Raw genomic sequence first — 115,343 nt, 5'->3', positions numbered from 1 at the left:
GGCAAGGAGCGCGATCCTCAATACTGCCTGTGCCGGAAAATTCAGCTCAGACAGGACAATTCAGGAATACGTGGATGACATCTGGAAGCTCGAAAGAATAACTGTAAAATAAACCTCCGCCTCCCGCCGTTTTTTGTCCGGGTATCCACACACCCCGCCAGCCGGAATCTTTTGGATTTAATTTGGAAATAATAATTTTTGACATTGACTTTCCGGTGTGATACACTAAAACCATCTATAGCTAAATAGTCATTAGAGGTGAATACGTTGGATAAAACAGAATACCATTTAAAGCTGGACGAGCTTACGCGGTGTGTGCAGGAACAGGACTTTAATAATGCGCTGCAGATCGCGGAAAGCATCGACTGGAGGCGGGTAAAAAGCATTCGCACACTGAACATGGTGGCGGATATTTATGAGGTTAATAAAGATTATCGCAATTGCAAGGACATTTTATTGCTGGCTTATGACAGGGCATCTATTGGCAAGAGCATTCTGTACCGCCTGGTGGAGATCAGTCTGAAGCTGGGAGAAGTGGATGAGGCTGTAGATTTTTATACAGAGTATACAGAGGTTGCTCCGAATGATAACTCACGGTATATTTTGAAATATAAGATCTATAAAGCCAGACGTTCTCCGCTGGCAGACCAGATCTCGATTCTGGAAGAGTATAAGGATAAGGAATATACTGAGCGCTGGGCTTATGAGCTGGCGACTCTCTACAGCAAGGCGGGCGACAACCAGAGATGTGTGGATGCCTGTGATGACCTGATTTTGTGGTTTAGTGAAGGTAAGTATGTGGTGAAGGCCATGGAGCTGAAGATGAAGTACCAGCCTCTTGCGCCATCCCAGCAGGATTTATATGAAAAAGAGAAATACCGTTATCTGAAAGCAGAACGTCCGAAGGTCGTACCTCCTGCCCGTCCGAGGGTGGAGAAGAGTCCGGCACGGGCGTCCAGTGCCGACAGCACGGGGTCCCAGGACGTATTAAAACGCATGGATCAGGCAGGGGCAGCTATCACCAGGAATGTGAACATGAACGATGCTATGGACGAGGCAGCGGCTACTGATGACTCTGTGGACGATTATTCCATCACTTCCCGGGAATTTATTGGGAAGACAGCAAACCTGAGAGAGCAGCTGGCAAAGAGCATCCATGAAGTGTTTTCCGGCGTGAAAAAAGAGGCACCCCAGGTGAAGGATCTGGGAGTGTCCAGAGAGCTGGAGATGCCTGAGCCGGAAGAGGTTCCTGAGAATTTACTGGTTCAGGATCTGGAGCCGGAGAAGGTTGAAGCAGAAGTGAGGCCAAGGCCTGAAGCAGCCAGAACCATCTTATCCAGGCCGGAACCTAAGGCAGAGACGGAAGAAGAGCAGATAGAGGGGCAGATGTCCTTTGCAGACTTTGATCTGGATGCGCTGCTGAAAGAAACGGCGGATAGTCTATCTGAAGAGATAGCATCCGGAGATTTCGATAAAAATAGGCAGTTGACGCAGGCGCCCGCACAACCGGGATCAGCGGAAACTGAAGAATATGAGGCGGGGCGTTCGGCAACAGGTATTGAGGGGTATGAGCCAGAGCCTGCAGCTGAAGTGATGATGGATGTGCCAAAGGAGCATACGGCAGAGGCAGCTGCGGAGGCGATGGAACAGGAGGCAGCCGGAGAAGAAGACATTCCCGACCTGTCAGACGCATTGGAAGCGGAGGCGGATCAAGAAGTATCCCATGGTACATCTGAGCCTGAGAACCGGTTCAGGGACATTCATGAATTTGATGAGATGGATGAACTGGAGGCGGGATTTTTACAGCCGCAGCAGTCCAAGAAGCCTTTATATAATGAAGAGCTGGAGATTCCAGACCCGGAACCAACCCCTGAAGAGAAGATCCAGAGGACAATTCCGCTGAATAAGATTGGACAGAATACAATCCCTGTTTCTATCGAGGATGTTTTGCGGGAAGAGACTCCGGAGGAGCGGAGGATCCGAATTCTGAATGATGCGAAGCCTACCCGGATGAGTGACGATCAAAGGAAAATCTTCACATATTTTGCGAGAATTCCCGGCATGGACCAGCAGATTTTAGAAGCGATTAATAATGTATATGAACATGCAGGAGAACATACCTCCCGTCATGGGAACATAGCAGTAATGGGCGCTGAGGGGACCGGTAAGTCCAGACTGACCTATGGGCTGATTGTTGCGATGTGCAAGGATCTGGGCATGGATGCGGCGAAGATTGCCCGTCTGGAGGGTTCTGACATGAACCACAAAGATCCTGCCAAAATCGTAGCCAAGATGTCCGGAGGATTCCTGATCATTGAAAACGCCGGCGATATGACTGCAAAGACCATCGATAAGCTGAACCGCGCCATGGAGTTCAGAACAGACTGCATGATCCTGATTATTGAAGATGAGAAAGCGAACATGCGCGCTCTTCTGAAGCAATATCCCCAGTTCGCGGGTAAATTTGAACAGGTGATATCCATTCCTGTTTTCACGAATGATGAGCTGGTGACCTTCGCCAGAACTTATGCCACAGAAAACGGCTGCAAAATGGATGAGATGGGTGTGCTCGCTCTTTACACACTGATTGGCAACAACCAGTCGGAGGAAGAGCCGGTTACGATTTCCAGGGTTAAGGAAATGGTGGACAACGCCATGGCCCGTGCGAAAAAAGGAACACGCAGGTTTGGACGGCGTGGGTCTGGACGCGACAAGAATAAGGATCAATGGACCGTCCTGTATGAAAAAGATTTTGATGTATAAACAGATAGGACCGGGGTACAGAAAGCTGTTGCCGCCGGTCCTTTTTATCTGAAAAACTTGAAGGAGCTGGAGAATGGAAAAAAAGAAGCCCTGGCTGGGGACTCCGCAGAGAACAATTGAGATCTTGCAGAAGTATGGATTTCGTTTTCAGAAGAAATTCGGGCAGAATTTCCTGATTGACCCTCATGTGCTGGATAAAATTCTGGCTGCGGCGGAAATAACAGAGGATGATTTTGTGGTTGAGATAGGGCCGGGTATAGGGACTCTGACCCAGTATCTGGCTTATGCCGCCAGGGAGGTCTGCGCTGTGGAGATTGACCGCAATCTGATCCCCATCCTGGAGGATACGCTGAACGACTGGGATAATGTGACAGTGATACATGAGGATATCCTGAAACTGGATCTGGCTGACCTTGCGGAAAAAAAGAACGGGGGGAAGCCTGTTAAAATAGTTGCAAATCTGCCCTATTATATTACGACTCCGATTATCATGGGCTTATTTGAGAACCATGTTCCGGTGGATACGATCACGGTGATGGTGCAGAAGGAGGTGGCCAGCCGCATGCAGGCCGGGCCGGGAAGTAAAGATTACGGGGCTCTTTCTCTCGCGGTTCAGTATTATGCGGAACCATATCTTGCAGCAAACGTGCCTCCCAACTGTTTTATGCCCAGGCCGCAGGTGGGCAGTGCCGTCATCCGGCTGAGAAACAAAGTGTCTAAAACGGAAGTATCGGATGAAGCTCTGATGTTCCGGCTGATACGCGCGTCGTTTAACCAGAGGAGAAAGACATTACTCAATGGTCTTCGCAATGATAAAGGACTTTCCTTTCAAAAGGAAGACCTGGAAATCGCTCTGGCGGCATGCGGCCTTTCACCAGATGTCCGGGGAGAGACACTGACGCTGGAACAGTTCGCGGCGCTGGCCGATTATCTGAGGCGATCATAAGTGCTTGCCTGCGGGAGAGAGGGGACTTCATCAGGAATGCTGATAACAGGGCACACAAGGAGGGGCTGCCGCGGATATCCGCAGCAGCCCCTTATTTTAAAGGAAGGAGAGCCGATTTTTCAATCGGCATATGAAAAAGAAAATTATAAAATAATTTTTTGGCTTAATTATTTTATACTGTTAGTATACAGTCAAAATGTGTTGAAATCATGTTCAGCCTGTAAAGAATTCATGAACAAAATCAAAAGCTTCTATGAATCCCGGGACGTGTTTGACAGGGTATGTTATAATGTCATCAGACATTACAACAGCGCCGGCCTGTAATTGAGCGAAGTAAAATTTTCTGTTGCAGATTCTGCGTATATTCTGGAGGGATCACATGGCCAGAGAACATGTTATAATGTATCTGCCAGCCTGACGCCGTGCGAAAGCAGAAGGTTTAGGCAGGCTGCCGCACAGGCGCGGCGGGATGGCGGCAAAACCATTTGACAGGGGAAAGTCGGTATTTGAATTTAGAAAGGGGAATTTATATGAAGGCAAAGTGGAGAAAAGGAGCAGCAATTACTTTAAGCGCGGTGATGACCTTGGGCATGCTAGCTGTGCCGGCTATGGCGAGCGCAAAGGATGCGGTTTTGAATAAGCCATATGTTTCATTGGGTGCAGATTTGGATGGGAATCAGAGGGCCACGGTGCTTGAGCTTCTGGGAGTGACAGAAGAAGAGCTGCAGGGATATACGGTTGTGAACATCACGAACGAGGAAGAGCATCAGTATCTGGATGCTTATCTGGATTACAGCCTGATTGGAGACCAGGCGCTTTCATCCGCGCTGGTAGTCGGAAAGGAAAGCGGATATGGGATTCAGGTGACGACCCAGAACATCAGCTACTGTACCGTGGGAATGTATCAGAACGCGTTGGCGACTGCCGGAATTGAGAACGCTGACATCAAGGTGGCCGGACCGGCGAAAATATCCGGCACAGCCGCATTGATTGGCGTTATGAAAGCTTATTCAGAGATGACAGGTGAACCCCTGCAGGCGGAGAATGTGGAGGCAGCCACCCAGGAGCTGGTAACAACCAGCCAGATCGGTGATGTCCTGGGGGACACGGAGCAGGCGGAAAATCTTATTGCCGCGATTAAAGAAGCCATTGTCGCATCGGGCATTGACGATCCTGAAAAGATTGATGAGATTATTGACAAAGCATCCTCTGAGTTGCATATTACACTGACGGATGAGCAGAAGCAGCAGATAAAAGACCTGATGGAGAAAATCTCCAATCTGGACCTGAATGTGGATGATTTGAAAGCCCAGGTGCAGGGAATCTACGAGAAGCTGGAGGGGATGGATCTGAATATCACAGAAGAGGATGTGCAGGGCTTTTTTGCACAGATCGGCAATTGGTTCAGCAATGTGTGGACGCAGATCACAGATTGGTTTAGCGGGTTATTCAAATAATGCTATTTAGTGCTGGATATAGTGTAAAATACACAAAAAATAATGAATGCTAGCATATAAATTAAGCAAATTAACAGATGTTTCATCGTGAGTTCACACTGTGTTCATAAATAATTGCTAATATATATTCAGTTCAAAGGAACTGCTGAACTGTAATGGATGATTCATTACACAAAAATTTTTTCATAATAATAGCCCCGGTAGAATTACCGGGGCACTCCTCATTTTATGGGGAGTTTTTTTGTTTTCTGAGTTTTTTGATGCGCTAAAAAGTCTTTCGTGACAATTCGCTGTATTTGGGGGAGTACTTCAATTTTTTTGATCTTTGACTTCAATAGTATTAAATATACAGAAATAAGAGTCTCCTTTATAATATAGGTCAAGAAGGAGGTATATTAGAATATGGGATTCAAACGAATGTTTGACTGTGTGGAGGTTCATGAAGGAGAACCCATGCGCGTTATTACGGGCGGCGTTCCTTATATTCCCGGTGATACGCTGCAGGAACAGGAAAAATATCTACAGGCCCATGACAGGCAGATTCTGGGCATGTTACTGAATGAACCCAGAGGGATGCCGGCTACCGTTATCAGTCTGATTGTGCCGCCAAAAGATCCGCAGGCAGCGGCGGCTACGTTGTTTGCCTGCGGGGATGCCTGGACCCTTCACAGCGGTGCCACGGTCATTGCCACGGCCACAGCACTTCTGGAAACCGGAATGATTCCCATGCAGGAGCCGGTGACTGAATTTAACCTGGAAATTCCCGCCGGACTTGTGCCCATCCGGGCGGAATGCAAAAATGGTAAAGTAACCAGATGCACTTTTACCAGTCTGCCTACATTTGCTGCAGGACTGGATCAAACAGTAGACGTGCCTTCATTGGGGAAGGTGACTATTGATGTGGCATGGGGCGGCCAGGGCTTTTTTGCGGTAATAGACGCTGTTCAGTTTGACGGTCTTGTATTGGACTCGGAGCATGCCAGGGAAATCCGGCGTCTGTCTGCAGCAGTTACACAGGCAGCGAAGGAGCAGCTGCATCCAGTTCATCCCGATTATCCGGATCTGGGCGTGGGCGTATCAATTATGTACCAGCCCCCCATTACACCCGGTACAGATATTCGTACGGCGAATGTCTATGGCTGTACCGGCGTAGATCTGAAGCGGCCGGAAACCTGGGAAACCGGCGGGCTGGACCGGGGCGTCTGTGGGACCGGGAGCTGCGCGCTGATGGCGGTGCTCCATGCAAAAGGCAGGTTAGAGGTGGGACAGTCGTTAGTCAATGAAGGCCTTATGGGAATTCAGTTTACAGAAACAATCATTGGGGAAACAAAAGTCGGGAATTATCCGGCAATTCTCCCACAGCTCACTGGCGAGTGCTGGGTCTATGGGCATACAAAATGGGTGATGGATGAGACAGACCCCTTCCAGAAAGGATTCCGGTTTGGAGATATTTGGTGATTTTAAATCAGATACATCTTAGGTCATGGGCATTTTAGCCCCGGGCGGCGGAGAGCTGCAGGAGGGAAAGTAAAATATGGGTATTCGCAGAACATTTGACGCGGTGGAGGTTCATGAAGGTGAACCGATGCGGGTTATTACCGGCGGGGTTCCCTATATCCCCGGAAATACATTGATGGAACAGAGAAACTGGCTGATCCGGCATGATGATCAAATTCGGAAACTCATGCTGACGGAACCACGGGGGATTCCGGCTTCAGTGGTCAGCCTGCTGGTGCCGCCAAAAAATCCAAAGGCATCTGCTGCTGCAATTTTTATGTGCGGAGAGGAATATCCGCTGTGCAGCGGCGCAACGGTCATGGCGACAGTGACGGTTCTTCTGGAGACCGGGCTGCTGCCTATGCAGGAGCCTGTCACGGAATTTGAACTGGAAGTGCCGGCTGGGCTTATGCATATTCATGCCGAGTGTAAAAACGGAAAGGTGATCAATACCACTTTCACTAATCAGCCGGCTTTTTCCGTATATCTGGATGCTGAAGTGGAAGTGCCGACGCTTGGCAGGGTCAGAACTGATGTGGCCTGGGGAGGATGCTTTTTTACGATTATAGACGCGGCACAATTCCCGGGATTGGTACTGGATTCTTCCCATGCAAAGGATATTCAGAGAATATCAGCTCTTGTGACCAGAGCGGCACAGGACCAGCTGCCGGTTTCTCATCCGGATTTTCCGGGTATCGGCATCGCCAACACAATGATGATCCAGAAACCGGTTAATCCCGGAACAGACCATCGTACTGCCAACGTTTATTATTATGATCCTGTTGAATTTGACCGTCCGGAAACCTGGACCGGGGCCATGGACCGGGGGGTCTGCGGGACGGGAAGCTGTGCCATCATGGCCATGCTTCACGCCAGAGGAAAACTGGGTGTAGGAGAAGCCTGGGTGAACGAGGGGCCTCTGGGCATCCGTTTTACAGGAGAGATTCTGGAGACGGCAAAGGTGGGAGATTATGAGGCTGTGATTCCTCAGCTATCCGGTGAATGCTGGATCTATGGGTACTCCAAATGGGTGCTTGACGACAGCGATCCCTTTCCAGAGGGATTTAAGATTGGGGATATTTGGTAAACTTTCCGCAGTTGTATGTTTTTACTTGTCACATCGCTTTGCCAACCAACAACGTGCAGTCATGCGAGAGAAGCCATTCACGAATAGCATATGGTTCGTACCGTAAGGCTGGGTTGGCGCAAGGAAGGCATGCTGAGGCAGCATGTTAGAATAAATGAAAGATAACTGTAGAACATCGTATGAGGAAGGGGAACAACGACGGGATTTAAAAGAATGTTTGACGCAGTCGAAGTTCATGAAGGAGAGCCACTGAGAGTAATAACAAGCGGTGTTCCCAGCATTCCCGGCAACAGCGCATATGAGCAATGCAAGTGGCTGGAGAAAAATGATGATCAAATCGGGCTCCTTATGCTGAGGGAGCCGAGAGGGATTCCGGCCACCTGCGCTAATCTGATCGTTCCGGCGAAAGACCCGCGGGCGTCGGCTGGATTTATCATCATGGAACATACGGAATATCCCATGATGAGCGGCGGAAATGTCATAGCGGTAGCAACAGCGCTTTTGGAGACTGGACTTTTACCCATGGAGGAGCCTGTGACAGAATTTAATCTGGAGGCACCCGCGGGACTGATTCACATTGTAGCAGATTGCAGCCATGGAAAAGTACAACAGGTTACGTTCCAGAATGTTCCGGCTTTTGCGGAGCATCTGGATCAGGTAATAGAGGTTCCTCATCTGGGAAAGGTAAAGGTTGATTTTGACCGCCCGGAGACATGGTCAGGGGCAATAGACAGGGGTGTCTGCGGAACCGGGACCTGTGCCTTGATGGCAGTTGCCGGAGCAAGGGGTGAACTAGAACTGAACGAACCTTTTATAAACGAGGGACTTTTGGGACTGCGTTTTAAAGGAATGGCTATAGAGGACACGGAGATCTATGGACGCAAAGCTATATGTCCGACAGTGGGAGGAATGTGCTGGATTTACGGTTATAGCAAATGGGTGTTTGACGAGGACGATCCATTCCCCAACGGCTTTACCTTCGGGGATATCTGGTAATAGACAGCATATAAAGAGTCTAAAGAAAAAGCAAGCATATCCTACAGAGGATCATGTTGTGAATGTCATGAGATTTCTGCGGGATATGCTTGTATTGCAATGCAGTTCCTTATGTAACGGGATTAGTAATTCTCTACTTTTCTTTCAAAATAAGCCTTCGGATGAGCGCATACCGGGCAAATTTCGGGAGCCTCCTCGCCCTCATAGACGAATCCGCAGTTCCTGCACTTCCAGCCGAGAGGAGCATCGCCTTTAAAGGTCTTATCTGCCTTGTAGGATTCCAGAAGCTTGCGGTACCGGCGCTCATGTGCTGCTTCTACGCGTGCCACACCTTCAAACTTAACTGCCAGCTCTTCAAAACCTTCTTCTCTGGCTTCTCTGGCCATTCTTGCATACATGTCGGTCCATTCAAAATTCTCACCCGCTGCAGCGTCCTCCAGATTGCCGGGGACGTCGGAAATTCCATGGAATTCCTTAAACCACATTTTAGCGTGCTCTTTTTCCTGATCGGCTGTTTCCAGATAAAGTGCGGCAAGCTGCTCATATCCGGCTTTTTTAGCCTGGGAAGCGTAATAGGTATACTTGTTCCTGGCCTGGGATTCACCCGAGAAGGCATCCATCAGGTTCTGTTCTGTTTTGGTTCCTGCATACTTCGACATATCAAAATCCTCCTTTATTTTTTACTCTCTCACATATTATCAGTATAACGTATCAGGAAAAAATTGCAAATACTTTTACTGGGGATGATAATTATTCCGCCCATACGTTATGTTTCTGCGGCCTCCGCGTCTCCTGTCTTTTGAAAATCTGAAACAGAGGATGTAGATTAGTGCTTTATAAAAAACTGGGGCGTGCGGGAGTTTTCCCGCACACCCTTATATGTTCTTAAATATGAAGTATATCGAATTTTTTATTAGCCGAAATATCTCTTCAGAAGGCCTGCGAAAGCTTTGCCATGGCGGGCTTCATCACGGGCCATCTCATGTACGGTGTCATGGATAGCATCCAGGTTAGCGGCTTTTGCACGTTTTGCCAGATCAGTTTTACCTGCGGTAGCGCCATTTTCTGCTTCAACTCTCATTTCCAGGTTTTTCTTGGTGCTGCTGGTTACGACTTCGCCAAGAAGCTCAGCAAATTTAGCTGCGTGCTCGGCCTCTTCGTAAGCAGCCTTCTCCCAGTATAATCCTATCTCCGGATATCCTTCTCTGTGGGCTACGCGGGCCATTGCCAGATACATGCCGACTTCAGAGCACTCACCTTCAAAGTTTGCTCTCAGGTCCTTCTTAATGTCTTCATCAACGTCGGCGGCAACGCCTACTACATGTTCTGACGCCCAGCTCATTTCTCCGGACTGCTCAATAAATTTAGATGCCGGTGCTTTACAGATTGGGCAAAACTCAGGTGCTGCATCTCCCTCGTGAACATAACCACATACGCTGCATACAAATTTTTTCATCTTTTTTCTTCCTTTCTTTATGGTGTTTATTTTTTTGTTTATATTGATATTAGTAATTGTTACTGATATTAATATAGCAGATTGCTTTTCAGTTGTCAACCCTGTTTCTAAAGATTTTTAAGATTTTTTAATGCAGTTTCCGCATATACCATAGAAGTTCACACTGCAGCTCTCAACAATTCCGTCAAAGTTTTCACTGGCCCTGTCTTTAAACTGGCTGATGTCATTCATTTCCAGATCCAGGACGGAACCGCATTTCCGGCAGGTAAAGTGATTATGGGGCGCGGTGTTCCCGTCAAAACGGACGGCTCCGTCGCTGGTTGTCAGCTTCTGGATCTCGCCGAGGTCGGACAATAGGGCAAGATTACGGTATACAGTGCCCAGGCTGATATTTGGATAGACCTTGCGAATATCAGAATACACCATATCGGCTGTGGGGTGATCTGTGCGATGCATCAGATTATCCTTAATGGATTCCCGCTGCCGGCTATATTTCAGAGTTGGCATCGGTATCCTCCTTTCTTTAATAATAATAATTGTTATTATTATAATATAATATAAAGACAGATAAGTCAAGAAAAAGTTTAAATAGGCGCGCGGATGTCTATATCGTGGATCTGGAATATTTTCACAGGTTTTTCTTCATAATCAAAATAGGGCTTATTGTCTTTGGCGGCTGTCTATGCTATGATAGGAACAGAAATTGAGCCAATCATGAAAGCCGGCTGTTTCGCAGCTTTGGCACTCTCAGAGCTGCCGCCCGGCACTTTCATAGTAAATATATAAGGAGACGATAGAAATGAAAAAGATCAGGAAGAAATATTATATTACCACAGCGATTGCCTACACTTCAGGTAAGCCGCATATCGGTAATACCTATGAGATCATTTTGGCTGACAGCATAGCCCGTTTCAGGAGACAGCAGGGGTATGAGGTTTTTTTCCAGACGGGCACTGACGAGCATGGGCAGAAGATTGAGCTGAAAGCCCAGGAGAAGGGGATCAGCCCCAAGGAATTTGTTGATGATGTATCGGTGCAGATCAAGAGGATCTGGGATCTGATGAATACTTCTTATGATAAATTTATCCGGACGACGGATGAGGATCACGAGCGTCAGGTTCAGAAGATTTTCAGGAAGCTGTACGATCAGGGGGATATATATAAGGGATATTATGAGGGAATGTATTGCACTCCCTGTGAATCCTTTTTTACAGAATCCCAGTTGGTGGATGGAAAGTGTCCGGACTGCGGCAGGCCGGTAACACCTGCCAGGGAAGAGGCATATTTCTTTAAGATGAGTAAATACGCCCCGAGACTGATTGAATATATCAATGAGCATCCGGAGTTCATTCAGCCTGTTTCACGGAAGAATGAGATGATGAATAATTTCCTGCTGCCGGGGCTTCAGGATCTCTGTGTGTCTAGGACGTCCTTCAGCTGGGGGATTCCTGTGGATTTTGACCCCAGGCATGTGACTTATGTATGGCTGGATGCCCTGACGAACTACATTACTGGAATTGGATATGACTGTGACGGCAGCAGCAGCGGGCAGTTTGAGAAGCTGTGGCCGGCGGACCTGCATCTGATTGGTAAGGATATCATCCGGTTCCATACGATTTACTGGCCGATTTTCCTGATGGCGCTGGGGCTGCCCCTGCCTAAGCAGGTGTTTGGCCATCCCTGGCTGCTTCAGGGAGACGGCAAGATGAGCAAATCCAAAGGCAACGTGATCTATGCAGATGACCTGGCAGGGATTTTCGGCGTGGACGCTGTGCGATATTTCGTTCTTCATGAGATGCCTTTTGAAAATGACGGGGTGATCACCTGGGAACTGATGGTCGAGAGGATGAATTCAGATCTGGCCAATACCCTGGGCAATCTGGTGAACCGCACGATTTCTATGTCTAACAAGTATTTCGGCGGCGTGGTCTGTGATAAAGGCGTTCAGGATGTGATGGACGATGATCTGAAAGCAGTCGTAACAGGTACGGCTGGCAGAGTGGTTGAGAAGATGGCAAACCTCAGGGTGGCAGACGCGCTGACGGAGATATTTAATCTCTTTAAGCGCTGCAACAAATACATCGATGAAACGATGCCGTGGGCTCTGGCAAAGGATGAAGCGAAGAAGGACCGCCTGTCCACGGTGCTTTATCATCTGGTGGACAGCATAGCGATAGGGGCTTCTCTTCTGGAAGCCTTCATGCCTGAGACAACAGAGCGCATCCTGGAACAGCTTGGAGCGGAAAAGCGGGATTATGAGCAGCTGGATCAGTTCGGCCTGTATCCGTCCGGCGGAAAGGTGACTGAAAAGCCGGAAATTCTTTTCGCCCGGCTGGACGTGAAGGAAGTGCTGGAGAAGGCGGAAGCCATACAGGAGGCCCAGAGGGCTGCGGCGGAGCAGGAAAACCCAGAGGTTCCGGCCCAGGGCGGGACAGGACAGCCTGAGGAAGGCGCCGGCCAGAAGGCGGCAGATCAGGAGAAGGGAGCAATCAGCCTGGAACTGAAGCCGGAGATTACTTTTGAAGAGTTTGGCCGGATGCAGTTTGCCGTAGGTGAAATCATCGCCTGTGAGGCGGTGCCAAAGTCCAGGAAGCTGCTCTGCTCACAGGTCAGGATTGGGGATCAGGTGAGGCAGATTGTGTCGGGAATTAAAGCGTATTATACACCGGAGGAGATGGTCGGGAAAAAAGTGATGGTGCTGGTGAACCTGAAGCCGGCGAAGCTGGCCGGCGTGCTTTCGGAAGGGATGCTGCTTTGTGCAGAGGACGCCGACGGCAATCTGTCACTCATGACGCCGGAGAAGCCGATGCCTTCAGGCGCTGAAATCTGCTGATTTGGAGAGCTGCTATGATATTTGAGACACATGCGCACTATGATGACGAGGCCTTTGACGGGGACCGGGAGGAGTTGCTGGCCTCCCTGCCCCGCCGGGGTATCGGGAGGGTGATCAATGTCTGCGCCGGAATGGACAGCCTGGAGACTGTCAGAGAGCTGATGGAGCGGTATCCCTGTGTTTATGGAGCCGTTGGGATTCATCCGGATGAAGTGGGCGGATTGAATGATGAGAGAATAGAAGAGATCCGCGGGCTCTGCCGTCATGATAAGACAGTGGCGGTGGGGGAGATTGGGCTGGATTATTATTGGGATAAGGAAAGCCATGAGGTTCAGATACAATGGTTTGAACGTCAGATGCAGCTGGCCCGGGAGGAAAAGCTTCCTGTGATCATACACAGCCGGGAAGCTGCCGCAGATACCCTGGCTGTTGCCAGACGGATGGGGCTTTCAGAAATCGGAGGCGTCATGCATTGCTTTTCCTATGCGAAGGAAATGGCCAGAGAATATCTGAATATGGGTGTTTATCTGGGGATCGGCGGAGTGGTGACCTTTAAGAATGGCAGGAAGCTGAAAGAAGTGGTGGAATATGCGCCTTTGTCCCAGCTGCTGCTGGAGACCGACAGTCCGTACCTGGCGCCTGAGCCGAACAGAGGGAAGAGAAATACTTCTCTGAATATCCCTTATATCGCAGAGGAAATTGCCAGGATTAAGGGGATTACAGCCAGGGAGGTGACAGAGATTACAGAGCAGAATGCTCTGAGATTATTCACAAAGGCCGTCTGAGGGATCAGGCGGCTTTAACCATTTGATGGGATCTGTTGACTTTTTATATACCGATTGGTATACTAATAATAAGGAGATCAATCAGATGGACAATCGGGAAATGCTACTGGATACAGCGTTGTCGCTGTTTTATGAAAAAGGATATGATGCGGTGGGGGTCCAGGAAATCGTGGATCTGGCGGGAGTTACGAAGCCCACCCTTTATTATTATTTCGGCAGCAAACGCGGGCTTCTGGAAGCGCTGCTGTACTGCTATTTTGAATCGATTGAGCAGAAACTCCGGAGCGCGGCCGTCCACGACGCAGACATGCCGCAGGTCCTTTACCGGGTAGCTGAGGCTTTTTTTGAAGGAGCCTGCGGGAATCCCAGATTTTATCTCCTGATGCTGTCGTTGTTCTATTCCGGGAGGAAAAGCGATGGTTTCCAAACGGTATATCCGCTGATCCAACGATATTACAGGCTTTTTGTGCATATCTTTGAAGAGGCGGAGGGAGAGCTGGGCAATATGAACGGCAGGCAGCAGCAGTTTGCCACGGGATTTATCGGTATTTTGCATCATCATCTGATGATGGCGGCCGGAGACAGGGAGGACTTATCCGGGCTGGAGATATCCGGCGGTCAGATTTATGAGCTGGTGCGGCAATTTATGTACGGTATTTATTCTTAAATTAAATTTGACATCATTAAGGGACAGGAGGAAATTATTTTGGCTAAATGGTATGAAGAAGCGGAATTTTATCATATATATCCGATTGGCCTTCTGGGAGCGCCCAGAAGGAATGAGGGCGGAGAGGTGGTCCACCGGCTGGAACGGCTGACGGAAGAGTGGCTGCCTTATCTGAAGGAGACTGGATTTGAAGCTGTATATATCGGGCCCCTTTTTGAGTCGGTTTCTCACGGTTATGACACTACAGATTATAAGCTGGTGGACCGCAGGTTGGGAGATAACGGGGATTTCAAGCGGTTTGTGAGTGTGGCCCATGATCTGGGGATACGGGTCGTCGTGGATGGAGTGTTCAACCACACAGGGCGGGAGTTTTTCGCCTTCAGGGATATCCGGGAGAAAAAATGGGACTCTCCCTTCAGGAACTGGTATAAAGGGGTGAATTTTGACGGGAACAGCAGCTATCAGGATGGTTTTTCCTATGAATCCTGGCGCGGCTGCGCGGAGCTCGTGAATCTGAATCCCTGGGAGGAGGCTGTCCGGGAATATCTTCTGGGTGTGATTGATTTCTGGATAGAAGAATTCGACATTGACGGCATCCGGCTGGACTGCGCGGACTGCCTGGAATTCTCTTTTATGGAAGAGATGCGCAGAAGAACCGGGGAGAAAAAAGAGGATTTCTGGCTGATGGGAGAGGTAATACACGGAGATTATGGGCGGTACATCGGCGATGGGACGCGGATGCTGCACAGCGTCACGAATTACGAGCTTCATAAAGGAATTTATTCCGGGCATAATGATCATAATTATTTTGAGATCGCGCATACGATCCGCCGGGAATTTGATGAAAACGGCGGGATCTACAAGGGCATGAAGCTGTATACATTTATTGATAACCACGATGTGGAACGGATTTATTCAAAGCTGCGGAACAAGGAGCACATCGTTCCTGTTCACACCCTGCTGTACCTGCTGCCGGGCATACCGTCTGTTTATTATGGTTCAGAATTCGGCATCGAGGGCATCAAGGAGAACGGAAGTGATGATCCCCTGAGACCGGCTCTGGATCTGAAGGATATGAGAGAAACGAATCCTCATCCGGAGATCCTGGAGTGGATCCGGGTGCTGAGCGGAGTCAGAAGGAACCATAAGGCCTGTGTGAACGGCAGGTACAGGGAATTGCTTCTGACCAACAGGCAGTATGCATTTGCCAGAATGGAGGACGAAGATGAGGTCATTGCGGTACTGAATAATGACGAACAGGCAACAGAAGTATCCGTCCAGGTTCCGTCAGGGGATAAGAGCTATCAGGATGTGGTGTCGGGAGAAATCTTTGTCCCGGAGGGAGGAAGGATTTCGGTGGCGCTGAAACCGTGCGGGAGCAGAATTCTCGTTTTACAGGGGGCAAAGTAGTTTTTGCCCGCAGCCAGGGAGGGCATAAGAACAGGCGGCGCTGTTCTACTATGGAGGAAAGAGAGGGTGTTTCATGGCAAAGGGAGGAGCAAACGTCAGTAAAGAAGAGCCGGCGCGTTTTGGGGAGCTGGATCAGTATTTATTCGGCCAGTCCACACATTATGAGATTTACCGGAAAATGGGGGCGCATCCCGGTCTGGAGAAGGGAAAGAAGGGCGTCTGGTTTACCGTCTGGGCGCCGAACGCGTCGTCGGTTTCTGTCGTTGGCACATTTAACGGCTGGAGGCCGGACAGCCATCCGATGAAAAAGGTGGCAGAAATGGGTGTTTACGAATTGTTTGTGCCGGAAGCCCTGGAAGGTGAACTCTATAAATATTGTATTCACACGAAGGATGGGCGGGAGCTGTATAAAGCGGACCCTTATGCGTTCTGTTCAGAAAAGCGTCCGGGAAATGCGTCGAGAATCGCTTCCATCGGCGGGTACAAATGGGGCGACGCCCTTTGGATGCAGAAACGGCAGGAATTTTCTCCCCAGACTTCGCCGCTGTCCATCTATGAAGTACATCCGGGCTCCTGGAAGAAGCATCCGTGGACAGAAAGCAACCCGGAGGGCTTTTACAATTATAAGCAGATGGCCCAGTCTCTGACAGAGTATGTGAAGGATATGGGCTATACTCATGTGGAGTTAATGGGAATTGCCGAGCATCCCTTTGACGGCTCCTGGGGATATCAGGTGACCGGCTATTACGCGCCGACTTCCCGCTATGGGACGCCTTTGGAGTTTAAATATCTGGTGGATTACCTTCATAAGAATAAGATCGGCGTCATCTTGGACTGGGTTCCCGCCCATTTTCCGAAGGACGCCCACGGGCTGGCTGAATTCGACGGCGAAGCCGTATATGAGCATGCAGATCCCCGCCAGGGAGAACATCCGGACTGGGGAACCAAGATTTTCAATTACGGGCGCCCGGAGGTGAAGAATTTCCTGCTGGCAAACGCGCTTTACTGGGTGGAAGAATTCCATGTGGACGGCCTGCGGGTGGATGCGGTGGCGTCCATGCTGTACCTGGATTATGGAAGAGAGCCCGGCCAGTGGATTCCGAACAAAAATGGCGGCAATGAAAACCTGGAAGCGATAGAATTCTTCAAACATCTGAATTCACTGGTGACCGGACGGAATAAAGGCGTTATGATGATCGCGGAAGAATCCACGGCCTGGCCAAAGGTAACCGGTGACGTCCACGATGGCGGACTTGGGTTCACACTGAAGTGGAATATGGGATGGATGCACGATTTCCTGGAATATATGAAGCTGGACCCTTATTTCCGTAAGTATAACCACCATAAAATGACATTTTCCCTGACCTATGCATTCAGTGAAAATTATATTCTCGTTCTGTCACATGATGAAGTGGTGCATCTGAAGTGTTCGATGATTAACAAGATGCCTGGAGAGGATGAAGATAAGTTCGAGAATCTGAAGGCGGGATATTCATTTATGATCGGGCATCCCGGGAAAAAGCTGCTGTTCATGGGGCAGGACATCGGCCAGTACCGGGAGTGGAGCGAGGAGCGGGAGCTGGATTGGTTCCTGCTGCAGAACAAGCCGAATGAACATCTCCAGGCATATGTCAGGGATCTGCTGGCCATGTATAAGAAATATCCGGCGCTCAGCGGCAATGATACCGGAAGTGAATGCTTTAGCTGGATCAATGCCAATGATGGGGACAGGAGCATTTTCAGCTTCATCCGCTGGTCTCCTACCGGTAAGAACCATCTTCTGTTCGTCTGTAATTTTACTCCGGTGGACAGGCCGGATTACCGGGTGGGTGTTCCGAGGAGGAAACAGTACCGGTTGATTCTGGACAGCAGGAACCTGAAGTACGGAGGTTCCCATGAGGTCCCGGAGGTCTATCGGGCTCTGAAGCGCGAATGCGACGGACAGCCGTTCTCCATCGGGTACGATTTGCCTGGGTATGGGGTAGCAGTGTTCAGGTTTTGATTTACAGTCCAAGCCGCTCTGGGGTAAGCGCAGAGATAAAGCCCAACCGGAACTAGGAGAATACGGATATGAGGGGGCATAATAAAAGCAGGTGCAAGGGGTAAAAAATATAAAAGCCATATTTGAGCTGCCTTCCGCGCTTCCCGTTATAAAGATAGATAGGAATTAAAGCCAGGAAAGCGGCCGGCGCGCCAAAACCGTCCAGGTTCAGTATAAAGCAGCCGAGAAATGCTGCCTGTACAGGAAGTCTTCGGAAATAGTAAAAGGCGGCCAGACAGCATATTCCGTATACCCCGTAATCGCTCCTTAGCAGCCAGGCGGCAGCCGCAAACAAGGCCAGCACAGCGGCCTGGGCGGCTCTGCTCTTATTCAAAGACAAGTTTTTCCGTTCCATCTGATCCAGGCAGGTGAAAAGCAAAAGACCCAGAAGCAGCGTAAAGCAGGTGTTCTGATATCCAGGATCAAAGAAGGAGCGGTGGAGTGCCAGGTCAAAGGGTACTTCTGAGAGGACAGCCAGAATTAAAAGATCGCGGATATAGCGTCCCCGGCTGTGAGTGTAGAAAAAACCCTCAGCCAGTAAAAAGCAGAAGATGGGAAAGGCAATACGTCCGATCATGCTGCTCAGGAGCAGAAAGACTGGATCAGGCACGGATAAAGCCTTGCTAAGGTGATCGGCCAGCATGGCTGCGCAGGCGATCACCTTTAGGCCGGCGCCGGACAGAGGTTTAATAAAAGTATCAGTCTCCAATAGGATTCTCCTTTTACTAATGGAATATCTATACTTTAACATGACAGAACCAGAGAAACAAGAGTGGGCCTTTAAGGTTTAGCAGCTTTTTTGCCGGCAAATTTCCGGAGAATTTTCTGCTGTAATTTTGTACAGGTTTCACAAAACAGAAATAATTTAGAATTTGCTCTGGACAAATCTCAGGTGGGTGATATAATAGTATCACAATCAATCATGATTCAAATGAGAGATAATCCTGTTCAGGATTGTTTTTCCCATCAAATTATTTACAATCTAACATACTTTTGTGAATGGAGGACCATTAGCTGCTTTGTGTACGGTGTTACGGCTAGGTGTCTCGTCAGAGGAGGTGAGTGATTGAGTGTCTCAGGCTGCCTGGCGCTCATTGTGGCCCTGGGGTCGGCAGAGATGGATCTGCGCAGCCAGAAGATTTCGAATGGCTGGCTTCTGACGGCCATGCTTCTGGGTTTCTTGTATCAGTGCTTTGATCCTGGCGGAAAAGGGCCGTCAGAATTTGCGGCGGGAAGTATAACGCCTGTTCTGCTGCTGGGGGGACTCTTTTATTTCCGCATGCTGGGGGCGGGGGATATTAAACTATTGTCTGCGTTGGGAGGCATTATGGGCGATAAAGCGATACGCTCCTGTGTCTTCTGGTCTGTGATCTTCGGAGCGGTTATTTCCGTCATGATTCTGTGTGTCTGCGGCTGCTGGCTGCAGCGTCTGCTTTACTTTACCGATTATATCAAGCGATATTTAACGACTAAAACCAGAAAGCCATACCGCCTGAAAGGACAGCGGCAGGAACATTTTCATTTTTCCGTGCCTGTCCTCATGGGGGTTCTGCTGTGGATAGGAGGATTCTATTGAATCAGATTAAGAAAAAGAACATATTTGCAGTCTGTGACCTGGAGGTGGAATATGCCTACAATTTCATGGAATATCTCAATCAGAGGCGAAATCTGCCCTTTGAGGTACAGGCTTTTACATCCGCTGAGATACTATGCGAATATGCGAAATCACAGCCCATTGAGATTCTGCTGATCTCTGACAAAGCCATGTGTGAAGAAGTTAGGCAGCTGAAAGTGGGCAAGTTGATTATTTTGACAGAAGGGGTGCATAACCCGGAGCTGGATCAGTATTCCAGCATTTATAAGTATCAGTCTTCCGATCAGGTGATCAGGGAGGTTATGGATTGCTATGGAGCCGAGAAGGCTGCGCATGAGGGAAGTCCGGTGATGAAGAAGAGCACCAGCGTCATCGGAGTATACAGCCCGGTCGGACGTACACAGAAGACCTCTTTTGCGCTGACGCTGGGGCAGATCCTGGCGAAGGACCGCGCCGTCCTCTATCTGAATCTGGAGAGCTACTCTGGATTTGAACAGATACTGGGTGAAACCTATGAGCGGAATCTAAGCGACCTGCTGTATTTTGTCAGACAGGAGAACGCCAACGTGATCCATCGCCTGAGCGGCATGGTTCTGCCCATACAGAACCTGGATTATGTTCCGCCGGCGCTGTCTCCCATGGATATTCAATGTACATCCTGCGGGGAGTGGCTTGCACTGTTTGAAGAAATTGTCAGGAACAGTACCTATGAAGTGCTGATCCTGGATCTGGGCGACGGCGTACAGGAGTTATATCAGATTCTGGATTATTGCACCAGAGTATATGTGCCTGTCCGGGGGGATGCCCTTTCAGCGGCCAAGCTCGCCCAGTTTGAGAATCTGCTGCGGATGTGGGATTATGAAGGGGTGTTGGAGAAAATGCAGAAAATCAAGCCTCCGTTCCACAGCACGAACAGGACGGGAAAGGGCTATATAGAAGATCTGGTCTGGAGCGAGCTCGGGGATTATGTCAGGCAGCTTCAGAGGAAGGAGCCGGGTTGAGCTGTTTTGAAAGCATGAGGAAGCTCTTAATGTCCCGCCTAGAGGCGCGGGGCGAATTGACTGATGAGGAAATATTAGAAATCATTGATGATCTGGTGCTTTCCAGGAGCCGGGAATTCCTGCTGACGCTGAAAGAAAAGGAAGGATTGAGGAAAGATCTTTTTTATTCTGTCCGCAAGCTGGATGTGCTGCAGGAACTGGTGGAAGATAACACAGTGACAGAGATCATGGTCAACGGCTATCGGGATATCTTTGTGGAAAGAGATGGGATAATCCGGAAGTGGGAAAAATCATTTACTTCAGAGGAGCGGCTTCAGGACGTGATCCAACAGATTGCAGGAAAGTGTAACCGGGTGGTCAATGAACAAATCCCCATTGCGGATGCGCGGCTGGAAAACGGGTCCCGGGTAAATATTGTGCTGCCTCCGGTAGCTTTGGATGGCCCCATAATGACCATCAGGCGCTTTCCGGATGATCCGGTCACCATGGAAAAGCTGGTGTCCTGGGGCAGCATAACCGCTGAAGGGGCAGGATTTCTGAGAAATCTTGTTCGTGCCGGATATACGATTCTGGTGGGCGGGGGTACGTCTACCGGAAAAACGACTTTTTTAAACGCCTTGTCTAATTTCATACCAAAGGAAGAACGTATCGTCACGATTGAAGACAATGCAGAGCTGCAGATACAGGGCATTGACAATCTGGTCCGGCTGGAAGCCAAAGCTGCTAATCTGGAGGAGAACAGAGAGATTACAATCCGCGACCTGATAAAAACCGCACTGCGAATGCGGCCTTCCCGGATCATCATCGGGGAGGTGCGTTCCGGTGAGGCAGGAGATTTTCTGAGCTGCCTCAATACCGGACACAGCGGCAGCCTGGGCAGCGCTCATGCCAACAGCGTCCGGGATATGATCGGCCGCCTGGAAATGATGGTTCTCATGGGAATGGATTTGCCCATACCAGTGATCCGGAGACAAATCGCGTCTGGTGTCGAGATCCTGGTACATCTGACAAGGGACAAGACAGGCAGGAGGATGGTAGAGGAGATAGCAGAAATTACAGAGTATGCGGAGGGTGAAATCCAGATTCAGACCTTATACGGAAGGAACCGGCAGTCAGAGCTGGTCTGCGTATCACCGCTGCGGCACAGAGAAAAACTGGAGAAAAGCAATGAAAAAAATCAATAAGGAAAAACAAGATTATGAAACCTATCATTTCGCTGTCTGGGAATGGGCGGTCAACCTTCTGGGCGGCGCCTTGACAGGAGGCCTTGTCACGTGGCTCTGCTACCGTTCCGTCCTGGCGTCCCCGCTGGCGGCGGCCATTGCCGCGGGTTTCATATGGCAGAGGAAACGAACGCTGCTGGAGGAGAAAAAACGCCGTCTTCACTATCATTTTAAGGATTTCATATCTGCGCTGCACATTTCGCTTCGGGCGGGTTATTCGGTGGAGAATGGCGTTAGAAGCGCAAGAGCCGATCTGGAAAAACTGTATGGGAAGGAGGATATTATGGTACAGGAACTGGCGGAAATCGTGGGGCAGATGGAATTTCAGGTTCCGGTGGAACAGTTGTTTCTGGAGCTGGGACGGAGGAGCCAGATTGAGGATATCAGAACCTTTGGGGAGGTGCTTTTGATTGCAAAAAGAACAGGGGGCAACCTCTCAGGAGTCCTCCAGGATACCTGGAGAACCTTATGTGAAAAAATAGATACCAGACAGGAGATAGATACAGTGATCGCTTCAAAAAAGTATGAACAAAACCTGATGAGCATAATGCCCGCAGCCATCATCCTGTACCTCCGGTTCAGCTTTGCCGGGTTTGTGGAACAGCTTTACGGGAACTTCACGGGCGTTGTAATTATGTCAGTCTGTCTGGCAATTTATGCGGGAGCCTTTGTCCTGGGAAGGCGCATGATAAGAATTGAGGTGTGAGCATGATCCTGTTGCCAATCTGCGGATTCGGAATGATCCTGGTTTTGTTTTGGAAGAAAAAGGTGGAAAAAAGGCTGTTTTTCCTGGTTCTCTGTGGAAATCTGCTGGGACTTGCGCTGACGGTCCAGGAGGGGCTGGCAGGTAAAAGGCAGGAGGTGACAGCACTGGAAAGAGGCGGATATGGGGAAATACCTGAGGAAGTGGAACTGGAGGTGGAAACAGAAGACGGCGAAAGGACGGGAATAACTATTCAGATACCCGGCCGGCAATATAGCGCAGAAGAAGTTCAAAAGCTGCTGTCAGAAAAGCTCATGGAACTGGACCGGTTGATTCTGGGAGAAAACAGGTCCCTGAGCCATATTGAATACGACCTGGATCTTCCCTCATCCTTTTCAGATTCACCGGTTACTGTGGAATGGTCCACAGATCTGCCATCTGTTCTGAACTGGGACGGAACGGTCGGAGAAGCCGCCGGTTATGCAGGGACAGAGGTCTGTCTGGAAGGTATACTTTCCCTACAGGATCAGACAGAGGATTACCGGAGAACGCTGGTCGTTTACCCTTCACCGGATTCTGACAACCTGAAAGCCAGATTGAAGAAAAAGACAGAGCAGATAAACGAGGGGAATAAAAGCATCAGTTTTGACCTTCCCGCAGAAATAAACGGCCGGAAAATTACCTGGTACCAGAAGCAGGAACAGACAGGGGCGCTTGTGTCAGTTTTGTCCCTTGCTGCGGGAGGGCTGGCCGTCTTCTCAGCAAACAGAAAAAAGGAGCAGGAGCTGCTGAAACATCAGGAAGAAATGCAGAAAGACTATCCGGAACTGGTGAGCAAAATGCAGTTGTTTTTGGGAGCGGGCATCAGCATGAGAAGGGTATTTGAACGGATCACATTGGATTACAGGAAGGAACTGAACCAAAACAGGCGGGCCTGCAGACGCTGGGCCTATGAAGAAGCGGCCCGTACCTGGTATGAGATAGACAGCGGGGTTTCGGAGCAGGAAGCCTATGAACGGTTCGGATTGCGCTGTGGCATTCCTTCCTATAAAGGTTTATCCATACTTCTGATACAGAATCTAAAAAAAGGAGGAAAAGGCTTGCTGCCGCTGCTGGAGCAGGAAGCACAGGCGGCATTTGAAGCCAGGAAGAGACAGGCCAGGGTGGAAGGAGAAAAGGCTGCAGTCAAGCTGCTGCTTCCCATGGGCATGATGCTGTTGGTTGTGTTGATTATCCTTATGGTACCGGCATTCTTATCTTTTTAGTGAACTCGTAATTGCAGCCTATTATGCCGCCGGGCAGCTATTCAACCGGGGTGGGAAAGGAGGTGAGGCACATGAATGACGTCAGAGAATTTTTTGCAGAGGAAGATGCAGTTGGTGTGGTGGAAATCATTTTGATCTTGGTGGTTAGATTTACCTCTTGAAAGTAGCAGATAGAAGCTACTTTTTTTATTGGAAAAAGGGGGATAGTGTGATGCTTCAGAAAGTAGATGAGAGTTATATAGGCGAGGTAATTGGTGATTTTAAGGAAAGAAAAGATAGAATCCAGAAAGATATTCGGGATATGTATAGCATGTTGAGAAATAAAAATCAGCTAAAAATAGACGCTATTGAATCAGCCAGTTATTTATCAGGGATGGATAGCACAATAGAAAAAAAGAGTCGGGATATGGACTCCACGCTTTGGGTTTATCAGAAACTTTTGAAGGAGCAGCAGACCAGTATTTCCTCTTATATCACGCGCCTTGTAAATGAATTGGATACGGTGAATCGGATTATGTTATGTTTTTTTGCCTTAGATAGAAAAGCTAGAGATCTGCTGGAACTTTTTTATAAAACTTATAAAGAAGAAAAAGTAGAAGTTCGTCTACATATGATTGCGGTCCGACTCGGGGTTTCTGAATCAACTGTAAAACGGAGAAAGAAGGAGGCGATACAAGAAATAAAAAATCTGTATGATAGCAGCACTGCTTCAGAAGATTTAGCACATTTCTACAGAAGATGAAAAACCAGATGGGACTGGCAAAAAGAAAGGATAGAAATTATGAAGAAAATTACTGTGTGGAACCGCAAAGGTGGCGTAGGGAAAACGACAATATGTATCAATCTTGCGTATGAACTGTATAAGAAAGGGAAGAAGGTTCTCTGCTTGGATCTTGATGGGCAGGCAAATTTAACCTCATTTTTTGAAGCGGATATAAAAGGCGTTTCAAAACCGGATCTTGCACGGATTCTGGATGCGAACAGCAATTTTTTACATATTCCTAGTGAAGACAGAGAAATAGGAAATGGAATTTACCAATCCAGATATTCGGGGATCCATTTCATTCAAGGTGCGAGGGAATCCGAACAAATTAACGGGACACCGCTGAGTCTTTTGGATGATTTATTGGAACAAACGGCACAAAAGTATGATTTTTGTGTTTTAGATTGCCATCCGGATTTTTCGGGCCTTTCGAGAAGTGCAGTTTATACTGCTGATCTGGTATTGGTGCCGATCCTTCTGGATGGGTTTTCACGCGATAATCTGAATCTTGTGGCGGAAGACATTTTACGAATTGAGGAGATCGCAGGGTACGAGATTCCGTTTGCTGCTGTTGCAAATCGGGTTATGAACCGAAAAAGTCAGAGACAAATTTATGAGGACATTACTTACCGGCATGACTATCCCGTTTTGCAGACTTGTATCCGAGATTATGCAGTTGTTGGAAACGCGCTGCTCTTAAAGAAACCGATCTCAGAACACAGAAAATCATCGCCGCCAGCCTTGGATTTTCAAGATCTGACGTTTGAACTCCTTCAAAAAATGCAGAAGAAAGGGGTGGCATAAATGGCGAATTTTGAAACGGTATTCAAAAAAAAACGGAGAATATAGCGGATTTTCGGCAGGGTAAACTGTTTCGAATCCATTACAGCAAACTGATACAATCCAGTTTTCAGTATCGGGAAATTGCGGCTGCAGCTGTTGAAAAGTTAGCTGATCTTCTCGAAGCGGACGGAGAAGTATTACAGCCTCTGTTAGTAAGGAAAAAGGGTGCAGACAGTTACGAAATCCTTGCTGGGCATAAACGTTTTTTGGCTTGCCGGTTGTTGGTTGAAGAACGAGGCGAGGAAAAGTTCGCTATGATTCCTTGCTGCATCCGGGCGATGAATGACATAAAGGCAGAGTTTTCCGTATATTCCACGAATGGGTATGAGAATAAATCACCCTACGAAAAGATGAAAGAAATTGAAGGAATGGCCCGTTTGATGAAAGAACATCCGGAAGCATTTGCGGAAGGTAAGGGGCGTTTGGTGGAACGTTTGGCGAAGCAGCTTCAAATGTCGCGGTCGGTTGTATCTGATTACCAAAATATTTCCCATAACTTAAGTGCTGCAGGAAAAGAGGCATTTCGGGTCGGTGTGCTTGACAAAAGCGCAGCCGTTACTTTGGCGGTATTGCCGGAGGAAAAGCAGGAAGAAATACTATCGAAGGGGATTACAACGCGCCAGAAGATTCGGGAATATATAAAGCCAAAGTTCCAGACGAATGAAAAAGAAGAAAAATGTGAGACTCAAACTGCACCTGGAATTGAAAATCCTGAGGTAAGCTCAGCCTGTCCGGAGCGTTTGAGCAACTCGAGCCATATTGGAAAAATAACCTTTCAGGAAACAGATGCCGGAGATAGGAAAGAGAATGAATTTTCTGGGATGACTATGAAGTCTGCATCAGTTCCAGAAAGATTGAACCGGGAGGCTTCGGAACAAGAGTGTACGGTAAAGGCGGTAAGGAGAATTTTTCCGGAGGAAAGCCCGTTGCAGGAATGTACGGGAAAATGTCCTTACTGCGGAATGGACGTCTATTATCCAAGTGATCTTCATTACTGTGGAATTTGCGGGAATGCGCTTCATTGGAATTGGGACGTGTAAAAGAGAAAAGTTGCCCTGGGAATTCGTTCTTCGGATTGCCATGCCGTCAAAAGCGCAGGGCAATTCGGCCCCGTTTTTTAATCCTTTCTTTAGGGGTCGATGCTACTAATACGTATCCCGCCCATCTCCCAAACGGGCGGGATACCCTGAAATCGATAAAGGAGAGAAAAAATGACGGATAGTTTGTATATTGAGCAGTTGTTAGAAGAATTGGAAGGGAAAGGTCTGGTAATTCGAGATGGAAAGACGACAGATGGTTGGGAACGGATTTATCTTTTAAATCCCGTTACCTTGCCGGTATCAGAGAGACGACGGCAGGCACAGATACGGCGGGAGGCTAAAATTTTATAGTTTGTTACAAATGAGGTGGAAGGAATGGGAAAGAGGTTAGCGCTGGATTATTTTTACGGAGATCAGGCGGAACAGTTTGTGTTTTATCGGATTCCGAAAGCATTGTTTACAGATCCGTATTACAAAGACATCAGTAGCGACGCCAAAATTCTATATGGACTTTTGTTGGATCGTATGTCTCTGTCGATTAAAAATCATTGGGTCGATGATAAAAACCGCGTGTATGTTATTTTTGCGATTGAAGAAGTAATGGAAATGATGGGCTGTGGAAATCAAAAAGCGGTGAAGATTCTTGCGGAATTGGACGGGGAGAAGGGAATCGGATTGATTGAGAAAAAGAGGCAGGGGCTGGGGCGGCCAAACTTAATCTATATCAAAAATTTCCTTACGGGAATGGCCTTGGATGAAAAAGAAAAGGAAGAAGAACCGATTCAGAAGTGTGAAAATCACATCTCTGGAAATGTGATGGAAATAGAGCAACAGGAATGGCCGATGGATCAGAAGTGTGAAAACCACATTCCTGGAACTGTGAAAAAGGAATATCAGGAAGTGTGTTTTTCACGGGGAAATAAGAAGAAAAGGAAAGAAACAAATCAGAATGAGATTTTGTCTATCCATCAATCATCTGCAAGGGAGCCACCTGCGATATCGAGAGTTTCTGTCACGCCGGAGCAGGAATATCAAGCATATGAAACAATGATCAGAAGCAGCATTCAGTATCAAGCACTGATTCTGGATCATCCGCAGGAAAAGGAGCAGATTGATGAGATTGTGGCCCTTTTGACGGAAACTTGCTGTTCGAAGAAAGATCAAATCCGGATTGGCAGTGAGGAGAGGCCAGCCGGAGTAGTGCGTTCGAAACTATTGCATTTAACACCAGAGCATATCCGTTATGTGATGGAGTGCCTACGGCAGAATACCACGAAAATCTGGAATATCCGGCAATATCTTCTGACGGTGCTGTACCATGCGTCGGAAACGATCCGGCACTATTATGCGGCGCGGGTGAACCATGATTTGTATGGACAGAAATAACAGGGGCTTTCCCGATGATATAGATGAATTTTAGAAAACAGGAGGAACAGACAATGAAAAGGATCAGGAAAAGGTTTGCTGGGTTTTTGGCCTTGGTGCTGGCATGTTCGGTACTATCCCCAGGCAATCTGGTTCTTGCAGAGGAACCAGAAGCTCCAGAAACCTGCCAGATTACAGTGAAAGAATCAGAACACGGAACAATCCTGTTGAATAAAGAAGCTGTTTCTGTGCTAGAGATTGTACCGGGAGAGCTGGTTGAAGTGACAGGGGAGCCGGAAGAAGGATATCAACTGGCAGGCGTTGCTGCAGAATGTTCAGATGGAGAGATAGTGGCAATGGAACAGTCGGATGTTGGATATATTTTCCGGATGCCGGCACAGAATGTGACAGTATCTGCATCTTTTGAACCTGTGGTGGAACAGAACAAAAATGTGCCGACAGTCGGCACGGCAGAAGCCCCCCTTGAGCAAGAGACGGAAGAGCTGAAAGCGGCAGAAACCGAAGCTAGCAAAGCGAAGCTAACAAATGTGGAAACGGGCCAATCGGTGGAAGTGGCAGGAAATCAGCAGGAGGAAACAGTCAACCTGTACCGGTATCTGACTTTTTATGATACTGCCAGCGGAGACGTCAATGCTACGGTGGGGTTTCATGTGTTGGATCTAACGGGGGTAATTCGTGGAGAATATATAGAAGCCGTTGTAAATGACCATCTGGAATGGTTGAATTTGGAGGAGACAGACGGATATCCACGTGTGATCCTCAATTATGCCATGAATCAGGGAAAACAAACGGATATAACGGAAGAGTGTATGTATGACGCCCAGACAGGAGTGATTCGAATACCGGCTTCTTATCGGGGTGAATTCCTGACGGTAAAGAGCGTCCTGTGCGATTATTCCATGGCTTACCAGATGCTTGTGCCGGAAGAATACCGAGTAAATAAAAATCTTCCGATGCCAATGCTCACCTTTGAAGATGGGCCTACCGATGAAACAGATTGGGCCGTATATGGTGTGGTAGATGGCTCCTGTAATGATACGCTGGCAAATGGAGATATTAGTGGCTATGAAGTAGGGGATAGGATTCCTGTTATCAGCGCTCTGACGCAGACGGTCGCACGAAACACTTCGGATATGGAAGGAACATTGGATCTCTACGATGAGTTGGGAATGTCCGCTTACCGGACCGGCTTTGGTTGGACCGGATTTGCGGTGAGCCTAGACTGTGGCCAGGGAAATCCTTTTACGAATATCGGCAGTCCCGGAACCGGCAGCACGGTGCGGACATTTCCGGGCGTTGGGGCGGTGGCGCTGAACAGCCGGAATTGGATGTATGCCCGCTGTGTGACCGATGATGCCGACAATTTTTCCGGAAACGGCAGGTTTACCGGAGGCCATATCAAGGTCATCGGAAAAGCTGCGGATGGGACGCTGACCTGCTGGCTGTATCTGGAGCGTACAGGCCCATCCGGACAGGCCGCCCAGAATATTGGCATGGTATTTAAAGTACATCCGTCGAATGGCAGCCTGGAAATCCAGAAATCTTCCGCTATCCCGGAGATTACGAATGGGAATCCCTGCTACAGTCTGGAAGGCGCGGAATATACGGTTTACCAGTCCGGTACCAGTACAGCAGTTGGGAAAATTACGACGAATGCTTCCGGGTACGGGAAACTGGATAATCTGCCGGCCGGTACCTATGACATTGTAGAAACAAAAGCGCCATCGGGCTACCTTTTGGATACGACGCGCCATACGGTTACGGTAAATGGTAGTGCTACAGTCACTTATTCCTGTGCGGATGTGCCGGGGAATGACCCGGTTACCATTTTGATTTTGAAACGGGATGCAGAGACAGGGCAGGCACGTCCGCAGGTGCGGCTTGCCGGGGCGGAATATACGGTAAAATATTATCCGGTCAATGCCTCAACTGATCCGGCGGCAAACGGAGAAGAGCCGATGTATACCTGGATACTCCAGACTGATGAAACAGGTGCAGCCCTGCTAGAGGAGGCACACAAAGTAGGCGGGGATGCGTTTGTTACCAATCCGGACTCCGGTCTGGCAGTGCTTCCGGTCGGAACGCTTACCATCCAGGAGACCAAAGCGCCGGCTGGCTATCTGATCAATGATACGGTATATGTTGCAAATACAGTTATACGGGAAGGGACTTCTGTTGTTACAACGAATCTTCCCAATACGGAGGAAACTCCTGCTTCCGAGCAAGTGATCCGGGGAGATCTGGAATTTACAAAGGTGGATGCAGATGATGAAAGTCCCATGGCAGGTATCCCCTTTTCTATTACGTCTGAAACAACCGGAGAAATTCATGTAATTTTGACCGATAAAAATGGCCATGCTTCTACGTCAGCGGAGTGGAATCCCCATACGCAGTTTACAAATCGTGGGGAAACAGCAGAGGATGGTGTGTGGTTTGGTGGTGGAGAACCGGATAACGCTTTAGGTGCGCTTCCCTATGATACTTATGATATTGAAGAACTACCATGTGAAGCAAATGCAGGGAAAGATCTGTTGTCATTTTCCGTTACTGTCAGTAGGAACAATCACACGATTTCTCTAGGGCGGCTTTCCAATTTTACCATTGGTATCCGCACGGAGGCCAGAGATGAGAAAACCGGTACGAAAACCGTGGCAGCTGAGGATGATGCCTCCATTATAGATACCTTCTATTATGAAAATCTGACGGTACGTCGCACCTATACCCTGCGGGGCGTTTTAATGGATGCGGAAACCGGAGAAGAACTACAGGTGGAGGGTTCGCCCGTTACTGCAGAAACATCGTTTGCCCCAACCACCCGGAATGGACAGGTTGAATTACGATTTTCTCTGGATGCTTCTTCTTTGGAAGGGCGAACGATAGTTGTATACATAGAACTGTATTGGAAAGAAATCAAGCTGGCGGAGCATAAAGATCTGGCGGACGAGGCGGAAACGGTTCGCGTGCCGACGGTCGGTACAACTGCTCTGGATCGGGATACAGACTCTCATGTCGGCAGCATCTCGCAGCGGGCAGTGCTTGTGGATACCGTGTTTTATACGGGCTTGACGGCGGGAAAAGAATATACCTTATCCGGTACGCTGATGGTACAGACAACTGGGGAACCCTTGCTTTCAGAGGGTAAACCAGTAACGGCAGAGAAGACCTTTGTACCGGAAAAGCCAGATGGAACGGTAGAGTTATCATTTATTTTTGATAGCCGTGCCGTTGCTGGAGATACCATTGTGGCTTTTGAAGAAGTGTCCTATCAGGGCATTCCGGTGGCGGCGCACACGGATTTGGAGGATCAGGAACAGTCTGTTGCTTATCCTGACCTGCAGACAGAGGCCATTTGCAAGGAAACCGGAAACCAGCAAGTAGCTGTCGGGGAGAAAAGCCAGATTCTGGATCAGGTATCCTTGAAAAATCTGTTGCCTGGAGAGAGCTATACCCTCCGTGGGAAACTGGTCGATGTAGAAACAGGAAAGATTCTGACAGTAGGTGAAGAGGAAGCAGTGGCAGAGCATTCCTTTACAGCAGAACGGGCGGAAGAGATACAGGAGATGATGTTTTCTTTAGATACCACTGCAATTCGGGGAAAAACACTGGTGGTATATGAATATCTGCTGTATCAGGATGTGATAGTGGCGAGTCATGCGGATCGGTTCGATGAAAATCAGACTGTGTATGTACCGGAATTGCAGACAACAGCGCTGGATCAGGAGACGAATTCCCATACCGGCGCAGTAAAAGATCAGGCAGTGATCACGGATGTGGTAAATTATAAAAATCTCATACCGGGAAGGGAATATACCGTCAGTGGAAAATTGATGGTAAAAGAGACCGGAGAGGCACTTCTACAGGAAGGGGAACCGGTAACGGCGGAGACAACTTTCACGCCGGAGGAACCGGCGGGGAGTGTCACACTGACTTATTCGGTGGACAGTTCACTGCTTTCTGGGCAGACAGTTGTTGTATTTGAGGATCTGATACAGGATGGCATCACGCTGCTTTCCCATGCGGACCTGGAAGATGAAGAACAGAGTATCTATTATCCAATCATCCGCACAGAGGCAAGGGTTTCCGGGAGCCATACGGCTGTACCTGCAGGAAATACGGAATTGGTCGATACGGTATCTTATAAAAATCTGATCGCCGGATGCGATTACACCATCCAGGGAACTTTGATGAATATGGATACTGGAGAAGCACTTCTAGTACACGGAAAAGAAGTGACAGCTTCTCGGACCTTCACAGCAGAGGAGCCAGACGGAACGGTTGAAGTATCGTTTACTTTTGATGCATCTGGCCTTGCAGGAAAAACGGTTGTCGTATATGAACGGATGTATCATAACAATGTATTCGTAGCTGGACATGAAGAGTTGGAAGATGAAGCGCAGGCTGTATATTTTGAAGTACCGCCACAGAAACCGGATGATCATCCGCAGACGGGTGATCCCTTTGAAATAAGTGGTATTTTAACCGGAATTGCTCTGGCCATAAGTGGAAGCTGCTTCTTCATGAATCAGAGACGGAAATTACGTAAGTAAAGAAAAAGACCTGGAGAGAGGATTCTCTCCAGGCCCACGCAATAAGGGAGGATCATTTATGCGTAAGAAAAGTCTGCAAATAAAAAGTCAAGCAGAAATTTGAGAACTTTGAAAAATTTATACAGGTTGAATTAAAAGTACAAAAACCAGACCACCGCAGGACGTTGGTCTGACAAAGATATGAAAGCTGGGCTTAGTTTTCTCCCGTTTCGGGCAGTGATGCGAAGTATTCCCGTACCCGTCCGTAATAAATACGGAGAAACTTGTTTGCGCCGGCAGTCATGTAGACGTAGTAAGGCTTGCCCTGAGCACGTTTTTTATCCATAAAGACGTAAACGGGGTCGTCAATGGGCGAACGCTTGATTAGCCCGTCCATGATCTGAAAGAGCGTCCTTCGCAAATGGGGAGAACCTTTCTTTGAGGTACGCACGCTCTTCTGGACGTGTTTGCCGGAATCGTTCTTTCCGGGATCGACGCCCGCAAAGGCTGTTAGGGCTTCCCGGTGCGTGAAACGCGTCACGTCCCCGATCTCAGCCATAAGCTGCGGACCAAGGGTAGAGCCGACGCCGTTCATTGCCATGACAACGGGATATTCCGGTAGAGCAGAAGCGGTTTCGTCCATCTTTATCCGAAGGTTTTCCACGGTTTCGGAAGCGGTGTTTAGCATGGCGACAGCCTGCCGGATGAGCATTTTCGTGTTGTCATCTTTCGGGAACACGGCAATGAGGTCGCAGGAAGCCTCGTAGACTTTCTCCGCTTTCTCCGCACTGAAATTGTAACCCTTGTGCTTGCACCATTTCCGATAGTGCTCCGTAAAGGCGGAAAGGGATTTTCCCCGGACACAGTCCACATGCCAGTAGGTGTAAACAAAATCCACCCATTTCTGGCTGCCGTCGCTGCGGGCGGGACTGTCAAAGAGGTCGTTCGCGCCCGGGTAAGACTGGTCGAGCAGTGCAATGAGGTTGTTCTTCATGGCAGTTTTCTGTGCCATAAAGAAGCTGAACTGCCGGTTCATTGTTTTGAGTTGGTTGCGTGTTTTATCCATGCTTCCATATTGCTTCAGTTTTGCCCATCGGTCAAGAGTATATCGTGCGATTTTTTTGGAATCCGCCTTGTCCGTCTTGGGAGAGCGGAGGGAATCATCAGCGAAATCCCTGATGAGGACAGGATTTACGGCACTGACAAAGATGCCGGCGTCGGAAAGCCAGGCGGCAAGCGGCTCGTAGTATCTGCCCGTGTGTTCCATGCAGGCTTTTGTCTCGCCGTCAAGGCTTTGGATTTGTTTGATTAATTCATTGATGGCGGACTTGGTGTGTGGGATGTCGCGGGGCGGCATGAGGACCACATCGCCTGGTCTGCGGATCGTAACGGTGCTTTTGCCTTTGGAAACATCAATACCAACAGCGTTCATAATGGATACTCCTTTGTAAATGGATTAGCAATGGTCAATACCAGTTTTCCCATTGCCTATTCAATCTACTGGGTGTTTCACACGAACGTCTCATGGTTCAACCTGCGTAAAACGAATGCTGCGAATGAGGGGGCTGGTTGGCTGACTTTTCTACGGACGTAAAGTCCTGAAAGGAAGGAGGCCAGACCTATTGCCATACTCATTCTAACAGCTTAAGCAACAAGATGGATAATTCCTTACTGGCTGTAAGGGGTATTAACCATAAATATATTGTAGTAGAAAGGAAGAGAATCCAGAGACTTTGGGAGAGTCTCTGGGTTCCCTTCCTTTTTGTTTTGTGCCGACGGTCGGCACAAAATATGAAATGAGATAAAGAAGATATATAAGTTGTAGAATTATAGGAGAATGAGGTTTATGCCAGAGAAGAAGGGTTTAGAACTGGTACATACGGAACTGAAACGTGATACTTGGCTCTTTCCAAATATTTCAATTCATACGCCACAGGAAGCGGTAAAAGCGATTGCCGATCTGTTAGAAAATATGGATCGGGAAATGGTCGTCGTTTTGCATACGACAACGAAAGGACGGGTTATCAGTGCAGCTATCTGTTCGGTCGGAACAATGAATGAAGCATTAGTAGATCCTGCAGGTATTTTTCGTACTGCCTTGTTGGCCGGTGCAAACAACATTTTTCTATTTCATAACCATCCGTCTGGGGATTGTATTCCTTCCAACATGGATGTGCTTATCACAAAACGGGTAGCTTCAGCTGGGGATCTAATGGGCATTGCACTACTTGATCATCTGATTATTGGGGAAGGAGGTCGGTATTTTTCTTTCGAGGAGGAGGCGCCGCAGTATCTTGCGCCAGTATCCGAAAAGCATAGAATGAACGACGGAGATAGCGTGCAGGACGACATTTTGGCGAAAGTGGAAAGGGCGTGGGAAAGACGAGAACGGCTACGGCGGGAAACGGTAGAAGAATTGCTTTCCTTAATAAAAGATGGGGATACCTTTTATGATCCAGGCTGGAGCCGTGAGGCCATGGCCCCCCGGAATCCGGTTACAGGGACCGTTTATAAGGGGAGCAACCGGTTGATTCTTATGCTGGCAGCGAAAAAGTATGCATATCGGGATCCGCGTTGGATGACATATAAAAATCTGTCTGGGCTTGGATACCATGTGAAAAAAGGAGAACATCCGAAAATTTTAGAAAAATGGACATTCGCAGAACAGAGAAAACTGTTGGATCAGAACGGAATGCCTGTCCTGGATCCGAGAGGCAGACAGATATATGAGGAAGTCCCATTGGAAAAACCGTTGTATCGCACGTTTCAAGTGTACAACGGGGAGCAGATTGAAGGATTGCCGCCTTATCAGAAACTTTCGGAAAAGCCGGGTGAATTAGAAAAGAAAGTAGATGCGCTGATAGAGAGTTCTGAATGCACGATTCTGGAAACTGCACAGGAAGAAGCCTTTTATCAGAGAGGATGTGATACCATTTATTTGCCTTTGCGTTCGGCATTTCATGGGCTAGAGGCTTTTGCGTCCACTGCAGCCCATGAGATGATCCACAGTACAGGACATCCGAGTCGCCTGAACAGAGCATTTGGAAAATGGCCAGCTTTTGGTTCACCGGATGATTTGTACTGTATGGAAGAACTGCGGGCGGAGCTGGGCTCCCTTTTTCTTATGAATGATTTGGAAATTCCCCTGAAGCCCAGAGAAAAGAGAAGTTCTGCTGCTTATATGGATCAATATATACGAGGATTACGTGAGCATCCTAACGTTCTCTTCCGGGTGGCAGCAGATGCCGGTCGTGCGGCGGATTATCTGCTGGAGAGGTTTGAGAAAATTATGAAGTTGGAGAAGAAGGAAGATTTACTTCCGGAGCCTCAGGTACGCCATAGAAAGGAAATGTATCCGGCGAAAAAAGGTCGGATTTTATAGTTTTGCAAGAAGGAAAAGCATGATAGAGGAGTGCTTTTGTGTGCCGGGAAAATAGACGGCCATGAATGGATGGAGCTACTTTTGTTGTAAGTAGGAGACGGGCAGGGTTGTGAATCTATAAAATTCTGTTTTCCGGTCAGGTTGTCAGTTGCTTTGTAAAAAGAAATGATCAGAAGATTGACCTGAAATGAGCGGAAACTTTAATTGTTCTGATTATATTCCCATGCTAAAATATGGAGGAATAAAAAGGAAGGAAGAAAATCAGACGGCTTTGGGAGAGCCTTCTGGTTTCCTTCCTGTTTTTTTATGTGCCGACGGTCGGCACAGTGGGAGGATTTATGGGGCATATGAAGAATCAAGAGAGGTGCGAAAAAGCATCGCTGAAGGAATATATTCACCAACTGAAGGAAGGAGAGATTCTGTTAATTCAGCGGGAAAAAGATTCGGATGAGAAAGTGTGGCTCAGTTATAAGAAGGAAAACGGATAGCCATGGTAGTTTTGTGTGAACAGCAAAAGCATGTCTGCGGCGCTCCATGGAGCTGGAATTGGCTGAATAAAAAAGGAACGGATACTATGAAAGATCGAAGAAACCGGAAAGCTGGGAAAGGACGATCTGGGCCTATAGATGAAACAAACAGGGCATCGGACGGTCCTGCGATTTGTTATTTACAAGAACATATGCGGTTGCTTCAAGTGAGGGAAGAGGAAGCCTTACAGCAACGCGAAATGCTAGAAAAAATGCAGAAGAGCCTGCGGGATTGGGCAGGACTGCTTGTTCGGCGTGAGGAAGAGTTACAGACATTGCAAGAGGATATAGCAAACAGCCGGGAAGCTATCCGTGAGCTGCAAAAGCAAGCAGCCTATACGCCAGGAGAAGTCCAGCGGTTAAAGGAACAAGTGAAGGGCCAGCAAGAAGAAATTCGGACCCTTGCGGAGTCCAGACGGGTGTTATTGCGTCTGTTATACGAACGGGAGCCAGAAAACAAAGAGTCTGATGAGGAAGGGAATGAAGCTATGGAACATGAAAGACATCAGTTACGCCAGGTAAGAGTGGAAAGAACAGGAGGGGGATCATGAGAAAGGGAATCCGTCCATTGGCGATTATACTTCTGATTATTGCTGTGATAGCTGCATTTGTACTGGCTTTTTTCGTGAAGGGAATACTGCCGGGTGAACTAAAGCGGTGGTCGGATCTGATTTTCTGGGGCATTGTAATTATCATAGGCGGGGGCGGAGCGCTTCTGGCCGGTCGGCTGTGCGGGAGGAGATGACAGATTTGGGATGGCTGAAAAATCCGAAGTTAAAAAAAGGGGTTGTGGGCAGTTATATGGTCAGCCTTATGTTTGCGATACGCTTGGTAACTGCGTCGGCTAGTGCCGCTTCCGGGGCAGAAGTCATTCAGCAAGGGTTTGACGGGCTATTAAGTATCGTGACGGCACTGATTTCTTCGATTGGAACGATTATCTTGCTCTGGGGGCTATTTGAATGGGGGTTATCCTTGCAGGGACAAGACGGTTTTACACAATCAACAGCTTTCAAAAGGATTGGTGGCGGGATTGTAATGATTCTGGCTCCGCAGCTTTTGAATATCTTTTTGATACAGCCCTGACAGAAAGGCGGTGGAGCGAACATGCCGGATTGGGCAAGCGAATTCCTAACGGGCGGCTTTGGGCAAGGGCTGATGGTGCCTTGGAACTGGTGCATGATGGTGGCGTATCAGCTGATGGGATACCAGTTTGACTTCAAGGAAAGTTATATGGAACAGTTTATGGGGAACCTTTCCAACTTTTTTGGAGGAACGCCGCTTTTTTCCATACAGGATATTTATGAGTGGTTTTTGTCGGCGGGGCTGGTGTTATTGAACTTGTTCTGTCTGATCGGCTTCTGTCGGCAAGCGTCTAGGTTGCGAGAGAATGTAACAACGGAAATGTGGATCGAGCTGTTTATAAAGGCAATTATGGGAAATGCCTTAATGCTGTTTGGTCTGCCGATCCTGCAGTCCCTCCTTGGAGTAGCATCGACGACCTCTACGATCTTTTTGGACAAGTCAGAAGTCCAGATTGTGCCGGACAATATCGATATTGGGGCGGTTCTGGCCTATATCCTGATCGGCATCCTTTTTGTACTGGCATCCATTGTATGTGGTATTATGATCGTCATTACTGTTTTAAGCCGGATCATAAATATTTATATTTTGGCCTGTGTTATGCCGATTGCAGGCGCAACCTTGGCAGGCGGAGGAGAGCTGGAGCGCACGGCGTGGGCCTGGCTCAAGACGTTCCTTAGCTATTGCTTCGAAATCGTGATTATCGCATTGGTGTTCCGGTTAGGAGGATATTTCAATGCAATTTTACAGGATTGGGCAATCGGAGCAGAAAATGGGTGGTTTGATGGATTCTTGTCCGTGATTGCGTCAGCGGTTTATATGGTTTTTCTAACAATATCTGTAAAGAATGCAGGAGGGCTGCTTCGGAAGGCGTTTGATCTTAGATAGGAGGCGACACGATTTGAAGATACGGGTGAATAAAGACTTTCTCCGGGAGTATAAAGACGATGCCTGGAAAGGCTTTTCAGGAAAAGAAGTCATGACGCTTCTTCTGGCGGCAGGGACTGCCATAGCGCTTGTTTTTCTTTTGCATATGGGACTTGGGATTGCCCCGGCTGTTGCCGTGTATCTCTCCGTGCCGGCGGCCTCCCCTATCGTACTGCTTGGGTTTTACCGGTATCAGGGTTATTTATCTCCCATCCGGTTGCTGCGGGAGATCTATTATACATATAAAGCGAAGGAATTGCCCTATGCGGCTGAAGAAACCAGAAATAAAGTACATCTGTTTCAGATGCAGAAAACGGAGGGGAAAGGAGGAAGGAAACATGGCGGTACTGCATGCAATCCGTAATTTCCAAAAAAGTGCGAGGCTGACACAGCCTCTTTTTCGTATTCCGAAATGTGTCCGCCAGGCGTTCCAGATTTACAGGATTTATGCGGACGGAATCTTCCAACTTGAAGATCGAAAGGGAAAAGAGAAAGATCTTTACGACCGGGCCTATTTATTTGCGGATATGAATTATATTAATAAAAACGATGAGGAAAAGCGGGAAGTTCTGATGGCGCTGATGCAGTTCTTAAATGCGATGAACGCGGATTTTAAAATAACCGCCATGAATGTATCCCGCAATACGGAACAATATCTGGATGGCTTGTACCGGGAACAGAACCGGGAGGCATATCCAGAAGTATCGAAAGGAATGCGAGAGTGGCGGGAGGAATTGGAACAGCGCGGCAGCATGGGAGATGTAAACCGGCTTTTGTATTTGACAGTAACGGTACGGGCTCTCCGGTATACGGATGCAAAAACGTATTTTTCTTCTCTGGAAATCCAGTTGGCAAGGCTGTTTCAGGCATTTGATAGCCGTATCTTTCCGCTTCAGGCGGGGGAGCGATTGGCAGCTCTTGGTGCTTTTTTCCGTGGGCAGGAACAGATAGAGGATGATAGCAGGGGATTGGGAAAATTACCTGCGATTTTGCCGGTGTCTTTGGATGCGGATAAAGACTACCTGGATATGGGATGCATGTATGCATCCGTGCTTACGGCTAGGGAATATACAAGCAGTTTGCGGGAGGATCGGGTTTTTCAATGCCTTTCTACGCTTCCCTATCCGTCTATCTGTACGATTGATGTAGCCCCTACGGGCCAGGCGGCCTTGAAAGATATGCTGGCAGCAGCGCATATCAATCAGGAGAGGACAATTGCTACAGAGATCGATACAAAACGGAAACGGGGCCTTGCAGCACTTGGTACCTCCTATGCAAAGGAAAAACAGAGGGAAGAACTGGAGGCATATCAGGATCAGGTGGAGGAGAATAACGAATCCGGTTTTTTGGCAGGACTTCTGGTTGTTGTGACGGCGCAGTCAGAAGAGGAGCTGCGGCAGCGGATCGAAGGGGTTCAGGCAGTAAGTCGAGAAAATGGTGTGAAACTGGAGTTATATCACTGGGTACAAATAAAAGCACTGAATACAGCTTTGCCAATCGGCTGCCGGTTGGTGGACAACCTCCGGGCGTTCCTGACTTCTTCCTTTGTTGCGTTGCAGCCCTTCTACGCGCAGGAACTTCAGGAAGCCGGAGGTGTGTTATACGGATTAAATCGCACCACGGGAAATCTGGTTATCGGAAACCGGAAACGACTTTACAGTCCACATGGCATTGTGATTGGGCATACCGGATCCGGCAAATCTTTTTTCCTGAAAAGCACTGAAATTAGTCAAGTATTGCTGGGAACGGATGATGACCTGATCTGCATTGATCCGCAGAATGAACTGCAGGAGATCTGCAGGGAGTTTGGCGGGCAGTTCCTGTCGTTGGAGGCGCAGGGGGAGTGCCATATCAACCCGCTTGAAATTCCGGAGCAGATTTTTGATTCCGGGGATGAACTTCGGAAAAATCAGTTTATCGCAGACCAGTGTGCCTGGGCATCCGCATTTTGTGAATCTATCATGAAGAACATGGTATATACCCAGGAACACCGGGTATTGGTAAACCGGTGTGTGAGGAACCTTTATCAGCGTGCGTTTGCACAAAAGAAGCGGAAGTGGCAGCCTACGCTTGTAGATCTCCGGCAGGAAATAGAAGATGCCATGGGGCGGGCGACAGAACCTTCCGAAGCATCCATCCTGCGCCGTATTTACAACTCTCTGGAAGAGCAGGTGGGCGGCTCCAGTGATCTGTTTTCGCATCAATCGAATGTAACTTTTCAAAATCGCCTGCTCGTGTTCGGCTTGAAGAAAGTAGATCCGGAAGATTGGCTTCCGGTTATGACTACGGTCATGCATTTTTTAACCAACCGAATGACATACAACCAGCAGCATGATACGGCCACCCGAATGATCGTAGATGAAACGCAAGTAATATGCGCCCAGAAGAGTTCGGCGGATATTCTTCTAAAAGCAGTCACCACTTATCGAAAATTTGGCGGTATCTGTACGTTGGTTTTCCAGAACCTTTCCCGCGTGTTAGAGAATCCGGAGCTTCGGGACATGCTGTCAAATTGTGGCTATAAATGTATTTTCGATCAGGGCGGCGTAGACGCAGCGGCATTGCGGGAGATTCAGGAGTTGTCTGATGTGGAATACCAGTCCTTAGCAGAAGCGGTTCCCGGATACTGCCTGATGATTTGGGGTACGAAGACAATTTTGCTGGATGCGCGTATGTCAGGGGATAACTGCCTCTATGAAAAGTTTTCTACAAATTTCCATGAAAAGAAAGAACGAAGACAGGAGGCCGGAGACCCGTTGGCCAGGGAAGGAACCCTGGATGTGGAAATTCTCCGGATTGCTCAGGCGGTACCGGTAGGAAAGGAGGAATTACAGGAACTGCTTCCGTGCACGCCTGGGGAGTTAGATGCAGCTCTTCAGAGGTTGTGTCGGGAAGGGAGGCTGGAGGCTGTACCGTTTGCCGGAAAACTGCAGTACCGTACAGGGAAAGGGGACGGATTATGAAAATTGCGGAGAGGGAGGAAGGGAAAGTTTTCGATTTTGAGCCGCAGCTTAAGCAATCCGGAGATGGAATTATGCTCTCAGAGGATCCCGAATGGATTGAAAAAGGCGGAAAGATAAGCAAGTCCGGCCAGGGGATCCGCGAGATCGAGGCTTTCCTTCCTAAGAGGCTTCGAGCAAAATGGAACCGACTCTCCAGCGGTCGGAAGGAAAGGCTTTTGCGAAAAAGGCGGGTAGGGAAACTATTCTGGGAGGAGAATTCTTTAGAAGCGCCAAAACGAAAATCGCTGGCTGGGGCGCATATGCCAGGGTGCGGAAAAAGAAAAAGTGGAACTAAGAAAGAGTCAGGTAAAGCGACGGAAGATAGAAGCAATGGGAAGAGAATTTCAGATCTAACAGTTTCCGAAAACCGGAGGAGGATACGGGGAATACAAAGGGAAGCCCGGAAGCTGACAGTACAGATGCAGCCGGTGGAGGAAGGCTTATTCCGAACAAACCAGTGGGAGAATTGGGGAGATTCCGCAGAGGAAGAAAGAAGAGACGGTCAGATTGCGGTGGGGCCGATAAAAAAGGCTGCGTTGCTCATAGGAGGATATTTATATTCCTTGATAGCGCCGGTTCTGCTGCTTGCGGCCGGAATTCTTCTTGCGGTGGCCCTGCTTGCCCTTCTGGTTGTTTCTACTTTTACAGTTGTCAGTGCGTCTGTAACGGAAACGGCGCTATCTTTTGCAGCTGGCCATTATACGGGAGCTGTGCCTTATTATAACCAGGGGGATTACCGGGACATACCGTTTAATGATGGGACAATATCTTCCGATGGGTGTGGGATTACGAGTTTCGCCATGGCAGCGTCTGGCCTGACCGGTTCCGTGATTACGCCACCAGATGTGGCGGCGGTTGCCAATACAAATGGGAAGTACAATACGGTCAATACCCACGATGCGATTGGGAATCTGGCAGCATATTACCAGGTCGGGGCGGTGGAAGAGATGGGCGGCCCAAATATGAATTGCTGCGGAGAGGCAGCTTTTGATCGGGAATATCTGATCAGACAGGTGTCTGATTATCATCCGGTCATTTTATCCATGACCGGTGGTAAATATAATCCCAGCGGCGGAGGGCATTATATCTTAATTTACGGGGCTGGTGAACGGGGCGCTTATGTTTATGATCCGGGAAACAGAGGTAATTATGAGGACAGCTTATCCTCTGGCGGGCACGATTGGGATACCATTTTTTCCTGTGCAAAACACATTTGGATTTTTGAGAAAGTCCCGATGAATGTGCAGTTATCTGGTGCTACCGATGCAGAACGATTGTTCCATGCCTTAAAGAAATATGGCGGTTTTTCGGATGCTGCTGCGGCCGGGGTAGTAGGGAATGTTTATCAGGAGACGAACCATGGCGGGGCAGACATAGATATCCATGCGGAGGATGCACACGGTGGGGGAATTGTTGCCTGGACGGATTACACCTATTCGAATGGCAGCAGTATTACCAATTTTACAGAGTTTAAAACTTATGCGGCGGGACAAGGGGATCCCTGGCCTGGAACCAGCCTGGAGACGCAGGTGGAATACTTGCTGTTACAGCTGGAGAGTGGAGATTGGTATTGGAGCAGTACCTATTCCGCGCCTTATGGCCAGGAGTGCAATATGAGTTATGCGGAATTTAAAAATCTGACGGATGTGGATTTAGCAACGCGGACGTTTTGTGCGAAATTTGAACGGCCGGTGTTTGCATATGCAGATATTGAATACCGGATACAGATGGCTTATCAGGTTTATGAAAGTTTTGCAGGATGACGGGAAGGGGGCGTGCCGAACGTCGGCACGAAAATGAAAAAAGAAAAGAAGTTACCGAAAAAGTTTTATTTGACGGTCGCTGCAGGAATTTTGATCACTGCGGCCGTACTCGTCTTAAATAGCTCGGAGCATAAAAGGGAGACAGAAACCAATCAGAATACAGCAGATGCTATGCAGACAGAATCGGAAGAGACGGCCCCCTATAAAGCGTTAGGGATAGAATTGGAGGAAGAGGAATCGAAAAGCCAGGGATCAAAAGTAGTGGCCGGAGGAGAAGAGCTGGATGGATGGCGCTTACCGGAGCCGGATATGGCCACAGGGCCGGGGGCCGTGCTTGATTTCGATGAATATTACTGGGGCGGGAAACGCTATACGGGGATTACGGTTGGGTATCTGACAGATGATATGGAATGGCGGGATTTTGTTGAGCTAGAGAATGCCGAGAGCATGAAAGAAACCATGGGAGCCGACTACGGAGGGGTGGCAATCCTCTTGGAATCTTATCTTGAACAGCATGGTCTGAAGGCAGATATGGCAACAGTGCTGCTGGACCGGTATGCAGGAATCTCTTATGGGCGGGAAGAATACTATATCCAGTTCAATGACAAAGAGGAAACACTGGTCACATTTCTGTATTATCCGCCGCAGGGAGAACATGGAGCTTATCTGGACGTGCTGCCTTGCCAATATACGAGTAATGAACTAGTAAAATTGAGAGATAATGCGTTCTAAGATTCATGAAATGCTGGCGGCTATATGGTGGGAATGGTTCATTTTATCCCATATGTAGCTGCTCATAATCGTTCTCTGTTCCATTAGAGCAAATGTATCAGCGAGGTAGGACGATTCTTGATACAGTATTCTAGGAGTTTGGAAAACGGGTGGGGAACAGGCGAATTCCGTAGCGATTCCCTGGTATATGACAAATAATTTTTGAGGAGGAGAATTGTGGAAATTCAGACTATCACGTTGGAAGAGCTTCGGCGCATGGGGGACAAAGAAGGAATTATCCTACAGGGATGCGGCGGGGACCCTGGTGAATGGGTTAAAGGAATCAATGATCTGCTGACGCAAAGTGGAATCCTTTTGGATGGAACGGCGTTTACCCATGTGAGTGTGTTTCAAAATGAGGATCTTACCTATATGCTGTTTCCGTTCGAGGACGTCGAATTGGATGTTGGAAAACTCGTCATGTGGCGTCAGCAGACATATGATATTTTTGGTGGTATCTGGCTGTCTGATTATATTGATAACCGCCTGGGAGAAAAACCGATGCAGAAAATTTCAGAAAAACCGGATTGCCCTTTGATTGGCCAAGATGGGAATATTTTTAACCTGATCAGTATCGCCTCTCGTACTCTGGAAGCGCACGGGTTGCCCGATCAGGCGAAGGAAATGGCTGACAGGGTATTTTCCTGTGACAGTTATTATAAAGCGCTTTGTATGATCGGGGAGTATGTCAATATTACTTCGGTTGATCAGGAGGCTGAGCAGCCACATCCTGGCCGGCAGAAAATTAAAAATAGTAAGGCTCCGGAAACGAATGCGCCCCAAAAGACATCTAAAAAGCCGAAGCGATAAGGAGAATGGTAAAAATGAAAAATACATACGGAATTTGGGCGGTGAGAAGTGCCGCTTCCATATTCGGCCATGCGGAGGCGTGGTGTAAAGAGGATGGACGTCCTCTGGAATTTGAATCCTTAGAGGCGGCGCAGGCGTATGCTTTGAAAAGAAACCGTGAAGCAACAATGTCCGTTATTAGGTTAAAGAAAAAAGACCGGAACAGAACGTTATAAGGCTTCTGGCGGTGCAACCGGAGATGGAAGCTGGTAGCCCGATAGATCATGTGCCGGAAAATGCGAGGGAAGGAAAATATACTAAGGTATCTGGAAAGCAAATGGTACCGGAGGATGCGAACTAGAACAAGGAACGGCGAGCAGATTGGCCAGGGTATAAGAACCGAGGCGTTCCGCCCGTCGTGCTATAATATTCAAATGATGAATATTAATTTTTCCTAACGTAATATCTTAATACAGAGGAACAGTTAGTAACTAGTTCAGGATTTTTTATAAGTCCTTCCGAAAGGCAGATCTCGTTGACTTTTGTGGAAAATAAATAGTAATAAACTGGCAGATAACCACGTCCCGTACCGAATACCACCTGTTTTTGAAGATGATAATCTGCTTGCCATGGGGATTCGGATGAAAGCTCTCTCTGTAGAAGATAATGGAGACGGTATTAACTTCCACGTATTTTGCTATTGTATAGCCGGGAGTACAAATTGATTATTCTACCGGAAGAAATCAGATAGTAGGTTATTCCTGAACGGATACGACTGGAGAACCCCATATTTTTGACACTCATTCCAAAAAAGTTTCATGATCCGGACTGCTCCAAAGTGGAAATGATAAGTGACAAAAATTAAGAGAGAATTTACAGGTAGTAGAGAAGATTTAATTGCCCGGGGTTTTGAGCCTTGTGGTATATGCAATCCATAATTAGAAAAAAACAGAAAATATTTCGTAATAATTTTCAGGCGCAAAACTACATCTCATTTGAGAACTGGGAGGAGCGCTGTTTTCTTTTTTTTAACGTGTTAGCCTTATGACTCAATATACTTTTGTATAGATGCCAATAATATCTATCCAATGCTATGAGCGAATTGACATATATATTATACCGTGACATTCTACAGCTGGTGATGTATAATAACAACTGTATAAGAGTGGCCTTATATAATCATTTTAGAGAGATACGCAAAAGTATTTTATAAGAATTATCATCACTAGAAAAAAGAAAGGGGTAAAAGTTATGGGGGAGAGTAGGCGCAATGAATCAGAGGCGATGAAAAAAAAGCTGCAGTATGAAGAGTTATTGGCTCAACATGAAAAAGAAATACAAGAAAAAATACAAGAAGAAATACAAATGCGAAAAAGCGTTGCTTTATTAAAGAAAGAACAGATCCAGGTAAATGATGCTATTGAATATGCCGTAAAAAATGGAAAACTGCTTTTTGATCCTGCTTCAAAAACAATTGTAGGTTATACTGGAGAACCAACTGAAGTAGTCATACCTGAAAAAATAGAAAATATTCCGGTAAAAATTATTGGAGCTTATTGCTTTGAATCTTGTAAAAGTATTACATCTTTGGAAATAGCAGATTCTGTGACGGAGATTCAGGATGAGGCTTTTTGCTCCTGTACAAATCTTAAAAGTGCAAAATTACCAACAACATTATCATCTATGGGAGACCTTGTGTTTGTAGGTTGCAGCAGTTTAGAGACAGTATCGTTGCCTAATGGAATAACGTATATTCCCAGATTGACATTTAGGAAATGTGAAAGTTTAAAGACAATTACAATTCCTGAAACAGTAACTGAGATTGGCTATTGGGCTTTTCTGGAATGCACCCAATTAACAAGCGTAATATTGCCTTCTGGTCTGACCAAAATTGCATCTCATGCTTTTGGCGATTGTAGATCTTTATCCAATATAAATTTACCGAATACGCTTGTACAGATTGGAGAATCTGCGTTTTGTGCATGTACTTCATTGAAAGAGATACAAATTCCGCACAAACTTTCTGTGATTGAACCGTGGACGTTCTGTGAAGCAGGTCTTGAAAGCATTTTTATTCCGAACAATATTGAAAAAATTGGAAATACTGCGTTTTGCACACATACATTAAAGAATGTAATCTTCCAAAATACAAATCCTAAATTAACATATTTAGGGGAGTTTTCTTTCTCTCACTGTATTTTTGAAGAGATAACATTACCTTCAAGTGTAGTTGAAATTGCACAAAGAGCTTTTTATGCGTGTAACAAACTGAGAATTATACAAATACCCAGCAGTACAACCAGTATTCGTGATTTGAGCTTCGAATATTGTGATTATTTAACTATAAAAGGCTCACGCTTTTCCTATGCGGAATTATATGCAAATACCCATAATATCCCATTTATTGCCACGGATATTAAGGAAAGTTATACATGGTTGCGTTTTCAGGATGCAGAGACGAAGCAAATAATTCCTAATGTTACGGGATATGTCGGAGCTGAATGGATCAGTGCGGCAGACGGTTTAGTAAAGATACATGATAGCTGGATTTCAAACCGAAATATAAAATTCTCTTGCAATGCACCGGGATATTATTCTTATACAGCAACGGTGGCTTCATTAACATTTGATGCAGTTAACGTAATATCATTGGCCCAAAAAGAAGAAACTGTCACATGGAATAGCTTAAATATTAATACGGATTCGTGTTCTGGTTCTTGCATAGAGGAGACTTTGTATGGACCGGAATATGAAATCGCTGGAGAAAAGGGGCCGTTATTTGAGCTGCCAATTTCATATAATTTTTCTTTTTTTGATGTAGTAAAAATAAACAATAATATTAAGGAGAAACGATTTGAAATTTTAATTGGAGATTTTTCTGATGAAGCAGATATAAATCTACAAAGTACCAAAGAATTGGTGGCAAATTTGAGTTCTAAAACAAATATCGCACCAAATATCCTTAAATCGTTAATGCAATATTCAAAATCCACAACCATGGTATTGGGAATAGAAATAACAACTCGTGTATGCGGTTATATGGAAATTAATTATGATGGCATACTTTTAGATGGTGGAATAGGTATTATGTGTGATATTGGATATGATTTGTATATTCCCATTATCGCGATTCCAGTCTATGCAACCGTTGGTCTTTCTGGCGGGTTTAATGACGTAATATATTTAGAAATGAACCAAAACAAAACGCTTAACTTGTTCGGAACTATAGATTTTAATATTGCTGCCAATGGAGGAGTAGGTGTTGGAATCCCCAAATTCCTAAATGCTGAAATTGGGGTGGAGGCAGGATTTAATTTGCAATTTAGATTTCCTTTGGAAATACTGTCAAAAGACTGTAAAATTTATTTTTCAGGAAAAGCATATTTTGAATACCATGCATTTTGTCTTGAAAATAAACATAGCATAGAAGTTGCGAAGTGTCAATTATATCCACCTTTAAACAAAAGCTGGTCATTTATAGAAAAAAAGAATGAACCAATGCATATAGGACTAAATACAATGACTTTAACCATGCGTCCCACTTCTCCTACTCTTGTATCAATGCCGCGTCCGAAATCAATCCATAGCAATGGCATACATGTACAAAATGAGTTTTTATTAGATAGTGTATATTCGTATTGCGAGCCACAAATGGTTGAATTATCTGATGGAAAACTTCTTATGGTATGGGTGGGGGATGATTTTAAAAGGACCAATATCAATCGCGCCGCTTTAATGTATAGTATTTATAATGACGGGATATGGAGTAATATAAATCAAGTACAGGATGATGGAACTACGGATGGATCCCCGCGTTTATTAAGGTTAAATGATAAAATTTATCTTCTTTGGCAAAATCAAGAGATGATACTTGATGACACCCAACCTGTAGAGGAGGTTATTACATATTCTAATTTATGGCTGGCTCAATTCCAGGAAAACTCCTTTAATGTGATTGCACCTATTACCTATAGCGCACGTTTTGAATTAATGCCGACCATTACTTGTTGTGGAGATGAAATTATTGTTGCCTGGGTTGAAAATGAGCGAAATGATATTTATAGTTTCGCCGGTAAAAATATTATACAAATTTCACATTTAAACCAAAGTGGCGGCATGGAATACTTTTCCAATTACATTATAGAGTCGAAAGTGATTACAAACCTTGTTTCAACAGTTGTAAATGGGCAGCATGAAATTGCTTTTACCTTATGGGATCCAGAGACATCCAAAACGAATTTATATACGGCAAAACAGTCAGATACTTCTTATCAAGAATTATGCGCTGACGTGGTTGGCGAAATACAATATGAAAATAATCGATTGTATTGGATTTCAAATAATCAACTGTTATTTAAGGATTTGAGTAGCGATGTGGTATTACCGGTTAAAGTGGCTTTTGATTTTGGCATGGCAAAAAAAATTAAGGTGCTTTCGAGAGATAATATAATCCGTATTCTCATGATTTATAGGAATAACGAAACAGATGAAATTTACGAAATACATTTTGATGAATTTTCGCAGGCATGGAGCCAACCGGTTGCCCTTACAAACCTACAACAAGAGATTCGTGATTTTACAGCTGTCCTAACAACGAATGAAGAAATAGTGCTTTCTGTAGTCTGTCCTATAAATACAGACGATGAAAACGAGCAGCAAAGTTCAAGATATAATAATATATATATTATTCATGACCCGCAGCCGATGCAGCTTACTATTTTAGAGACAGGTTACGATGAAAGTTCTTTGACAGACTTAACGAAAGTCAAACTTTGGGTTGAAATTAGAAATGATAGCTTACAAGCGATTGATGAAGTAGGCTTGATTTTGAAAACAGAAAATCAAAATGTTATTTCTACAGAAACCCTAACCCATTATATCCCGTCAGGTAAACGTACATATTTGGAATGGATATGTGATTTAAGTAATTGTCTAGCAGATACATACATTGTGACTGTAAGTTTCAATGCGGAGACAGTTGCTGGGCAACAAAGCAATTCGCATATTTTAAAAATAGCCTACGCAGATATTGCCATCGAAAAAATGACAGTAAATTCTTCGGGAAGTACAAAGGAAATTTCGGCAAAGTTCATCAACAAAGGCTTTTGTCAAATCAGCGAAGGGGTTGTCGAAGTCTATGGTCTTAAAGAAAATAACCACTGGGAAATGCTATTAAGCGATAACGTAGTCGGTTTACAAACAGGTGAATCTATAGAGAAAATGTTCATAGTGCCTGCAAGTGATTATCGCATTTATCAAACGAAGGTATCTATCCCGGAAAAAGAAATTTATTATGAAAATAATATTGCTTATGCAGCGGAACTTCAAACACGTACTACTCCATTAAGCGTACTCTATGTGGAATACGTTCGCAAGTCAGCCCTTTTGTTGAAAAGTTATATTCAAAATAACACAAATTCAATCCAAACTGTCACAATAACTATTTATGTCTACGATCAGGATGACAATTACAAAAAAACTTCCTATGAACGGACAATGCAATTCCCGGCATCCGGAATACTCACTGTTACATGCAATATTCCTGATGTTGAAACAGGGGAATATTTAGTATTATCTGCGTCAAATGATGAAGGAATTATTATGGATGGTCATACTCGAATAAAAATTATCTAAAGAGGTATTGCAAATGTTTAAATATAAGAAAACAATATACCTTGGTAAAAAGGGCATGATTATTTTTGGAATACTTATGGGAATTTTTGTAGCGGTGGCACTTTGGATATTTATATCTGCATATTCTACACCCCATACAGAAAGAATACAGATATGCATTAAAGATATATATGGAAATATTTATATTAATTTGAACGGAGAAATGCATGGTTATTACCCGAATGAAGTGCCCGAGTCGTTAAGCGTAGGTGATGTGGTCCGATACAATCTTGTTGTAGCGGGAAAACCTAAAATATTGGAAATCACTGAAGAAGGGAATTTCGAAAATCCAGAAATTATGCGTTTTGAACAATGGCGCGATTGCTTCTATATTAATGGCCATCGGCTTTGGATAGGCCCAAACACCTATTTTATTGGTGTCTCGGTAGATTTGTTTGGAATCTATAATAAATCTACAGATAGATATTACGTCACAAATGTATATGAGGATGAATTTATACCTGTACCGAATGAATAATAAACATACAAATTTTTCTTATTACATGAAGAAAAAAATATCTCTACATGAAAGATATAGGTAGGAATATTAGAGAAGGATAGCTAGCATTTGGTTAAACCAGTAAATTATCCTCAAGAAATAAAAGCAACGATAGATGCAATGTATGATTTTGTAAAACGTTATGGTTAATAAAGGGTATTATGTGAAGGGGTCTTAGGGATCGCCCTAACAAGAGGCATTTTATGAACATAAAATGCGTATCTTGCAATAACATAAGAGCAGTTACGGTATCCTTTCGTCACGGCCCTGATTATGTATCGAAGGAAGAGGCCAGACGAACAGCAAGGGGCGGGAAAAGGCGATAGTTCCGGCGTTTTTTAGGGGTCACAAATTGTCACAGCCATGTGATTATTTGTGATCCCTGTATTTTTATGTGAGTGTATGCGGTATGGAGGATTTTGCAAGTGACAAATTGTGTCAGCTATTTCTAAAGATGATTAGTAGAAAGATGTGCCGACGGTCGGCTCGTTTACTTGGCCTGGAGTGGCCGGAGATGAATCTTGATGGGCGAAAAATATTCTGTTAGTCTATACTTGTAAAAATAGGAAAGAGGGAATCGGTAATCCGGTTCTCTTTTTTTATCCATTTTTACATATACCAATGCATTGGAAAACAAGGAAGAGATGAGAGATATAGAAGGGGGCTGAGGTATGAGTATCAGGAAGTATCGGACAATTCTTGCGGATCCGCCCTGGGACATAAACCAGAAGGGGAAATATGGTGCGGGAAAGCACTATGAATTAATGAAGCTGGACAGGATTAAAGCAATGCCTGTTGCAGACTTCAGCGAGGAAAATGAACATCTATGGTTATGGGTTCCGAATGGTTTATTGCAGGAAAGACTTGACGTTATAAAAGCATGGGGATTTACTTACCGCGCTCCGTTTTATTGGATTAAACCCAAATTGGGATTGGGAAATTATCTGCGGAATGCAAGCGAAGCGATTTTGTTTGGCACGCATGGGAAAGCTCCGGTGAAGTTCAAATCGCAGCCAAACTGGGTGTTTGCGCCAACGCAGGATCATTCACGCAAACCGGAAGAGCAATATGCCATTATTGAACGGGTTTCGCCAGAGCCGTATCTTGAACTGTTTGCTAGGCGACATCAACCGGGATGGGATGCATGGGGGAATGAAATTGCATCTGATATTGTTATTCCGGATTATCCGGTTCCCAGCTATTCCGACAAGGCGGCGCTTGGGAAAAGTGAGTGACGGATGGGATAGCAATGAAGGAAAATAAAAGAACAGTCCGAATTACGGATGAAAGCTATCAGATCTTGGAAAAACGGGATAAAAAACGTTTTCCGGCCATAGGAGCCTATGCCAGCTATCTGGTGGAGACGGCGGTGCAGCTCTTGGAGGATAAGGAGCAGGCGGAGGATAAAATGTGGGGATCAGAACTTTTGCGAGAGGTACAGGCTATTCGAAAAGGACAGGAAAATTTAGAAAACGAAGTAAAAAAATTGTATCAGTTATTGGATCGGCGGTTAGGATTCGAAAATAACGAGCTTTTTGATCTTTTGGATCCGTCAAAGGAGTAAGCAGGTGAAACGGGAGGATGGAAGGAAAACGGAGCAGCTTCATATTGTCTTGAGTAAAGAAGAGAAAGCAGCTTTTTACCAGCTGGTCGCGCAGGAGACAAAACGTACAGGAGAGCAGTATACGATCACCCGGTTAATTAAAGAAAAGGTATTATACTCGCTACAGGAAAGCCGGGATCGCTTACAGTTTAAGCGGATGATATGGAGCTTACAGAAGCAGGAAACAGAGCTTTCACAGGCAAAGGAACTGGCCGGGTGCTATGGAGGAGAAAAGAATTGGCTGGGCATGAAAAAGGTACAGGAGGAAATACTGAAAAATCTTTCCGCGATCCTCTGGCTGTTACGGGACGAGGGAGAATAAGGTGGCAGTTACAGTTCTGGATTATATTGGCGAAGAAAAGGGAAGGCCAGCAGAGCATCTCAAAAATGCAATTCGGTACATTCTAAATCCCCGAAAGACAGAGCAGGGACTATGGGTGGGTGGCAACGTCGGCCGGGAATATGAGACGGTTTTGCAGGCAATGCTGGATACCAAAAGGGAGTGGCAGAAACTTTCCGGCCGACAAGGGTATCATTTTAAGATTTCGTTTAAACCGGGAGAGACAGATGAAAAAACAGCATTCCAATTGGTGCGGGATTTTTGTGAGCAGTATTTAGGAGATGATTATGATTATTGCTTTGCGATACACAATGACAAACCGCATCTGCACGGACATATTATTTTTAATTCGGTGAATCGAGTATCCGGCTATAAATACCGATACATAGAGGGCGACTGGGAAAAAGAGATTCAGCCCATTACCGATAGTCGGTGTAGAGAATATGGCCTGCCGGAGTTGGTTTATGATAAAGCGAATCGGAAAAGAAAGTCCTACGCAGAACGCTTGGCGGAGAAGGAAGGCCGGATCACGAACAAAATGATTATACGGGCGGATATCGATGTGGCCATTCAACGCGCAAATGATTTCGAAGCATTTTTGAGGGAGTTACGTGAGATGGGGTATGTTGTCCGAAGTGGTTATTCAGAGCAACGGCATGGGGAATACATGGCTCTCATCGCTCCGGGTGCCCAAAAAGCCCGGAGGGATTATCGGTTGGGAACGGGGTATACAGTGGCAGATATTCGTCGGAGGCTGATTACAAAAGAGAAAGCAGTTGATGCGCCGGTATTCCCTCAAATAGAGCTTCCGGTATTACAGCCGAAAGGACAGCTGCAGGTGTGTGCATTGGAGAGAGTTCGACAGGCTTATTATTATCGGGATTATGATAGGCAGCTGCTGGATCAGAACCGGGTACGGAAAGATCTATTGAAAATTGAACAGCTGCGAAATGAATGTGTATTTCTGATTGAAAATCATCTGGAAACTATAGAAGAGGTACAGGCAGATCTACAGCGTACCGGGCGGCGGCTGCAAGAAGAAAGAAATCGAAAGGAAACGGTCGATTTTGCAAGAGGGATTTGGAGTCAGGAAGAACAGGCGGTAATACAGGAATACCAGGAATTGCAGAGAAAGCTGCAAGGGAGGATGGTATCGGATGAGGCTTATGAGGCAATCGATGACCGATTCAGAGAATTAAAAGAGAAATATCCGGAAACATTGCTGGAAAATCGTGATACACAGCAAATGCGCATACAGCAGTTGAGGCAGAGACGGAATATTTTGCGGCGAATCTTGCGAAATGCAGAGGAGACGCTGAAAGTGGTACAGCTGCAGCCAAAGCCGCAAAGGGCACGAAACAGGGCGTGGCTTGCAGCGGGCGGGAAATTGACGTATCGCGGAAAGGAGAAGGATGAAAGATGAAGGGGGTATCGCAGAATTGTCAGAAATGGAAGAAAAAAAGGGAGATGATGATGCGGGAAAGGAGAATCTGGGACAGAAATCGGAGAAACACAAGGAGAAGATCCTGGATAAAATACTGGAGATACATTCGCCAGAAAAGATGACAGTCCCTGTATGGAAACATGCGTTGGAGGTTATGTGTCGTATACTGAAAATCCCGGAAGAAAAAGAGCAGTTTCTGCAGGGATGTCGGGAAGAAGAACTGGACGTATGGTTCCGGGGCGTGTATGAAGGGGTGCCTCTGGCGGAGCTAAAAGGGATGCGGGGAAAAGAGTGGACGGAGGGCGAAATAAAAGCTCGTATATTGCAGCACATAAAACAGCGTATCCCATTATCAGAGGGCGTTTATCAGAAAATCTTAGAGCTTCAGCAGCAGGCAAGAGATGCTTTGGCCGATTACGCATACATACGTGACACCTATCTGCAGGAAATTACGGAGAGCCGAAAACAGGAAAGGGATGCCCAGCAGCATGTGCTTGAAGCGAAGGATGAGACAATTTGCATACAAAAGGAACGAATTACGGAATTGGAAGGAAAAATTCGAAATTTAAAACGAGGGAAAAATCAGGCCGAACCTGCAAAAAAAGAAAATACGAAGCCATCGTTTTTGGAGCATTTCAAAAAAGGCAGAAAAAGTGTAGAAATCATACGGTTTCGGGAAATGTATTTGGATGATCCGGACTATTCGTCGGAGCAAAAGGAATTTTTACTAAATTGTTTCGAGGAAAATTTATCGTTTGAGGAGCTGGCGCGTTTTGCCTCTCCCGCACTGACGGTGGAGCAAATGAGTCGTTTGAGACGTATATACGAGAAGCGGTACCGAACGTAGGAGGGGGAACGATGGTTGTTACAGAAAGTTATGGGAAGGAGTATTAGAAATATGACATTTGAAGAGTATATGGAGGGTATAGACCGATCTGTGATGGAATATTTACCGGATTTCATACCTTCAGAAGCGGTTCGAATAGTTTTGGATGAACAAGGGGATAGACCGATTTTCGGGCTAAAAATTATGCTCCCTCAAATGGAAGAAAACGATTTGAACCAGCTGGAGATAATAATTGATCTGCAAGGTTGCTATAAAGAAGTAAAGGATTTATCCCTGGAACACGCTGTAAAGGAAACGGCAGTGCTTATCACAGAAATTTTGAAACGCCAAAAACTATCTAGGATAAAAGCTATGGTGCGTACTGCGTTGGATTTTGAAATTGCAAAAGAACATTTATACATGGACTTGTGTAATGTCGGAAAAAGACCGGATTGGTTGGAGGAGTGTGTCTGTAAGAAAATTCCAGGAGCAGAAGATTTGGCTCTCGTAGCAAGTGTGCGCTTAACGCTCCCAGATGGCGATGAAGGGAGCTTTAAAGTCAGGAAGAATGAGTTGGAAATATGGGGCGTATCTGCTGAAACGGCCGTGGAAATGGCATGTAAAAATGGACTGAAGCGATATGGTATCCGGTTGCAGACAATGGATAAAGGGTTGCCAGATTTGTTAGAAATACCAATGGGAGATAAGTATCAGGAGTTACAGGAAGTAATCCGTAGAAATCCATTTATGGTTACGGGTCGGGAGTTTTTTTGCGGCGCAGCTTCTCGTTTTTATCCGGGTATGATGGAGAAATTAGGGGAAACAATCGGAGATTATTCGTTTCTTGTTGTTAGTTCTAACTATATTTTTGTAGTTCCGGATGGCTATGGAGAACGGAAGGGGCGAGAGGGTATTTTACAGGCGGAGAAATTATTGAGCTCCAAATATTCTTTCTTATCAGAGAATGTTTACTGCTATGACACGAAGAAAGAGCGGCTGTTACTGGCAGCTGATTGTATAGAAAGAAAACAGGAAGAGCCGCAACCGAAGAAAAACATGAAAAAACAACCACATCAGGAAAGAAAATATCCGCACCTGTAAAGATTGCAGAGGAGGTTAGGAATATGGATTTTACAACATTTGCCGTTGAAGTGACAAAAAACATGAGAAAGGAATATCTCCCGGAGATTTCCCCGGAGTATTCGGTTACGCGGAGAAACTGGAGTAAAACAGAAGCGGATCTGGTGATTGGATTTCCGTATCAGGAAAACCGCGAAATCCGGATTGATTATAACCTGCAAACTCTACATGAAATGTATGGTAATTTACCACAGGAAGCAGCAATTAAACAGACTTGCGAAGAAATTGTGGATCAAGTGAATCGAGAGTTTCAAGAAGAAGCAAAAGAACTGATCAGCAAACTAAAGAATTATGATACGGCCAGGGATGAGTTTTATTTGGCACTACGGAGTCTTGACTCTCCTGTGAATGCACGGGATTGTCCGGATGTTGGAGTTCGGACTACGGATTTCTGTTTTATCCCATATGCCGGGAATCCATCGGAAGATGAGCCGCATCCTTATATCCGAATTAATGAAAGCATAATCAATGAATGGGGAGTTTCGACACGTCAGTTGGTCTTACATGCGTGGCAGAATATGATAAAGAATTATCCGCCTGTAAAAGTTCGCTTGATAGATATTGTAAATGGGGTTCAGGAAAATGCACAGAATGAGCTGCAGAATCCCCAGGAAGAACTTTGGATGATAACCAATAAACGGAGGTGTTATGGAGCATCTGCAATTTTATATCCAGGCGTAAAAGAAGAAGTGGGGAAGGAATTAGGTAATTATTATATTTTGCCGTCATCGTGTCATGAGGTTATTTTAGCACCGGAATTGTTGGGGTTGAAAGCCGGGGAGTTGGAAGAAATGGTACGTGGTGTGAATCGAGAAATCGTAAACCCGAAGGTCTGGCTCTCGGATACCGTTTATCACTATGATAAGAAAACGAGCAAACTAGAGAAGGCATCGGAATATGAGAGGCGAGTAAAGCAAGAGAATCTATCCTTGGAACATACGAAAAAAGCTCCGAAAAAAGGGCCGGTTCTCTGATGAATGAGAGGTAAAAGCCATGCGGAGAAAAGAAGTAAACAAAAGGCAGGGGCAAATATCAAAATATCAGGAAGGGCTGCAACGATTAGATTGGCTGATCGAACAGATGGAAGGGGAACTTCAAGCACTGCGGGCGGCGAATCTTGCTTGCCTGGATCGCTTGCAGGAGTTCCATCCGGAATGGAAGTATCGAATTATCCTGAGTAACAATAGCTATCAAATTGTAATGCGGGATACAGAAACACCAGTATGTGCAGGAAAAAAGCCGCTGGCGTTTTCTCGCGCGGAGGAGGCATGGAAAAAACAGCAAAAATTGGAGCATACCGGCCTGGAATTTGAACAGGATCGGAAACAGGAAGTAAGAGGGGAAAAGAAGCCGACACGGTTTCAATTTTCGGAAATAAAAGTTCCGGGGAAACATTGAGAAATAAGAAAAAATGGACGGATAGAAGGGAGAAAATTATATGTCGGAAACCGATCAAGTGATGAATGAAATGATGATGCAGATCCAAAGGGGCCAGTACAGCATGAATATGATAGCGAGAAATGGGGCCACGGCGGTGCTGCAGATCTACCAGCTGATCTGTCGGCTCCACCGAGAACATGTCTTGAAAGGCGGAGAGGTACGGCGGTTTGAGCAATTTTTGAGAGCGTCGGGAGGAAATTATGACATTATTCATATTCCTTACCGGCTTACGGATGCCCCAGATGGGCAGCTGGATCAATTTTTAAAAAAGGTAAAGAGTGATCTGGATCGGATGGGAATCCGCTATCATATCCTGCCGGATCTGAATGTCAAAGACCAGGCGTTCCAGATTTGCGTCTATCAGAAGGATAGACAGAAATTCGGCGCGTTCTTTAACGCCTATCTGGATCAGCAGCTGTCCGGAGGAGAAAGCCGGCAGAAGGATTTGCTGTCCTTGACGGATAAACGGGCCAGTATCCTCTCCATCCCGGGCGAGGATCGGATTCGCCAGATCGAAGAAGATTTTCAGAGTCTGCGTGTAAATTATTCCCTCTTGCCGGATCTGCATGTAGGGGATGGACAGGTACAGTTCCTCGTGGCGGACACAGATTTATCTAAAGTACGTCATTGGTATAACCTTTTAAAGGACGAATTGCTTCGGGCCGGCCAGAAGCCGGAGGAAATCCGGGATATGACGGTCAGCCAATACCAGGATACGGCAAAGCGCAGTGCGGAAGAATATGTTAATTCCATAGATCCGAAATACCAGGCGGCGGCTGCATCTTATGAAAGAGCAGGTAAAGGGAGTGTGGAGCAGCAGCTAGAAAGATTAGGACGAAAACCATTGCCTGCTGAAAATCCGGAATTTGCCCGGTATTTTCTGGATAATAGCTATGTGAGGCTGTCTATTGATGCGGATACGTTAATCGCAGGTCAGCAGGCGACTGCTTATCAGGAACGGGACAGAGAGCATTTTTACTGCCGGATTCCGGGAAGATATGGTGAGAACGAGGCCACCTTAAAGGTGCCGATGCAGCAGGTGTTTTCTGTGGGAGACAGCGAACGAGAACGTTATATTGCATTTATCAGCCGGGATGAACGACCGGAAGTTTTAGATCGGAAGGGAAATTGGATCACGGATTATAAAGACGGCGCGGCACTGTTCCGGAGTTTTGATCAGGTAACAGAAACCTTCCGGGAACGGCGTATGGAACCGGTAAAAAAAGCGGTAGAGGCGGTAGGAAAAGTGGTTCCCAAAGCGCCGCCAGTCATGGCACGGTAAAGGAGACGGCATGAAACTAACATTGGGGAGTTTATTTGATGGGATCGGCGTATTTCCCCTGGCGGCCTCCCGATTTGGGATTCGGCCGGTGTGGGCCAGTGAGATCGAAAAAGTTCCTATATCGATTACAAAGCGGCACTTTCCGGAGATGGAGCATTTGGGGGACATTACGAAGTTAAATGGCGGGGCGATTCAGCCGGTACACGTGATCACATTTGGTTCTCCCTGTCAGAATTTATCCACTATGGGTGCAAGGGAAGGGCTTTCCGGAAGCAAATCCGGGCTGTTTTACGATGCAATTCGAATTATAAAAGAGATGAGGTGTGCAAGTCATGGCTTATATCCAGTTTTCGCTGTTTGGGAAAACGTTGCAGGAGCTTTTACATCAGGAAACGGGATGGATTTCCGAGCCGTACTGGAAGCATTCCAAGGCACCGGCATTCCAATACCTGGCGTTGGGAAATGGGCGAATGCCGGACTGGTGGGAGGGCATGGCCCCGATCTCTGTTGGCGGCTTATGGACGCCCAGTATTGGGGAGGCGGCAGACGGTTGGCAAGAAGACGCAGGATCTTCCTGGTGGCAGATTTTAGAGGAAAACGTGCCAGAACGGTATTATTTAAACCCCGTGAATTGCATACATATTCTGACGCTGGCTGTTCGGGCGGGCTGCAGGCCACCCGAGTGGATCGAATACTTACTGCTGCGCCAAGGGGGAAGGTACCCATCCTCCATCCCTTCGAAGAACGTCGGATGCGCCAGTCGGCCAAAAACAAAGATGCATCTGCGTTCTTCCGGAGCTTTGGAAGGCCAAATGGTCCTTTTCCCACCTTGCTCTCTGGATCAGTAAATATGTTTTCTTTCTGGTATGAAGGAAAAGAAAGAGACGGGGTGATCCGGTACGTGACACCGCTGGAGTGCGAACGGCTGATTGGGTTGCCGGATGGATGGACAGCGTATGGGGCAGAAGGTGAACCTGTGAGTCCGGCTGCACGATGCCGGGCTCTTGGAAATGCGATTGCTCTTCCGTGTGCAGAGTATATTATGGCCGGAGTTGCGGAAGCTTTAAAAGGATGAAGAGGATGATTGAAAAACGGAAGATACCATGGTGGTTATATTTGTTACTTCTGGCTGGAATGTTGCTTATCAGCTATTACCTGTCCGGTTTGTTTTGCTATGAGGATTTGTCATTTTCAAACATGCAGGGGTATGCCTTGTATATTATCCGGCATCCGTTTACTATCTGGTGGAATGAAAAGACGCCGGCCTGTCTGTGTGTTGGTTTCCTTATCTGGATTTTTCTGGCCCTGTACTTGCAGACCCATTATCGCAATTTTCACAGCGGTTGTGAGTATGGAACAGAGGAGTGGGCGGATGTCCGGGCACTGGATAAAAAACTCCGGGATAAAGATCCGCAGAAAAACCGGATCTTAAGCAGGCATCTTGCAATTACGCGGGAAGGAGAGGCAAAGCTATCCAATAATAATATGCTGGTCATTGGAAGCAGTGGAACCTATAAAACGAATTCCGTTGTAACGCCAAATTTATTGCAGGCGTCCTGTAATTATATCGTGCTGGATGTAAAAGGGGAGCTGCTGTATCGATATGGAAACTATTTAAAAAGTCAAGAATACACCATTCGATGTCTGAACTTAAAGGAGCCGGATCGTTCGGATCGGTTTAACCCGTTTGAGTATGTGGAAACCGAGGAGGATATTATCCGGATGATTGCGGCCATTCAGGATTCCCTGACCCCGCCGGATGTGGCCAAGGGTGACCCATTCTGGCAGGATGGGGCCTGTTTGTATTTGCAGTCTGTATTTTTCCATGAATGGGCAGTTGCAAAAGAGGAGGGGAGAGTAGGCAATATGAATCAGATTATGCAGCTGGTCAATGATGAAGCGACACTTGCAACAGATCATCCGACGGAAGAGGGGGATAATCCACCTACGGTGCTGCAGCTAAAAATGGACAAGTTGGCGGAAAAATATGGCCCGGATCATCCGGCTGTCCGAGATTACCGAAAGTTAAAGCGCGGCGCAGAGGAAACCGTAAGAAGCATTATTATCATTGTCAATGCGATGCTGAAGTTGTTTGAAACTGAGGGAATAAAACGAATTTTTTCCGGGGATGACATCCATTTGCGGGAGTTTGGAACAGGTGTTGGCGGGACAGTAGAGCATCCAACCAATCAGAAAATAGCACTGTTTTTATGTGTCCCGGATGATGATAAATCTTTCAATTTCATTTGTTCGACACTCTATACGCAGGCACTAAGCGTTCTGATGCGAATGGCCGATGAAGATTTCCGTGACAGGGGAGGAAGTTTGCCGATCCCATTAGAGATCTGGATGGATGAATTTTACGCGGGTGCCAGGCCCTATGCGGTGGACAGTTTAATGGGCGTTGTACGCTCCCGGAATATTGCCCTGATTCCGATCCTACAGTCTGTGGCGCAGCTAAAAACCCTGTATCCGGGGGATAAATGGCAGATCCTGATGGACAACTGTGCGGTGCTTATGTACCTAGGCAGCGGATCCGGAGCGCTGGAAACTCACAAATATATATCAGAACTCATTGGCAAAATGACGATTGATACGGCCAGTGACGGGCAGTCCGGGAAAAGTGGTAGCGTAAATTATAATCGGACCGGCCGGGAACTGATGACACCATCGGAGGTTCGCCGGATGGATCGGAAGGAGTGTATTATTTTTCTAGAGGGGCAGCTCCCGGTTCGGGATCGGAAAGCCCTTCCCTGGGAGATGCCAGAAAAAGAGGGCCCGTATCGAAGCGCAATCGCCTTGAATAAAAGCGGAGGTTATGAGCATCCTGTGAAGGTAATCAAGAATAGCCGGGGGCTGGCCCATACCATACGGGAAGATGCGGAAACTCCGATGGTTCTGGAGTGGTTAGAAACACCAGAGGATAAGGGAGCTGTAAAAATCCAATTATCAGAAGCTGATTTCCTGCATCTGAATCTACATCCCCAGGAAGAAACAACGCAAGAACATGAAAAAGATGTGCCGATGGTCGGTACAAAACTCCCAATCGATTTCAGCCAGCCCTTGTGGGCGTGCATCTTAGCATTTGTGAAGCGAGTTGGAACAGAAGAAATGGATCAGATTTTGAGCGCTTTGGAACGAGGGGAGCAGGATGCAGAGATTAAAAGGCAAATGGCAGAAATCCAAGAGAGAAAGGCTTTTTGACATCACAATGCCTGTTATTTATCTGTCAGAAGATGCGGCAGATACAGGCAAAAACATTTCCAACGGCGGCGGTCTGTGCTATAGTAGTAGCACAAGGAGGAGAAAAAAGATGCAGAACGGGATTTTTGACGTGACGCTACGGCAGATTCAGTATTTTTTAACTGTGGCCGAGGCGGGAAGCATCACCCAGGCTGCGGAACGGCTGTATATCGCCCAGCCCCTGCTCAGCAAGAAGATGATCGCCCTGGAGGAGCAGCTGGGGCTTCCGCTGCTGGCCCGGGAGGGGCGCAGCGTCCGGCTAACTAGGGCGGGGAAACACCTGTATGAGATGTGGAAGAAAATGCTGGACAGCTACAAACGGGACCTGGCGGAGGCCAGCCGCCTTCAGCGGTTTGAGATGAGCAATTTTTCCATCGGCTGTTTTCCCGTGCTGAATACCTCCGGATTTCTTTTTCCGTTTGTGGAAGGTTTGGCCCGGCGGAAGCCCGATTTGGACATTCGGGTCAAACGAGAGAACCGCGCCTTGCTGCTGGAGGACCTGCAGAAAAAGGAGCTGGACATGGCCTTTCTACTGGAAACGGATATTCCCGAGGGCCAGGACTGCTTTGAGACCAAGAAGGTGGGAACCTGCCCGCTGGTGGCGGTGGTTCATGAGAAAAGTCCTCTGGCAAAGCTATCCGCCATGACCTACGATGACCTGAACGGTCAGCGGCTGATTTTTGGACAGCCAGAGAACAGCCCTCAGAAGCAGTGCGGCATCCACCGTCTCTGCGTAGAACATCAGGTCAGGCCGGAATCGGTTCGTTATGTGAACAGCGATGTGACGGCTGTCGTACAGGTGGAAATCGGCCAGGGAATTACGCTGGGGCCGAGGCTTTTCTATCCTGAGGACAACCGCCGGGTGCGGCTGATTCCCTTCTGCGAGGAGCAGAGTATTATGGCGGTATGGAATAAAAGGGACATAGAGGAGGTCAAGAAACTGATTCGGGAATTTTTGAATGACAGCGCACGGTGAACGGCAGCGAACAATATGATTTTGGAATAAATATATGCCGATTTGATACTTTACAAAAAGAAGAAGAATCGGCTATACTTAGCCTGTACTTTCGAAAGTAAAACAGAATAGGGACAACTTGCAGGGTACACAGCTATGCTGTGTTGAAAAGGGAATGCAGTGAGAATCTGCGGCAGCCCGCTTTACTGTGATAATTATATCTGTTCCAAGACGCCACTGGGATTCGTTCCTGGGAAGGCGGAGCAGATGACGATTTCAGCCAGGAGACCTGCCTTGCGAGAAAAAACATTGCTTTTTGGTGGGAAAAAGAGTGGCCTGAGTTGGAAAACTGTGAATCGCCATTGTATGCAATGGGGGTTCTTTTTATTTGGGCAGACACAGAGCCAGAAGCATCTTTATGGAAGGACAGGAGGAAAAAATCATGAGTCGAATGAAAACAAGAATGTTGGCGGTAATGGCGGCGCTGTCTCTGGGAGCGGGACTGATGGCCGGATGCGGCGGAGGGGGCGATGCGTCCAGCTCCGGCTCGGCGGTCACATCCTCCGGGACGGAGGCTGCGGATTCTTCCGGCACATCATCGGAGTCGGCTTCTGTGAGTGCGTCGTCGGGGGAGGACAGCGCCGCGGATTCAGCCGCCTCGTCCGGCTCCTCCGGGGAGACGGCAGAGGCGTCCTATCCCCGGGAGCTTCAGGTATCCGAGGATACGACAGTTATACTGGAGAGCCGTCCGGAGCGGGTGGCGTCCCTAGTGTTCGGCACGGATGAAATGCTGCTGGGGCTGACGGACGCGGAATTTATTGCGGGCCTGTCGGGCCTGGACAACGGCTGCGCCTATCTGGCGGCCGATGCTTCGGTTTATGAGGATATTCCCAGAATCAACGAAAACGCGGAGATTCTGATGGACCTGGAGCCGGATTTTATCATTGGTTCCAGTTGGGTGGACGAGGACCTGAAGGCGCAGATTGCGGATAGCGGCATCCCCTTCTACGGCTATACGACGCCGAAAACCCTGGAGGAGCAGGTGCAGATTGTGAAGGATCTGGGCTACCTGCTGGGCGATGATGAAAAGACAGAGGCTCTGGTTCAGGATATGGAGGAACGGATTCAGGCGGTGGAGACCGTGGCGGACGGGATCGCGGAAGAGGATAAGGTCCGGGTTATGGCTTACAACATGCACGAGAGCAGCAATGCCCTGGGAACGATTTTCGACGATATGGTGACGACGGCGGGAGCGGTCAATGTGTCGTCTGAGGCCGGACTGGAGGGAACGGCGAAGATTTCCAAGGAACAGATCGTGGAAATGAATCCGGAGGTCATCATTCTGGTGGAGTGGGCTTCCGATACGGACGAGGAGTTCCAGGCCTTTGTGGAAACCCTGAAAAGCGACGAAAGCCTGCAGACGGTAGATGCGGTGAAGAACGGAAGAATTTACGCCTCCACGGACAACTCCATCACGAACGTTTCCCAGTTCGCGGTGGACGGGCTGGAGTTTATCGCAGAGAGTTGCTATCCGGATCTCTATAAATAATAAGGGAAGGCCTGGCATATGAGAAAAAAGCGCGTATTTATCGTTTTGGGCTTTGCGCTGGCCGTCATATTCATCCTGGGGCTGGTCATCGGTTCGGTGGCCATGCCTCTGGAGGAAACAGGGAAAATTCTGGCCAATGAGCTGTTCGGGGCAGAATTTCCGGTCTCGGAGGCGCGAACCAACATTCTCTTCAACATCCGTTTTCCACGGGTGCTGCTGAGCATGCTGACCGGCATGGGTTTCGCCGTATCCGGCGCGGTCATCCAGGGCGTGTACAAAAACCCTATGGCGGATACGGGTGTGCTGGGTATTACCAGCGGAGCCAGCCTGGGAGCTATTCTGGCCATTGCCACAGGGCTTTCGGCGGCCACCTTTCTGGCCATGCCGCTGATGGCGGTGGCGGGCGCGCTGTTGACGGCCTTCGGGGTGTTCAGCTTTTCATCGAGGAAGGGAAAGGTTTCCGTCCTCACGCTGGTGCTGGCGGGAATCGCCGTCAGCACCTTTTTGCGCGCCATGGTTTCGCTGATCCTGAGTTATATGGAAGAGGGACAGATGAAGGAATACCTATACTGGTCCATGGGAAGCCTGTCCTCCACCCGATGGGAACATGTGAAGCTGGTGGTTCTGCCGATTCTGCTGGGCACAACCTGGCTTTTCTGGCACGCACGGAAGCTGAATATCCTGATGCTTGGAGAGGAAGAGGCCCAGTCGGTGGGGCTAAACCCCTACCGGAGCCGGAAACAGTTCCTCTTTGTGACCAGCCTGATCACAGCCATGGCGGTCTGTGTCAGCGGCGGTATCCAGTTTGTGGGGCTTGTCATCCCGCACATCATCCGCCTTCTGATAGGGGCGGACAACCGCTATCTGATCCCCGCCAGCGCCATGGGCGGCGCGGTGTTCCTGACGTTCTGCGACCTGCTGGCCAGGACTATCGCGGTTCCGGCGGAAATCGCGGTGGGTATCCTCACGGCGGTGATCGGAGCGCCGTATTTTCTCTATCTCATCTATCGCAGCAGAAAGGAGCAGGCACGTTGATGGAACCGGGAGTCGAATTAAAACACATTACCTTTCAGGCCGGCGGCCGCACGATTCTGAAGGATATTTCCCTGTCTGCCGACCGGGGCTGCTTTGCCGGGGTGCTGGGGGCGAACGGCGCGGGCAAAACAACCCTTCTGAAATGTATCAACGGGATTCACGCTTGCTCTGGGGAGGTGCGCGTCTGGGGCAGAAATATCCGGGATTGTACGGAAAAGGAAGTGGCGCGGCTGGTGTCGCTAATGAATCAGAATACCAATCTGGAATTTGACTTTACCTGCCGCCAGGTGGTAGAGTTCGGACGCTATCCCTACTGGAAAAAGGGCTTTTGGGGAGAGAAGGGAGATGAGCGGATTGTGGTGCAGGCCATGAGGGATACGGGTGTGCTGGAGTTCGCCGATGTCTTAGTCACGCGAATTTCGGGCGGGGAACGGCAACGGGTTCTTTTTGCAAAGACGCTGGCCCAGGACAGCCGGGTGGTACTGCTGGATGAGCCCACGGCCAATCTGGACCTGCGCTACCAGAGGCAGCTGTTCCAGTTCGGCCAAAGGCTTGCTTGTGAGGGAAAAACGGTGCTGGCTGCGGTTCACGATCTGAACATCGCCCTGCGGTACTGCGACACGTTCTTTCTGCTGCATGAGGGGGAGCTTCTAGCACAGGGAACGGCCGGGGAGGTCATGAGCCCGGAGCATATGCGGCAGGCGTACGGCCTGAATACCCAGCTGTACCGTAATCCCGTTCACCATGGCTTGGAATTGGCGGTACTGGAATGATGTGGAAGTCCCATAAAAACACGATGAGATATAAATTAGGAAACGTATTGAAAAATAGAAAAAATAGTTGTAAGATAACTATTATCATGGTATACAAAATGTGGTATAAAACCATATCCTTTCTTTGCACGGGCACCCTGAGATCAGATTGATGGGTCCCTTTGTGCTAGAGAGAAGAGCAATAAAAGTAACAACCCAATCATCAGGTATCAGTCTGCCGGTGGTATCGATTCTGCGCTGCTGCCTGAACTCTTGTCAGTGATCCTGGTGCAGTCTGGATCATAATTGATGTTTTCCATAATGATGAGTATAGAGGCTATGAAATTGAGTTTTAAAAAGAAAATAATTATCGGAATAAATATTATAGGGGTTATATGTCTCGGATATTATGCGCTACCATATCTGATGCATGATACAACAATTGGTAACTCAGAAGCAATGCTCCCCATGCGAGAATACGAAGCGTCAGGTTTTGTTTTGACACTTGGGCTTTTGCCGCTGGTAATTGCAAATCTTTTGGCATTTTCGTTAATAAAATGCCAAAATAAATGGGTGAGATTTTTGTGGCTTTTGCCAAGTTTGGTCTGTTTCCTAATTGTTGCGCATTTTTGGATTACAGCGATTAGTGATGCTCTGCAGAAACTATAAAGAAGAGGTATTTTCTTCGGATTATGACGAAAATAATTTTTGATTGACAATTCTATCTGCTGAGAGTATGATGAGCTTGTGTATAAGTTCCATATCGGCGTAACAAGTGCATCTGCGCGCGAAAAGCGCGCCGGTGAAAAGGGAATTGGGTGTAAGTCCCAGGCGAGCCGGTCACTGTAATCAGGGAGCAAGGCGTAAGAATCCATTGTATGAAAATCATATGAGAAGGAGCGCTGCGTGACGATCTGAGAGCCAGGAAACCTGCTTGTTGCGTATAAGGTTGAAGATTCCAGGTAAAGTCTTCCGTCTATAGATAGATATGGAAACCTGATTGAGAGCGTAGCTTGCTCCGCCGGGAACCTTTGAACGGAATTTATACATCGTTTAAACGGCAGGGCGAGATACTTCGATGTCAGGTGGGCTGTTCTGAGCCACATCATTTTCCTCCGCAAAAAATATGATGGTCAGGCTTTTCCGCTTGGCAGTGCGCCGGGCGTCGAAGATATTTCCCCACATGATGACGCATCTCCCCAGAGAGGGAGTTTTTTTATGCAGAAAACAGAAATCGTATATTATCCCTTTACGGCCGTAGGAGGACAGGAAAGGCTGAAAAAGGCTCTGCTCTGCTGCCTGACAAATCCGGGACTTGGCGATGTTTTTTGAGAAATACCGCAAAACTGTGGGAAGTGGAGCCGGCAGGAATGTATAAGGAAAGAAGAAAGAAAAATGGAACGGTTCTTTGAAAAATACCATGGAGTAATCATTGCAGGAATCAGGGCAGGAAAAATTGTTTCGAAGGGTTTCCTGAAATTTGCCGACGATATGAAAAAAACTCTGCGGAAGGAAGGGAAGGAGTACGGGATGAAGCTGGTCCGTTATACGGTCGGAGCTTACAGAATATCCGCTGTATTTGAGAGGGAAGGAAAATATGCCTGGTTCGCATATACCTGTCCCCAGGGCAGGCGTCCGGTAAATCTGGACACCATGTCGGAGCCGGACTGTTTCATCTGCGGAACTGCGGACAGCGCGGAGAAGCCGTCCGACGGCCCGGTTCGGTTCACGAACTGGACCTGTCTGCTGGAAGACGTGGACGGGCTGCTGAAAAAGAAACGTCCGGCGGCCCGGGAAAACAGATGAAGGGATAAAACGCAAACAAGAGGAAAGGCAGGACAGACAATGAAACGGAAGGAATTAAGGAAATTACTGATACCGGTGCTGGCTTTTTGCATGGCGGCGCCTGCGCCGGTGCTGGCAGCAGAGGGCGGCGCAGCGCAGGCGGGAACAGAGGCAGGCGCTTCGGCAGGAGGGCAGGAGGCGTCCGATACGGAATGCCTGTCTGAGACGCCGGAGGCTTATGAGCAGAGGACCGGCTATGTGCTGCCGGAGGGCTGGCAGTATGTGCTGGATGAAAACGGCTGCGTGATCCTGAACGGAGACGGTACGCCCCAGCTCCGGGAAGAGCCGTCCGAGGAAACCGGGGAAGGAACGGAGACGCCGGGAGAGCAGCCTGGGGAAGGAACGGAGACACCGGGAGAGCAGCCTGGGGAAGGAACAGAGACGCCGGCGGTTACGCCGGAGCCGGAGCAGACGCCGGGGGCCTCCACTTCCACCAATGAGCAGCTGATCGCGGCCCAGCAGATCATCGAGCTGCCGGTCATCGTGGAGGATTTCCGGTTCTGGACCGTAGCCCGGAAGTACGCCTTTGCGGTCGAGGACCTGGAGATCAAGGAAGAGATGGATCAGGAATCCAGGAGTATTGGAAGCCTGGCCCAGAACGGCGTCTGCTACGTCCTCAAGGAGGATCAGGAGACGGGCTGGCTGTATGTGGAATCCGGCCGGGTCAGAGGCTTTGTGAAGGCAGAGCAGGTGATGACCGGCGACGAGGCCCAGAGCCTTCTGGAGCAGTATCAGAATACAGCGAAGGCCCTGGCTGAGGAAGCAGGGACGGAATATACCGGAATCGGGACGGTGGCGGCGGAAGCCGCAGAACTGGTGCCCTGGCAGGAAAACGAAGCCTTTACTTGGCTCCGGGCCACGGTGAACCAGACGGTCATTGACAAGAAATATGCCCTCTGCAATGCGACAAAGCTGAACATCCGGGAAGGACAGGGTACGGACAGCCGGATTGTGGGAACCCTTTCCCAGGGGGCTCTGTGCTATATCCTGGCAGATCAGGACCAGGAATGGATTTATATCGAGTCCGGGGATGTGCGGGGCTTTGTAAAGAGCGAATATATTGATTTCGGCGAGGAGACGGACCGGGCCGTGGAGGAAAAGGGCGAGGAGTCCTTTGGCCTGGCGGAGCAGCTGATCGAGCCGGAGGAAAACGAGGCGATCTATTATACGCTGACCTCCATCAAATCCGGGGTGCCCGGAGGCGAGCTGCGGCAGTCCCTGCTGGACTTCGCCGCCCAGTTCATCGGAAATCCCTATGTATGGGGAGGAACCAGTTTGACGGAGGGGGCCGACTGCTCCGGCTTCGTTCAGAGCATTTTCCGTCAGTACGGCTATGAGCTGCCCAGAACCTCCGGGGAGCAGTCCCAGTACGGAACCCAGATTCCGGTGGAGGACGCCCAGCCTGGCGATCTGATTTTCTACGCCAGAAACGGAGTGGTCTACCATGTGGTGATTTACGCCGGGGACGGCCAGACCATCGAGGCCATGAGCACCAACGTGGGAATCGTCAGAGGGACGCTGGACACCGCCCACGCCGTATGGGCCACCCGGATCCTGGAGGATACGGTCTACGCCTACGGAAGCGGCGACATCGCGGAGGTCAACGCGGAGCCGGCCATGTATGGGACGAATCTGGGAGAGTTTAAGCTGACCTATTACTGCGCCTGTGAAATCTGCTGCGACGTGGAAACGGGAATCACGGCCACCGGAACGCCGGTGGTAGAGGGCCGGACCATTGCGGTGGATCCGACGGTGATCCCCTACGGAACCCAGGTGATCATCAACGGCCATATCTTCACGGCCGAGGACTGCGGCGGGGCCATCAAGGGGAACCGCATTGATATTTACGTGAACGACCACGACAGGGCCAACGCGCTGGGAGTGAATTACGCGGAAGTTTATCTTCTGAAATAATTCTATTCAGTCATACATTTTGGATTTCCATAAGTAACGCTGCTGAATCCTTAATGAATGGGAAATGCCATATGTCTGATGATAGCAAAAACTTTCTATAAGCCAGTTTGGAGCTGTTGACAAACCCCACAAATTCTTTTTCTGTAATGATCTCGAGATATAGTTGAGCTGGTAAAGCGTAAAAAAACACCTCCACGGTGTTATCCCAAACATTTTACCATCCGTTTCATGTTTAATGCCATAGCTGACAAGAGGCAGTGGGCTTCCGCTGCCTCTTGTCCCCGTCTGTACAGGCTTCTTAAATTGTGCCGCGCCTTTTGCGCCGCAAAACTTCCCTCGCACCATATTTGCCGCATGTTCAGGATATGGGTATGCATCGCTGTCCCTTCCCTTTCACGGCACTTTTTTACTGCTTCTTCAAAGATATTTACCCGTAGGGTTCGCTTCTGCGCTTGGGCGCTTAAACACCGGCTGGACATGGCACAGCTTTGGCAATCTTCTTTGTCCGCACGGTATACACGGCAAATATTGTACTCCTCCCTCTCCAGACTTCTCAATAACAGATGTTTTCCGCCAGGACAAACAAAGCTGTCCGTTTCCTCCTCATATTGGAATTCTTTACGGGTGAACTCTGCCTGATAGTGGATGCCGCTGGCTACTCTGGGTGTATACAAACGGATTCCCATTTCCTGAAGCCTCCGGCAGATCAGGCTCTTCCCATATGCCTTATCTGCGCCCGCTGCTTCTATTGGCAGTCCCAGATGGTTCCGCATATACTCTATCCGCTCCAGATATGGATGGGAATCATTCACGTTTCCTGGAGTTACTTCCACATCCACGATAATTCCATGTCTGCTATCCACACTCTGGTGACTCAAATAATGCGGCCCCTCTGGTTTGCCCGGTCGTTTCAGAATTCCAGCATCCGGATCTGTCTGATTGACGGTTTTCTCTCTTACTTGTTTTTTTTTGATTGTGGCTTTTTCGTTGAGGCCTGATCGCGCCGGCATTCTCTAACCGCCGCCGTTCCTCTGCCTCATGGAGATCCAGGAGGTTCATGTAAACGCTGGTTTCTTTTTCTGCCGTGATTTTTATGTTTTTTCTCGGGGAAGCGTTTGCCTTTACATGCGTCGAATCGGTCAGGATGGTTTTTCCATCCACCAGGCCCTTTTCTATACATTGCAAAACAATCTGCTCAAACAAGCGCCGAAACAGGTCCGTCCCATGGAAACGCCTGCGCCTGTTTTGGGATATGGTAGAATGGTCCGGAACACGTTCCTCCAGATCCAGACCTAAAAACCAGCGGTATGCCATATTTACTTGTATTTCCTGTTCGATTTTCCGTTCCGAATTAATGCCAAACAGAAAGCCGACCAGGAGATACTTGATCAGAATCACCGGGTCAATAGACGGGCGTCCATTATGATGGCAGTAATAGTTCTCAGTTTCTTTATAGATAAAAGAAAAGTCCACAAGCTGATCGAGTTTCCGTAAAAAATGGTCTTGTGGTACGAGGTCTTCGATGGTAACCATATGGAATCGAATCTGTTTGTTTTCTGTTCGTGTCATCATAAGTGAACCCTCCTTACTACTACAATATATTTATGGTTAATACCCCTTACAGCCAGTAAGGAATTATCCATCTTGTTGCTTAAGCTGTTAGAATGAGTATGGCAATAGGTCTGGCCTCCTTCCTTTCAGGACTTTACGTCCGTAGAAAAGTCAGCCAACCAGCCCCCTCATTCGCAGCATTCGTTTTACGCAGGTTGAACCATGAGACGTTCGTGTGAAACACCCAGTAGATTGAATAGGCAATGGGAAAACTGGTATTGACCATTGCTAATCCATTTACAAAGGAGTATCCATTATGAACGCTGTTGGTATTGATGTTTCCAAAGGCAAAAGCACCGTTACGATCCGCAGACCAGGCGATGTGGTCCTCATGCCGCCCCGCGACATCCCACACACCAAGTCCGCCATCAATGAATTAATCAAACAAATCCAAAGCCTTGACGGCGAGACAAAAGCCTGCATGGAACACACGGGCAGATACTACGAGCCGCTTGCCGCCTGGCTTTCCGACGCCGGCATCTTTGTCAGTGCCGTAAATCCTGTCCTCATCAGGGATTTCGCTGATGATTCCCTCCGCTCTCCCAAGACGGACAAGGCGGATTCCAAAAAAATCGCACGATATACTCTTGACCGATGGGCAAAACTGAAGCAATATGGAAGCATGGATAAAACACGCAACCAACTCAAAACAATGAACCGGCAGTTCAGCTTCTTTATGGCACAGAAAACTGCCATGAAGAACAACCTCATTGCACTGCTCGACCAGTCTTACCCGGGCGCGAACGACCTCTTTGACAGTCCCGCCCGCAGCGACGGCAGCCAGAAATGGGTGGATTTTGTTTACACCTACTGGCATGTGGACTGTGTCCGGGGAAAATCCCTTTCCGCCTTTACGGAGCACTATCGGAAATGGTGCAAGCACAAGGGTTACAATTTCAGTGCGGAGAAAGCGGAGAAAGTCTACGAGGCTTCCTGCGACCTCATTGCCGTGTTCCCGAAAGATGACAACACGAAAATGCTCATCCGGCAGGCTGTCGCCATGCTAAACACCGCTTCCGAAACCGTGGAAAACCTTCGGATAAAGATGGACGAAACCGCTTCTGCTCTACCGGAATATCCCGTTGTCATGGCAATGAACGGCGTCGGCTCTACCCTTGGTCCGCAGCTTATGGCTGAGATCGGGGACGTGACGCGTTTCACGCACCGGGAAGCCCTAACAGCCTTTGCGGGCGTCGATCCCGGAAAGAACGATTCCGGCAAACACGTCCAGAAGAGCGTGCGTACCTCAAAGAAAGGTTCTCCCCATTTGCGAAGGACGCTCTTTCAGATCATGGACGGGCTAATCAAGCGTTCGCCCATTGACGACCCCGTTTACGTCTTTATGGATAAAAAACGTGCTCAGGGCAAGCCTTACTACGTCTACATGACTGCCGGCGCAAACAAGTTTCTCCGTATTTATTACGGACGGGTACGGGAATACTTCGCATCACTGCCCGAAACGGGAGAAAACTAAGCCCAGCTTTCATATCTTTGTCAGACCAACGTCCTGCGGTGGTCTGGTTTTTGTACTTTTAATTCAACCTGTATAAATTTTTCAAAGTTCTCAAATTTCTGCTTGACTTTTTATTTGCAGACTTTTTTCTATTTTACCATAATAGAGGTATGGAGAAAAGAGTTTGTCAACAGCTCCAGTTTGTACCGAGTTTTTGTCATCACTGGCAACTCAAATATACAAATCTATAAAATAACAGCAAAACAGCCGGCATGGAGGATAAATCCAGGCAGGCTGTTTTCTGATACAAAAAATTCCGGGAATATTTTCTTCCCGGAAGCGCCACGTCTTTTCCGGGAAATTCAGGCGGTTTTCACGTTCTCAGACGGGTCGTCCGACGGCGCATAGCCGGGAAAAGCCAGGAAACTGATCTGCTGTTTTTTGTAGCGCATGGACAAATGGATATAGCGCGACGCCGTGATCTGGATGCTTGAATGGCCGAGAATTTCGCTTAACACTTTCAGGTTCACGCCGGATTCTACACATTCTGTGGCAAATGTATGACGCAGGGTATGAAAATGGGTATCCCGTAGTCCACAATCCTTCAGAAATCTTTTAAAACGGTTGCTGCAGGTACGCGGTTCTACAGGGTATCTGGTGCCGGTTAGCAAAAAATCCCCGTCCTGAAGCTGTGACAGCCAAGTCTCCAGGAGGGGGAGCAGGGCAGGATGGAGAGGAACGGCCCGTGTCTTTCCGTTCTTTGGAACAGTTAGGAGCAGGGCTGTTTTCTTTCCTTCTGACAGATTATTTTTTCCAACTACCGTCAACCGCTCTGACGGCTGGCTTTCTTCTGAACCTTTTTCCACCCTCGTTGTTTTCAGAAGCCGCGGCCTTTCTTCCACAGGGAGGCGCTGAAGCGTATGAGACACAACGAGATACTGCTCATCCATCCGAAAATCGGCTTTCCTGACGGCGCATAATTCTCCGATCCGCAGGCCGGTGTAGCGGGTCAGCAGGAAACCTAAAGCCATACCACGTTCCTCTTGTGAAAGCTCGTTCCTCAGTATGCCGGAAAGACCCTTTACAAAATGGCCGGATTCTGTTTCGGTAAATATGGTGATTTCGCTCTGCCTCCGGTGTGCATGAAGGTTCTGGATGGAAAATCCTGTGTACCCTGCCTTCCGGGCATATTTCTGAAGTCCGGAAAGGACTGCCAGGATCAGGTTCATCTGAGAAGTGCCAGTTTTGTTCGCCCAGTTCTTCCAAGCCTGAGTGATTCGGTTTTGTGTAATGTTGCTGAGACGGCAGGAGCCGAAGGCTGGGATCAGCCAGCGGTTCAGACAGCTTTGATAACGGACACATGTGCTGTGCTTCCAGCGCTGTCTTCCTTCGGCAAACCATAGGGCGCAAAGCAGACGAAAAGAAGGATTTTCCCCGGATAGATCCAGTAAAGCAGGATAGGGGTTCTGCATTTCGTAATCCAGCTTTTTCTTTTTCACCTCCCGGTAAGTACGTCCATAAAAAGAACGGTAAGACAATCTGCCGTTTTTCTTTCTTCCGATAGCTGTACGGGCTTCCCAGCGGCCGTCTTTTCTCTTGTAAATATTTTCTCCGATTCTCATAGCAATCTGTCTCCCTTCACCGCAATCGTTTTTGACCATTTTTGTGACGGCGCAACCAACCAGTAATGCCGCATCTGCATCTGCGGCGTAGCTTTTTTCAACTAAGAACAGCACTGGTTGCCTTTGATTTGCTTTACAAGTATTCTGGAATTTTCCGCTTATCTTATTTATTAAATACAATTTCAATAAAATACAACTAAAATCCGGAAAATGACTGTCAGGATTTTATACATAAAATATCTTGACATTTTAGATGTCTGGCATTAAACTATACCTAGTTCACAGAATTTTCATCAAAAATTTCCGGGAAGAAAATATTCCCGGAAATGACTACCATGAACAGGAATAATATAAATCGTGAAGCAGCCGCTTACAGCGTGAAAAGGAAATCCGGCAGTTTTCCGGAGCCAAGCAGGAGATGGATCTTGACGTGTGGAAGCCCACTATGCCTGCTGCCTCATAGGGAGTGATGTGGAAGTCATCACAACTGTGGGGAAAGTGTAGGCAGGATACGGTAAGCAGCAGATTGCCCTCTCTACAGTATGACAGTAGAGGGGCTTTTTTGTGCATAAACAAATAGAAAAATTACATATAACATGCAGCAGAAGCTGTACTCTGATCCTATAAAGGGGTGTAGGTTCACCCCGCGGAAGTCCGGTGAGATTCCGGCACAGTTATTTCCCTACTGTAATGAGGACGAACACCGCAGCATCCACCGGTAAAACGGGAAGGGGCGGCAAGTAGGTTGGAACTATGAGACAGGAGACGGGGATCGGAGAGAAAAAGGATCTGAAGGGGGGATACTCGGAGACTTATTTTCGTTAAAGAAATGCGTAATGGAAAAGAGTCGGGATGAGATCAGGCCCATTTTAGGGTCTGATCGGCTTTCGGCTCTTATTTTTTTCTTACCCGGGATGGGAGAAGGGGGCAATTTATGGACAAAATGGCGAAGGGAAGAATGGACAAAACGGGAGGCAGAGTGCAAAAGCGGACGAAAAGTCGTTGGCGGGTGGGGGATCCGCTGAATCGGGAGGATCAGGTCATGCTGGCTGTTGTGATAAGGCGGGCAGAACGTCTCGGTTTTTCGCCGACTCAGAAGGAGGTACCGAACGCAGAAGCCCTGAAGAAACGGTTCGGAAACTGGACAAAGGTCATGACGGCGGCAGGGCTGCCCCCGGTAAATGATCCGGATCAGATGCGCAAGCGCCAGGCGGCGCGGGATTGGCAGGCGACGATGGAAACGCTGGGCGTTTCATAGAGACCACGTTTTAGCGGTTCTTTCATGGAGTGAAACAGCAGGAATATTTGCCGCTGTGTAGCAATAAGCAAAAGCCGCTCCAATGGAGAGGCGGCGCAGGAAAGGAGGAACAGAAAGAAAGGACAGATAACGCCGGTGAGCGGACACCGGCGAGGCGTTGGACAGGCTTGGCGGAGTGAGCGGAGACTCTCGGCCTGATAGGTAAGGCAGTAAAGTGAGAAAGGAGAAATACATTGAAAAAGAAGAGAGTTTTGAGCTTGCTGATGACTGCGCTCCTGACTGTAGGTCTGCTGCCGTCATCCGTTCTGGCCGATACGGAGGCGGGAACGCTGGCTGATCCGTTGGCTGAAACGCCGACAGGAACGGCGGCAGAGTCGGAGGCCGTTTCGGCAGAAGTAACGATTCGTTCCCAGACAGCCGGGAAATATCTCCACGGCTTTGACGGTGCGGTAAGCGTGTCGTCAAATTTGGCGGAAGATTATGGCTATGACGATCCGGTCACAGACGGAGTATCCGTGCTGGACGCCATGGTGAAGGCTCATGAGCTGGCCTTCGGGGAGGATTTTTCGGACGAGACGGCCGCGTCCTATCTGGAACTCGGAGAGGACGGCTCTGTGAAACGCCTGTTCGGGATGGAGACCGCGGCGGAGTGCTTTGCGCTGAACGGAGGGTATCCCAATGCCGGGAGGCAGACGGAGGACGGCGATGACGGCGCGGCCCAGGCAGATACACAGATACAGACCGGCGATGTGCTGGATTTCTTCACGTATACGGACACGGAGGCGTGGAGCGACGCCATGAGCTGGCTCGAACTGGACAACACAGAAGTCCCGGCTGGCTTCGAACTTGTGGTGACGGCTCAGAGCAGCAGATACAGCGAGGCAGCGGTTTACGAGGCTCCGGAGGATTTCCGGACTTCCGCCTCGGCAGCGGCCGGAGCGAAATTCGCGTGGGTGGATCCGGAGACGGGAGCCGTGACGGAGATCGAAGGCGCATCGGCCGATGAGAACGGCCAGGCGACGGTGATGGCTCCGGCAGAGGAGGGCGTCTATTATCTGACGGCAGCCGGAAGCACGGAAGAGGGAAGCAGCCTGCTCCTGAATCCCGCGGCGCTGACAGTGACGGCGGCCCAAGACACCCCTGCGTCCCAGAATACCCCTGCAGCCCAGGCGGCCATAGCCGCGGTCAGCGTATCGGGGCGGCTGATGGACTCTGCCGAGGTGACGGTCCAGGCTGACAGTGCGGGAAGCATTTATTACCTTGTGCAGGAGGCCGGAGCGGATGCGCCCGACGCGGCGAAGCTGGAGAGCGGCGGAACCCGCGCCGACGCGGTAGCCGGGGAGAACGTGCTGAAGGTGACGGGGCTGACCAAGGCGGCCCAGAAGATTTACGTGCTGCTGAAAGCGGCGGACGGAACCGCCTCGGAAATCCTGTCGGCGGATATTGCGGAATACGACAATCTGCTGTCTGCGATTATGTACAGCAACGGCACCCTGTATTTTGATACGAGCAAAGAAGCCACCGCGGTGTGGGATGCCGACGACACCAGCTTCCGGCTGGTGGCACGGATTCCGGCGGGGACGACCGCCAAGGATCCGGATTTGAAGCTGACTTATCGGTACACGAATATTTCGGGAACGGAAAGCACCGTAGAGGGCACGGCCAACGGAACCTATGTATGGTTTAACGAGGATTTCCTGACCGTCGGCGGGAAGGGCAACGACCTGACCATCGTGGCGGAGAAGAACGGAGTGACCCAGACCTATGTACTGCATGTGAACCGGAAGGCGAGTCTGGACGCGCTGGAGGTGACCAGCCAGGAGGGGCGCGCCGTAACTCTGTCGCCCACGTTCAGCTCCACAAAGACAGAATATACCGCTACGGTGCTGGACAGCGTGACCAGCCTGAACCTGAAAGCGGTGGATCCCATCGAAGCCGTCAGCCCGGACAGCTCCCAGGTGCTGTTCAACGGCGCGGCCTCTGCGGACGGCTCCTACGTGTGGGAGCTGCAGCCGGGGGAAAATAAAATGGTCATTCGGGCGGACAACGGCTCTGCGGAATCGGTGGAATACACCCTGACCATTACCCAGACGGCCTCCGTGACCCTGACGGTGCAGACGAATCCCCAGGACGCCTCCTTCGCCCTCTATCAGGGATCGAAGAACGAGACGCGCATCTGGCCGGAGGAGGACGGGACGTTCCGGCTCTTCCCGGACACCGAATACAACTATACGGTGGCCAGAAGCGATTACGTCGGCCAGAGCGGAAGCCTGACCCTGTCGGCTTCGGAAACGCGGAGCTTCACCCTGGAAAAAGCCCCAGAGGCGGAAGAACTGCCCCAGCTGGATGCCGATTATCCCGGCTTCCGCAGCGGCCTGGACAATATGTCCGTGGTGAACTCCAAGACACCCATTTCCAAAGAGACCATTGAGGTGGTGTGGGAGCGCCAGATGGGCGATTATGTCTCGCCCACCAGCGGCACGACCCCGATCGTTGTGGATGATAAAATCTATGGCCTGACCGGCACGACCCTTTACATGCTGGACAAGGAGACCGGAGAGACGATCCGGACGGCCACCACCGTGTCGGCGTCCGCCTTCAATTTGGTGCCGCCCACCTATGCGGACGGCATGCTGTTCGTCCTGCTCAGCGGCGGCCAGGTGCAGTGCTTCAACGCGTCCACCCTGGAATCAATGTGGGTTTACACGGATCCCCAGGGCGGCCGGTGCGAAAGCTCCGTCCGTTATGACGACGGCTACATCTATGTGGGATTTTTCGCCTCCACGACCGTAGGCGGCTTCGCCTGCATCTCGGTTACCGACGAGGACCCCTCCAGCCAGACGGAGGAAAAGGTGCCGATCTGGAGAAACAGTTCCCTGGGTTCCTATTACTGGGACGGCGCGTGGAGCAATGAAAACTACGTGTTCGTAATAACCAACGGGGGAACTCTCTGCTGCATCGACAAAAAGACCGGAGACGCCGTGCAGACGGTAGCCACCGGACAGACCTCCCGGTCCAACATTTCCTATTATAATGGGCGAATTTACTGGGCCAACCAGTCCGGCTACCTGTATTCCTACAATCTGACCGCGGATGGGCGGCTGGATATGGAAAACCTGATTGAGCCGCTGTATTTCGGCGGGGCCAGCACCAGCACCCCGGCCATCTACAACAACCGGGTATATATTGGCATTTCCAACGGAGGGAACTTCGGCGTGGAGGGCTACGGCATCCTGGTGGGCGACATCAATCCGGAAACCGGAGCCATGAGCGCGGCTTACGTGGTGCCCACCGACGGCTATCCCCAGACCTCCGGCCTCATCGTCAACGGATACGAGGAGGAGGACGGCTACGTATACGTCTATTTCCTGACCAACTCCGCCCACGGTACCCTTTACATGGTGAAGGACAAGGCGGGCATGACCGAGGCCGATTCCGCTACGGGTGCGTTCTATACGCCCAACCACGAGCAGTATTGTATTGCCAGCGCGGTGGCGGACAGCGACGGGAATATCTACATAAAAAATGATTCCGCCTGGCAGTTTGTGATTCGGCGTTCGGCGCTTTATCTGAAAGAAATAACCGCTGTCGGCGGCAACGCCGTGCTGGATGGCGGGGCAGCCTTCGACGGCAGCCAGAGCGACCACACGATTACCGTTGACGCGGGAACCTCCAGCCTGAAGCTGGAGCTGACGCCCAGCGACGGCGTAACGGTGGCGATGAACGGCGTGGAGGGCCAGTCCCAGGAAATTGAGATCACGGACGGAACCGCGGAAATTCAGGTGCTGCTGCGAAAAGGGGAGGAAATGCGCGTCTATAATTTCACCGTATACAGCGGCCCGACCCTTACCACCCTGTATGCGACTAGCAGCCCCAATGCGGGCATGGGCACCACCTACAGTCTGAGTCCGGAGTTCGCGCCCATGACGGAGGCCTATGCCGCGGGAATTGATACGGCCCAGAGTACGGGTTACATCTGGATTAAGTATCTGAACGACACAGACAGCTTGAAGGTGACGGCGGGCAGCGGCGTCAGCGGCAAGGCCGAGGGCGACGAGCTTACGGCCACCGTCAATTATAAAGGGGATACCTATATCAGAGTGCCCTTTGCGGAGCGGACCAATCCGACCACGGCCACGGTCAGGCTGACCCTGACCTCCGCCGACGGAACCCAGAGCCGAACCTACACTGTCATTCTGTATACCCAGAACGCGCTGCCGCTGCTCACCCTGGATGAGGGCGCGGTCAGCGAGCGCACGGACACCAGCGCCAGCCTGACCCTGAACTCCAATAAGGCAGGAGAACTGCACTGGCTCGTTCAGGAGGCCTCGGAGGCCGCGCCGGGCGCGGAGAAAATCATGGCAGACGGCCAGAAGGTGGAGATAGCCGAGGGCGCCAATACCGTAGCCCTGACCGGGCTGTCCCAGAAGGCGCTGGCCGTGTACCTGGTGCTGAAGGATGCCGGCGGCAATACGTCGCTGACCTACAGGGTGGACATCGCCTCCAGCCGCATCCAGGGGGATTTGAACGGCGACGGCCGAGTGACGAACGCAGATGTGGCGCTGCTACTGGATGAAGTGACGGCAGGCGAAGCGACAGACCTGGAAGCGGGCGACTTAAACGGCGACGGCAGGCTCACCAACGCCGACGTGGCGCTGCTGCTGGATTGGGTGACCGCGGGAGAAATTTAAATTATCAGAAAAAATAAAAATGGCGGACGGTGGTTCCCTTCTTGGCGGGGGCCGCCGGACTGTGCGTGTTTGAACCCTTAATAAACAGAAAAAGAGAGGAAAGAACATGAAGAAAATAAAACGAATATTGGCTTCGCTTTTGGCGTTTGTTCTCATGCTTACCCTGCTGCCGGCGGCGGCTCTGGCGGATGATACGGAGAGCGCGGCCGCGCCTGCGCCGGTAATTAGCTCGGATCTGAGTGATAAAACGTATTATTCGGATGATACAAAAGTATCAGCGTTGACTGTGAAGCTGACAAAAAATACGGCGAACTATACGAAGGATACGCTGGTCTTAGAGTGGCAGAGTTCAGATGACGGCGAGACATTCACGGCTATTGAAGGCGCGCCTACGGCGTTTAAGAATGTGCTTTTAATGTCATCATACGCTCCGGAAAAGCCTTCGCTGGGAACAGCGAAGTATTACCGCGTTAAAATTACAAACAATGGCCTGACGGAGGGCATGACGCCTACGACCGTATATTCCGCTGTGGCCAAAATCGAGTCTGTGAACGCGGAAAAGCCGGGCATGGTGGTTGACAAGCCGGTGATCAGACAGGAGGACGGCACATTTGCGGAGGACGAGGGGCTTACCATGACATTTGCCGCTCCGTCCAAAGCGCTGCCCTATAAGGATACAACCATCGGAATGTTTTATTCGTCTGTAGTCATGCTGAAAGGCGAAAGCTGGGATACGGACAAATATGCTTTTCGGGGTTGGCAGATCAGAGATGAATTTTATGACGGAACTGCTTCCTACGAAGAGAGTGTAAAAATTACCCCTACGGACGACAATGGCTGGAAGGAGTATTTGCCCGGAGACAGCTGGTGCTTTAATCTCTATTATTCGGATGGCTATTATCGGGTATCCTACAGCGGACAGACCAGCACGGTCCAGCAGGTTTTCCACGTTACGCCGGTCTTTGAAAAGAAACCGGATATGGCCTACGCGATCACCCTGGAGCAGAGCGAGGGCGGCACCATAAGTCAGGTCCGCGGTGAGGGAGAGAGCCATACCCTGACTGCTGTTCCCGACAGCATGTTCTGTTTCGTGCGCTGGGAGAAATCCGTGGCCGGCGGGGACTGGGAAGCCATAGACGGCAGCGCCACCGCGGAGGTTACGCTGACGGCGGATACCAGCTACCGGGCGGTATTTGAGCCCTATGCCATCAACGAAATGGAGGTGGCCCAGTACGCCCTTCCCTCCGAAGGCGACAGCTGGTTCCTGAACACGGCCCTGACCTTCAACGCAGCCCTGGCGGAGACAACCTCCATTACGCTGAAAATTTATGACGGTGAAACGGCGGATGAGGACAAGCTGCTGGGCGAGGAGACAAAAACGGTCAACGCGGGAAATTCCCAGGTGACGGTACGGGCGTCGGCCACCAAGCGGCCCTCCAGCGATGCGGGGAAGATCCTGGTTACGGCGGAGCTGTCCAACGGCAAGAGCGCCCAGGCGTCCTATACGCTGAAGGGCACGCTGGATATTACCCCGGCCAGCACGTCCATAAACACCTTTGACGCAATTTTCATGGAGACGATACCGTCCGAACTCCAGCTTTCCGCTTCCGGCAATCCGGCGGTGAAAAGCGTAACTTGGTCCGGCGGCGATGAAAAATTATCAACTTCAACTGGCAGCAGCGTAATCAACAAGAACACGGGCCTTGTGACGTTTACCCAGTATTATTCTCAAATGACCATAGGGTATACGGCGGACGCGGGCGACGGCCGCATTGCGGAAGCCCTTGTGACGTTCCAGTCGGGCGGCCCCGGCGCCAAGCTGGCGGAGAAGAACCTGTCCGTTCCCGAAGGGGAAAGCCGCGAATATACGTCTGTTAATTCGACTTATAACCTCAGCGTCAGCAGGCAAAATGTCACGGTAAAATCTTCCGACGAGAGCGTCTTTACCACGGAGATTATCACGAAGGCTGGCAGCAATTCCTGGGATCCTACGGACATCGTAGACAAGATTAAAATAAATGGCCTTTCCAAGGGGACGGGAACCCTGACCATAGATGTGAACGGGACGGCCTGGAGCTGCCCGGTCGTCATCACCAGCGAGGACGACGCGGTGACGGCGGTGAAGCTGTCCCAGGAGACGGCGGAGTTGCCGGTGGGCGAGAGCCTGACCCTGACCGCGGATTATACGCCGGTTACAGCTGCGGTAACCGTTGAATGGAGCAGCTCGGACGACGGGGTGGCCACCGTGGAGAACGGAGTTGTAACGGCTCAGAGTACGGGAAGCGCCGTGATCACCGCCGCCGTTACAGACGCGAAGGGCAATACCGTGAAGGCCTCCTGCGAGGTAACTGTAGAAGAGGTCCCCTATACGGTCGAATTGTACGTGCCGAAAAACACGGTGGGCGAGGACGGGCTTCACCTGTATCCCGCCGCGGGCTTTGACGCGGACGGACGGGACACCTACGACGCGGCCGGAGAGCTTGCGGCGGTGGAAAAGGATTCCGAAACCAATCTGAATTATGATATTTATACCTATTCCCTTCAGAAAGGCGTCTATTCCTTCCGGGCGGAGAGCGCGGACGGGAAGAGCCTGGGCGGCGGCGCCCTGTCCGTGCCGGACAGCGAGGTCGGCAGTGTGTCCGGACGGACCTTCCAGGTGTACCTGCGCCTGGCGGAGGTATACCTGACCAATGAGTTTGATGGGGAAAAGGCCGAAGCCGGGGACTTTTCCGTCCTGCTGGAAAACAAGACGGGAGCCGTAACCTTCGGCGAGCCTTACGCCAACGGGTCGGGCTATAACTGCTATCCGGCGTTGGTGTGCGCCAACGGCAGCAGCCTTTCCTACTATACCGCGGTCATGCCTTCGGAGGCATGTATTGCCGCGCATAACGCCATGGCATATGTGAAGCAGGATATTGCCGTCAGCGCGGAACCGGGCGTCTTCTCCCTCGGCGTGGAGCTGGCCGTGGGCTGCTTCACCATCAATGCTCCCCAGGGGGCGGAGGTGGCCGTCTGCGAGAATCTTTCCGACGGCGTTGTCAAGCAGCACAGCTGGGACGCCATGGAGAAGCTGGAGGATGGAACGGCGGACTACCGGTTCCATCTGCAGATTACAGGCGATATGTTCTATGAGGTGAGCGGGGCGGAGTACGTCTCCTATAAAGGCACCGTTGCGTTGAACAGCACCGAGCGCATTGTTGTCAGCGAGGAAATGCTGAAGCCGGAGGGGAAGAGCAAGACGACGGTTGATCGGGATTACACCTCCAACGGCGGCGCCAACATGGGCGACCTCTACCTGAATATCAACGCTCAAGGCAGCCTGAAGCTGGAGAGCGGCGATACCTTCCAAGTGTATGCCCGCCGGAACTGGTGGGGCAGCAACGTGACATGGGTGCTTGCCGATGCTTATTGGCTGATTGAGCCCGATTACCATTACACCGTGGTGGATTTGAACGGCAATGCCAGCGACAGCGTGGTTACCGTCAGCGACGGTGGGCTGCTTCAGGCGGTGGGAGAGGGAACGGCCGTCGTGCTGGTGACCTATGACTCCATGACGCTGAATTATCATGATGCGGTCAAAGTATCCTATGAGGGATATGATCCCAATGGCTTCTTTGGCTCCATCTGGCCGGAGGATACCGGGGTATTCGTCGTTTCCGTGGGGGCGGGCGACAGCGGTATTACCACCGGCATGACCCTCAATGAGGGAATGAATGACGGCAGGAGCAAGGACGCGGGCGACGCCTTGGATTCGGAGCTGGATCCCATCTATTTCCTGGGTGAGAAAGGGGAATATACCTTTATCCCCGGCACCGAGGGCGTGACCGTTTCCGTGGCGAATCCCGCGATTCAGGGTGGCGTGCTGAGCTTTAGCGGATTTACGGCGCTTACCGCCAACGAAGACGGCAGCTATACGGTTCCCCTGACCAACGGGCGCAATCTTGTGAAGGTGGAAAAGGACGGAGCCGCCGAATACCAGGTGATTACGGCGAAGCAGATCACCGCCACCGTCAACGGCCAGTCTCTGGAGGATGTGGTGGTCGCGCCGGGCGAAGAGGTGTCGGTTGTGTTTGACACGATCTTCAATCCTGTGACGAGAATGAGATACTACAATACCGACGCCGGAGTGGTGTATACGGAGATCAGCGGCCTGGAGGGCCAGAAGGCCGGAAATGGACGCGGAACCTATGGATATTACTTCTTTGGCTCCACAACTGCCAAGCAGACCGTGAAGAACTTCATCACAGAGGGCAATGACGGGTCGGAGTATGCTAATCCGACGGTGACACTCGGCGACGCCCTGGCGGTTCCGGAGGACTTCGATCAGGAGTATTTCGTTCTTTCCGGCGGCGTGTTCAGCGTGGCGGGCTTCGGCGGAAATTACGGAGCGCACCGTACGGGTTACACTCAGTCGGGGCTGGCGCCCAGTACTCGGGCCTACATGGGGCAGCTCCCGGATATTTCCATCCCGGTGGGCACCCTGGAAACGATTGAGGTGACCACGGCCCCCGCCAAGACGGAATACAACATCGGCGAGACCTTCGATCCCACGGGCATGGCGGTCACCGCTACCTACAAGAGCAGCAACGGCAGCCTCACCAGGGAGGTCACGGGCTTTACCTATGACACGGCGGCCTTTACCGAGGCCGGAAGCCAGAAGGTCACCGTCAGCTACACCAAGGGCGAGGTGACTAAGACGTTTGACGTAGAAGTGACCGTAAAGGATGTGAAGCTGGAGAAGCTGGAAGTGACGAAGCTGCCGGACAAGACCGTCTACAACGCGGGCGAGGCCTTTGACCCCACCGGCATGGTGGTGACGGCAGTCTACAGCGACGGAAGCTCCAAAGAGGTGACCGGCTACACCTGCAGCCCGGAAACCATTACGGCGGGCGTATCGGAGGTGGTCGTTTCCTACAACGGCCTGACGGCTTCGGTGCCCGTGAAGCTGAATCTGGTGACGAGCATTGCCGTTACGACCCTGCCCGACAAGGTGGCTTACACGGAGGGCGACCTCTTCAACCCCGCAGGCATGGTGGTGACAGCCACCTACGCGGACGGAACAACGAAAGCTACGGACGCCTACAGCTACGCGCCCATGCGCAGGATGGAAGTGGGCGATACGGAGATCACCATCTCCTACACCGGAAGCGATGGCGCGGAAACCCTGCAGCCGGTGAAGATCAATATCACCGTGACAGAGGACACCACCGATAAGGGCGACTATATCATCGCCTACGTTTCCTACAGCGAGGAAGGAGCTTTCGTCACGGGAGACGAGGGCACGCTGCTGTCCTACGCGCCGGTGAAGGTCTATGACAGGGACGGCCTGGGCGGCTACAACATGGGCGACGCCTTCGCGGCCCTCCATGACCAGTATTATTCCGGCGGAAGCGACGGCTACCAGGATTCGGCCACAGGCTGGATCAGCAAGTTCTGGGGCGTTACCACGGGCAATGTGTCCTACACCCTGAACCACAGCTGGGTATTCGGAACCATGACGGAAATTGAGGAAGGGGACCTGCTGGATATTTACCTGTATAAGGACCTGACCTACTATTCCGATCTGTATACCTGGTTTGACAGCAGGGAATACAGCGCGGACGCCAATACGGAATATACCTTTACGGTCAACGGGCTGAACCTGATGAACAGCAGCGACGAGCTGGCGGCTACGGCCTATCCGTCGGGAGCGACGGTCACCGTCTACGACGAGAACGGCGCGGTGGTTGAGGGCCTGACGGCTGTTACCGATGAAAACGGGCAGTTCAAGCTGACCTTTAAAGAAGATGGAATCTATACCATCGAGGTGAACGGAACCTGCGACTATACCTGCATGGGGTATGGCGGCTCCGCCGGAGCGACCTATACGGGCTCGACGGTGGTACCCTCCCGCTGTACGGTTACGGTGGGAGACGTTGTCCAGACCCTTCCGGGAGATCTCAACGGCGACGGCCAGATCACCAATACGGATGTGGCCCAGCTGTTGGATAAAGTGACGGCCGGAGAAGCGGTGGATCTGGCGGTTGGCGACCTGAACGGCGACGGCCAGGTGACCAACGCCGACGTGGTGCAGCTGCTGAATATGGCGACAGCCGGACAGTAAGAACTGGTCTCATAAAGAAAAGGGGAAACAGTATGAAAAAAGTGTTGAAACGATGGATATCATGTCTGCGGCCTGCCTGGGCGTGGAACCGGTTCAGACTCCCAGCCGACATAGGGGAGACTGTCTGAAAACGGGATAGCGTGTGTTTTGAATTTTTTGTGAAAAAAAGACAGAAGGGAAGGCCAATAAAAAGATAAAACGAGCATTGGATTCGTTTCTGGCCTTTGCCCTCATATAGAAGCGACGGAATAACAGAAATAACGGAAGCAACGGAAAATGAGTAAGGAGGCCGGGATGGCGGAAAGAAAAAAATGGAAGAAACATGTGGGGGCGGTGCTTTTAGCCCTGCTGGCCGCCCTCTCGGCCTTTAGCCCCCTTTCGGTCAAAGCGGCGGCGGAGACTGTGGAGAACGGCGCATCTCGGGCGGTCATTCCTCTGGAGGGAATGACTTTGAACCGTTCCAGTCTGTTTATGAAGACTGGGGAGCAGAAGAGCCTGACCGTGTCTTACGTTCCGGCGGATACCACTGAGGAGCCGGAGCTGGTCTGGAGTTCCGACGATCCGGCTGTGGCCCGGGTGGAGGGCAGCGGCACGGAGGCTGTGGTGATGGCTCCGGAGGGGGCCGGGGGCACGGCGGTGATCACGGTATCGGGCGGCGGCTTTACCGCCAGCTGTCCGGTGCTGGTCACGGTCCAGGAACCCATGCTGGAGAGCGTACTTTTCATGCAGAACAGCTCCGGCAGCAACCGCTATGAGCTGACCGAGGGAACGCCGGGGAGCCGGGAATTTACCCTGAGAGTCCCGGAGAACACCAACGTGGTCTATGTGAGACCCCAGCTCCGGGACGATATTTTCAGCACGGCGGTGATCACGGCCCGCTTTACCGACGTGAACACGGGAGAGGAGGCCGCCCTGGAGCTTCCGGTGGACGAGACCACCTCCCTGACGAGTACGGCGGGCCGGGTAATCAAGGCCTACGATACCACGCCCAGAGAGCTGGTTCTGGAGGTGACCGACCAGGGCCGGACGGAAACGTATCAGATACATATTGTCAGGGGCTCCTATCTGGGCGGCTTTACCCTGACGGACGAGGGCGGCGGAACGGTGGCCTACAGCCCGGAATTTAAGAAAACGACCTTTGCCTATTCGGTACACGTGCCCTCCTCTGCCAGCTGGCTGAAGCTGAACCTGACGCCGGCCGAGAAGACCAGCGTCCGGCTGGCGGTCAACGGCCAGGAGCTGACGGACGGCGAGTACCTGCTCCCCCTGGAGCCGGGAACGGTCACGGCGGTGCTGGAGGCTGGGGATGGTGTATACTCCGTTCCCTACGCCTATACGCTGACGGTCTATGTGGACGAGGTCTGCTACCTGACGGTAAATTTGGACCCCGCGGACGCGGTGTTCGCCGTCTACGACCGGGAAAACGTTCAGATTGATCCGAAGGATGGACGCTACGAGCTGATCAAGGGCGGAACCTATACCTATACGGTCTCCGCTCCGGGCTATCAGTCCCAGAGCGGCAGCTTCACCATTGAGGGCGACGAGGAGCAGAGCTATACCCTGGAAAAATCGGCGGACAGCACCCTGGAGGAGCTGGAGGCCCAGTGGGGCGGCTACTGGAAAAACGAGGACAATCAGAATATCGTAGACGCCGCCGCGCCCAGGGCCTTAGAGTACGTGGAGGTGAAGTGGAAGCAGCAGTACGGCGCCAACGCCGACTACAGCAACAGTGTCAGCGACGGGATTCTGGTGGAGGACTATATCTGCTGCTTTTCCGGAAACGTGCTGATGTATCTGGACCGGGAGACCGGGGAGGTGGTCAAAAGCGCCTCCATGGCGGCCAGGGGCAACAGCTCCTTCAATAAGCCGCTGTACGGGGCGGGAATGATCTTCGTTCCGCTAAACGACGGCCGCGTCCAGGCCTTTCACGCCGGAACCCTGGAATCCCTGTGGGTTTATACGGACACCGTGGGCGGCAACGCCTCCACGGCCCTCCGCTACGATTCGGGCTATCTGTACGCCGGTTTCGCGGACGGCAATCTGGTCTGCCTGTCGGTGACGGACGAGGACCCGGACAGGACCGACGAGCAGAAATCGGCGGTCTGGAGGAAGTACGACAGCGGGGGCTATTACCGGACGGGCGTGTATACGGGAGAAAAATGCCTCTACGCCTGCGGGCGCTCCGGTAGCGTCTACTGCCTGGATAAGCGGACCGGGGAAACCCTCCAGAGCCTTTCCCTTCCGTCGGAAGCGGGGGCGGCCTCCACGGCCGTCTGCCAGGACGGGGGCAGAATTTACTTTGCCACGGAAAACGGCTGGCTCTTTTCTTATCCCTACGGGGAGGACGGAAGGCTGGACGAGGAAGGGGTCGCGGTTCTGGACCTGGGCGGCACCGTCTATGGGACGCCCCTGGTCTATAACGGCAGGATCTACGTGGGAAGCGCCACAAAGGACATCTACGGTGTGGTGCTGGCCCCCTATTATCTGAATGTGGTGCAGCTGCAGGACGACGGAAGCCTTTCCCTGGCTTACCGGATGGAGATCCGTGGCTGCCCCAAGGGGCCGGGGACACTCACCACGGCCTACGAGGCCCAGGAGGGCTGTGTGTACGTGTATTTTACCACGGACAGCGCTTCGGGCAGCGTGTACCTGTTAAAGGACCGGGCGGGCGCCGCGGAGCCGGTGGAGGGCAGCGGCCTGCTTTACCAGCAGACGGCGGTCTCCGGCAACGGCGGCGGCAGTGTTCTGGCGGACAGCCAGGGAAATCTCTATATTCGCTATGAATCCGCCTGGCTGTACGCCCTGAAGCCCACGGATCTCTACCTGGAAGGGGTGGAGGCAGAAGGGGAAAATGTGGTCATAGACGGCGGGGCGGAGTTCGACCGCCAGGCGGAGAGCCACTCAATCCTTTTGGACGCCGGGGCGGACCAGGTCACCCTCACCTTCACGGCCAGCCAGGGGGCCGTGGTCTCCGTGGAGGGCCGGGAGGGCAACGTTCAGACCGTGACGCTGACGGAGGGCCGGGCGGAAATCGAGGTGCTGCTGACCATGGACGGCCAGACCCGCGTCTACCGGTTCACCATTCGGCAGAGGAGCAGCGACGCGGCCCTGGAAAATCTACAGGTCAGCTATTCCCCGGTTCTGACCATCATGCAGATGGAGCTGGAGCCGGCCTTCGACCCGGAAATAACCGGCTATAATTCCTCCCTTTACGGCAATGACGCCATCGGGACCTACTATGTATGGCCGCTGCTGCCGGAGGACTCCCAGGCTTCGGTCCGGGTGACAGTGGTCAGCGGCGTATCGGGCTCCGATCCGGGGACGGAGATTGAGCCCATGACCGTACAGCTGGCAGAGGGCCCCAGGCAGCGCTATATGGTGAAGCCCGCCAGCACGTCGGCCGCCGTGGTGGACGTCACGGTGACGGCGGAGGACGGGGCGACAGAGAGAACCTACCGTCTGTCCATGTTCCGGAACAACGACCGGCCCAGCATATCGGCCGGATCCGGGGCAGTGGTCAGCCGTCAGGAGGAAAGGGTGACCCTGAAGGTGACGGCCAATATGGCCGGCTACCTGTATTACCTGCCGGACCGGAAGGAGGGGACGGCGGGCCTGCCCTCGGCCAATGAGATTTCCAAAAACGGAACGCGCATAGCGGTCACGGCGGGCGAAAACACGGTGACCCTGGAGGGCTTTACGGCGGAGGAGAGCGTGGTCTATCTCTATGAGATGAGCTACGCCCAGCGCTGGAGCAGTGGTATCCAGGTGGAAATCCCGGCCTGGGACGGAACCGACAATCCGGGGCCTGTGGGGCCTGATCCGCCCCAGGGGGACCTGGGGGACATAAACGGCGACGGCAAGATTACCAACGCCGATGTGGCCATCCTGCTGGATGGGGTTACGGAAGGGGCCGTCCTGTCCGCGGAAAAGGCGGACATGAACGGAGACGGACAGGTAACCAACGCCGACGTCAGCCTTCTGCTGGAGCTGGTGACCTCCGGCGGCTGAGGCCGCCGCGCAGATAAGGGAAACCGCGCCTTCGGGCGATGTTTCAAATAAATAAATAAAAAACAAAAAGGAGAGAAAAGCGATGAGAACAAAGCAAAAATGGTTGTCCGTTTTAGGGGCTGCGCTGCTGGGAATTGCTGCCGTAACATTCCCGGGAGCCACAGAGGTCCAGGCGGCGGGAGCGCCCGTGGTAACCTCCAGTATCGGAAACGTGACCGCGGAGGTAGGGGATACGATTACGATCCCGATCACCTTCTCCAGCGAGACGGCGAATATCACGGCCATTCACGGAGAGCCCAGCAAGGGCTATGACAGCTCCCTGCTGCAGTATGAGGGAACCACATACGCGGGCATTCCGGCAGGCATGGAGAGCGGTGCGGGCGGAAATTTCGGTTATGTGACATCCTCCAACAACGCCTTTGCCGGGGGAACTATCAACATGACGTTTAAGGTACTGAAGTGTTCCGAGACGCCGGTAACGGTGACCGTCAACAACCTGTATTTCAGCAACGCTCAGGGCGACAGCGACTCGACCACTCTGGTATCCAATATTACAGTAAACCATCCGGCGGATCAGTACCAGACCACAGTGGACGATCCGGCCACCTGTACGGAGGCGGGCCACAAGACGGTGGTCTGCGGCCTCTGCGGGACGGTCATCAGCGATACGGATATACCGGAGCTGGGCCATGACGACGGCGTCTGGACGGTGACTAAGCCCTCCACCTGCGTGGAGAAGGGCACTCAGGAGCGCCGCTGCGGACGCTGCGGAGAGCTGCTGGAGACGGCAGAGCTGGATCTGGCGGCCCACACCTGGGACGACGGCAAGGTGATCAAGGAGGCGACCTGCTCCGAGGAAGGTGAAATGTTATATACCTGTACCGTATGTGAGAAAGCTACCAAGACGGAGACCATCGCGAAGACGGCCCATACCTGGACCGTGAGCGACGATACGGATGCGGACGGCTGGAAGGTTGTGACCGAGGCCACTGCAGACGCGGAAGGCAGCAAGGAAAGAGTCTGCTCCGTATGCGGCGAGAAGGAAACGGAAGTCATCGAGAAGCTGGGTTCCACGACCACCGTAACACCCACGGAAAAGCCGGACACAAAGCCGACCACAACGAACAAACCGTCTACCGGCACTACCGGAGGCACGACGACCACGGGCTCCGCAGTCAAGACAGGCGACAATAGCCTTATGGCTGTTTATGTGGCTCTGCTGGCGGCAGCGGCCTGCGGAGTTACGGCGGCAGTCGTTGTAAAACGCCGGAACGCCCGCCGTTAAGGGCAAACGGCCATAAAAAGGGCGCGCATGCCGGAGCTGGCGCGGGAAGCATCGAAACATGGAAGGAGCGTTGAGGGCTTCCCGCGGCAGCCCCGCCTCCGCCCCATTTTATGGGCGGAGTATCGACAGAAGGAACAGGAAAGGACAGGAGCGGAAGGCGGATGAAAGGATTGAAAACCGGAGAAAAACTGAAAAAGACGGGGGCAGCGCTGGGGGTAATGGGTCTGGCGCTGGTTTTGTGCGTGCTGCTGGCCGGTTTTGGGCGGACTGCTCCGGAAAATCCCATGGAGAGCCGGGAGGCGGAGGCTTCCCGCATGTATTTGACCTCCTCCACACTTGCCATGGACCAGGAGCAGCTGGCAGGCGTGGAGAATGCCAATATCAATTCCGGCGAAAGCGGCAGCGAGGCGGAGCAGGAGGAAGAGGAAGAGCAGCAGGAGCAGCAGGAAACGGCCCAGCCCCAGGAGGAGCAGCAGCAGGAAAAGCAGCAGGAGCAGCAGCCTCAGCAGGGAAGCACCTATGTGAACCAGCCTGTGACCTCGGACGCCTTGAGCGGCAGCCTGCTGTCCCTGATTCAGAAAAACCAGACATCATCTTCGACAGGATCAGACGGCAGCGGCAGCGATGGGCCCGGCGAGGGCAGCGGGGAAGGCGGCGGAAGTGGCGGGGGCGAAACGGGAAACCTGCCCACCGAGGGCGGGGAAGAAAAGACCCTGAACGCGGAGCAGGCCAAGGAGCTTTTCACCACCAGCCTCCGGGACTGTCAGGTCACGGAGCAGGACTATTCCTTTACCATTTCCCTGACGGAAAAGGGGCTGCAGCTGGACGATCCCCGGTTTACGGTGTTCGTGAACGGCGCCCAGCAGACGGCTGCCACCGGGGACAATCGGATTCGGCTTCAGGAAGGGGCCAACAGCGTCTATGTCATGCTGAAATTCCGGGCCAGGGAGAACACCACCGTCGATGAGTATACGGCCTGTACGAAGGTCTATACGATTACTTACATACCGGAAGGGACGGTTTCCCTCCGGGTGGTCAACGCCCGGACCGGGGAGGATTTGCCCGACGGGGGAACCCTGACCGTTTACCAGGAGAGCTTTTGGGTGGAGGTCATCGCCGAGAAGAACACCGGAGGAACCATTTCCGCCGTCAGCAGCCGGGTGAGGCTCGGCGGCGTGCCGCAGTCGGCGGATTCCGACGGGATTTACCGGCTTTCGCTGACGCCCGGCGACCAGAACCTCCTGCGGGTGGTGGCGGACGTGTCGGGCACGGAGCAGAAGACCTTTACCTGCACCCTTGTGTATCAAACCGGCAGCTTCATGGTGCGGTTCGACGGCCCCAGCGCCCGGTTCTCCGAGACCATTTCCAACGACCGCTCCGTGGGGGACAAGGTGTTCAAGGGCCTGACCGCCTGGACCTATGCGTCGGAGTCCTCAGACTTTTCCGTGCGCCTTACCTATTCCAAAAATACGGGGAAGGAGCAGCTCATCAGCTTTACGGCCGCGACGCGGAACGGGACGGTGGACCTGACCAGCCTGGCGGGCGGCGACAACTACGCCACGGTGGCCCTAGATACCAGCCAGCCCACGGTCTTTGAGGTGGTCTGCCTGGATTCCGACGGGGAGAGGCAGTGGTATCAGTGGGAAATTACTTTCCAGAGGCAGACGCCCTCGGGAGGAAGCGGTACCAATGAAGTTAGAATTGAAATCGACCTGGCCGACGGCGAGACGGTGCGCAAGAATCCGAAACAGGTCGGCGTCAAGGTCCAGGACAGCGCCGGGAACTGGCTGGATCAGTACGGCACGGATTTCCAGGTGTATCTGAACGGGGAATACCTGAATTTTGACAGCATCGCCTACGGGACCGCGGAATATGTTTTTAACCTCTATCTGACCGAGGGGGAGAATACGCTCTATGTCCGCGCCGTAGATGCCAACCAGTACACGGCGGAAAAGACCCTGACTATCTATTTCGACCCGGAGGAGCAGAGCATGAAGATCCATCTGATTATGTCGGCCGAGACGGTGGGTCTGGGGACCATGATTGACGAGTACGTCATGGTATCCTCTGGAAAGAGCGTCGCGGAGGTGATTGAGGAGCGGCTGGCGGCCTACGGCTATACGACCATCCACGACGGCAGCCCCTCCGGCAGTGATTACTGGCTGCGGCACATTCAGAAGCAGGGGATTCTGGAAGGCTGGAGCATATCGGAGGAGGAGCGCTCCCTGCTGGAGGAGGAGGGCTTCTGGCTGGACGAGAACCCGGCCAGCCTGGACAGCCTGGGAGAAAAGGACTTTACCTCCGGCTCCGGCTGGATGGTTACGGTGAATCACCAGTACATTGCCCTGGGCATGGGAACCTGGGCCCTCCGGGACGGCGATGAGATTCATCTGCTGTATACCCTGGATGTGGGCAACGACGTGGGCGTGGAGGTCGATACGGGAGTTTACGGATAACGAGGAGGAAACGGACAGATGAACAGTCGCACAGACGCTGTGATCAAAGAGATTGAGAAGGTAATTGTGGGAAAGCGCACCGTGGTGGAGCGGGTGCTGATGGCTATTTTGTCGGAAGGCCACGTCCTTCTGGACGACGTTCCCGGCGTGGGCAAGACCACCCTGGCGGTGGCCTGCTCCCGGGTCATGGGGATGGATTACCACCGGGTGCAGTTTACCCCCGACGTGGTGCCGTCGGACATCGTGGGCTTTTCCGTATACAATAAGGAAACGGGGAGCTTTGACTACAAGCCGGGGGTAGTCATGACCAATCTGCTGCTGGCCGACGAGATCAACCGGACCTCCAGCAAAACCCAGTCGGCCCTTCTGGAGGTCATGGAGGAGGGCCAGGTGACGGTGGACGGCGTGACCCATGGGCTGCCGAAGCCCTTTGTGGTCATCGCCACCCAGAACCCGGTGGGCTCCGCGGGCACCCAGCTATTGCCCCAGGCCCAGCTGGACCGGTTTATGATCCGCCTGGAAATGGGCTATCCCGATTTCCAGAGCCAGGTGAATATTCTGAGGGACCGCCAGACGGTGAACCCCATTGACCGGGCGGAAGGGGTTGTTCCCAGGGAGGTAATCCTGGCCATGCAGGAGGAGGTCCGGGCCGTCCATGTGGAGGACGCCATTCTGGAATATGTCACATCCCTGGCCATGGAGACCCGTCAGGACGAGATGATCCGCCTGGGCGTCAGTCCCAGAGGGGCCCTGGCCGTGGTGCGCATGGCCAAGGCTCACGCCTACCTGAACGGCAGGAATTTCGTCATGCCGGAGGATGTCCAGCAGGTATTCCTGGACGTGTGCGCCCACAGGGTCATCATGAACCCCAGGGCGCGGGTGGCGGAACTGACGGCCAGAGACGCGCTGCTGCAGGTGATGAAGCGGACAAAATCGCCGGACCGGGGGCGCTGAGGGAGGCTGACATGAGAAAATCCAGAGTTTTGTGGGTTCTGTGGCTGGCCTTCGCCTTTCTCTTCCTGGCCGTCACCGAGAGCGCGGCGGGGTATCTGCTGCTGGCCGTGTCGGCGGTCCTGCCTCTGTTGGCAGCTCTGGCGGCCAGGCGGACGGCAGGGCGGCTGCGGGCGGAGCTGACCCTTTCCCCCTACGGGGAGAAAGGGGCGGTCACGGCGGGACGGCTCTCGGTGGAAAATAAGAGTCTTTTTCCGGCCGACCGCCTGCTCTGCCAGGTCTGCTGCGAGAATCTGCTGACCGGAGAGCGGGAGCTGTCCACCCTGCGGATGGCCGCCCCGGCCAGGAGCCGCACGGGGACGGAGCTGCGGCTCAAAAGCCGCCACAGCGGACGGGTGCGGGTCTCGGTGAGGCAGCTCACCTGCTTCGACCTCTTCGGCCTGTTCCGCTTCCGGGTGCGGCTTCCGGAGGAGGTCTGCGCCTTGACCCTGGCCTCTCCCCGCACCTTTTCCGTGGAAACCCAGATTTCCTACGGGGAGAGCGCGGATATGGACAGCGATGAATATTCCATGCGGAAGGCGGGCTACGACCCCTCGGAAACTTTTGCCATCCGGGAATACCGGCCCGGCGACCGCATCCGCCAGATTCACTGGAAGCTGACGGAAAAGTTCGGCAGCCTGATGGTGCGGGACTACGGCCTGCCCATTCAGAATACCATCTTACTGCTGCTGGAGACGGGCAGCCTGCCGGGCGGCGAAAAGCCGGAGCCCGACTGCCTGGACGCCCTGGCGGAGGCTCTGCTTTCCGTTTCCCAGGAGCTTTTGAGCCAGCAGACCGTACACAGCGTGGGCTGGCAGAACCACGAGGAGAACACCTTTTCCTGCGTGGAGCTGGAAAATGAGGAGGAGCTTCCGGGCCTGCTTCCGGGCCTTTTGGGCGCGGTGCCCGGCGAGGATGGCATGTCCGTGGCCGAGCATTACATGGAGAGCAGGGAGCAGCTGGAATTTGCCCATGTGGTGATTTTCACGCCCCAGCACCGGCCCGGCCTGAGCTTTCTGGCCAGCCAATGCCTGCTGACGGAGGTACTCATAAGCCCCGGAGGGGGCGGCCTCGACCAGCGGGACGGCATGGCGGTGGTGGGTGCTTCGCCGGAGACGGCGGCGGAGGCCCTCTCTTATATAGAAATTTGACATTCCCGGCGCGCCAAAAGGACAGGCAGAGACGGGAAACGAATAAAGGACAGACAGAGAGACAGAAAACCCATGAAGAGGAAAAGAGAGACGGAAAATGCATCCCGCGTCCGGGCGTTCGCTTTGGAGAGCGCCCCGGAGCGGGGAGACAGAAAAAACAGAATAACGGCCTTTCTGGTGGACGGGCTGTTCCTGTGGCTGTATCTGGCCGGGCTGTGGGCCTGGCTGGCTTCGGCCCTGGAGCTTCCGGCCGCCCTGGGGCTATGCCTGCCCGCCCTGGGGGCCGTAGCGCTGGCCATGGGTCTCTGCGGCCTGGGGCGGAAGAGGGCGCGGCGGCTGAAGCTGCTGGCCTGGGGCGCTGCGCTGGTTTTATTCGCCCTGATTTTCCGGGAAATCTGGGAAAACGGCCTTCACCTGGTCACCAATTACGCGGTGGATGCCCTGGGACGGCGGTTTCCCTATCTGCTGCCCGCCTACGCCGTGACCCTGGGGGAGACGATGCAGGGGGCTGCCCTTCACACAGCCCTGATCTGGCTGGGCGCCTTGGCGGCCCTGCCGGGCTTCTACCTGGTGCGGTCCTGCAACCGGCTTCTGCTGGGCCTCCAGACGGCGTCCCTCTTTCTTCTGTGGATGGTCACGGGAGTGGGGCCGGAGCCGGTCTGGGCCATGGCGGCGTCCCTCTGCTTTCTGGCGGTGTGGATACGGAGCCATGGGGAACGGACGCCTGCCGGGCGGCAGCGGCTGGCCCTGCCGGAGGCCTTCGCCCTGGCGGCTGTAGCAGCGGCGGTTCTGGCGGCAGCAGGCGGCTTCCTGGCGGACCGGCTTTCGTTGGGGGAGTTTCCCTTCTTTTCGGATGTGAAGGAGGATCTGGCCTGTACCATCAATGAGGCCCGCTACGGGGGCGGCGGCGAGGTGCTGCCGGAGGGGGACTTTTCGGGCCTGGGCTCCCTGGAGACCCAGGGGGAGGCGGTGCTGGAGATCACCATGAGCCGCCCGGAATCCTATTACCTGCGGGGCTTCACCGGCGGAAGCTATACGGGGACCGGATGGACCAATACGGCTTCCCTGCTGCTGTGGGAGAACAGGGATTTGTTCTACTGGCTTCACCAGGAGGGCTTCTATGGCCAGGAGTGCTTAGGCGACGCAGCGGTGGCTTTGAGTGATGAGGCGGCTTCGGAGGAAAAAAACGTCGTTCAGGTCAAAAATCTGTCCGGCAGCTCCAAATACTGCTATGTGCCTTACGAGCTTCAGTCCGGGGAGGGCAGCCTGATGCGAAACGAACTGGATGGTCAGAAGATCGGGGATTCCGGCCTGCTTGCGTCGGGGCTTAGGGGCAGCCGGGAGTATTCCTATGAGGCGCTGTCCAATCAGATTACCAACTATCCCTCCTATGACGCCGCCCTTTTAAAGGAAGATTCCCTGACGGAGGCGGGGCGGGCCTATCAGAACCTGGAGGGTTACTACAACGAATTTGTCTATTCCGCCTATTTGGACCTTCCGGTCCAGCTGAAATCCGTGTTCAACGAGCTGCTGGGCCCGGCCGAAACCGGCGAAGGGGAAGCTCACGCGGACTATGCCGAGGCGAAACAGAATATTCTGTACCTGCTGACCTCGGATTACACGGATACGGACGAGCTGGAAAGCGCTTGGAACGGCTCGGATTTCGTCTATGATTTCCTGAGGGGGACGAAAGAGGGCTATTCCGTCCACTTTGCCAGCGCGGCGGCCATGATGTTCCGGTACTACGGCATCCCGGCACGGTACGTGGAGGGCTATCTGGTGACGCCGGAGGACGCGGCGGCCATGACGGCGGGGGAGCCTTACGTCTTGGACGATACCCACGCCCATGCCTGGGTGGAGTATTATCAGGACGGGGTGGGCTGGCTGCCCTTTGAGACCACGCCCTCTTATCTGAACGTCATGGATAAGGCCGACGAGTACCAGGATATTTCCGGCCTGGACGGCCTGGGCTCAGAGGAGCAGAACCAGGAGGAGGAAGAGGAAAAAGAGGAAGAGGAGCAGGAGGAGGAAAACTTCCAGATCGACTGGATGCTGATCCTGACTGTGGCGCTGTTCATCGGCGCCTGCCTGCTGGTGCTGGTCATGCTGGGCTTCCTGATCTGGCTCCTGCTCCAGAGGCGCAAAAGCCGGAAGGCCAAACGGCTCTTTACCTCGTCGGATAAGCGTGAGGCGGTCTGCGCCCTGTACGCCTATACCATGAACCTGCTTTCGGTGGCGGGCCTTCGGATCCGCAATATTTCCCTGTTCCGCTATGAGCGGAATATCCGGGAGATGTTCGACGGGGAAACAGCGGAGGAGTACCGGGCCGTGGTCGCCATCCGCCAGGAGGCGGTCTACAGCGGGAACGAAATCACCGAGGAGCAGCGGGACATCGTGGAACGCTTTAAGGACAAGATCTGGCGGCGGGTCTTCGCGGGGGGCGGCTTCTTCCAGCGGATGCAGCTGAAATACATCTATTTTCTATAATTTCTATCATGGGGCCGTCGAACAAAGCGTCCACAATCGACACCTAAATGCTCTGTGCGGCAGCCCCGGGAACGTCATAGTACCAGGAGGACAGTGATGGAGGCAAGACGGAAAAAAAGGAGAAAAACGCCCGTGCTGGCGCGGCTTTTGGCGGTGCTTTTGGCCTTTGCCATGCTGGCGGACCCGGCGTCCGTATTTGTGACGGAGGTCCTGGCGGCTTCGGTGGAAAATCCCTGGGACGGCCAGACGCTGACGGCTCCGGCTACCGACGAGGACGGCACCTATCTGATCGGCACCGGGGCGGAGCTGGCCTGGTTCGCGGCGGAGGTCAACAGCGGCCGGGGAGAGATCAACGGGCGGCTGACCGATTATATTTATCTGAACGACTACAACACGGCCTATAACTGGACCATGATCGGCGACACGGAGGAGAACCCCTACCGGGGAAATTTCGACGGCAACGGCCAGAAGGTGGTGTATATGCGGGCCGAAATCACCATGGACGATCCGGAGCGCAGGTTTGCCGGACTCTTTGGCGTCATCGACGGCGGCACGGTCCAGAACGTGACGGTGCTGGGAAAAGTGATCCAGGGCTACGGCAATTACGGGAGCGAGGATTCCAACGACCAGCTCCGGGCAGGCAGCGGCGGTATCGCCGGCTACCTGAAGAGCGGGCAGATCATCAACTGCGTAAACTATGCCAGGACCACCATGGACGGGGAGGCCATGTACCGAAATTCCGGCGGTATCGTGGGCATCTGCCAGGGACTGGTGATGCACTGTGAGAACCAGGGCAAGCTGTCCACCACCGTGAGCATGGCCCAGAACCACATCGGCGGCATCGCGGGCCTGCTGTACGGCGTCAACGCCCAGGCGGTGAACTGCGCGAACTACGCCACGGTCCAGGGGTATCTCTGCGTGGGCGGCATCGCCGGGGCCGTGAAGAGCGGCGCGGAAATCAATTCCAGCTGCAATTACGGCGATGTAAAGGGCAATTCCCTCTTAGGCGGCATCGCCGGGCGGGTGTCCGCTACCGGAATCTACAGCAACGGGACGGCCAAGGAGTGCGCCGTCCGGAATGTCTATAATCTGGGAAATATCAGCGGCTACGGCACCGGCGGCGGAACGGAGATGGGAGGCATCGCGGGCCAGGTGGGCTATGAAAACTGGACCCAGCAGACGCTGCCGCCCATGCCGGTGATCGAGAACGCCTATTCCGCCACGAATTACGCCAATACGGGCTATGTGCGCCGGGGAGCCGTCATCGGCTACCTGCTGAGCGGCTCCTACGGCACCGTGTACGGCCGTTCCGTGACCGGTAATTTCCTGAACGTGGTGGGGGCGACCAACAGCAGCGCCACCCAGATTCTCGGAGAGGCCAGGATGCTGACTGAGGAGGAGATGAAAAGCGAGGTGATGGTATACAAGCTGGGCAGCGCCTTCACCATGGCCACCTCCTATGATACGGAGAACGACGGCTATCCCAAGCTGGTATGGCAGGGACTGTCCTCCGGCCTTCTGACCCAGATCGACCAGGCTCAGCTGGAGCTGAATGCCTGGCTTTCCGAAGTGAACCGGAAAAAATATGGGAAGAACTATTCCCAGATTGAAGCCCTGGTGCAGACCTACAAGGAAAAGCTGGGGGCCGTGACCACGGAGGAGGCGCTGACAGCCTGCATGGAGGAGGCCCGGACGGCGCTGAACAATGTGAAGCCCGGCGTCGAAGCGGACAATGAGCTGATGGAGGCCATCGACAACGGTCAGATCGCCCTGGAGGAATACTGCAAAACGCTGATTTCGGAGCATACGGACCTGACGGACGCCCAGAAGACCGACCTGAACAACCTGCTGTCGGTGTGGACGGAAAAGCTGGCGGCCGCGGCGGATGTGGATGAGGTCCGTCTCCTGATCCGGGACGGCAGGGACGCCCTGGACCAGCAGGTGGCTTCCTATGAGGAGGACAAACGGCTGGAGGAAATCCGGGCCAACGCCATTCAGGTGGTGACCGATTACCGGGCGGAGGAAAGCTACAGCGCCGTCTGGATGAATAAGATTAAGATGGCGCGGAACGAGGCTCTGGAGCAGATCGCGGCGGCGGAAACGGCCGCGGAGGTGACAAGCCTCATGGAGAGCGCGAAAAACGCCATCGACGCCATCATCGACCAGATCCCCGAAACGGGGGCCTGGGACGGCGTGACTCTGACCGAGCCGGTACTCAGCGAGGAGGGAATTTATCAGATTACCACGGGCAGTGAGCTGGCCTGGTTCGCCAGTAGGGTGAACGCGGGGGGAAGCGGCGACATCTGCGGGGAGCTGTGCAATGACGTCAGCCTGGGCTTCCGGAACTGGACGCCCATCGGGTTCAGCGAGGCCAGGGCCTTCTCCGGGAGCTTTGACGGGCACGGCTATACGGTCCGGGGCCTGTTTATAGAACGGGCGGATACCTACGCGGGCCTGTTCGGCTACGTGGTGGGAACCGGCGAGAACAAAATCCAGAACGTGACGGTCAGCGGTACCATCACGGTCAACGGCAGGGCAGCCTACGCCGCCGGGATCGTGGCCCGCGCTGAGGGCCTGGACCGGAACAGGCGGTGCCAGATTATCAACTGCCAGAACCAGGTCAGCGTTACCGTAGAGGGAATCAAGACCCTGGACGCCGGAATCGGCGGCGTGGCCGGACGGACCAAATACGCGGAGCTGTTGAACTGCGCCAATACCGGCTCGGTGAGCATCCTTTCCGAGGAAAAGGGAGGCATCACCTATTACGCCGGCGGCGTGGCAGGAAGCGTCCGGACCTATACGAGGATGCAGAACTGCTATAACAGCGGCGCGGTCTGGTCCAGCCATACGGCGGGAGGGCTGGCCGGAGAGGTGGCCGAAGGCGGGTCGGAGATTTACTCCTGCTACAACACCGGGGAGATCACGGGAGAGCGGTACGCGGGCGGCCTGGTGGGCGCTCTGTTCAGTACCGAAAGCTCCATTGACTGGTGCTACACCTCCGGCCCGGTGAACCTGAATCAATCCGGCCTGGGTCTGGGCGCGCTGTTCGGCATTCTGTCCCAGGGCTCCGAGGGCGTCCTCTACGCCCTGAAGCGCAGCGATTCCCTGAACCGGACCCTGGTGGGAAGCTCCGCGGACTTCTCGGCCACCGGAAAATTCGTCAGCGAGGCGGAGCTTCAGGGGGACGACGTGCTGAACGCCCTGAACAGCGGCGGCAGCTGCTTTATTCACGATTATCTGGGCTTCCAGAACGGCTATCCCATCCTTTCCTGGCAGCTGACCCTGGAGGATTTCAAAACCGGTGCCATCTCCGAGCTGCAGACCTTTGTGCAGGAGGCGGATTACGAGCCGGAGAACTGGGCCGCCGTCCGGAAAATCATAGAGGACAGCGCGGCGCAGATTCGGGTGGCCGCGGATATGGAGGCCGTGGCCGCCCTGCTGACCCAAGCCAAGGCCGCCGTCTACGAAATCGAGACGAAGGCCGACGCCGCAGAGCGCCAGCTGGCTGAGGCGCGGAACGAGGCCATCCAGCTTCTGGAGAATTACGTGGATTTAAGCGCCTACCGGGATCAGGAGCAGACGGAAATCCGTCAGATCATCGCCGACGCCAAATCCTATATTTTGCTGGCGGATTCCATCGAGGAGGTGGAGCGCCACAGGGACGAGGCTAGAAGCAAGATCGACCGCCTGCCGGACGCCTGGCAGTATTACCAGCAAGTGAATATGGCGGCCGCCGCCCAGGTGGACAGCTATATTTCCAACATCGGCGAGGTGATCTTTACCGCCTATGTGAAAACGGCCATCCAGATCGCCCGTTCGGCCTACGACAGCCTGACGGACGAGCAGAAGGAGCTTGTGACCCGATACCAGACGCTGATTGAGGCGGAGGAGACCTGGGCGCGGCTTGAGGCGGAAAACGAGGTCACGGAAGAGGATATGGACATGGCGGCGGAGGTGGATCTGCTGATCGATGCCATCGGGGACGTGACCGCAGACAGTGGAAGCGCCATCCAGGCGGCCCGTCTGGCCTTTGACAGCCTGACCGAGAAGCAGCAGAGCCTTGTCAGCCATCCGGAGACGCTGATCGGAGCCGAGGAGGTTTACAATAAGCTGCGGGCCTCGGAGGTGATCGCGGCGATTGCGGCCATCGGAACCGTAACTCTGGAGAAGAAGGACGCGATCTTCGCTGCCCAGGACCTGTATGACGCGCTGACGGAGGCCCAGAAGGCTCTGGTAACGGATTACCAGGTGCTTCAGACGGCCATCGTTACCTATCAGAATCTGGTGGTGGCCCAGCCCGTTATTGACCTGATCGACGCCCTGGGGAGCGTGTCGGATGTGACCCTGGACAGCGGGGACGCCATTGTGGCCGCCATCCAGGCGTACAATATGCTGAACGGTGATCAGCAGCAGCTGGTACATAATTATGACATTCTGGCGGCGGCGGCCTCGGTGTACGATTCCCTGGTGCGGGTGCAGACGACCATTCAGCTGATCGACCGGATTGGCGCGGTCAGCCAGGCCAGCGGCCAGCAGATTGCCGACGCCCGGGCGGCCTATGACAGCCTGACGGCAGGCGAGAAGAAGCTGGTGACCAACTTCAGCGTTCTGGAGAACGCCGAGGCGGCCTACGCGGCTCTTGGGAATCCCCAGGTGAACGGCAGTGCCGGCACAGAGCCGATTCCAGGCAATACGGCGGTGGGCCAGTCCGGCCAGAACGGGACAGGCTCCGGCTCGTCCGGTACGGATACCGGAAATCGGACAGCGGCCGCCGGAAGCGCGTCAGGCGCCTCCGGGGACGGCACAGCCTCAGACGGCTCCGCTTCGGACGGCACATCTTCCGGCGGGGCAGCGTCCGGAGAGGACGCCTCCGCCGGAACCGACGAATCCCTGGAGGAGGCCCTGGACGGAAGCCTTCCGGCCTGGCTGGAGGAACAACTGAACGGCATGGGCGTGTCCCTGGATGATGCGGTGGACGAAGCGGCCCTGCTGGCCGAGGCGGCCAACGCCAGGAGGCGGAAAAATATACTGCTTGTGGCGAGTATCGTATTTTCAGCCTGCGCGCTGCTGACGCTGCTGTTTGTCGCGGCTCTGCGCAAGGGGGCCGGGAAGCGGAGAGAAAAGCAGGTGCATTATTAAAAATCGGCATATGAGAAAAGGCGAAGCCCGTTCCGGGTTTGCGCCAGAGGAAAGGAAGTTATTGGATATGGACAGGCGGATACGAGGGGGAAAACAGAAAAAGCGCCGGAGATGGCTGACGTCGTTGGCAGCGTGGCTGCTGGCGTCGGTCACGCTGTGCGCGGGCGCTCCGGCCGTTCTGGCGGCCGGAGACGGCCTGAACGCCGAGAGGCCCAGGCAGCTCCAATCGGAGATTGTGGAGTGGAAGCGGGCGGCAGGCGGGGAAAATCTGCTGCTGGCGGGTGACGTGCTGGACAGCGCGGGAGGAGCAGGCAGCGATTGGGTTGCGTTTAATATTTCCAGAATTGGCATGGAGGACAACCAGGCCGCCTATCTGAGCCGGCTTCGGGACGCCGTGGAGAAAATTTACGAGGACACCGAGACCAGCGCCAAGCGCTACAACCTGTCGGATCTCCACCGGCTTGTGCTGACCGTTGAGGCCTGCGGCGGCGATCCCACCTCCTTCGGGACGGACCCGGAGGGGAATCCCATCGACCTTCTGGAGGACAGCACCTGGAACAGCATCTGGGGCGATCCCGGCAGGCAGGGGATTAACGGCTACATCTGGGCCCTGCTGACGGTGGACAGCAAGGGCTGGGAGGAGCCGGAGGGCGCCCAGTGGACCAGAGAGGACCTGGTCACCTCCCTGCTGTCTCGTCAGCTGGCGGACGGCGGCTTCGGCCTGGTGCTGACCGACGATTCGGATGTGGATCTGACCTCCATGGCCCTGACGGCCCTGGCCCCCTACGGCAATTCCGACAAGACCTATACCTTTACCAGCGCCGTGACCAAAGAGGAGGTAACGGTGACGGTGGACCAGGCGGCCGAGAAGGCCTTTGCATGCATGGCCGGGATGCAGAAGGAGGACGGCACCATGCTCACCTACGGGCTTAGCACCTCGGAGAGTACCAGCTGGGCCATGGTGGCGCTGGCGGCCTGGGGCCGGGAGCCGGAAACCGATCAGGCCTTTATCAAAAACGGAAATACCCTGCTGGACGGGCTGGAGATTTTCAGCCAGGAGGACGGGAGCATCGCCCACAGTCTGGACGACGACGCCCTGCTCATGGAAGAGGAAGGCGGCGGAACCGGGGGCAACAATATGGCCAGCTACCAGGCTGTCTACGCCCTGGAGGCCGTCTGCCGCCTGCGGGAGGGAAAGTGCGGACTCTTTGACCTGTCGGACGCCCCTACAGTGACCGAGGAGGAGATCAACGAGGCCGGGGCTTCCCTTCCGGAACTGGTGGAGGAAGAAGAAAAGACCGGGGCGGAGGTCCAGGCGGAGACCTCGGACCGGATGGTTTTCATGACTGCCATTATCGCGGCGGCAGTGGTGCTGGTGGCGGCCGTGTTCGTGGTTCTGGTGCTGAGGGACCGGAAAAAGAAAAAGGCTGGAAAGGCGCTCCCTGGAGCCGGAGACGGAGAGGAACCCTCCTGGGAGGACGACGATGAGGACTGGTAGAGGCGGAGGTAGAGCATGAAGAAAAATATTCTTCTGATCGCGGTGGCTGCCGTTCTGGTGCTGTTTCTGGTGAAGGGCACGAAAATACAGTCGGTAGACGAGTATTATCTCACCCATATGGAGGATATTACCGAGGATTTGGAGACGGTAACCATCAGCATCCGCTGTGACACGCTGCTGGAGCCGGAGAACTGGAACAACCTGGACGAGCAGCTGCGGGATGAAAAGTACGTGCCCTCGGACGGGGTCATACTTCCGGAAACGACCTACGTGCTGCGCAAGGGCGACACGGTGTTCGACCTGCTGAAACGGGTCTGCCGCTATAATGAGATTCAGATGGATTACCAGGGTCCGGACACCAACGTCTACAGCACCATTTTCATCAAGGGGATCAATTATCTGTACGATTTTTCCTGCGGCGAGCTGTCCGGCTGGATGTATAAGGTCAACGGCGAATTTCCCGGCGTGGGCAGCAGCGGCAAGAAGCTGAAAAATCACGACAGGGTCGAATGGGTCTACACCTGCGACCTGGGCCGGGACGTGGGGGACGACTACATGACACGGAACAACAGGCCGGACAGTGACGCGGAGGAAACGAGCTTTGCCGGGACCGGAGCCGTCGTGGGGAGAAGGGAGGAACCGGCATGAAGGGTTTTGGGAGCTACCATCCGGCGGTGCTTTTTTCCTATTATATATTGGCGGTGTGCTTTTCCATGGTGAGCATGCACCCGGTCATCATTTTCGCCTCCCTGGCCGGAGGTTTTCTGCTGTACGGGGCCCAGAAGGGCTGGAGGAAGCTGATTTCGGAAATGGGCTTTTTTCTGGTGCTGTTTGTGCTGATGTCCCTGGCGAACCCGCTGTTCATCCACAACGGGGAAACGGTCCTGTTTTTTATGAACGACAATCCGATCACCCTGGAGGCGATTATTTACGGCGGCGTTTCTTCGCTGATGATCGTGGGCGTGCTGCTGTGGTGCCGCTGCTACGGCGCGATCCTCACGACGGATAAGTTCCTGTATCTGTTCGGCAGGCTGATCCCCAAGCTGGGGCTGATCCTGTCCATGGCTTTCCGGTTTATCCCACTGTTCCGGACCCAGATCCGGAAGATCAATCAGGCTCAGAAGACCATGGGGATGTACGCCTCCGACAGCGTAACCGACAAAATAGGCAGCGGTATCCGCGTGTTTGACAGCCTGGTGTCCTGGTCCATGGAAAATTCCATTGATACGGCAGACGCAATGAAGGCCAGGGGCTACGGGCTCAAAGGCCGGACGAATTTCACTCTTTTCCGCTTCCGGAAACGGGACGGGGCGCTCCTGGGCGTTATGGGCGCTCTGGCGGCGGTGATTTTCGCCTGCTTCGCCGTGGGCGGCTATGATTTTTTCTATTACCCTTATGTGGCCGGGCTGGCCTGGGATACGCCGTCCGTTCTGCGGTATCTGCCAGTGATCGCGTTTATGGCGATACCTGGGATCATTGAGATAAAGGAGAAAGCGTCATGGAATTACTTAAAGTCGAAGATCTGACATTTACCTATCCCCGGCAGGCGCGGGATGCCGGAGAGGCTGCCCCGGCCCTGGAACACGTTTCCTTTCAGGTGCAGGAGGGGGAGTTCATCGTGGTCTGCGGGGAATCCGGCTGCGGCAAGACGACGCTTTTGAAGCTCCTGAAGCGGGAGCTGGCGCCCCACGGGGAGCAGAGCGGGCGCATCTGGTTCCGCGGCGTGCCCCAGGAGGAGCTTTCCGACCGGGAGGCGGCCTGCGAGATCGGCTATGTGCTTCAGAATCCGGAAAACCAGACGGTCACGGACAAGGTATGGCACGAACTGGCCTTCGGCCTGGAAAACATGGGCGTTCCCACCCCGGTGATTCGCCGCAGGGTGGCGGAGATGGCCTGCTTCTTCGGCATCGACGACTGGTTCCGCAAAAAGACCACGGAGCTGTCCGGCGGCCAGAAGCAGCTGCTGAATCTGGCCTCTGTCATGGCCATGCAGCCCAGGCTGCTGATTCTGGACGAGCCCACCAGCCAGCTGGACCCCATCGCCGCGTCGGATTTTATCAATACGCTGATGAAAATCAATAAGGACCTGGGTCTTACGATTCTTCTGACGGAGCATCGGCTGGAAGAGGTTTTTCCTGTGGCGGACCGGGTATTCATCATGGATCAGGGAAGGCTGCTGCTGGCGGAGCCGCCCAGAGAGGCGGGCCGGGACCTGAAACAGCTGAACGGGGATCACAAGATGCTCCTGGGCCTGCCCAGCGCCCTGCGGATTTATCACGGCCTGGACGCGGCGGACGCGGAGTGTCCCCTGACGGTCCGGGATGGGCGGAATTTTCTGGCGGCCAATTATGAGAACCGGATCCGGCGGCTGGAGAGGAAGCCGCTGGATGCGGAGGCAGAAGCGGAGCGGCCTGTGGCCATGCGGATGAAGGATATCTGCTTCCGCTATGAACGAGACTTGCCGGACGTGCTGGAGGGAGTGGCCCTCCAGGTCTACGAGGGAGAGATCGTGAGCATCCTGGGCGGAAACGGAGCCGGTAAGACGACGCTGCTTAGCGTGATTTCCGGCGTAAATAAGCCCTACCGGGGCAAGATTGAAATTTTCGGCAAGAGAATCCAGAAGTATTCCGGCAAGGAGCTGTATACGGGAAAGCTGGCCTCGCTGCCCCAGAATCCCCAGACTGTCTTTCTCAAGATGAGCGTGCGGGAGGACTATAGAGAGATACAGAAGGTCATGAATTACAGCGACCGGGAGATGGAGCGGAAAATCGAGGAGACAGCGGAGCTGCTGGGAATCAGCCGCCTGCTGAACCGCCATCCCTATGATTTGAGCGGCGGGGAGCAGCAGAAGGCCGCCATCGGGAAAATTCTGCTTTTGCAGCCCAGGTTTTTGCTGCTGGACGAACCCACCAAGGGAATTGACGCCTGGTCCAAGCGCCAGCTCCAGGAGCTTTTGAAGGATTTGAAGGGGCAGGGAATCACGGTTCTGATGGTAACCCACGACGTGGAATTTGCCGCGGGAGTTTCCGACCGCTGCGGTCTGTTTTTCGATCATGAGATTACATCTCTGGATACGCCGGAGGAATTTTTCTGCAACAATAATTATTATACCACCGCCGCCAACCGGATAGCGCGGCAGCAGTATGACAATGCCGTCACCTGTGAGGAGGTCATCGAACTGTGCCGCAGGAACGGCAGAAAGCCTGCCGCGGGCGGGAAAACCGAAGGAGAGAAGCCGGGCGGCGGCCGCGGGGAATTAGCGGACGGAAAACGGGGGATGAGGTATGGAGCGTAAATTGCCGGGCGCGGAAGCGCCTGTTCGGGGAAAAGCGGAAGCTGCGGAGCCTGTTCTGGAAAGGACCGGAGTCGCGGAGGATGCCGGAGAGAATGTCCTGGAGAACACCGCGCCCTATCATTTCCGGCGCGTGCTGGGCTGGATCTGCCTGGTAGCCGGGGTGATTTTGTTGATCGCCTTTGGGGTCAGGCTTTTGCAGGACCGTAAATACAATCTGGTGTCGGTGATGATCGCGTTCCTGGCCTGCGTACCCTTTTATTTTGCTTATGAGAAACGGGAAGGGAGTATCCGACGGATGGTGATGATTGCGGTTATGACTGCCATCGCCGTGCTGGGGCGGCTGCTGTTCGGGCCGATTCCGGCATTTAAGCCAGTGTCCGCCATCGTGATTCTGGCCGGTATTTATATGGGCCCCGAATCCGGCTTTCTGGTGGGTTCCCTTTCGGCGGTGGTTTCCAACATCTTTTTCGGACAGGGCCCCTGGACGCCCTTCCAGATGCTGACCTGGGGAATTATCGGGCTTCTGTCAGGGCTGCCGGGCATGCGGATCGCTTTGCGGAAAAGGCTTCCCCTGGCCATATGGGGGCTGCTGGCGGGAATCCTGTATTCGGGCATCATGGATATATGGACGGTGCTGAGCCTGATCGACGGCTTTGAGTTTAAACGGTATCTGCTGGCCCTGTCCACGGCAGTTCCCTATACCGTGACGTATATGGTTTCCAATGTGGTTTTTCTGATGCTGACCATAAATCCTATCGGGGAAAAGTTGCAGCGGATCCAGGTGAAGCATGGAATTTTCTGAAAGGAAACGGATCATGATAGAGGAAAACCAAACAGGGGGAAACCCGGGAAAAAGATTGAAGGAGCGGGAACGGCATTATCAAGCGGCGAATGGCCCTGTCCCCGCCCGGGCCATGAAGAATAATCCGCGCCTTCTGGCAGCGGATCTTTGCCGTGTGTCCGCTGTAAAAGAAGAAGCCTTTATGAACTGCGCGGCACTGCGGACGGTCCGGCTGGGACAGGTGAGCAAAATCGAACGCCGGGCGTTCAGCGGATGCCGCCGTCTGGAGGAAATTCAGTTTCCCCGAACTCTCGGCCGACTGGAACTCCAGGCCTTTGCGGACAACAGCCGCCTGAGGAGAGCGGATTTTCAAAAAGACAGCCGTCTGGAAAATCTGGGAAACGAAGTGTTTTCCGGATGCGTTGCCCTGCAGGAGCTTCGTCTCCCCTCCAGGCTTGCCGTAATCGGGCGGAGGGCCTTCTATAAATGCACTTCCTTGGAGGAGGTGGAGTTTCCAATCACGTTGCGGGAGCTGGGGGCAGAGAGCTTCTATCAGTGCGGTCTGCGGGAGCTGGAGCTTCCGGAGGGGCTTTTGGCCATTGGCGAGGGGGCTTTTCGGAAATGCCGCAATTTGGAATATGCCTACGTACCGGATACGGTGCGGAAAATCGGAAAATGGGTGTTTCACGGCTGCCAGAACCTGAAAGTGCTGGAGATCAACCATGACCCCGATGAGATCGGGGAATGGATAACCAACAAGCTGTGTACAATCCGCTGTCCGAAGGGAAGCCGGATGGAGGAGTACGCAAGGGACTGCGGAGTGAACGTGGAATATCTATAATGCGCAGTGATTGTGGCGTTGCATAGAGGAGGAATGAATAAAGCGTCATGAAGAGAAGCGGATAAAAAATGTCCAAAACCTTGAAATTCGTTTTCAAAATGATAAATTATTGCTTTTAAAGTGACAAAATACCGGATATCTTTATCCCATGAAAAGGAATAGAGGTATCCGGTATTATTCTTTTTCTTAAGTTAATGACATTGCCTTTTTAGGAATTTGCGAGAAAAGATAAAAAATTTTTTTCGCAAGTTTAAAAGAAAGAGGAGGTTTTTTCGGCAAAACAAAAGAGAAAATGGCAAGAATTAAAGGAAATTTTGGCACAGTTTGACCTTGCCTGTAAATTGGTAAAGGCGATCCGTCACTTTTTCGCGGAACTGCAGTCCTTGTTAAGGCGGGATGAGGACTTGAGGCATCAAAGCTATATTATCTATGGATGCCCTGTTGATGATACAAGAAGGTGGGAGAAGAATCGGATAGAAGAGGCGGAAGGAGTTTGTGATCATGCAACAGGAATGAATTGATATGGAGGGAGTATTCATGTAAAGGAGTAAAAAGACTTGGAAGAGAAAAGAAATTGTTAATTGCCTATAAGGAGAATTATTATATACTATTTTGCCTCTGTGTCTATTCTAAGTTTTAGCCGATAAACTTATAATATAGGTAAAGCGGGAGATAAAAATGGGGAATGAATTTGGACGAAATATCAAAGATTTTCGGAAAATACACGGGATAAAACAAGAGGTTTTAGCGAATGAAATTGGTTGTTCCGTTGGTTACATATCAAATGTTGAATCCGGAAAAAGAATCCCCAGTTTACCGATGGCAGCTAAAATTGCAAAGGCACTTGGTACTTCTTTGGATTTGCTGTTACGCGAAGATTACCTAGAACACGCAGATACATATAAAGAATTAATTCAGAGGCTGGAGCATTATCCGTCGAAAAATCAGCAAGAAATCTGTACTTTTTTTCTTCATAACCTTGATTTTTTAGAGAGCTATAATCGATGGTAGAAAAAAGGTATAAGATATCAAAAGACGTATGCAAACCAAGGATCAGTTGCATACGCCTTCCTCGTGTAAATTGAGACTTTTTATATTTGGATCCAGATCTGCAGCATATGAAAGGCAGTATTCGTTCTGGATTTGCAGAGTAGACTCTTGGATCAGCAGAACAGATAAGTTTAGATTTAAATTCACAGGTGGCTGTTCTGTATATATGTTAAATTCCTGTAGTGAATTGGTAACAATGCTGTATTTGTGTTTCTTTTCTAAAGAGCCGCAAAGTAATTGGTAATAGCAGTTGAGACGCTGCTGTCTGGCATATTCTTCCTGAAAACGAGGGAGAAACCGAAAATACCAGCAAATGTTGTTCCATTCTGGAAATTCGATAACCAGATCAAAACCAGTATCTTCTTGTGGCCGAATCGTCCAAGAAGTAGCAAAAGATTTTAAGGCAGTCAAAATAGTAGCTTCGGCAAATTCCGTTTCTTTTTCCGGACGCGAAACTGGCTCCGGAAGGGGCACTTCCGTTTCTTTTGTAGCATAGCCGCAGGCAGAGAGTAGTTCTTTATATGAGACAGATTCTGAAACCTGTGCAATTTTCCATAAAAGCTCCATAGAAGGTGGGCGCAAAAAGTTCTGATGCAGCAGCTTTGAAAGATAAAAAGGTGAGATTCCAAGCTGTACTGCAAAATCCTTCTTTTTTTTAGGTCCGATTGCTTTACTTAAAACTTCTGTAAATAGTTTGGGATTGTAAGCCATTGTCGTTGCCCTCCATTTTTAATATAGCATGAGATTGGCTTACACGTCAATTTTTTACCCTTTCTTTTTTAATAAGAAAGAAATTGGCATATATAGCAATAATAATATTGACATATATAACAATTATGTGTATAGTGTAGACAGGAAGAAGGGGTAGTCATGAATTGTTATTATGTGGAAACCCAAAAGGAAGGGCTGCGCACCTTTTATACAGTTCGCTGCCGGTTGGATGGAAAAGAGGTGCCGGCTGCCAACCAGTTTCTGATGCACAAATTAAGAGAGAGCTGTTCGCCAAATACCGTGAAACGATTTGCCTTTTCAATATCTTATTATCTATCTTATCTGGAAGAAAAGCATTTGACCGTTGGTTTAGTATTTGGCATGGCATATGACAGACAGCATGCCCATTTCATAGAATTCCTGCACTGGCTCCGAGCAGGAAAGCACATTTTGGAGCCACGAAAGAGGGGACCCAATAATAGCACCTGTAATACATATCTGCAGGACATTTTCGGATGGTATCAGTTTTTAGAGCTGGAAAACGAGCAATTCCAGAATCTTAAAGTGTTATCCAGCCATGTTGTCACTTTTACGAATTCGATTGGCATCCGATTCAGCGTGGCGAGAAAGACGTTCAAGGGTTATCTGCCGGAGGATGAACACATTGGCCGGACGATTGAACAGGATCAGATTCTGATGCTATTGCTTCACTGCACAAATGTACGGGATCAGCTGTTATTGCTTTTGCTGGCGGAGACTGGATTTCGGATCGGAGAGATGCTGGGGATCCGTTATACAAGAGATGTAGATTACGAAAATCGCACGATCTCCGTACGGTTTCGGGAAAACTGGAATGGAGCAAGAGCGAAAAATGCAGAGCATCGGAGAGCGAAACTCAGCGAGGAAACGTTTGAAGTGTTTCAGTTTTATCTATCTGAATATCGTGAACTGTTGAAAAAAACGGAATATCTGTTTGTGATTTTAACAGGAGAAGATAGCGGAAAGCCCCTGAAGGTAAATACGGTTTATGCAATGCTGCGGCGGTTAGAGGTAAAAACGGGTATCAAAGCAACGCCGCATATGCTCCGGCATTATTTTGCCAATGAAAGACGGCGGGATGGCTGGGATTTGTTCTTGATTTCCAAAGCGCTGGGACACCGTCAGATCGCTACGACAGAAAAATATCTGGATGTAGGGAGCGACGAACTGGCGGAGGCGGCGGAGCAATATTATCAGAAGCATAAGGGTATGTTTATGGCGGACCGGTTGCTATAGGGAGAACCAACAATGTATGGCATGATGGAAATACGAGCGGAGAATTCATATAAGCGGCTAAAAAGGGAATTGGATTGTTGCCCGTATATAACGGGGATAGAAAGGGAATGGCTTACCGCATATTTGCTTCAGCATAGAATTGTCTCTTTGAATGAGATAGATTTGAAAAAGGAGATGGAATATCGCTCTTTTGTATGGGATTCTGAGGAAATCGTGGAATCGAAAAAGGTGTATTATGCGGGCGCCTTGGAGTCCTGTCTACTGAGTTATCGTCAAGGCTTACCGGAATATCAGGAATTGCTGGAGGAACTAAAGACCTGTAGGCAATTCTCACGGCCAGTTCACAATAAGGTGCTGCATTTCCTTCTGATACAGGGGATCCATCATATCCATGAAATTGATTATAAATTGCGGCAGCAATTTGATGCCTATTTAAAGGAAACCCATTGTAAGAAGCCGTTGGAGTATATAAAGGCGCTGGACTGTCTGAAGCTGCAGGTAATCCAAAACAGAAGTCAGAATCGGAAATTTGAAAAACCACGCCTGGCGTTCCGTGAAGAGCCGATCTTTTTGCTTTATCATCCGGATTATGAAACGGCGATGAAATTTTATTATCTCCAAAATAAGGAAGAGGCGGTGTTTGATTTTGCGCTTTCGGCAGCCCGAAAATTAAAAAAACAGATTTTTTCTATGTTGATGATGGCGTTGGAAAAAAAGATGAACCGGAAAAATCGGAGGGAGTTGTATCTCGTCCCGTTAAAAAAATTGTATCTGTATTGCGCAGAACAGGGAATCGAAGATCTGGAAGCGTTAGAAGAGGAAGAGATCGAAGGCTTTCGGGAGAGCATGGATGGTCGTGTGGGAACGAAAACACAGATCTATATGCAGATTGTGGATAACACCCGGAAACACTTATTTCTGTGTGCAAAAGAGACAAACTGGGAAGCCAATGTCTGGTATTTGGAACGGTTTCAGATGAAGGGAGAAAGAATGAATCCGGCTGATCCGGTAGAATCCCTGCGGTTTTATGGAATTCACGATCTGGAAAACCGAAAATATCTGAAAAAATACATGCGCTACTGTCTGGGCATTACATCCAAAGCCGTCCATACGATACGGGTGGAGCATTACAATATCTGCCGGTTTTTGCAGTATTGTGACCGAAAAGGCTGGAAAGTGAATAGTATTACGGAAAAAGAAATGGGACTGTATTTTCTGCAATTAGAAAATTCAAAGATTCAGGCGGAAACCTTTAATCAACAAGTGGCAGATTTGCACTTATTTTTTCAGTATTTGGTAGTAAAAGGATCTCGGGAAAAAATACCTTTTTGGAATCGGTACTATTTGAAAAAGACATTGCCAGTTCATTATGACCGTGTTGTGTCGGAAGAAGTGTTGGAGAAACTTCTTTTACACCTGAAATATTTTCCGGAACATTTGCGGCTTATGTACCTGCATCTGTTTTGTTTGGGCTTGCGGGTAAATGAAGTGTGCTGTATCCGAGGAGATGCGTATAGCTGGAATGGACAAGATGCGTGGCTTCGGATTTATCAGTATAAAGTGAAAGTGGACAAG

General features: G+C 51.1%; 85 protein-coding genes and 3 riboswitches (2 of these 88 running past the window's edge). Of the genes, 75 read left to right on the top strand and 10 right to left on the bottom strand.

What is annotated here, in order from left to right; genetic code table 11:
• The 7 genes from H9Q79_RS13625 to H9Q79_RS13595 form a co-directional block, all read left to right on the top strand.
• On the top strand, positions 1 to 112 hold the 3' end of the coding sequence (locus H9Q79_RS13625; protein ID WP_249328523.1) for a glycogen/starch/alpha-glucan phosphorylase. It extends 2,351 nt beyond the left edge of the window; 112 of the gene's 2,463 nt are visible here — the last part of the coding sequence; its start codon lies off the left edge, out of view; the stop codon is at positions 110 to 112.
• Between the two features lie 146 nt (positions 113 to 258).
• A complete protein-coding gene (locus H9Q79_RS13620) occupies positions 259 to 2,763 on the top strand; it encodes a tetratricopeptide repeat protein (RefSeq protein ID WP_456341161.1) in 2,505 nt (834 codons plus the stop codon).
• A 73-nt stretch (positions 2,764 to 2,836) separates the two neighbouring features.
• Complete coding sequence (rsmA, locus tag H9Q79_RS13615) at positions 2,837 to 3,709, top strand: 16S rRNA (adenine(1518)-N(6)/adenine(1519)-N(6))-dimethyltransferase RsmA (RefSeq protein ID WP_118644340.1); 873 nt, start codon at positions 2,837 to 2,839, stop codon at positions 3,707 to 3,709.
• Positions 3,710 to 4,239: 530 nt separating this feature from the next.
• Positions 4,240 to 5,166, top strand: coding sequence for a DUF1002 domain-containing protein (locus H9Q79_RS13610; protein ID WP_249328521.1), 927 nt, complete (start codon positions 4,240 to 4,242; stop codon positions 5,164 to 5,166).
• A 402-nt stretch (positions 5,167 to 5,568) separates the two neighbouring features.
• Positions 5,569 to 6,624 (top strand): proline racemase family protein, encoded by a 1,056-nt coding sequence (locus H9Q79_RS13605; protein WP_118644344.1) that lies wholly within the window; start codon positions 5,569 to 5,571, stop codon positions 6,622 to 6,624.
• A 76-nt stretch (positions 6,625 to 6,700) separates the two neighbouring features.
• Positions 6,701 to 7,750 carry a proline racemase family protein gene (locus H9Q79_RS13600; protein WP_249328520.1) on the top strand — a complete coding sequence of 350 codons (1,050 nt, stop codon included), beginning with the start codon at positions 6,701 to 6,703 and terminating at the stop codon, positions 7,748 to 7,750.
• 213 nt (positions 7,751 to 7,963) lie between these two features.
• Complete coding sequence (locus H9Q79_RS13595; RefSeq protein WP_118644346.1) at positions 7,964 to 8,746, top strand: proline racemase family protein; 783 nt, start codon at positions 7,964 to 7,966, stop codon at positions 8,744 to 8,746.
• 122 nt (positions 8,747 to 8,868) lie between these two features.
• Here H9Q79_RS13595 and rbr read toward each other — a convergent pair whose 3' ends face one another.
• The 3 genes from rbr to H9Q79_RS13580 all read right to left on the bottom strand — a co-directional run bounded on the left by rbr (position 8,869) and on the right by H9Q79_RS13580 (position 10,709).
• Positions 8,869 to 9,405: a rubrerythrin gene (gene rbr / locus H9Q79_RS13590; protein WP_118644348.1), complete on the bottom strand. Its 537-nt coding sequence runs from the start codon at positions 9,403 to 9,405 to the stop codon at positions 8,869 to 8,871.
• A 254-nt stretch (positions 9,406 to 9,659) separates the two neighbouring features.
• Complete coding sequence (locus H9Q79_RS13585; RefSeq protein WP_118644350.1) at positions 9,660 to 10,202, bottom strand: NADH peroxidase; 543 nt, start codon at positions 10,200 to 10,202, stop codon at positions 9,660 to 9,662.
• 117 nt (positions 10,203 to 10,319) lie between these two features.
• Positions 10,320 to 10,709, bottom strand: a complete 390-nt coding sequence (locus tag H9Q79_RS13580; RefSeq protein WP_118644352.1) for a Fur family transcriptional regulator — start codon at positions 10,707 to 10,709, stop codon at positions 10,320 to 10,322.
• Positions 10,710 to 11,001: 292 nt separating this feature from the next.
• Between H9Q79_RS13580 and metG the strand changes: the two genes are divergently transcribed.
• From metG to glgB, 5 genes are all read left to right on the top strand, one after another.
• Positions 11,002 to 13,035, top strand: coding sequence for a methionine--tRNA ligase (metG, locus tag H9Q79_RS13575; RefSeq protein WP_118644354.1), 2,034 nt, complete (start codon positions 11,002 to 11,004; stop codon positions 13,033 to 13,035).
• Between the two features lie 14 nt (positions 13,036 to 13,049).
• Positions 13,050 to 13,820 carry a TatD family hydrolase gene (locus H9Q79_RS13570; RefSeq protein ID WP_118644356.1) on the top strand — a complete coding sequence of 257 codons (771 nt, stop codon included), beginning with the start codon at positions 13,050 to 13,052 and terminating at the stop codon, positions 13,818 to 13,820.
• 85 nt (positions 13,821 to 13,905) lie between these two features.
• Positions 13,906 to 14,487, top strand: coding sequence for a TetR/AcrR family transcriptional regulator (locus tag H9Q79_RS13565; protein ID WP_249328519.1), 582 nt, complete (start codon positions 13,906 to 13,908; stop codon positions 14,485 to 14,487).
• Positions 14,488 to 14,526: 39 nt separating this feature from the next.
• On the top strand, positions 14,527 to 15,897 hold the full coding sequence (locus H9Q79_RS13560) for an alpha-amylase family glycosyl hydrolase (RefSeq protein ID WP_118644360.1): 1,371 nt from the start codon (positions 14,527 to 14,529) through the stop codon (positions 15,895 to 15,897).
• A 73-nt stretch (positions 15,898 to 15,970) separates the two neighbouring features.
• A complete protein-coding gene (glgB, locus tag H9Q79_RS13555; protein ID WP_118644362.1) occupies positions 15,971 to 17,899 on the top strand; it encodes a 1,4-alpha-glucan branching protein GlgB in 1,929 nt (642 codons plus the stop codon).
• 52 nt (positions 17,900 to 17,951) lie between these two features.
• Here glgB and H9Q79_RS13550 read toward each other — a convergent pair whose 3' ends face one another.
• A complete protein-coding gene (locus H9Q79_RS13550; protein ID WP_249328518.1) occupies positions 17,952 to 18,647 on the bottom strand; it encodes a TraX family protein in 696 nt (231 codons plus the stop codon).
• 357 nt (positions 18,648 to 19,004) lie between these two features.
• Between H9Q79_RS13550 and H9Q79_RS13545 the strand changes: the two genes are divergently transcribed.
• The 11 genes from H9Q79_RS13545 (at position 19,005) to H9Q79_RS13495 (ending at position 32,303) form a co-directional block, all read left to right on the top strand.
• Entirely contained in the window at positions 19,005 to 19,514 is a 510-nt protein-coding gene (locus H9Q79_RS13545; protein WP_249328517.1) for an A24 family peptidase, read from the top strand.
• Positions 19,511 to 20,533, top strand: coding sequence for a P-loop NTPase family protein (locus H9Q79_RS13540; protein ID WP_249328516.1), 1,023 nt, complete (start codon positions 19,511 to 19,513; stop codon positions 20,531 to 20,533). Before H9Q79_RS13545 ends, H9Q79_RS13540 begins: the two co-directional genes overlap by 4 nt.
• 29 nt (positions 20,534 to 20,562) lie before the next feature.
• The gene (locus H9Q79_RS13535; RefSeq protein ID WP_330596815.1) at positions 20,563 to 21,717 is read left to right on the top strand and encodes a TadA family conjugal transfer-associated ATPase; all 1,155 of its coding nucleotides are present in this window, start codon (positions 20,563 to 20,565) and stop codon (positions 21,715 to 21,717) included.
• A complete protein-coding gene (locus H9Q79_RS13530) occupies positions 21,701 to 22,462 on the top strand; it encodes a type II secretion system F family protein (protein WP_249328515.1) in 762 nt (253 codons plus the stop codon). The genes H9Q79_RS13535 and H9Q79_RS13530 overlap by 17 nt, the downstream gene beginning before the upstream one ends.
• Positions 22,463 to 22,464: 2 nt before the next feature.
• On the top strand, positions 22,465 to 23,724 hold the full coding sequence (locus H9Q79_RS13525) for a type II secretion system F family protein (protein WP_249328514.1): 1,260 nt from the start codon (positions 22,465 to 22,467) through the stop codon (positions 23,722 to 23,724).
• Positions 23,725 to 23,935: 211 nt separating this feature from the next.
• Positions 23,936 to 24,466 (top strand): sigma factor-like helix-turn-helix DNA-binding protein, encoded by a 531-nt coding sequence (locus H9Q79_RS13520; protein ID WP_118644378.1) that lies wholly within the window; start codon positions 23,936 to 23,938, stop codon positions 24,464 to 24,466.
• 39 nt (positions 24,467 to 24,505) lie between these two features.
• A complete protein-coding gene (locus tag H9Q79_RS13515; RefSeq protein WP_118644380.1) occupies positions 24,506 to 25,291 on the top strand; it encodes a ParA family protein in 786 nt (261 codons plus the stop codon).
• A 20-nt stretch (positions 25,292 to 25,311) separates the two neighbouring features.
• Positions 25,312 to 26,370, top strand: a complete 1,059-nt coding sequence (locus tag H9Q79_RS13510) for a ParB/RepB/Spo0J family partition protein (RefSeq protein WP_118644382.1) — start codon at positions 25,312 to 25,314, stop codon at positions 26,368 to 26,370.
• Between the two features lie 171 nt (positions 26,371 to 26,541).
• On the top strand, positions 26,542 to 26,721 hold the full coding sequence (locus tag H9Q79_RS13505; RefSeq protein ID WP_118644384.1) for a hypothetical protein: 180 nt from the start codon (positions 26,542 to 26,544) through the stop codon (positions 26,719 to 26,721).
• Between the two features lie 24 nt (positions 26,722 to 26,745).
• Positions 26,746 to 27,756 (top strand): replication initiator protein A, encoded by a 1,011-nt coding sequence (locus H9Q79_RS13500; RefSeq protein WP_118644386.1) that lies wholly within the window; start codon positions 26,746 to 26,748, stop codon positions 27,754 to 27,756.
• A 53-nt stretch (positions 27,757 to 27,809) separates the two neighbouring features.
• Entirely contained in the window at positions 27,810 to 32,303 is a 4,494-nt protein-coding gene (locus tag H9Q79_RS13495; protein WP_249328512.1) for a VaFE repeat-containing surface-anchored protein, read from the top strand.
• Between the two features lie 193 nt (positions 32,304 to 32,496).
• On the opposite strand, the gene H9Q79_RS13490 is transcribed toward H9Q79_RS13495, so the two are convergent.
• Positions 32,497 to 33,714 carry an IS110 family RNA-guided transposase gene (locus tag H9Q79_RS13490; RefSeq protein ID WP_118648864.1) on the bottom strand — a complete coding sequence of 406 codons (1,218 nt, stop codon included), beginning with the start codon at positions 33,712 to 33,714 and terminating at the stop codon, positions 32,497 to 32,499.
• 414 nt (positions 33,715 to 34,128) lie between these two features.
• On the opposite strand from H9Q79_RS13490, the gene H9Q79_RS13485 reads away from it, so the two are divergent.
• The 30 genes from H9Q79_RS13485 to H9Q79_RS13340 all read left to right on the top strand — a co-directional run bounded on the left by H9Q79_RS13485 (position 34,129) and on the right by H9Q79_RS13340 (position 66,973).
• Positions 34,129 to 35,664, top strand: coding sequence for a JAB domain-containing protein (locus H9Q79_RS13485; protein WP_249328511.1), 1,536 nt, complete (start codon positions 34,129 to 34,131; stop codon positions 35,662 to 35,664).
• A gap of 347 nt (positions 35,665 to 36,011) precedes the next feature.
• The gene (locus H9Q79_RS13480; protein WP_249328510.1) at positions 36,012 to 36,152 is read left to right on the top strand and encodes a hypothetical protein; all 141 of its coding nucleotides are present in this window, start codon (positions 36,012 to 36,014) and stop codon (positions 36,150 to 36,152) included.
• 86 nt (positions 36,153 to 36,238) lie between these two features.
• The gene (locus H9Q79_RS13475; protein WP_249328509.1) at positions 36,239 to 36,742 is read left to right on the top strand and encodes a hypothetical protein; all 504 of its coding nucleotides are present in this window, start codon (positions 36,239 to 36,241) and stop codon (positions 36,740 to 36,742) included.
• The gene (locus H9Q79_RS13470) at positions 36,739 to 36,936 is read left to right on the top strand and encodes a hypothetical protein (protein ID WP_118648694.1); all 198 of its coding nucleotides are present in this window, start codon (positions 36,739 to 36,741) and stop codon (positions 36,934 to 36,936) included. The genes H9Q79_RS13475 and H9Q79_RS13470 overlap by 4 nt, the downstream gene beginning before the upstream one ends.
• Positions 36,933 to 37,274, top strand: coding sequence for a hypothetical protein (locus H9Q79_RS13465; RefSeq protein ID WP_249328508.1), 342 nt, complete (start codon positions 36,933 to 36,935; stop codon positions 37,272 to 37,274). Before H9Q79_RS13470 ends, H9Q79_RS13465 begins: the two co-directional genes overlap by 4 nt.
• A 21-nt stretch (positions 37,275 to 37,295) precedes the next feature.
• Positions 37,296 to 38,159: a TrbL/VirB6 family protein gene (locus H9Q79_RS13460; protein WP_118648698.1), complete on the top strand. Its 864-nt coding sequence runs from the start codon at positions 37,296 to 37,298 to the stop codon at positions 38,157 to 38,159.
• Positions 38,160 to 38,172: 13 nt separating this feature from the next.
• Complete coding sequence (locus H9Q79_RS13455) at positions 38,173 to 38,562, top strand: PrgI family protein (RefSeq protein WP_249328507.1); 390 nt, start codon at positions 38,173 to 38,175, stop codon at positions 38,560 to 38,562.
• On the top strand, positions 38,537 to 41,161 hold the full coding sequence (locus H9Q79_RS13450) for a VirB4-like conjugal transfer ATPase, CD1110 family (protein WP_118648702.1): 2,625 nt from the start codon (positions 38,537 to 38,539) through the stop codon (positions 41,159 to 41,161). Before H9Q79_RS13455 ends, H9Q79_RS13450 begins: the two co-directional genes overlap by 26 nt.
• The gene (locus H9Q79_RS13445; protein WP_118648704.1) at positions 41,158 to 42,963 is read left to right on the top strand and encodes a phage tail tip lysozyme; all 1,806 of its coding nucleotides are present in this window, start codon (positions 41,158 to 41,160) and stop codon (positions 42,961 to 42,963) included. The genes H9Q79_RS13450 and H9Q79_RS13445 overlap by 4 nt, the downstream gene beginning before the upstream one ends.
• A 171-nt stretch (positions 42,964 to 43,134) precedes the next feature.
• The gene (locus tag H9Q79_RS13440) at positions 43,135 to 43,695 is read left to right on the top strand and encodes a hypothetical protein (protein ID WP_147371524.1); all 561 of its coding nucleotides are present in this window, start codon (positions 43,135 to 43,137) and stop codon (positions 43,693 to 43,695) included.
• A 216-nt stretch (positions 43,696 to 43,911) separates the two neighbouring features.
• Positions 43,912 to 44,544 (top strand): hypothetical protein, encoded by a 633-nt coding sequence (locus H9Q79_RS13435; RefSeq protein WP_249328506.1) that lies wholly within the window; start codon positions 43,912 to 43,914, stop codon positions 44,542 to 44,544.
• Positions 44,545 to 44,558: 14 nt separating this feature from the next.
• On the top strand, positions 44,559 to 44,759 hold the full coding sequence (locus H9Q79_RS13430) for a hypothetical protein (protein WP_118648215.1): 201 nt from the start codon (positions 44,559 to 44,561) through the stop codon (positions 44,757 to 44,759).
• A gap of 1,015 nt (positions 44,760 to 45,774) precedes the next feature.
• A complete protein-coding gene (locus H9Q79_RS13425; RefSeq protein WP_249328505.1) occupies positions 45,775 to 50,157 on the top strand; it encodes a leucine-rich repeat protein in 4,383 nt (1,460 codons plus the stop codon).
• A gap of 13 nt (positions 50,158 to 50,170) precedes the next feature.
• Positions 50,171 to 50,674, top strand: a complete 504-nt coding sequence (locus H9Q79_RS13420) for a hypothetical protein (RefSeq protein WP_118648209.1) — start codon at positions 50,171 to 50,173, stop codon at positions 50,672 to 50,674.
• 692 nt (positions 50,675 to 51,366) lie between these two features.
• Complete coding sequence (locus H9Q79_RS13415; RefSeq protein ID WP_118648207.1) at positions 51,367 to 51,930, top strand: MT-A70 family methyltransferase; 564 nt, start codon at positions 51,367 to 51,369, stop codon at positions 51,928 to 51,930.
• A gap of 14 nt (positions 51,931 to 51,944) precedes the next feature.
• Positions 51,945 to 52,259 (top strand): hypothetical protein, encoded by a 315-nt coding sequence (locus H9Q79_RS13410; RefSeq protein WP_147371513.1) that lies wholly within the window; start codon positions 51,945 to 51,947, stop codon positions 52,257 to 52,259.
• A 4-nt stretch (positions 52,260 to 52,263) separates the two neighbouring features.
• The gene (locus H9Q79_RS13405) at positions 52,264 to 52,620 is read left to right on the top strand and encodes a hypothetical protein (RefSeq protein WP_118648204.1); all 357 of its coding nucleotides are present in this window, start codon (positions 52,264 to 52,266) and stop codon (positions 52,618 to 52,620) included.
• 1 nt (position 52,621) lies between these two features.
• On the top strand, positions 52,622 to 54,061 hold the full coding sequence (locus H9Q79_RS13400) for a relaxase/mobilization nuclease domain-containing protein (protein WP_249328504.1): 1,440 nt from the start codon (positions 52,622 to 52,624) through the stop codon (positions 54,059 to 54,061).
• Positions 54,051 to 54,929 (top strand): hypothetical protein, encoded by an 879-nt coding sequence (locus H9Q79_RS13395; RefSeq protein ID WP_118648200.1) that lies wholly within the window; start codon positions 54,051 to 54,053, stop codon positions 54,927 to 54,929. The genes H9Q79_RS13400 and H9Q79_RS13395 overlap by 11 nt, the downstream gene beginning before the upstream one ends.
• A 51-nt stretch (positions 54,930 to 54,980) precedes the next feature.
• Positions 54,981 to 56,009, top strand: a complete 1,029-nt coding sequence (locus H9Q79_RS13390; protein WP_147371512.1) for a DUF5688 family protein — start codon at positions 54,981 to 54,983, stop codon at positions 56,007 to 56,009.
• 23 nt (positions 56,010 to 56,032) lie between these two features.
• Entirely contained in the window at positions 56,033 to 57,022 is a 990-nt protein-coding gene (locus H9Q79_RS13385; protein WP_118648196.1) for a DUF5688 family protein, read from the top strand.
• Positions 57,023 to 57,041: 19 nt separating this feature from the next.
• Positions 57,042 to 57,446: a hypothetical protein gene (locus tag H9Q79_RS13380; RefSeq protein ID WP_118648194.1), complete on the top strand. Its 405-nt coding sequence runs from the start codon at positions 57,042 to 57,044 to the stop codon at positions 57,444 to 57,446.
• A 40-nt stretch (positions 57,447 to 57,486) separates the two neighbouring features.
• The gene (locus tag H9Q79_RS13375; protein WP_118648192.1) at positions 57,487 to 58,770 is read left to right on the top strand and encodes a hypothetical protein; all 1,284 of its coding nucleotides are present in this window, start codon (positions 57,487 to 57,489) and stop codon (positions 58,768 to 58,770) included.
• Between the two features lie 10 nt (positions 58,771 to 58,780).
• Positions 58,781 to 59,845, top strand: coding sequence for a DNA cytosine methyltransferase (locus H9Q79_RS13370; RefSeq protein WP_118648190.1), 1,065 nt, complete (start codon positions 58,781 to 58,783; stop codon positions 59,843 to 59,845).
• Between the two features lie 5 nt (positions 59,846 to 59,850).
• Positions 59,851 to 61,974, top strand: a complete 2,124-nt coding sequence (locus H9Q79_RS13365) for a VirD4-like conjugal transfer protein, CD1115 family (protein WP_249328503.1) — start codon at positions 59,851 to 59,853, stop codon at positions 61,972 to 61,974.
• The gene (locus H9Q79_RS13360; RefSeq protein WP_118648186.1) at positions 61,922 to 62,989 is read left to right on the top strand and encodes a LysR family transcriptional regulator; all 1,068 of its coding nucleotides are present in this window, start codon (positions 61,922 to 61,924) and stop codon (positions 62,987 to 62,989) included. The genes H9Q79_RS13365 and H9Q79_RS13360 overlap by 53 nt, the downstream gene beginning before the upstream one ends.
• 106 nt (positions 62,990 to 63,095) lie before the next feature.
• A riboswitch (cobalamin riboswitch) is annotated at positions 63,096 to 63,279 on the top strand.
• 131 nt (positions 63,280 to 63,410) lie between these two features.
• The gene (locus H9Q79_RS13355; protein ID WP_249328502.1) at positions 63,411 to 64,517 is read left to right on the top strand and encodes an ABC transporter substrate-binding protein; all 1,107 of its coding nucleotides are present in this window, start codon (positions 63,411 to 63,413) and stop codon (positions 64,515 to 64,517) included.
• Between the two features lie 18 nt (positions 64,518 to 64,535).
• Positions 64,536 to 65,552: a FecCD family ABC transporter permease gene (locus H9Q79_RS13350; RefSeq protein WP_118648182.1), complete on the top strand. Its 1,017-nt coding sequence runs from the start codon at positions 64,536 to 64,538 to the stop codon at positions 65,550 to 65,552.
• On the top strand, positions 65,552 to 66,325 hold the full coding sequence (locus tag H9Q79_RS13345; RefSeq protein WP_249328501.1) for an ABC transporter ATP-binding protein: 774 nt from the start codon (positions 65,552 to 65,554) through the stop codon (positions 66,323 to 66,325). The genes H9Q79_RS13350 and H9Q79_RS13345 overlap by 1 nt, the downstream gene beginning before the upstream one ends.
• Before the next feature lie 324 nt (positions 66,326 to 66,649).
• Positions 66,650 to 66,973, top strand: coding sequence for a hypothetical protein (locus tag H9Q79_RS13340; RefSeq protein ID WP_147371511.1), 324 nt, complete (start codon positions 66,650 to 66,652; stop codon positions 66,971 to 66,973).
• Positions 66,974 to 67,060: 87 nt separating this feature from the next.
• A riboswitch (cobalamin riboswitch) is annotated at positions 67,061 to 67,256 on the top strand.
• Between the two features lie 101 nt (positions 67,257 to 67,357).
• Here the strand turns inward: H9Q79_RS13340 and H9Q79_RS18295 are convergent.
• Positions 67,358 to 67,489 (bottom strand): hypothetical protein, encoded by a 132-nt coding sequence (locus H9Q79_RS18295; protein ID WP_283245082.1) that lies wholly within the window; start codon positions 67,487 to 67,489, stop codon positions 67,358 to 67,360.
• Positions 67,490 to 67,699: 210 nt separating this feature from the next.
• On the opposite strand from H9Q79_RS18295, the gene H9Q79_RS13335 reads away from it, so the two are divergent.
• Positions 67,700 to 68,110 carry a hypothetical protein gene (locus H9Q79_RS13335; protein ID WP_118648174.1) on the top strand — a complete coding sequence of 137 codons (411 nt, stop codon included), beginning with the start codon at positions 67,700 to 67,702 and terminating at the stop codon, positions 68,108 to 68,110.
• A gap of 39 nt (positions 68,111 to 68,149) precedes the next feature.
• Positions 68,150 to 70,063, top strand: a complete 1,914-nt coding sequence (locus H9Q79_RS13330; protein WP_249328500.1) for an NlpC/P60 family protein — start codon at positions 68,150 to 68,152, stop codon at positions 70,061 to 70,063.
• A 200-nt stretch (positions 70,064 to 70,263) separates the two neighbouring features.
• On the opposite strand, the gene H9Q79_RS13325 is transcribed toward H9Q79_RS13330, so the two are convergent.
• Both H9Q79_RS13325 and H9Q79_RS13320 read right to left on the bottom strand, forming a co-directional pair.
• The gene (locus H9Q79_RS13325; protein ID WP_249328499.1) at positions 70,264 to 70,941 is read right to left on the bottom strand and encodes a transposase; all 678 of its coding nucleotides are present in this window, start codon (positions 70,939 to 70,941) and stop codon (positions 70,264 to 70,266) included.
• Positions 70,919 to 71,635: a transposase gene (locus H9Q79_RS13320; RefSeq protein ID WP_249328498.1), complete on the bottom strand. Its 717-nt coding sequence runs from the start codon at positions 71,633 to 71,635 to the stop codon at positions 70,919 to 70,921. The genes H9Q79_RS13325 and H9Q79_RS13320 overlap by 23 nt, the downstream gene beginning before the upstream one ends.
• 295 nt (positions 71,636 to 71,930) lie before the next feature.
• Here H9Q79_RS13320 and H9Q79_RS13315 point away from each other — a divergent pair, with 295 nt between their 5' ends.
• Positions 71,931 to 73,148, top strand: coding sequence for an IS110 family RNA-guided transposase (locus H9Q79_RS13315; RefSeq protein ID WP_118648864.1), 1,218 nt, complete (start codon positions 71,931 to 71,933; stop codon positions 73,146 to 73,148).
• 341 nt (positions 73,149 to 73,489) lie between these two features.
• Here H9Q79_RS13315 and H9Q79_RS13310 read toward each other — a convergent pair whose 3' ends face one another.
• The gene (locus tag H9Q79_RS13310) at positions 73,490 to 74,749 is read right to left on the bottom strand and encodes a tyrosine-type recombinase/integrase (protein ID WP_249328497.1); all 1,260 of its coding nucleotides are present in this window, start codon (positions 74,747 to 74,749) and stop codon (positions 73,490 to 73,492) included.
• A 605-nt stretch (positions 74,750 to 75,354) separates the two neighbouring features.
• A riboswitch (cobalamin riboswitch) is annotated at positions 75,355 to 75,534 on the top strand.
• A 149-nt stretch (positions 75,535 to 75,683) separates the two neighbouring features.
• Between H9Q79_RS13310 and H9Q79_RS13305 the strand changes: the two genes are divergently transcribed.
• The 17 genes from H9Q79_RS13305 to H9Q79_RS13225 all read left to right on the top strand — a co-directional run bounded on the left by H9Q79_RS13305 (position 75,684) and on the right by H9Q79_RS13225 (position 111,743).
• Positions 75,684 to 76,007, top strand: coding sequence for a homing endonuclease associated repeat-containing protein (locus tag H9Q79_RS13305; protein ID WP_118646585.1), 324 nt, complete (start codon positions 75,684 to 75,686; stop codon positions 76,005 to 76,007).
• Between the two features lie 233 nt (positions 76,008 to 76,240).
• Positions 76,241 to 80,698 carry a cadherin-like beta sandwich domain-containing protein gene (locus tag H9Q79_RS13300; RefSeq protein ID WP_249328496.1) on the top strand — a complete coding sequence of 1,486 codons (4,458 nt, stop codon included), beginning with the start codon at positions 76,241 to 76,243 and terminating at the stop codon, positions 80,696 to 80,698.
• A gap of 106 nt (positions 80,699 to 80,804) precedes the next feature.
• On the top strand, positions 80,805 to 86,801 hold the full coding sequence (locus H9Q79_RS13295; protein WP_249328495.1) for a bacterial Ig-like domain-containing protein: 5,997 nt from the start codon (positions 80,805 to 80,807) through the stop codon (positions 86,799 to 86,801).
• Between the two features lie 294 nt (positions 86,802 to 87,095).
• Positions 87,096 to 90,809 carry a cadherin-like beta sandwich domain-containing protein gene (locus H9Q79_RS13290; RefSeq protein WP_249328494.1) on the top strand — a complete coding sequence of 1,238 codons (3,714 nt, stop codon included), beginning with the start codon at positions 87,096 to 87,098 and terminating at the stop codon, positions 90,807 to 90,809.
• Positions 90,810 to 90,891: 82 nt separating this feature from the next.
• Positions 90,892 to 92,094, top strand: coding sequence for a cohesin domain-containing protein (locus H9Q79_RS13285; RefSeq protein ID WP_118646601.1), 1,203 nt, complete (start codon positions 90,892 to 90,894; stop codon positions 92,092 to 92,094).
• A gap of 161 nt (positions 92,095 to 92,255) precedes the next feature.
• Positions 92,256 to 94,550, top strand: a complete 2,295-nt coding sequence (locus H9Q79_RS13280; RefSeq protein ID WP_249328493.1) for a hypothetical protein — start codon at positions 92,256 to 92,258, stop codon at positions 94,548 to 94,550.
• A gap of 18 nt (positions 94,551 to 94,568) precedes the next feature.
• Complete coding sequence (locus H9Q79_RS13275) at positions 94,569 to 95,504, top strand: AAA family ATPase (RefSeq protein ID WP_118646603.1); 936 nt, start codon at positions 94,569 to 94,571, stop codon at positions 95,502 to 95,504.
• 11 nt (positions 95,505 to 95,515) lie between these two features.
• The gene (locus H9Q79_RS13270; protein WP_118646605.1) at positions 95,516 to 96,691 is read left to right on the top strand and encodes a DUF58 domain-containing protein; all 1,176 of its coding nucleotides are present in this window, start codon (positions 95,516 to 95,518) and stop codon (positions 96,689 to 96,691) included.
• Between the two features lie 72 nt (positions 96,692 to 96,763).
• Positions 96,764 to 99,178, top strand: coding sequence for a transglutaminase-like domain-containing protein (locus H9Q79_RS13265; RefSeq protein WP_147371471.1), 2,415 nt, complete (start codon positions 96,764 to 96,766; stop codon positions 99,176 to 99,178).
• Positions 99,179 to 99,274: 96 nt separating this feature from the next.
• On the top strand, positions 99,275 to 104,317 hold the full coding sequence (locus H9Q79_RS13260; protein WP_249328492.1) for a hypothetical protein: 5,043 nt from the start codon (positions 99,275 to 99,277) through the stop codon (positions 104,315 to 104,317).
• A gap of 67 nt (positions 104,318 to 104,384) precedes the next feature.
• Positions 104,385 to 105,815: a prenyltransferase/squalene oxidase repeat-containing protein gene (locus tag H9Q79_RS13255; RefSeq protein WP_249328491.1), complete on the top strand. Its 1,431-nt coding sequence runs from the start codon at positions 104,385 to 104,387 to the stop codon at positions 105,813 to 105,815.
• A gap of 15 nt (positions 105,816 to 105,830) precedes the next feature.
• Positions 105,831 to 106,463, top strand: a complete 633-nt coding sequence (locus H9Q79_RS13250; protein WP_249328490.1) for a DUF4430 domain-containing protein — start codon at positions 105,831 to 105,833, stop codon at positions 106,461 to 106,463.
• Positions 106,460 to 107,341 carry an energy-coupling factor transporter transmembrane component T gene (locus tag H9Q79_RS13245; RefSeq protein WP_118646617.1) on the top strand — a complete coding sequence of 294 codons (882 nt, stop codon included), beginning with the start codon at positions 106,460 to 106,462 and terminating at the stop codon, positions 107,339 to 107,341. Before H9Q79_RS13250 ends, H9Q79_RS13245 begins: the two co-directional genes overlap by 4 nt.
• A complete protein-coding gene (locus H9Q79_RS13240) occupies positions 107,314 to 109,110 on the top strand; it encodes an ABC transporter ATP-binding protein (RefSeq protein WP_118646619.1) in 1,797 nt (598 codons plus the stop codon). The genes H9Q79_RS13245 and H9Q79_RS13240 overlap by 28 nt, the downstream gene beginning before the upstream one ends.
• Complete coding sequence (locus H9Q79_RS13235; protein WP_118646621.1) at positions 109,100 to 109,912, top strand: ECF transporter S component; 813 nt, start codon at positions 109,100 to 109,102, stop codon at positions 109,910 to 109,912. Before H9Q79_RS13240 ends, H9Q79_RS13235 begins: the two co-directional genes overlap by 11 nt.
• A 13-nt stretch (positions 109,913 to 109,925) precedes the next feature.
• On the top strand, positions 109,926 to 110,732 hold the full coding sequence (locus tag H9Q79_RS13230) for a leucine-rich repeat domain-containing protein (protein ID WP_249328489.1): 807 nt from the start codon (positions 109,926 to 109,928) through the stop codon (positions 110,730 to 110,732).
• A 678-nt stretch (positions 110,733 to 111,410) separates the two neighbouring features.
• Positions 111,411 to 111,743 carry a helix-turn-helix domain-containing protein gene (locus H9Q79_RS13225; protein WP_118646625.1) on the top strand — a complete coding sequence of 111 codons (333 nt, stop codon included), beginning with the start codon at positions 111,411 to 111,413 and terminating at the stop codon, positions 111,741 to 111,743.
• Between the two features lie 42 nt (positions 111,744 to 111,785).
• On the opposite strand, the gene H9Q79_RS13220 is transcribed toward H9Q79_RS13225, so the two are convergent.
• The gene (locus tag H9Q79_RS13220) at positions 111,786 to 112,493 is read right to left on the bottom strand and encodes a hypothetical protein (protein WP_118646627.1); all 708 of its coding nucleotides are present in this window, start codon (positions 112,491 to 112,493) and stop codon (positions 111,786 to 111,788) included.
• A 159-nt stretch (positions 112,494 to 112,652) separates the two neighbouring features.
• On the opposite strand from H9Q79_RS13220, the gene H9Q79_RS13215 reads away from it, so the two are divergent.
• Both H9Q79_RS13215 and H9Q79_RS13210 read left to right on the top strand, forming a co-directional pair.
• Positions 112,653 to 113,768 carry a tyrosine-type recombinase/integrase gene (locus H9Q79_RS13215; RefSeq protein WP_118646629.1) on the top strand — a complete coding sequence of 372 codons (1,116 nt, stop codon included), beginning with the start codon at positions 112,653 to 112,655 and terminating at the stop codon, positions 113,766 to 113,768.
• Between the two features lie 162 nt (positions 113,769 to 113,930).
• Positions 113,931 to 115,343, top strand: partial view of a tyrosine-type recombinase/integrase gene (locus H9Q79_RS13210; RefSeq protein WP_249328488.1) — the 5' portion only. Its footprint extends 396 nt past the window's final position; 1,413 of the gene's 1,809 nt are visible here — the first part of the coding sequence; the start codon lies at positions 113,931 to 113,933; its stop codon lies off the right edge, out of view.

Origin of the sequence: Wansuia hejianensis (assembly GCF_014337215.1) — a bacterium.
Lineage (GTDB): Bacteria > Bacillota > Clostridia > Lachnospirales > Lachnospiraceae > Scatomonas > Scatomonas hejianensis.
Note: the sequence above shows the minus strand (reverse complement) of the source record. Positions and strands in the feature narration are given on the sequence as shown.

Excerpts from the sequence above, each read along its gene's own strand:
- rsmA (WP_118644340.1), top strand. The coding sequence starts at position 2,837 with ATGGAAAAAAAGAAGCCCTGGCTGGGGACTCCGCAGAGAACAATTGAG.
- H9Q79_RS13610 (WP_249328521.1), top strand. The coding sequence starts at position 4,240 with ATGAAGGCAAAGTGGAGAAAAGGAGCAGCAATTACTTTAAGCGCGGTG.
- H9Q79_RS13605 (WP_118644344.1), top strand. The coding sequence starts at position 5,569 with ATGGGATTCAAACGAATGTTTGACTGTGTGGAGGTTCATGAAGGAGAA.
- H9Q79_RS13600 (WP_249328520.1), top strand. The coding sequence starts at position 6,701 with ATGGGTATTCGCAGAACATTTGACGCGGTGGAGGTTCATGAAGGTGAA.
- H9Q79_RS13595 (WP_118644346.1), top strand. The coding sequence starts at position 7,964 with ATGTTTGACGCAGTCGAAGTTCATGAAGGAGAGCCACTGAGAGTAATA.
- rbr (WP_118644348.1), bottom strand. The coding sequence starts at position 9,405 with ATGTCGAAGTATGCAGGAACCAAAACAGAACAGAACCTGATGGATGCC.
- H9Q79_RS13585 (WP_118644350.1), bottom strand. The coding sequence starts at position 10,202 with ATGAAAAAATTTGTATGCAGCGTATGTGGTTATGTTCACGAGGGAGAT.
- H9Q79_RS13580 (WP_118644352.1), bottom strand. The coding sequence starts at position 10,709 with ATGCCAACTCTGAAATATAGCCGGCAGCGGGAATCCATTAAGGATAAT.
- metG (WP_118644354.1), top strand. The coding sequence starts at position 11,002 with ATGAAAAAGATCAGGAAGAAATATTATATTACCACAGCGATTGCCTAC.
- H9Q79_RS13570 (WP_118644356.1), top strand. The coding sequence starts at position 13,050 with ATGATATTTGAGACACATGCGCACTATGATGACGAGGCCTTTGACGGG.
- H9Q79_RS13565 (WP_249328519.1), top strand. The coding sequence starts at position 13,906 with ATGGACAATCGGGAAATGCTACTGGATACAGCGTTGTCGCTGTTTTAT.
- glgB (WP_118644362.1), top strand. The coding sequence starts at position 15,971 with ATGGCAAAGGGAGGAGCAAACGTCAGTAAAGAAGAGCCGGCGCGTTTT.
- H9Q79_RS13535 (WP_330596815.1), top strand. The coding sequence starts at position 20,563 with ATGTCCCGCCTAGAGGCGCGGGGCGAATTGACTGATGAGGAAATATTA.
- H9Q79_RS13530 (WP_249328515.1), top strand. The coding sequence starts at position 21,701 with ATGAAAAAAATCAATAAGGAAAAACAAGATTATGAAACCTATCATTTC.
- H9Q79_RS13525 (WP_249328514.1), top strand. The coding sequence starts at position 22,465 with ATGATCCTGTTGCCAATCTGCGGATTCGGAATGATCCTGGTTTTGTTT.
- H9Q79_RS13520 (WP_118644378.1), top strand. The coding sequence starts at position 23,936 with ATGCTTCAGAAAGTAGATGAGAGTTATATAGGCGAGGTAATTGGTGAT.
- H9Q79_RS13515 (WP_118644380.1), top strand. The coding sequence starts at position 24,506 with ATGAAGAAAATTACTGTGTGGAACCGCAAAGGTGGCGTAGGGAAAACG.
- H9Q79_RS13505 (WP_118644384.1), top strand. The coding sequence starts at position 26,542 with ATGACGGATAGTTTGTATATTGAGCAGTTGTTAGAAGAATTGGAAGGG.
- H9Q79_RS13500 (WP_118644386.1), top strand. The coding sequence starts at position 26,746 with ATGGGAAAGAGGTTAGCGCTGGATTATTTTTACGGAGATCAGGCGGAA.
- H9Q79_RS13495 (WP_249328512.1), top strand. The coding sequence starts at position 27,810 with ATGAAAAGGATCAGGAAAAGGTTTGCTGGGTTTTTGGCCTTGGTGCTG.
- H9Q79_RS13490 (WP_118648864.1), bottom strand. The coding sequence starts at position 33,714 with ATGAACGCTGTTGGTATTGATGTTTCCAAAGGCAAAAGCACCGTTACG.
- H9Q79_RS13485 (WP_249328511.1), top strand. The coding sequence starts at position 34,129 with ATGCCAGAGAAGAAGGGTTTAGAACTGGTACATACGGAACTGAAACGT.
- H9Q79_RS13480 (WP_249328510.1), top strand. The coding sequence starts at position 36,012 with ATGAAGAATCAAGAGAGGTGCGAAAAAGCATCGCTGAAGGAATATATT.
- H9Q79_RS13475 (WP_249328509.1), top strand. The coding sequence starts at position 36,239 with ATGAAAGATCGAAGAAACCGGAAAGCTGGGAAAGGACGATCTGGGCCT.
- H9Q79_RS13470 (WP_118648694.1), top strand. The coding sequence starts at position 36,739 with ATGAGAAAGGGAATCCGTCCATTGGCGATTATACTTCTGATTATTGCT.
- H9Q79_RS13465 (WP_249328508.1), top strand. The coding sequence starts at position 36,933 with ATGACAGATTTGGGATGGCTGAAAAATCCGAAGTTAAAAAAAGGGGTT.
- H9Q79_RS13460 (WP_118648698.1), top strand. The coding sequence starts at position 37,296 with ATGCCGGATTGGGCAAGCGAATTCCTAACGGGCGGCTTTGGGCAAGGG.
- H9Q79_RS13450 (WP_118648702.1), top strand. The coding sequence starts at position 38,537 with ATGGCGGTACTGCATGCAATCCGTAATTTCCAAAAAAGTGCGAGGCTG.
- H9Q79_RS13445 (WP_118648704.1), top strand. The coding sequence starts at position 41,158 with ATGAAAATTGCGGAGAGGGAGGAAGGGAAAGTTTTCGATTTTGAGCCG.
- H9Q79_RS13440 (WP_147371524.1), top strand. The coding sequence starts at position 43,135 with ATGCAGACAGAATCGGAAGAGACGGCCCCCTATAAAGCGTTAGGGATA.
- H9Q79_RS13430 (WP_118648215.1), top strand. The coding sequence starts at position 44,559 with ATGAAAAATACATACGGAATTTGGGCGGTGAGAAGTGCCGCTTCCATA.
- H9Q79_RS13425 (WP_249328505.1), top strand. The coding sequence starts at position 45,775 with ATGGGGGAGAGTAGGCGCAATGAATCAGAGGCGATGAAAAAAAAGCTG.
- H9Q79_RS13420 (WP_118648209.1), top strand. The coding sequence starts at position 50,171 with ATGTTTAAATATAAGAAAACAATATACCTTGGTAAAAAGGGCATGATT.
- H9Q79_RS13415 (WP_118648207.1), top strand. The coding sequence starts at position 51,367 with ATGAGTATCAGGAAGTATCGGACAATTCTTGCGGATCCGCCCTGGGAC.
- H9Q79_RS13410 (WP_147371513.1), top strand. The coding sequence starts at position 51,945 with ATGAAGGAAAATAAAAGAACAGTCCGAATTACGGATGAAAGCTATCAG.
- H9Q79_RS13395 (WP_118648200.1), top strand. The coding sequence starts at position 54,051 with ATGAAAGATGAAGGGGGTATCGCAGAATTGTCAGAAATGGAAGAAAAA.
- H9Q79_RS13390 (WP_147371512.1), top strand. The coding sequence starts at position 54,981 with ATGACATTTGAAGAGTATATGGAGGGTATAGACCGATCTGTGATGGAA.
- H9Q79_RS13385 (WP_118648196.1), top strand. The coding sequence starts at position 56,033 with ATGGATTTTACAACATTTGCCGTTGAAGTGACAAAAAACATGAGAAAG.
- H9Q79_RS13380 (WP_118648194.1), top strand. The coding sequence starts at position 57,042 with ATGCGGAGAAAAGAAGTAAACAAAAGGCAGGGGCAAATATCAAAATAT.
- H9Q79_RS13375 (WP_118648192.1), top strand. The coding sequence starts at position 57,487 with ATGTCGGAAACCGATCAAGTGATGAATGAAATGATGATGCAGATCCAA.
- H9Q79_RS13370 (WP_118648190.1), top strand. The coding sequence starts at position 58,781 with ATGAAACTAACATTGGGGAGTTTATTTGATGGGATCGGCGTATTTCCC.
- H9Q79_RS13365 (WP_249328503.1), top strand. The coding sequence starts at position 59,851 with ATGATTGAAAAACGGAAGATACCATGGTGGTTATATTTGTTACTTCTG.
- H9Q79_RS13360 (WP_118648186.1), top strand. The coding sequence starts at position 61,922 with ATGCAGAGATTAAAAGGCAAATGGCAGAAATCCAAGAGAGAAAGGCTT.
- H9Q79_RS13355 (WP_249328502.1), top strand. The coding sequence starts at position 63,411 with ATGAGTCGAATGAAAACAAGAATGTTGGCGGTAATGGCGGCGCTGTCT.
- H9Q79_RS13350 (WP_118648182.1), top strand. The coding sequence starts at position 64,536 with ATGAGAAAAAAGCGCGTATTTATCGTTTTGGGCTTTGCGCTGGCCGTC.
- H9Q79_RS13345 (WP_249328501.1), top strand. The coding sequence starts at position 65,552 with ATGGAACCGGGAGTCGAATTAAAACACATTACCTTTCAGGCCGGCGGC.
- H9Q79_RS18295 (WP_283245082.1), bottom strand. The coding sequence starts at position 67,489 with ATGTGGGGAAATATCTTCGACGCCCGGCGCACTGCCAAGCGGAAAAGC.
- H9Q79_RS13335 (WP_118648174.1), top strand. The coding sequence starts at position 67,700 with ATGGAACGGTTCTTTGAAAAATACCATGGAGTAATCATTGCAGGAATC.
- H9Q79_RS13330 (WP_249328500.1), top strand. The coding sequence starts at position 68,150 with ATGAAACGGAAGGAATTAAGGAAATTACTGATACCGGTGCTGGCTTTT.
- H9Q79_RS13320 (WP_249328498.1), bottom strand. The coding sequence starts at position 71,635 with ATGATGACACGAACAGAAAACAAACAGATTCGATTCCATATGGTTACC.
- H9Q79_RS13315 (WP_118648864.1), top strand. The coding sequence starts at position 71,931 with ATGAACGCTGTTGGTATTGATGTTTCCAAAGGCAAAAGCACCGTTACG.
- H9Q79_RS13310 (WP_249328497.1), bottom strand. The coding sequence starts at position 74,749 with ATGAGAATCGGAGAAAATATTTACAAGAGAAAAGACGGCCGCTGGGAA.
- H9Q79_RS13305 (WP_118646585.1), top strand. The coding sequence starts at position 75,684 with ATGGACAAAATGGCGAAGGGAAGAATGGACAAAACGGGAGGCAGAGTG.
- H9Q79_RS13295 (WP_249328495.1), top strand. The coding sequence starts at position 80,805 with ATGAAGAAAATAAAACGAATATTGGCTTCGCTTTTGGCGTTTGTTCTC.
- H9Q79_RS13290 (WP_249328494.1), top strand. The coding sequence starts at position 87,096 with ATGGCGGAAAGAAAAAAATGGAAGAAACATGTGGGGGCGGTGCTTTTA.
- H9Q79_RS13285 (WP_118646601.1), top strand. The coding sequence starts at position 90,892 with ATGAGAACAAAGCAAAAATGGTTGTCCGTTTTAGGGGCTGCGCTGCTG.
- H9Q79_RS13280 (WP_249328493.1), top strand. The coding sequence starts at position 92,256 with ATGAAAGGATTGAAAACCGGAGAAAAACTGAAAAAGACGGGGGCAGCG.
- H9Q79_RS13275 (WP_118646603.1), top strand. The coding sequence starts at position 94,569 with ATGAACAGTCGCACAGACGCTGTGATCAAAGAGATTGAGAAGGTAATT.
- H9Q79_RS13270 (WP_118646605.1), top strand. The coding sequence starts at position 95,516 with ATGAGAAAATCCAGAGTTTTGTGGGTTCTGTGGCTGGCCTTCGCCTTT.
- H9Q79_RS13265 (WP_147371471.1), top strand. The coding sequence starts at position 96,764 with ATGAAGAGGAAAAGAGAGACGGAAAATGCATCCCGCGTCCGGGCGTTC.
- H9Q79_RS13260 (WP_249328492.1), top strand. The coding sequence starts at position 99,275 with ATGGAGGCAAGACGGAAAAAAAGGAGAAAAACGCCCGTGCTGGCGCGG.
- H9Q79_RS13255 (WP_249328491.1), top strand. The coding sequence starts at position 104,385 with ATGGACAGGCGGATACGAGGGGGAAAACAGAAAAAGCGCCGGAGATGG.
- H9Q79_RS13250 (WP_249328490.1), top strand. The coding sequence starts at position 105,831 with ATGAAGAAAAATATTCTTCTGATCGCGGTGGCTGCCGTTCTGGTGCTG.
- H9Q79_RS13245 (WP_118646617.1), top strand. The coding sequence starts at position 106,460 with ATGAAGGGTTTTGGGAGCTACCATCCGGCGGTGCTTTTTTCCTATTAT.
- H9Q79_RS13240 (WP_118646619.1), top strand. The coding sequence starts at position 107,314 with ATGGAATTACTTAAAGTCGAAGATCTGACATTTACCTATCCCCGGCAG.
- H9Q79_RS13235 (WP_118646621.1), top strand. The coding sequence starts at position 109,100 with ATGGAGCGTAAATTGCCGGGCGCGGAAGCGCCTGTTCGGGGAAAAGCG.
- H9Q79_RS13230 (WP_249328489.1), top strand. The coding sequence starts at position 109,926 with ATGATAGAGGAAAACCAAACAGGGGGAAACCCGGGAAAAAGATTGAAG.
- H9Q79_RS13225 (WP_118646625.1), top strand. The coding sequence starts at position 111,411 with ATGGGGAATGAATTTGGACGAAATATCAAAGATTTTCGGAAAATACAC.
- H9Q79_RS13220 (WP_118646627.1), bottom strand. The coding sequence starts at position 112,493 with ATGGCTTACAATCCCAAACTATTTACAGAAGTTTTAAGTAAAGCAATC.
- H9Q79_RS13215 (WP_118646629.1), top strand. The coding sequence starts at position 112,653 with ATGAATTGTTATTATGTGGAAACCCAAAAGGAAGGGCTGCGCACCTTT.